111 protein-coding genes and 1 other annotated feature (1 of these 112 running past the window's edge) are annotated in these 115343 nt (G+C 37.1%); of the genes, 92 read left to right on the forward strand and 19 right to left on the reverse strand.

Annotated features, from left to right (window positions below; all coding sequences use genetic code 11):
• The first annotated feature begins 177 nt into the window (after window positions 1-177).
• Together NMG63_RS02460 and NMG63_RS02465 are read left to right on the forward strand one after the other, a co-directional pair.
• A complete protein-coding gene (locus NMG63_RS02460) occupies window positions 178-480 on the forward strand; it encodes an antibiotic biosynthesis monooxygenase family protein (RefSeq protein ID WP_003773035.1) in 303 nt (100 codons plus the stop codon).
• Between the two features lie 219 nt (window positions 481-699).
• Entirely contained in the window at window positions 700-2352 is a 1653-nt protein-coding gene (locus NMG63_RS02465) for a putative manganese-dependent inorganic diphosphatase (protein WP_123171736.1), read from the forward strand.
• Window positions 2353-2395: 43 nt separating this feature from the next.
• Here NMG63_RS02465 and zwf read toward each other — a convergent pair whose 3' ends face one another.
• The 3 genes from zwf to gpmA form a co-directional block, all read right to left on the reverse strand.
• Window positions 2396-3829, reverse strand: a complete 1434-nt coding sequence (gene zwf, locus NMG63_RS02470; protein ID WP_254007378.1) for a glucose-6-phosphate dehydrogenase — start codon at window positions 3827-3829, stop codon at window positions 2396-2398.
• Entirely contained in the window at window positions 3816-5240 is a 1425-nt protein-coding gene (gene gnd / locus NMG63_RS02475) for an NADP-dependent phosphogluconate dehydrogenase (RefSeq protein WP_254007379.1), read from the reverse strand. The genes zwf and gnd overlap by 14 nt, the downstream gene beginning before the upstream one ends.
• A gap of 106 nt (window positions 5241-5346) precedes the next feature.
• Window positions 5347-6096 carry a 2,3-diphosphoglycerate-dependent phosphoglycerate mutase gene (gene gpmA, locus NMG63_RS02480; RefSeq protein WP_013852680.1) on the reverse strand — a complete coding sequence of 250 codons (750 nt, stop codon included), beginning with the start codon at window positions 6094-6096 and terminating at the stop codon, window positions 5347-5349.
• Between the two features lie 183 nt (window positions 6097-6279).
• On the opposite strand from gpmA, the gene NMG63_RS02485 reads away from it, so the two are divergent.
• Window positions 6280-6876, forward strand: a complete 597-nt coding sequence (locus NMG63_RS02485) for a nitroreductase family protein (RefSeq protein ID WP_123171733.1) — start codon at window positions 6280-6282, stop codon at window positions 6874-6876.
• Window positions 6877-6913: 37 nt separating this feature from the next.
• On the opposite strand, the gene NMG63_RS02490 is transcribed toward NMG63_RS02485, so the two are convergent.
• Window positions 6914-7690: an alpha/beta fold hydrolase gene (locus NMG63_RS02490; protein ID WP_254007380.1), complete on the reverse strand. Its 777-nt coding sequence runs from the start codon at window positions 7688-7690 to the stop codon at window positions 6914-6916.
• 318 nt (window positions 7691-8008) lie between these two features.
• Between NMG63_RS02490 and glmS the strand changes: the two genes are divergently transcribed.
• A complete protein-coding gene (glmS, locus tag NMG63_RS02495; RefSeq protein WP_254007381.1) occupies window positions 8009-9820 on the forward strand; it encodes a glutamine--fructose-6-phosphate transaminase (isomerizing) in 1812 nt (603 codons plus the stop codon).
• Window positions 9821-9881: 61 nt separating this feature from the next.
• Here the strand turns inward: glmS and NMG63_RS02500 are convergent, their stop codons facing one another.
• A complete protein-coding gene (locus NMG63_RS02500; protein ID WP_254007382.1) occupies window positions 9882-11201 on the reverse strand; it encodes a C1 family peptidase in 1320 nt (439 codons plus the stop codon).
• Between the two features lie 193 nt (window positions 11202-11394).
• Between NMG63_RS02500 and NMG63_RS02505 the strand changes: the two genes are divergently transcribed.
• The 5 genes from NMG63_RS02505 to NMG63_RS02525 all read left to right on the forward strand — a co-directional run bounded on the left by NMG63_RS02505 (window position 11395) and on the right by NMG63_RS02525 (window position 18484).
• Window positions 11395-11787: an Hsp20/alpha crystallin family protein gene (locus NMG63_RS02505; protein ID WP_254007383.1), complete on the forward strand. Its 393-nt coding sequence runs from the start codon at window positions 11395-11397 to the stop codon at window positions 11785-11787.
• A gap of 98 nt (window positions 11788-11885) precedes the next feature.
• The gene (locus tag NMG63_RS02510) at window positions 11886-13211 is read left to right on the forward strand and encodes a CCA tRNA nucleotidyltransferase (RefSeq protein ID WP_254007384.1); all 1326 of its coding nucleotides are present in this window, start codon (window positions 11886-11888) and stop codon (window positions 13209-13211) included.
• The gene (locus NMG63_RS02515; RefSeq protein WP_123171728.1) at window positions 13208-13909 is read left to right on the forward strand and encodes an ABC transporter ATP-binding protein; all 702 of its coding nucleotides are present in this window, start codon (window positions 13208-13210) and stop codon (window positions 13907-13909) included. Before NMG63_RS02510 ends, NMG63_RS02515 begins: the two co-directional genes overlap by 4 nt.
• Window positions 13903-16920, forward strand: coding sequence for an FtsX-like permease family protein (locus NMG63_RS02520; RefSeq protein ID WP_254007385.1), 3018 nt, complete (start codon window positions 13903-13905; stop codon window positions 16918-16920). Before NMG63_RS02515 ends, NMG63_RS02520 begins: the two co-directional genes overlap by 7 nt.
• A 235-nt stretch (window positions 16921-17155) precedes the next feature.
• The gene (locus NMG63_RS02525) at window positions 17156-18484 is read left to right on the forward strand and encodes a hemolysin family protein (RefSeq protein ID WP_254007386.1); all 1329 of its coding nucleotides are present in this window, start codon (window positions 17156-17158) and stop codon (window positions 18482-18484) included.
• Here the strand turns inward: NMG63_RS02525 and NMG63_RS02530 are convergent.
• Window positions 18481-18906, reverse strand: coding sequence for an RrF2 family transcriptional regulator (locus tag NMG63_RS02530; protein WP_123171725.1), 426 nt, complete (start codon window positions 18904-18906; stop codon window positions 18481-18483). The genes NMG63_RS02525 and NMG63_RS02530 overlap by 4 nt on opposite strands.
• A gap of 133 nt (window positions 18907-19039) precedes the next feature.
• Between NMG63_RS02530 and cysK the strand changes: the two genes are divergently transcribed.
• The 12 genes from cysK to holA all read left to right on the forward strand — a co-directional run bounded on the left by cysK (window position 19040) and on the right by holA (window position 30103).
• On the forward strand, window positions 19040-19969 hold the full coding sequence (cysK, locus tag NMG63_RS02535; protein WP_254007387.1) for a cysteine synthase A: 930 nt from the start codon (window positions 19040-19042) through the stop codon (window positions 19967-19969).
• Window positions 19970-20162: 193 nt separating this feature from the next.
• The gene (locus tag NMG63_RS02540) at window positions 20163-20780 is read left to right on the forward strand and encodes a GntR family transcriptional regulator (RefSeq protein ID WP_254007388.1); all 618 of its coding nucleotides are present in this window, start codon (window positions 20163-20165) and stop codon (window positions 20778-20780) included.
• Window positions 20781-21035: 255 nt separating this feature from the next.
• Complete coding sequence (gene alaS, locus NMG63_RS02545; protein ID WP_254007389.1) at window positions 21036-23645, forward strand: alanine--tRNA ligase; 2610 nt, start codon at window positions 21036-21038, stop codon at window positions 23643-23645.
• 55 nt (window positions 23646-23700) lie between these two features.
• On the forward strand, window positions 23701-23961 hold the full coding sequence (locus NMG63_RS02550) for an IreB family regulatory phosphoprotein (protein WP_003773065.1): 261 nt from the start codon (window positions 23701-23703) through the stop codon (window positions 23959-23961).
• Window positions 23962-24396 (forward strand): Holliday junction resolvase RuvX, encoded by a 435-nt coding sequence (gene ruvX / locus NMG63_RS02555; protein WP_003773066.1) that lies wholly within the window; start codon window positions 23962-23964, stop codon window positions 24394-24396.
• A 1-nt stretch (window position 24397) separates the two neighbouring features.
• A complete protein-coding gene (locus NMG63_RS02560) occupies window positions 24398-24739 on the forward strand; it encodes a DUF1292 domain-containing protein (protein ID WP_254007390.1) in 342 nt (113 codons plus the stop codon).
• Complete coding sequence (gene mltG / locus NMG63_RS02565; RefSeq protein ID WP_254007391.1) at window positions 24681-25805, forward strand: endolytic transglycosylase MltG; 1125 nt, start codon at window positions 24681-24683, stop codon at window positions 25803-25805. The genes NMG63_RS02560 and mltG overlap by 59 nt, the downstream gene beginning before the upstream one ends.
• A 16-nt stretch (window positions 25806-25821) precedes the next feature.
• On the forward strand, window positions 25822-26451 hold the full coding sequence (gene udk / locus NMG63_RS02570; RefSeq protein ID WP_003773072.1) for a uridine kinase: 630 nt from the start codon (window positions 25822-25824) through the stop codon (window positions 26449-26451).
• Window positions 26452-26474: 23 nt separating this feature from the next.
• Window positions 26475-26945, forward strand: coding sequence for a transcription elongation factor GreA (gene greA, locus NMG63_RS02575; RefSeq protein ID WP_003773073.1), 471 nt, complete (start codon window positions 26475-26477; stop codon window positions 26943-26945).
• Between the two features lie 64 nt (window positions 26946-27009).
• Window positions 27010-27453, forward strand: coding sequence for a ComEA family DNA-binding protein (locus NMG63_RS02580; RefSeq protein WP_123171720.1), 444 nt, complete (start codon window positions 27010-27012; stop codon window positions 27451-27453).
• Entirely contained in the window at window positions 27444-29171 is a 1728-nt protein-coding gene (locus NMG63_RS02585; protein ID WP_254007392.1) for a ComEC/Rec2 family competence protein, read from the forward strand. Before NMG63_RS02580 ends, NMG63_RS02585 begins: the two co-directional genes overlap by 10 nt.
• Complete coding sequence (gene holA, locus NMG63_RS02590; RefSeq protein ID WP_254007393.1) at window positions 29168-30103, forward strand: DNA polymerase III subunit delta; 936 nt, start codon at window positions 29168-29170, stop codon at window positions 30101-30103. Before NMG63_RS02585 ends, holA begins: the two co-directional genes overlap by 4 nt.
• Window positions 30104-30125: 22 nt before the next feature.
• Here the strand turns inward: holA and rpsT are convergent, their stop codons facing one another.
• Window positions 30126-30389: a 30S ribosomal protein S20 gene (rpsT, locus tag NMG63_RS02595; protein WP_254007394.1), complete on the reverse strand. Its 264-nt coding sequence runs from the start codon at window positions 30387-30389 to the stop codon at window positions 30126-30128.
• Window positions 30390-30559: 170 nt separating this feature from the next.
• On the opposite strand from rpsT, the gene fmt reads away from it, so the two are divergent.
• Genes fmt through hemW form a run of 5 tightly spaced genes read left to right on the forward strand, consistent with a single transcriptional unit; the run spans window position 30560 to window position 35141 of the window.
• Window positions 30560-31486: a methionyl-tRNA formyltransferase gene (fmt, locus tag NMG63_RS02600; protein WP_254007395.1), complete on the forward strand. Its 927-nt coding sequence runs from the start codon at window positions 30560-30562 to the stop codon at window positions 31484-31486.
• Window positions 31483-31995: an ECF transporter S component gene (locus NMG63_RS02605; protein ID WP_254007396.1), complete on the forward strand. Its 513-nt coding sequence runs from the start codon at window positions 31483-31485 to the stop codon at window positions 31993-31995. The genes fmt and NMG63_RS02605 overlap by 4 nt, the downstream gene beginning before the upstream one ends.
• The gene (gene lepA, locus NMG63_RS02610) at window positions 31996-33798 is read left to right on the forward strand and encodes a translation elongation factor 4 (protein ID WP_254007397.1); all 1803 of its coding nucleotides are present in this window, start codon (window positions 31996-31998) and stop codon (window positions 33796-33798) included.
• Complete coding sequence (locus NMG63_RS02615; protein WP_223246846.1) at window positions 33791-34051, forward strand: MazG nucleotide pyrophosphohydrolase domain-containing protein; 261 nt, start codon at window positions 33791-33793, stop codon at window positions 34049-34051. The genes lepA and NMG63_RS02615 overlap by 8 nt, the downstream gene beginning before the upstream one ends.
• Window positions 34041-35141 carry a radical SAM family heme chaperone HemW gene (gene hemW / locus NMG63_RS02620; protein WP_013852701.1) on the forward strand — a complete coding sequence of 367 codons (1101 nt, stop codon included), beginning with the start codon at window positions 34041-34043 and terminating at the stop codon, window positions 35139-35141. Before NMG63_RS02615 ends, hemW begins: the two co-directional genes overlap by 11 nt.
• A 337-nt stretch (window positions 35142-35478) precedes the next feature.
• Here the strand turns inward: hemW and NMG63_RS02625 are convergent, their stop codons facing one another.
• Window positions 35479-36330 carry an NAD(P)-dependent oxidoreductase gene (locus NMG63_RS02625; protein ID WP_254007398.1) on the reverse strand — a complete coding sequence of 284 codons (852 nt, stop codon included), beginning with the start codon at window positions 36328-36330 and terminating at the stop codon, window positions 35479-35481.
• A gap of 69 nt (window positions 36331-36399) precedes the next feature.
• On the opposite strand from NMG63_RS02625, the gene NMG63_RS02630 reads away from it, so the two are divergent.
• The 3 genes from NMG63_RS02630 (at window position 36400) to pnp (ending at window position 39615) form a co-directional block, all read left to right on the forward strand.
• Window positions 36400-36930, forward strand: coding sequence for a hypothetical protein (locus NMG63_RS02630; RefSeq protein WP_254007399.1), 531 nt, complete (start codon window positions 36400-36402; stop codon window positions 36928-36930).
• A 187-nt stretch (window positions 36931-37117) separates the two neighbouring features.
• On the forward strand, window positions 37118-37384 hold the full coding sequence (gene rpsO / locus NMG63_RS02635) for a 30S ribosomal protein S15 (protein WP_003773100.1): 267 nt from the start codon (window positions 37118-37120) through the stop codon (window positions 37382-37384).
• A gap of 92 nt (window positions 37385-37476) precedes the next feature.
• On the forward strand, window positions 37477-39615 hold the full coding sequence (gene pnp, locus NMG63_RS02640) for a polyribonucleotide nucleotidyltransferase (RefSeq protein WP_254007400.1): 2139 nt from the start codon (window positions 37477-37479) through the stop codon (window positions 39613-39615).
• 49 nt (window positions 39616-39664) lie between these two features.
• Here the strand turns inward: pnp and NMG63_RS02645 are convergent, their stop codons facing one another.
• The 4 genes from NMG63_RS02645 to NMG63_RS02660 form a co-directional block, all read right to left on the reverse strand.
• Window positions 39665-40714, reverse strand: a complete 1050-nt coding sequence (locus tag NMG63_RS02645) for an LLM class flavin-dependent oxidoreductase (RefSeq protein WP_254007401.1) — start codon at window positions 40712-40714, stop codon at window positions 39665-39667.
• A gap of 199 nt (window positions 40715-40913) precedes the next feature.
• Complete coding sequence (locus tag NMG63_RS02650) at window positions 40914-41318, reverse strand: HIT family protein (RefSeq protein ID WP_254007402.1); 405 nt, start codon at window positions 41316-41318, stop codon at window positions 40914-40916.
• A 42-nt stretch (window positions 41319-41360) separates the two neighbouring features.
• Window positions 41361-42236: a peptidylprolyl isomerase gene (locus NMG63_RS02655; protein ID WP_254007403.1), complete on the reverse strand. Its 876-nt coding sequence runs from the start codon at window positions 42234-42236 to the stop codon at window positions 41361-41363.
• Window positions 42236-43204, reverse strand: coding sequence for a peptidylprolyl isomerase (locus NMG63_RS02660; RefSeq protein WP_003773110.1), 969 nt, complete (start codon window positions 43202-43204; stop codon window positions 42236-42238). The genes NMG63_RS02655 and NMG63_RS02660 overlap by 1 nt, the downstream gene beginning before the upstream one ends.
• Before the next feature lie 151 nt (window positions 43205-43355).
• Between NMG63_RS02660 and sufC the strand changes: the two genes are divergently transcribed.
• The 10 genes from sufC (at window position 43356) to NMG63_RS02710 (ending at window position 53174) form a co-directional block, all read left to right on the forward strand.
• The gene (gene sufC / locus NMG63_RS02665) at window positions 43356-44171 is read left to right on the forward strand and encodes a Fe-S cluster assembly ATPase SufC (protein ID WP_254007404.1); all 816 of its coding nucleotides are present in this window, start codon (window positions 43356-43358) and stop codon (window positions 44169-44171) included.
• The gene (locus tag NMG63_RS02670) at window positions 44171-44965 is read left to right on the forward strand and encodes a SufD family Fe-S cluster assembly protein (RefSeq protein ID WP_254007405.1); all 795 of its coding nucleotides are present in this window, start codon (window positions 44171-44173) and stop codon (window positions 44963-44965) included. Before sufC ends, NMG63_RS02670 begins: the two co-directional genes overlap by 1 nt.
• The gene (locus NMG63_RS02675) at window positions 44953-46164 is read left to right on the forward strand and encodes an aminotransferase class V-fold PLP-dependent enzyme (protein WP_254007406.1); all 1212 of its coding nucleotides are present in this window, start codon (window positions 44953-44955) and stop codon (window positions 46162-46164) included. The genes NMG63_RS02670 and NMG63_RS02675 overlap by 13 nt, the downstream gene beginning before the upstream one ends.
• A gap of 15 nt (window positions 46165-46179) precedes the next feature.
• Window positions 46180-46620 carry a Fe-S cluster assembly sulfur transfer protein SufU gene (gene sufU, locus NMG63_RS02680; RefSeq protein ID WP_123171700.1) on the forward strand — a complete coding sequence of 147 codons (441 nt, stop codon included), beginning with the start codon at window positions 46180-46182 and terminating at the stop codon, window positions 46618-46620.
• Window positions 46613-48028 (forward strand): Fe-S cluster assembly protein SufB, encoded by a 1416-nt coding sequence (sufB, locus tag NMG63_RS02685; protein WP_254007407.1) that lies wholly within the window; start codon window positions 46613-46615, stop codon window positions 48026-48028. Before sufU ends, sufB begins: the two co-directional genes overlap by 8 nt.
• Window positions 48021-48575, forward strand: a complete 555-nt coding sequence (locus tag NMG63_RS02690; RefSeq protein ID WP_254007408.1) for a 5-formyltetrahydrofolate cyclo-ligase — start codon at window positions 48021-48023, stop codon at window positions 48573-48575. Before sufB ends, NMG63_RS02690 begins: the two co-directional genes overlap by 8 nt.
• A 78-nt stretch (window positions 48576-48653) precedes the next feature.
• Window positions 48654-49817, forward strand: a complete 1164-nt coding sequence (locus tag NMG63_RS02695) for an MFS transporter (protein ID WP_254007409.1) — start codon at window positions 48654-48656, stop codon at window positions 49815-49817.
• A 236-nt stretch (window positions 49818-50053) separates the two neighbouring features.
• Window positions 50054-51301 (forward strand): citrate lyase holo-[acyl-carrier protein] synthase, encoded by a 1248-nt coding sequence (locus NMG63_RS02700; protein WP_003773127.1) that lies wholly within the window; start codon window positions 50054-50056, stop codon window positions 51299-51301.
• Between the two features lie 14 nt (window positions 51302-51315).
• Window positions 51316-52566 carry a tyrosine--tRNA ligase gene (tyrS, locus tag NMG63_RS02705; protein ID WP_254007410.1) on the forward strand — a complete coding sequence of 417 codons (1251 nt, stop codon included), beginning with the start codon at window positions 51316-51318 and terminating at the stop codon, window positions 52564-52566.
• Window positions 52567-52583: 17 nt separating this feature from the next.
• On the forward strand, window positions 52584-53174 hold the full coding sequence (locus tag NMG63_RS02710; protein ID WP_254007411.1) for a hypothetical protein: 591 nt from the start codon (window positions 52584-52586) through the stop codon (window positions 53172-53174).
• A 114-nt stretch (window positions 53175-53288) separates the two neighbouring features.
• Here the strand turns inward: NMG63_RS02710 and rpsD are convergent, their stop codons facing one another.
• Window positions 53289-53891 carry a 30S ribosomal protein S4 gene (gene rpsD, locus NMG63_RS02715; RefSeq protein ID WP_123171693.1) on the reverse strand — a complete coding sequence of 201 codons (603 nt, stop codon included), beginning with the start codon at window positions 53889-53891 and terminating at the stop codon, window positions 53289-53291.
• A gap of 250 nt (window positions 53892-54141) precedes the next feature.
• On the opposite strand from rpsD, the gene NMG63_RS02720 reads away from it, so the two are divergent.
• The 36 genes from NMG63_RS02720 to NMG63_RS02895 all read left to right on the forward strand — a co-directional run bounded on the left by NMG63_RS02720 (window position 54142) and on the right by NMG63_RS02895 (window position 92575).
• Window positions 54142-55881, forward strand: a complete 1740-nt coding sequence (locus NMG63_RS02720) for a septation ring formation regulator EzrA (protein WP_254007412.1) — start codon at window positions 54142-54144, stop codon at window positions 55879-55881.
• A complete protein-coding gene (locus NMG63_RS02725) occupies window positions 55862-57010 on the forward strand; it encodes a cysteine desulfurase family protein (protein WP_254007450.1) in 1149 nt (382 codons plus the stop codon). Before NMG63_RS02720 ends, NMG63_RS02725 begins: the two co-directional genes overlap by 20 nt.
• A complete protein-coding gene (thiI, locus tag NMG63_RS02730) occupies window positions 56997-58199 on the forward strand; it encodes a tRNA uracil 4-sulfurtransferase ThiI (protein ID WP_123171690.1) in 1203 nt (400 codons plus the stop codon). The genes NMG63_RS02725 and thiI overlap by 14 nt, the downstream gene beginning before the upstream one ends.
• A gap of 9 nt (window positions 58200-58208) precedes the next feature.
• Window positions 58209-59504, forward strand: coding sequence for a signal recognition particle protein (gene ffh, locus NMG63_RS02735; protein ID WP_123171689.1), 1296 nt, complete (start codon window positions 58209-58211; stop codon window positions 59502-59504).
• Between the two features lie 251 nt (window positions 59505-59755).
• On the forward strand, window positions 59756-60103 hold the full coding sequence (rplS, locus tag NMG63_RS02740; protein ID WP_003773145.1) for a 50S ribosomal protein L19: 348 nt from the start codon (window positions 59756-59758) through the stop codon (window positions 60101-60103).
• 49 nt (window positions 60104-60152) lie between these two features.
• Window positions 60153-60713 carry a signal peptidase I gene (gene lepB, locus NMG63_RS02745; protein ID WP_003773146.1) on the forward strand — a complete coding sequence of 187 codons (561 nt, stop codon included), beginning with the start codon at window positions 60153-60155 and terminating at the stop codon, window positions 60711-60713.
• 12 nt (window positions 60714-60725) lie between these two features.
• Window positions 60726-61559 (forward strand): ribosome biogenesis GTPase YlqF, encoded by an 834-nt coding sequence (gene ylqF / locus NMG63_RS02750; protein ID WP_013852720.1) that lies wholly within the window; start codon window positions 60726-60728, stop codon window positions 61557-61559.
• Window positions 61544-62158 (forward strand): ribonuclease HII, encoded by a 615-nt coding sequence (gene rnhB, locus NMG63_RS02755; RefSeq protein WP_238000322.1) that lies wholly within the window; start codon window positions 61544-61546, stop codon window positions 62156-62158. The genes ylqF and rnhB overlap by 16 nt, the downstream gene beginning before the upstream one ends.
• A gap of 40 nt (window positions 62159-62198) precedes the next feature.
• On the forward strand, window positions 62199-62927 hold the full coding sequence (gene dprA / locus NMG63_RS02760) for a DNA-processing protein DprA (RefSeq protein ID WP_123171687.1): 729 nt from the start codon (window positions 62199-62201) through the stop codon (window positions 62925-62927).
• Window positions 62928-62944: 17 nt separating this feature from the next.
• The gene (gene topA / locus NMG63_RS02765) at window positions 62945-64999 is read left to right on the forward strand and encodes a type I DNA topoisomerase (RefSeq protein ID WP_254007413.1); all 2055 of its coding nucleotides are present in this window, start codon (window positions 62945-62947) and stop codon (window positions 64997-64999) included.
• A 124-nt stretch (window positions 65000-65123) separates the two neighbouring features.
• Complete coding sequence (gene trmFO, locus NMG63_RS02770; RefSeq protein ID WP_254007414.1) at window positions 65124-66413, forward strand: methylenetetrahydrofolate--tRNA-(uracil(54)-C(5))-methyltransferase (FADH(2)-oxidizing) TrmFO; 1290 nt, start codon at window positions 65124-65126, stop codon at window positions 66411-66413.
• Window positions 66414-66472: 59 nt separating this feature from the next.
• A complete protein-coding gene (xerA, locus tag NMG63_RS02775) occupies window positions 66473-67363 on the forward strand; it encodes a site-specific tyrosine recombinase/integron integrase (protein ID WP_123171684.1) in 891 nt (296 codons plus the stop codon).
• Window positions 67364-67777: 414 nt separating this feature from the next.
• Complete coding sequence (locus tag NMG63_RS02780) at window positions 67778-68287, forward strand: YceD family protein (RefSeq protein WP_003773154.1); 510 nt, start codon at window positions 67778-67780, stop codon at window positions 68285-68287.
• Between the two features lie 14 nt (window positions 68288-68301).
• Window positions 68302-68448: a 50S ribosomal protein L32 gene (gene rpmF, locus NMG63_RS02785; protein WP_003773155.1), complete on the forward strand. Its 147-nt coding sequence runs from the start codon at window positions 68302-68304 to the stop codon at window positions 68446-68448.
• Between the two features lie 74 nt (window positions 68449-68522).
• Complete coding sequence (locus NMG63_RS02790) at window positions 68523-69908, forward strand: LCP family protein (protein WP_254007415.1); 1386 nt, start codon at window positions 68523-68525, stop codon at window positions 69906-69908.
• Window positions 69908-70624 carry a CBS domain-containing protein gene (locus tag NMG63_RS02795; RefSeq protein WP_254007416.1) on the forward strand — a complete coding sequence of 239 codons (717 nt, stop codon included), beginning with the start codon at window positions 69908-69910 and terminating at the stop codon, window positions 70622-70624. Before NMG63_RS02790 ends, NMG63_RS02795 begins: the two co-directional genes overlap by 1 nt.
• 54 nt (window positions 70625-70678) lie before the next feature.
• Entirely contained in the window at window positions 70679-71560 is an 882-nt protein-coding gene (gene murB, locus NMG63_RS02800) for a UDP-N-acetylmuramate dehydrogenase (RefSeq protein WP_123171681.1), read from the forward strand.
• Window position 71561: 1 nt separating this feature from the next.
• Window positions 71562-73082, forward strand: a complete 1521-nt coding sequence (gene murJ, locus NMG63_RS02805; RefSeq protein WP_254007417.1) for a murein biosynthesis integral membrane protein MurJ — start codon at window positions 71562-71564, stop codon at window positions 73080-73082.
• A 141-nt stretch (window positions 73083-73223) separates the two neighbouring features.
• The gene (gene mraZ, locus NMG63_RS02810; protein ID WP_254007418.1) at window positions 73224-73652 is read left to right on the forward strand and encodes a division/cell wall cluster transcriptional repressor MraZ; all 429 of its coding nucleotides are present in this window, start codon (window positions 73224-73226) and stop codon (window positions 73650-73652) included.
• The gene (gene rsmH / locus NMG63_RS02815; protein ID WP_254007419.1) at window positions 73652-74563 is read left to right on the forward strand and encodes a 16S rRNA (cytosine(1402)-N(4))-methyltransferase RsmH; all 912 of its coding nucleotides are present in this window, start codon (window positions 73652-73654) and stop codon (window positions 74561-74563) included. Before mraZ ends, rsmH begins: the two co-directional genes overlap by 1 nt.
• Before the next feature lie 2 nt (window positions 74564-74565).
• Window positions 74566-74868 carry an FtsB/FtsL family cell division protein gene (locus NMG63_RS02820; protein WP_003773162.1) on the forward strand — a complete coding sequence of 101 codons (303 nt, stop codon included), beginning with the start codon at window positions 74566-74568 and terminating at the stop codon, window positions 74866-74868.
• A gap of 2 nt (window positions 74869-74870) precedes the next feature.
• A complete protein-coding gene (locus tag NMG63_RS02825; protein ID WP_254007420.1) occupies window positions 74871-77051 on the forward strand; it encodes a penicillin-binding protein in 2181 nt (726 codons plus the stop codon).
• Window positions 77052-77090: 39 nt separating this feature from the next.
• Complete coding sequence (gene mraY, locus NMG63_RS02830) at window positions 77091-78053, forward strand: phospho-N-acetylmuramoyl-pentapeptide-transferase (protein WP_254007421.1); 963 nt, start codon at window positions 77091-77093, stop codon at window positions 78051-78053.
• Window position 78054: 1 nt separating this feature from the next.
• Window positions 78055-79329 carry a UDP-N-acetylmuramoyl-L-alanine--D-glutamate ligase gene (gene murD, locus NMG63_RS02835; protein WP_254007422.1) on the forward strand — a complete coding sequence of 425 codons (1275 nt, stop codon included), beginning with the start codon at window positions 78055-78057 and terminating at the stop codon, window positions 79327-79329.
• A 60-nt stretch (window positions 79330-79389) separates the two neighbouring features.
• A complete protein-coding gene (locus NMG63_RS02840) occupies window positions 79390-79677 on the forward strand; it encodes a post-transcriptional regulator (protein ID WP_003773168.1) in 288 nt (95 codons plus the stop codon).
• The gene (locus NMG63_RS02845) at window positions 79674-81386 is read left to right on the forward strand and encodes a hypothetical protein (protein WP_254007423.1); all 1713 of its coding nucleotides are present in this window, start codon (window positions 79674-79676) and stop codon (window positions 81384-81386) included. Before NMG63_RS02840 ends, NMG63_RS02845 begins: the two co-directional genes overlap by 4 nt.
• Window positions 81370-82911: a single-stranded-DNA-specific exonuclease RecJ gene (locus tag NMG63_RS02850; protein WP_254007424.1), complete on the forward strand. Its 1542-nt coding sequence runs from the start codon at window positions 81370-81372 to the stop codon at window positions 82909-82911. The genes NMG63_RS02845 and NMG63_RS02850 overlap by 17 nt, the downstream gene beginning before the upstream one ends.
• A 38-nt stretch (window positions 82912-82949) precedes the next feature.
• Complete coding sequence (locus tag NMG63_RS02855; protein WP_254007425.1) at window positions 82950-84581, forward strand: Ig-like domain-containing protein; 1632 nt, start codon at window positions 82950-82952, stop codon at window positions 84579-84581.
• Window positions 84582-84611: 30 nt separating this feature from the next.
• The gene (locus NMG63_RS02860) at window positions 84612-85124 is read left to right on the forward strand and encodes an adenine phosphoribosyltransferase (protein WP_003773173.1); all 513 of its coding nucleotides are present in this window, start codon (window positions 84612-84614) and stop codon (window positions 85122-85124) included.
• A 44-nt stretch (window positions 85125-85168) separates the two neighbouring features.
• A complete protein-coding gene (locus NMG63_RS02865; protein WP_254007426.1) occupies window positions 85169-87367 on the forward strand; it encodes a RelA/SpoT family protein in 2199 nt (732 codons plus the stop codon).
• A gap of 33 nt (window positions 87368-87400) precedes the next feature.
• Window positions 87401-87585 (forward strand) — a binding site (T-box leader).
• A gap of 33 nt (window positions 87586-87618) precedes the next feature.
• Window positions 87619-88899 carry a histidine--tRNA ligase gene (gene hisS, locus NMG63_RS02870; protein ID WP_254007427.1) on the forward strand — a complete coding sequence of 427 codons (1281 nt, stop codon included), beginning with the start codon at window positions 87619-87621 and terminating at the stop codon, window positions 88897-88899.
• Entirely contained in the window at window positions 88899-90650 is a 1752-nt protein-coding gene (gene aspS, locus NMG63_RS02875; RefSeq protein WP_254007428.1) for an aspartate--tRNA ligase, read from the forward strand. Before hisS ends, aspS begins: the two co-directional genes overlap by 1 nt.
• Window positions 90651-90942: 292 nt before the next feature.
• Window positions 90943-91533 carry a translation initiation factor IF-3 gene (infC, locus tag NMG63_RS02880; RefSeq protein WP_373568053.1) on the forward strand — a complete coding sequence of 197 codons (591 nt, stop codon included), beginning with the start codon at window positions 90943-90945 and terminating at the stop codon, window positions 91531-91533.
• A gap of 21 nt (window positions 91534-91554) precedes the next feature.
• The gene (rpmI, locus tag NMG63_RS02885) at window positions 91555-91749 is read left to right on the forward strand and encodes a 50S ribosomal protein L35 (RefSeq protein WP_003773183.1); all 195 of its coding nucleotides are present in this window, start codon (window positions 91555-91557) and stop codon (window positions 91747-91749) included.
• A gap of 16 nt (window positions 91750-91765) precedes the next feature.
• Window positions 91766-92125 (forward strand): 50S ribosomal protein L20, encoded by a 360-nt coding sequence (rplT, locus tag NMG63_RS02890; RefSeq protein WP_003773184.1) that lies wholly within the window; start codon window positions 91766-91768, stop codon window positions 92123-92125.
• A 6-nt stretch (window positions 92126-92131) separates the two neighbouring features.
• A complete protein-coding gene (locus NMG63_RS02895; protein ID WP_003773186.1) occupies window positions 92132-92575 on the forward strand; it encodes a MarR family winged helix-turn-helix transcriptional regulator in 444 nt (147 codons plus the stop codon).
• A 38-nt stretch (window positions 92576-92613) separates the two neighbouring features.
• On the opposite strand, the gene NMG63_RS02900 is transcribed toward NMG63_RS02895, so the two are convergent.
• Window positions 92614-93453 carry a choline kinase family protein gene (locus NMG63_RS02900; RefSeq protein ID WP_254007429.1) on the reverse strand — a complete coding sequence of 280 codons (840 nt, stop codon included), beginning with the start codon at window positions 93451-93453 and terminating at the stop codon, window positions 92614-92616.
• Window positions 93454-93504: 51 nt separating this feature from the next.
• Between NMG63_RS02900 and rdgB the strand changes: the two genes are divergently transcribed.
• The 7 genes from rdgB (at window position 93505) to metK (ending at window position 98352) form a co-directional block, all read left to right on the forward strand.
• Window positions 93505-94083, forward strand: a complete 579-nt coding sequence (gene rdgB / locus NMG63_RS02905; RefSeq protein ID WP_254007430.1) for an RdgB/HAM1 family non-canonical purine NTP pyrophosphatase — start codon at window positions 93505-93507, stop codon at window positions 94081-94083.
• A 2-nt stretch (window positions 94084-94085) separates the two neighbouring features.
• Window positions 94086-94805, forward strand: a complete 720-nt coding sequence (locus NMG63_RS02910) for a TIGR01906 family membrane protein (RefSeq protein ID WP_254007431.1) — start codon at window positions 94086-94088, stop codon at window positions 94803-94805.
• Window positions 94756-95268, forward strand: coding sequence for a tRNA (cytidine(34)-2'-O)-methyltransferase (locus tag NMG63_RS02915; protein ID WP_123171668.1), 513 nt, complete (start codon window positions 94756-94758; stop codon window positions 95266-95268). The genes NMG63_RS02910 and NMG63_RS02915 overlap by 50 nt, the downstream gene beginning before the upstream one ends.
• An 85-nt stretch (window positions 95269-95353) precedes the next feature.
• A complete protein-coding gene (locus tag NMG63_RS02920; protein WP_003773197.1) occupies window positions 95354-95494 on the forward strand; it encodes a hypothetical protein in 141 nt (46 codons plus the stop codon).
• 12 nt (window positions 95495-95506) lie between these two features.
• Window positions 95507-95944 carry a Rid family detoxifying hydrolase gene (locus NMG63_RS02925; protein ID WP_123171667.1) on the forward strand — a complete coding sequence of 146 codons (438 nt, stop codon included), beginning with the start codon at window positions 95507-95509 and terminating at the stop codon, window positions 95942-95944.
• A gap of 157 nt (window positions 95945-96101) precedes the next feature.
• The gene (locus NMG63_RS02930) at window positions 96102-96989 is read left to right on the forward strand and encodes a YitT family protein (RefSeq protein WP_013852743.1); all 888 of its coding nucleotides are present in this window, start codon (window positions 96102-96104) and stop codon (window positions 96987-96989) included.
• A 268-nt stretch (window positions 96990-97257) separates the two neighbouring features.
• Entirely contained in the window at window positions 97258-98352 is a 1095-nt protein-coding gene (gene metK, locus NMG63_RS02935; protein WP_123171666.1) for a methionine adenosyltransferase, read from the forward strand.
• Here the strand turns inward: metK and NMG63_RS02940 are convergent.
• Window positions 98342-99409, reverse strand: coding sequence for a nucleotidyltransferase family protein (locus NMG63_RS02940; RefSeq protein WP_123171665.1), 1068 nt, complete (start codon window positions 99407-99409; stop codon window positions 98342-98344). The genes metK and NMG63_RS02940 overlap by 11 nt on opposite strands.
• 98 nt (window positions 99410-99507) lie before the next feature.
• Here NMG63_RS02940 and trmB point away from each other — a divergent pair, with 98 nt between their 5' ends.
• The 10 genes from trmB (at window position 99508) to NMG63_RS02990 (ending at window position 111718) form a co-directional block, all read left to right on the forward strand.
• Window positions 99508-100140, forward strand: coding sequence for a tRNA (guanosine(46)-N7)-methyltransferase TrmB (gene trmB / locus NMG63_RS02945; RefSeq protein ID WP_013852746.1), 633 nt, complete (start codon window positions 99508-99510; stop codon window positions 100138-100140).
• A complete protein-coding gene (locus NMG63_RS02950) occupies window positions 100140-101204 on the forward strand; it encodes a M42 family metallopeptidase (RefSeq protein WP_123171663.1) in 1065 nt (354 codons plus the stop codon). The genes trmB and NMG63_RS02950 overlap by 1 nt, the downstream gene beginning before the upstream one ends.
• Entirely contained in the window at window positions 101191-101895 is a 705-nt protein-coding gene (locus NMG63_RS02955) for a hypothetical protein (RefSeq protein ID WP_003773205.1), read from the forward strand. The genes NMG63_RS02950 and NMG63_RS02955 overlap by 14 nt, the downstream gene beginning before the upstream one ends.
• Window positions 101896-101918: 23 nt before the next feature.
• Window positions 101919-102554 (forward strand): hypothetical protein, encoded by a 636-nt coding sequence (locus NMG63_RS02960; RefSeq protein WP_115354700.1) that lies wholly within the window; start codon window positions 101919-101921, stop codon window positions 102552-102554.
• Window positions 102538-103863, forward strand: a complete 1326-nt coding sequence (gene murC, locus NMG63_RS02965) for a UDP-N-acetylmuramate--L-alanine ligase (protein ID WP_238000146.1) — start codon at window positions 102538-102540, stop codon at window positions 103861-103863. Before NMG63_RS02960 ends, murC begins: the two co-directional genes overlap by 17 nt.
• Window positions 103864-103908: 45 nt before the next feature.
• A complete protein-coding gene (locus NMG63_RS02970; protein WP_254007432.1) occupies window positions 103909-104325 on the forward strand; it encodes a hypothetical protein in 417 nt (138 codons plus the stop codon).
• On the forward strand, window positions 104318-105199 hold the full coding sequence (locus NMG63_RS02975; protein ID WP_254007433.1) for a hypothetical protein: 882 nt from the start codon (window positions 104318-104320) through the stop codon (window positions 105197-105199). The genes NMG63_RS02970 and NMG63_RS02975 overlap by 8 nt, the downstream gene beginning before the upstream one ends.
• Complete coding sequence (locus tag NMG63_RS02980; protein ID WP_013852749.1) at window positions 105196-106191, forward strand: LacI family DNA-binding transcriptional regulator; 996 nt, start codon at window positions 105196-105198, stop codon at window positions 106189-106191. The genes NMG63_RS02975 and NMG63_RS02980 overlap by 4 nt, the downstream gene beginning before the upstream one ends.
• A gap of 128 nt (window positions 106192-106319) precedes the next feature.
• On the forward strand, window positions 106320-110942 hold the full coding sequence (locus tag NMG63_RS02985; protein ID WP_254007434.1) for an endo-beta-N-acetylglucosaminidase: 4623 nt from the start codon (window positions 106320-106322) through the stop codon (window positions 110940-110942).
• A gap of 260 nt (window positions 110943-111202) precedes the next feature.
• Window positions 111203-111718 (forward strand): NUDIX hydrolase, encoded by a 516-nt coding sequence (locus NMG63_RS02990; protein ID WP_123171657.1) that lies wholly within the window; start codon window positions 111203-111205, stop codon window positions 111716-111718.
• Here NMG63_RS02990 and mnmM read toward each other — a convergent pair.
• The 4 genes in view from mnmM to def are tightly spaced (at most 20 nt apart) and all read right to left on the reverse strand, a layout consistent with a single transcriptional unit that may run on beyond the window.
• Window positions 111672-112196 carry a tRNA 5-(aminomethyl)-2-thiouridylate-methyltransferase MnmM gene (gene mnmM / locus NMG63_RS02995; protein ID WP_123171656.1) on the reverse strand — a complete coding sequence of 175 codons (525 nt, stop codon included), beginning with the start codon at window positions 112194-112196 and terminating at the stop codon, window positions 111672-111674. The two genes, NMG63_RS02990 and mnmM, sit on opposite strands and share 47 nt — an antisense overlap.
• A gap of 20 nt (window positions 112197-112216) precedes the next feature.
• Window positions 112217-113035, reverse strand: coding sequence for a metallophosphoesterase (locus NMG63_RS03000; protein WP_254007435.1), 819 nt, complete (start codon window positions 113033-113035; stop codon window positions 112217-112219).
• Window positions 113032-114897 carry a ribonuclease J1 gene (rnjA, locus tag NMG63_RS03005; RefSeq protein ID WP_003773222.1) on the reverse strand — a complete coding sequence of 622 codons (1866 nt, stop codon included), beginning with the start codon at window positions 114895-114897 and terminating at the stop codon, window positions 113032-113034. Before rnjA ends, NMG63_RS03000 begins: the two co-directional genes overlap by 4 nt.
• A gap of 8 nt (window positions 114898-114905) precedes the next feature.
• Window positions 114906-115343, reverse strand: partial view of a peptide deformylase gene (gene def, locus NMG63_RS03010; RefSeq protein WP_003773223.1) — the 3' portion only. It continues 135 nt past the right edge of the window; the window shows 438 of its 573 coding nt (coding positions 136-573); the start codon falls outside the window, past its right edge — the gene reads right to left on this strand; the stop codon is at window positions 114906-114908.

The raw sequence follows: 115343 nt of genomic DNA on the forward strand, positions 1-115343 counted from the left end.
GATTTGCTGTGCTTTTTATTTTATGACATGAGTACCATTTTTTAGAACAAATCATTCTCATAAACGATACTTTGTGAATAATATCATCAATTTAACTTATGGAATGCTTGATTCATCGGTCAGGTTTGAATAAAATATACATAGAGAACTTACGATTTTAAAAAGGATGGTATCACAATGAAATATGTAGAAGTTAAACATTTTGAAATGAAAAAAGGAACAGGTCGTGACTTTGCCGAGAATTTTTATAATCGTACGGTAGTTAAAGATTTTCCAGGATTTGTAAGTATTCGTGTAGGACTGAATGAGTCATGCCACAGTTATGATTGTGTGGATGTGTCATTTGTTTGGGAAAATGAAGATGCCTATACTAATTTTAAACGCAGTGACTTACATAAAGAAATTCACCGAACACGCAAACCAAATCCAAATATGATTAAACATTCATCTTATCGTTACGATATGATTCATGAAGACTAAACACTGAGAAATCAGTGTTTTTTTATTTTGATAAAAAAAGCAAGATGATTTCAGAATTGCTGGTTTTGGAAGCGAAACGGAATAATTAACGCAACATAGAATCAGATTTGGTCAGTTATACCTATAAATAGTGTTTAATCGTGGTTCTTTTTCACAGGGTCATCTTTATATATTAAGTAGATATGATAAACTTATATTAATCATTGAAAGGGAATTAATATGAAAAACGAAAAAGATTTAATCTATATTTGTGGACATCGTCATCCAGATACGGATTCAATTGTATCGTCAATTGCATATGCTCATCTCAAAAACATTCTTGGTGCTCCAGCAGTACCTTGTCGTTTGGGTGAACTGAGTGATGAAACCAGTTATCTTCTTGATCGCTTTGGTTTTGAAACACCAACACTTCTCAAAGATGCACGTGCAACACTTGATGAGATTGAAATGGATGATGCGGTAAAGATTCATCTGGATACCTCCATTAAGGAAGCAATGGAAATTATCTCAGATAAGCGACAGACACTTGCGGTAGTTGATGATCGGGATCAACTGATTGGGCTTGTGACTAGTTCAAATCTAGCTCATATCGCGATGGGTGATACAAAACACTCAATCGCACTCTTAAAGAAAACACCAATCTGTAATATTGCGCAAGCAATTGATGGTGAATTGATTTATGAACCAAAGCATTTTCATTTTAATGGGAAAACCAGTATTATTGCGATATCCAAGACAAAGTTGGATAATTATGAATTAACAGACCGCCTCGTGATTATTGGGAATGATACGGAGTCACAGTTAACTGCAATTCGTAAAGGTGCATCCTGTATTGTGACGGTATGGACGGATGAAATCGAAGAATCGGTCTTATCGCTTGCGAAACTGCATGATTGTGGAATTATTCGATCAACACATGGAACCATGAATACCTCGCGTTATTTATTGTTTGCGCCAAGTGTTCGTGAAGTTATGTCGACGGATTTAATTACATTTAATTGGAATGAGTTTGTGGATGATGTTGGGAAGCGTATGCTTAAAACACGTTATCGTGCATACCCAGTATTGGATGATCAAAATAAGATTTATGGTTTTGTATCACGATACCATATTTTAAACTCATCAAGTAAAAAGATGATTCTTGTGGACCACAATGAAGCCTCACAGAGCGTGGATGGGATCCAACAAGCAGAAATACTTGAAATCATTGATCATCACCGTATTGGCGACCTACGCACCGTTAAACCGATTTATTTCAGAAATGAAATCATCGGATCAACGGCATCGATCATCACAAAGATGTATTTAGAACATGGTGTCGAAATTCCAAAAGACATTGCTTCGTTATTACTTGCAGCACTGGTTTCCGATACGTTAAATTTAAAATCACCAACGACAACACCTAAAGATTTTGAGATTGCGAACATTCTCCAAGATCGATCGGGTCTTGATCGTAATGAATTTGCACGTGATATGTACGAAGTAACATCCGGATTAAAAAATAAACCGTATGAAGATATTATTAACCAGGATATTAAGAAATTCTATATTTCTCAAAAAGAGGTTATGGTATCTCAACTCGTTATTTATCACTTTGATGAGTTGGATGATATTTTAGATTCATTTGAAGAAGTGATGGAACAATTTGTAGCACAGCATCACCTTGATCTATTGGTTGTTGTTTTTACCAGTGTTGAGGATAATGGATCCATTATTGTTGCTTCAGGAAGTCTAAAAGAAGCGGTCTTGGACGCATTCCCCAATAAAGACGGTGAAGCACGTACCTTCTTACAAGACGTTGTTTCAAGAAAGAATCAAATCATACCACGCTTATCGGCAGCCATATCTCAGTACTTAGGAACAGGAATGTAAATATAAAAAAACTTCTTAGTCATTTAAGAAGTTTTTTTTAGGTTTAGTATTTAAAAATTTCACCCATAACCTGTTCTTCAATCCATTGATTGCCATCACGTGCTAATAAATCATGGGCACGTTTCGGACCGGATGAATAAGCATCGTAGCCTTCAGGTTTGTGGTTTCCTTTATGCTCTAGAATTGTCTCAACCAAACTCCAACTTAGATGGACTTGTTTAAAACTAGCGAAAAGGGATTGATCGGAATCCATGGCAGCCTTAAGGAGCCGTTCGTACGCTTCCGGTGTATTTTCTCTGTTCTCATAATTACAGCTCTGACAGAAATCCATAAACACCGTTTGACTATCGTGGGTTTGTCCCGGTTTTTTAATATTGAAACGAAGATAGACTCCTTCATCTGGTTGAACTTTAATGATTAGGACATTGGGTTGTTCATGGTCTTTTTGATTAAATTCAATCATAATCTCCGTCGAACGTTTATGCATTCGTTTTCCCGTACGAATATAGATAGGGGTATCTTGCCATTTGGGTAATGAAGAGGCAAGCTTTAAGGCAACATACGTTTCTGTAGTGGAATCACGTTCAACTTTATCTTCATCCGTATAGGACTTCGAATCTTTGTTTTCAAGGTATTGACCATAAACAATATCATTTTCGTAATCTTCTACATACAGACTTTCCAACACAGCTTCTTGTTCATGATGAATGTCCGCAGCATTAAATGCATGGGGTTCATCCATGAGCACGATGGATAATAATTGAAGCAAGTGATTTTGAAACATATCTTTTAATGCACCTGTATGATCGTAATAATTACCACGATTTTCAACCCCAACCGTTTCAGCGGCACTAATTTGTATATTATTGATGGACGCACCATTCCAACTATCCGCAAAAATCATATTAGAAAAACGGATGGTAAAGATATTTTGAACCATCTCTTTTGCCACATAGTGATCAATACGGAAAATACGATCTTCAGCAAAGATATGCGTCAAGGTATTATTAATATCGATTGCGGATTTTAAATCATTCCCAAAGGGTTTTTCAATAATGACTTTACTATTGGAAACCAATTGATGGCGATGGAGTTGTGTCGCAATGGTCTCAAAGAAAGAAGGCGCAACTGCGAAGTAGTAAAGAATTTGTGCTTGTGGATCAAGTGTCTCAAAGTATGTTTTAAGACGTGGATACCCTTCATCTTCGGTAAATGTCATCTTAAAATACGATACGTAATTTAGAAAGACATCCAAGATTTCCTCTTTCACATCAAAACGTGCTTGTTCTCGAAGCCAAGGTTTTGCCAACTCGTGATAGGCTTCTGTCGTTAAATCTTGTCGTCCAATCACAACAAGATGAAAGGACTCGGGGAGGCTTTTGGTTTCAAGAAGATTATAAAATGCAGGTAACAACTTTCGGTAGGTAAGGTCACCCGTACCTCCGAAAATTGCAACGATATGATTATTTGGCTTCATTACTAGGATTCCATTCGTGGTGGAAACTGCCTTGTTTGTCAACGCGTTCAAAGGTATGAGCACCGAACAAGTCACGTTGAGCTTGAATCAAGTTTGCATTTGAACGGCCATTACGGTAAGCATCGAAATAACTGATTGCATTGGTAAAGGCTGGAACACTGATTCCAGATTGAATGGCAAGACCACACACATCACGTAAACTGCCTTGGTAGTCAAGAAGACTTTCTTTGAAAGATGCATCCAACATTAAGTTTTGTAGCTCAGGATTTAATGTATATGCATCTGTAATACGGTTTAAGAATTTCGCACGGATAATGCATCCTTCGCGGAATACCTTCGCAATCGCGCCAAAGTCTAAGTCCCATCCGTATTCTACGGAAGCATTTTTCATCAAGTCAAAACCTTGTGCATAAGCAATAATCTTACTTGCATACAAGGCTTGACGAACTTGTTCAATAAACGCTTCACGGTCATTAATTTGCGCATGAGGTGCTTCAAATCCAAGAATATCTTGTGCTTGAACACGTTCTTCTTTTTTCGCTGAAATAAAGCGGGCAAAGACTGCGGATGCAAGTAAGGAAGCATCGGTACCGGTATTTAATGCTTCTTCGGCAGTCCATTTACCTGTTCCCTTTTGAGCAGCTGTATCTAAAATGACATCCACCATATGTTTACCAGTATCCGGATCCAATTCACCAAAGATTTGTGCTGTAATTTCAATTAAGAAACTATCAAGTTCACCGTGATTCCAATCAGTAAAGATTGCTTCAAGTTCTTCATTCGAAAAACCACCAACATGTTTTAAAATTGAATAACTTTCCGCAATTAATTGCATATCTGCATATTCAATTCCATTATGGACCATTTTGACATAATGACCTGCACCGTTTTCACCAATATAAGTACAGCATGGTTCGCCTTGCGCTTTTGCAGAAACATCTTCTAATATATTTGAAACAAATTGATAAGCGTCTTTACTTCCACCTGGCATAATAGCAGGACCAAAACGTGCACCTTCTTCACCACCAGAAATACCAACACCTAAATAACGGAATCCAAGTGCTTCGATTTCTTGGGTACGACGAATCGTATCTTTGAAATTTGAATTACCACCATCCATGATGATGTCACCCTTGTTAAGGAGTGGAATTAAATTTTCAATTACTTTATCGACAGCAGGTCCCGCTTTAACCATAAGGATGATTTTACGAGGTGCTTCGAGTGAAGTAACAAAATCTTCTAAGCTTTCGAAAAGACTTAAATTTTCGTGTGGGTTTTCTTGAATTACTTTTTGACCAACAGCATATGTACGATTATAGATCGATACATTATAACCGTGATCAGCCATATTAAGGGCTAGGTTTGACCCCATGACTGCAAGTCCAATAACACCTATATCATTTTTTTTCATAATTACCTCCAAAGTCTATAACTATTGTACAAAAATCCAGGCTAATAAACTAGCCTTATAACTTAGACCACAAAGAAAAAAAACGAGTTAGACTCGTTTTTTAAATTTATTTAGCTTTTCCTTGGTTTGCGACTGCTTCCATTTTAGCTTTAAGTGCTTCTTGGTCACCGAGGTAGTATTTGTTTACAACATTAAAGTCGTTATCAAATTCATAAACCAAAGGAACACCTGTAGGAATGTTTACCTTCATAATTTCGTCATCAGTCATATTGTCAAAATATTTAACAAGTGAACGTAATGAGTTACCATGAGCAACAATAAGAACACGTTTTCCATCTAACATTTGAGGTTTAATTGTTTCTTCAAAATAAGGAACAGCACGTTCAATTGTTTCTTTTAAGGATTCGTGTAATGGTAAGATATCTTTATCTTCTACATTACGGTATGCTTCCATGTTACGTGGAGCACGTTCGTCAGTAGGATCTAATTCTGGAGGTTTAACGTCAAATGAACGTCTCCAAATAAGAACTTGGTCTTCACCATATTTCGCAGCTGTTTCAGCTTTATCTAAACCTTGTAACGCACCATAGTGACGTTCGTTAAGTCTCCAATCTTTAACGATTGGTAACCATGTACGTTCCATTTCATTCAAAATATTGTCCATAGTATGGATTGCACGTTTTAAGTATGAAGTATAAACGATATCAAAATCGTAACCTTCTTCTTTAAGCATACGTCCACCAAGTTTAGCTTCTTCTACACCTTTTTCTGAAAGTTCTACATCAGCCCATCCAGTAAAGAGGTTCTTTTCGTTCCATTCACTTTCACCGTGACGAACTACAACTAATTTCATCATAATCAATTCCTCCTAGTTCTTTAATCATTTTACACCATTCCTTTTCTAAAATCTACATTAACCAGACTAGTTCACAAACTTGAAAATTACACAAACATCTTTAGAGCATATGGTTTGAATTAACATAGTCAACAACTATATAATATAATTCGTAAAACATAGTGACTCAGGAGGTAAAATGTCATGACTAAGATTTTTGAAGATTTAGAACTTAGACGTTCTCGATATGGATTATCAAAGGAAGCGGTTTTAACCGAAGAAGAAGTAATCGAATTGGTGGAAGCATCAGTTCAACATACACCTTCAGCATTTAACGCACAAACACAACGCGCAGTCGTTTTATTTGGAAAACACAGTGATGCATTCTGGGACTTAACCCGCGAAGCATTACGCGAAGTAGCACCTGAAGAAGGATTTGAAAATACAGTAGCGAAATTAGAAAGTTTCAAACAAGGTCAAGGTACAATTCTTTATTATATTGATACCGATGTTGTGAAAGGCTTACAAGATCAATTTGCACTTTATGCAGATAATTTCCCAATTTGGGCAGAACAAGAAAACGGAATGATGCAATTGGTAACATGGACTGCTCTTGCCGGAGCGGGAATCGGTGCATCCGTACAACATTACAACCCACTTGTGGATGCAAGTGCTGCAGAGGCATTTGAAATTCCATCAAGTTGGAAATTAGTTGCGCAAATGCCATTTGGTAAAGCAATTGATGAAGTTCAACCTAAAACACTACAAGATGTGAAGGGTAAAGTTAAAGTCTTTAAATAAGTAAAAAAAAACAATCAGATTGAGCTGATTGTTTTTTTTATTCTACTTTATATATTTGAATCGTGTCATCGTCATCAAAGAAATGATAAGCTAAATCAGAAAACGATTCAGGATGGGCAAGCACCGCTGGATACTTCCCATTTTTAAACAAATAAATCGAGGTATGTCGAACTTTTTTAAGCAGACAATTATAAATATGAATGTAATGACATTTACGAATGCGCTGATCATCACGACAACCCGTTAAAAGAAGGGGAGCACGTAAGTTACTCAAATCATCGAAGTAGGGCGTATTCCCAAATTCTAAGATCGCTTTAGTTTCATTTACCACTGTTGTGTGCCATTTTTTCCCATGAATTCTTCGGAGGTTAAATTTTCCCGGTATACTGGAAAGTAACTTTCGACGCTCAAGTGCGAGCGATTCAAGAAATTGAGGACTTGATGATTCACCTTGAAAGTTATCAGCTATGATTTTATGGATACGTCCTGGCTCTTTGAGGGCAATGTTAACAGCAACAATAGCACCACCACTCATTCCCACTAACTTCACATCACGATAATCTTTAATATGAATAAGTTCTAACACTTGAGCGGCTTCATAAGCCCAAATATCAAGCGGGAATGCATCAATTTGTTCGGATTTTCCATAACCTAAAAAATCAATAAGCACGACTTTAAAGTCATCTTTATATAAATCAATAATCGGTTTAAAAACATCAGATGATGATGCATTACCATGTAGGAAAATTAAGGGGTCTCCCATACCGAATTCTTCATAAAAGATCTCATGCCCCATAAAATTAAAATAAGACATTGTGTAACCTCCAAAATTACAATATGCACATTATAGCAAACTCTTATGAATAAAACACAAAGAATGATTAAGTTCTAATTATTACCCCAAATAGATGTTTAAGAAAAAAAATAATAAGGATAAAAAAGACTGTGATAAAATAGAAAAAGAAAGGAGGATTTATAGGAATACAAGCGCCTGGCTCATAGAGAGCGACGAGGAAAGAGGAGAATCGAGACTTCGGCGGATGCCTCTTCGGTTATATGGAATCGTAAGATAAGGACAAATAGAACAAATCCCTTATCAACCATAATCTTAAAATAATAGGAGATATATAATATGTGTGGAATTGTAGGATATGTTGGCACGCGAAATGCTGTCGACGTTTTAAGCGTGGGATTATCCCACTTAGAGTACCGAGGGTATGACTCAGTTGGTTTAGCGATTCAAGAAAGAAAAAAAATAAAAACGTATAAAGAAAAAGGAAAAATTAAGAATTTAGAAAAGCAACTTGAAACAGCTCGTAAAGGTGAACCTTCCTGTGGTATTGGACATACGCGTTGGGCAACGCATGGTCGTGCGACTAAAAATAACGCACACCCACATGGCACAGAAAATGTAGTGTTGGTACATAATGGCATTATTGAAAATTATTTAGAGTTGAAAGAAGAATTATTAGCACTTGGTTACAGTTTTGTATCAGAGACAGATTCTGAGGTTGCGGCCAAGTATTTGGATTATCTAATAAAGCAATCAATCTCAAATCAAAAAGCCATTGAATTACTGTGTGACCGGATTCGTGGTAGTTATGCTTTTGCGATCATGTTTTTAAACGAACAGGATGTTCTTTATGGTGTTCGGCACGGCAGTCCATTGTGTTTAGGTATTGGAAAAGAAGAAATGTTTCTCGGTTCGGATATGTCACCCATTTTGAGTTATACCAATGAGTACATGCTGCTCGATGATCGTGAGATTGTTCGTCTTGAATCGGATTCGTTTGTGGTGTACCGATCCGATGGTATCGAAGTTAAAGATAAAGTAATTCATTTTGCGAATTGGAATCAAGAATCATCCGATCGACAATTGTTTGAGCATTTTATGCTTAAGGAAATACATGAACAACCTGATGTACTTGATCGAACTTTACGAACTTATACACAAGCTGATGATGAGGGTTCGTTAAATGTTTCCTTGCCCATCCCGTGTGATTTCTTTACAAACATTAAAACCATCCACATTATTGCATGTGGAACGGCCCTTTATGCAGGGTTATGCGCAAAGTATTGGATTGAAGATGAAACAGATTATCGAGTCATGATTCATACAGCAAGTGAGTTCCGCTATAATCCTTTAAAACTCAATGACGCTGATTGTGCATGGTTTATTTCTCAAAGTGGGGAAACAGCAGACAGTCTTGCGTGTTTACGCATGGTGTCGAAACAAGGAATTCGAACACTTGGAATTGTGAACTCTCAAGGGTCTTCAATTGCGCGTGAGGTCGATGTGTGTATTTATACCTGTGCGGGATTTGAAAAGTCAGTTGCAAGTACAAAAGCATATACGGCGCAGTTAGCGTTGCTTTATCTCATCACCTTAGTACTTCAAGACGCGAAACATCCCCACCAAGCACTTGTCAAGCTTCAACAATGTATCACCGCTCAACAATCTTTACTTGAACAAAAAGATGAGATTCAGATACTTGCACGAAAGTTTATAGATGTCTCGGCTGTGTTTTTCTTAGGTCGAGGTCTAGACTATGCGACGTCCGTTGAGGCATCGCTTAAACTGAAAGAAGTTTCCTATGTTATGAGTGATGCTTATCCAGCAGGAGAGTTAAAACATGGAACGCTTGCCTTGATTGATTCGGATGTTCTTTCTATTTTTACTTTAACGCAAAGGAACACCAAAGAAAAAACACTCAGCAATGTGCAAGAAGTTCAAGCAAGAGCGGGTACGGTTCTCATCATCAGCAGTGACGTTGATCTATCGAGTACTTATGACGAAGTTCTAACGATACCGAAGGTTGATGATGCATTGATGCCTTTTATTAGTGTGATTGCACATCAATTATTCGCGTATTATAGTGCAAATATCAGAGACTGTGATATTGATTGTCCGCGTAATCTTGCGAAATCAGTTACAGTAGAATAAAAAAAACGTATCTTCGGATACGTTTTTTCGTTTATCGTTGTGATTCAAGATACACTCAGTGCTATTTCACAAACGCAAGAGCCCCCATTGGATCCCATGGTTCAAGTTCAATAACTTCATCGCTTTCGAGAGCTTCAAGATAATCTTTTGGTACATATTTCTTATCTACCATAACTTGGTAGTTGTATTCATCAAACCATTCATCCGTCATGGTGTAATAGCCTTTACGTGCATTACGATCAGTTCCCCAACTGTTTTCAACGTTCCAACGTGTTGGTTTTCCATTTTCATCCAAATTAACGCCGACAAAAACCATTGCATGTGTCATTAAACTATCGCCATAATCAAGACGACCGGCTTTATCGAGATTTAATTCAGTATTCAAAACGCCTTTGAAATCAAAGGCATCTTTAGCCATAATACCATTATCGCGATCATGCATTTGTCCAACATCACATCCAAACCAGACAGGTTTTCCATCTTGAAGTTGCGCAATTGCAGCCTCTTTTAAGATATGACTGGGTGCATTCACATACTTAATTGGATCGGCTTCTTTTACCGTACCGAGATATTTAACAGTAAATGCTTTTCCATAAGGCTTATCTTTAGTAGGGGCATTAATAATACTTACTTTATCCTTAAGATTCCAACCTACATACTTATTCATAAAATCAACCGGTGTAATGGTATCGATTTTTTTATAGTTGCCATCTTTATCATGGTATTCATAACTGAATGATTCAGGTGGTGTTCCAAGACATAAACATAGAATATGATAAATTTCATATAACATTTCATCTTTACTACGTGGGTTTTCGGATTCGCGCAGTTCATAAGCAAATTCACGAAGTTTTGAAGTGATGATTTTATTCATAAATGCGGAATTTGAACTGTGGTAGGTTTCAGGCATTGCTTCTTTAGGAACAACACCGTATTTTTCTAAGATTCCTTTAAACATATCCCATTGACCACCATCTTGAATAGGACCTGATAAAAGATGTTGAATTAAACGACCATCGGTTGGTTCGTCTTTAGTTTCTAGAATGCTTTCGAGAAAGTAATTTGCTTTTTCGAGTTTATCCCAAAAGAATGGATACGTTTCCGAGAATTCGAATGAATCAACGTTTAGACATCCAAGAACATCGGCGCGCATTGTGTTAAGGGATGCGAACATCCAGCAACGTCCACTTGCCTTTTGATTTGTAATTTGACCTGTTTTTGCTTGAACAGAAAAGGCATCAGGGTAGCGTGATGATAATGAATGATCTACAGCGATGTCGTGAATTCCGTTGTGTGTCACTGCGTTTTCGAGCGTACAAGCCGCTTTATTATTTTGATATTCCGATTTAAATTCGGATAACAATGATTTTGAAATAGTCATTATAGGACCTCCTGTATTAAATTAGGGACACCTAATTTAATTGGTATTATACGCCTGTATAATAAGTGTGTCAAGAAAGGCTAACCTAATTTCTATCCTTTAGCACTCTAATGTTGACAGTGCTAAAGGATGTGGTATACTAAGGGTGTAATAGCACTCTGTTAATGGGAGTGCTAAAATAGGAGGTAATTATATGAAACAAACAGTAAGACCGACAACACTTTTAGAAAGCTTGTTTGGAGACGATTTTATGAATAACGCAGGTTATGGAACCGGTATTGATATCTATCGTGAAAATGGAAGTTATTACGTAGAAATTGAAATGCCAGGATTTGAAAAGGAAGATATTGATATCGAATTTAGTGGTGATATCTTATCCATTCAAGCAACACGTCGTGAATCAGAAGAGAGCGAAGCGAAAAATTACTTTTATCGATCACGAAATCAAAGAAATATTAAACGACAAATTCGTTTTGCGGAAGTTGATGCGAATGCAATTGATGCAAGTTACGAACAAGGTGTACTCCAAATTACACTTCCAACAAAAGTTGAAGAACAGAACTCTAGTAAGATTCGTGTTCAGTAGAAAAGAGGAGAAATCCTCTTTTTTTTATTTGTTAATTTTTGGTGAACAATGCTCACCTTCGAACGAAGGGTGTTATAATTTAAGTGGAGTTGATGCAAATGATCGAATTATCTAAAAATATTGAAACCGTGATGATGGAGCTTACTGACCGTGGATTTGAAGTTTTTGTGGTTGGTGGCTTTGTTCGTGATGCGCTAATGGGACATCGATCATTTGATATAGACTTATGTACCAATGCTTTACCAGAACAACTTTTAAAAATTTATGAAAAATATTCACTTGAATCAAACGGTCATGATTATGGTGTTAAGTTTATGTTCGGTGAAGAACATTTTGAAATCTCTACAATGCGGCTTGAAGGGGATTATGAGGATGGTAGACGGCCATCACGTGTAGAATTTATTAATCACCTTTTTGATGATTCAAAGCGTCGTGATTTTACGGTGAATGCTCTTTATTATCATCCGCGTCATGGTTTAATTGATTACTATAATGGGGTCGATCATTTAAAAAATCATAAACTTCGTGTTATTGGCGATCCTAAAGTTCGTTTTAAAGAGGACGTATTACGAATTGCGCGTCTTTATCGCTTTAAATCGGAACTCGGTTTTGATATTGATGCAGAAACATTATTTGAGGTACAATCACAAATAGAGTCACTTCAACGTCTAAAACTTGTACAAATTTATCCTGAACTATCACGTTATTTGAAGGGACCCTATTTTTTAGAAACAAGCCTTCACTGTCCGGAATTCTTAATGACACTTTTTCCGCCGCTCAAGGCAACGCTAGGATTTGATCAGCATAACCCTTTCCATGAATACTCGCTATACGAGCATACCATTCGTACAATGCAAGGAATTCCAAATCGCGTTGATTTGAAATTGGTTGCTTTGTTTCATGATTTAGGAAAAATTAATGTGCAAACTGTAGATGATTTGGGTATTGCACACTATCCGGGTCATGCGCAAGCAAGTTGTATCATTGCGCGCCCTTATTTTGAAGCATTACAATTCTCAATTAAGAAGCGGACGTATTTAGAGAAATTGATTCTTGAACACGATTTAAAAGTACAACCAGTATCTGCGCAACTCCAACAACTCATCCGAGTTCATGGAATTGAGTGGGTTGAGGACTTAATGGCAGTAAAGCGTGCTGATAACTTAGCGAAAGGTTCGCGAGCACAGTATCAGCTACAACGATGTACGCATATAAGTCAAATTATCCAAGAAATTAGAGATCAAAAACATCCTACATCCATTCGTGATCTTGAGATCACGGCGTCGGACTTAAAAAAATTAGGTATTGAAGGAAAAACAATTAATAAGTATTTAAATATGTGTTTGGATTGTGTTATTGAAGGAACGCTTCCAAATACACATGAAGCACTGTTGAAGTGTCTTAAGGAGGTTATTGAAGGATGAGTTATATTGAAGTTAAAGATATTACAAAAGTATACAAAGTTGGAAACGTTGAAATCTCAGCATGTGCAGGGGTGGATTTTTCTATTAATAAAGGTGAGTTTATCGTTATTGTTGGACCATCCGGTGCTGGGAAAACAACTGTAATGAATATTATTGGTGGTATGGATACGCCCACTTCGGGGAGTGTTACCATCGATGGAAAAGCAATTACTGGCATGAGTGATCGAGAAATGACGGCTTATCGACGTGATGATGTTGGGTTTGTTTTTCAATCATATAACTTAATCCCTAATCTTACCGCTTTGGAGAATGTGGAACTTGCGACTCAGATATGTAAAGATGCTAAGAACCCTCAAATAATTTTAGAACAAGTGGGTCTAGAGAAACGTATGGGAAATTTCCCGGCGCAAATGTCAGGTGGCGAACAACAACGTGTTGCGATTGCACGGGCAATTGCTAAGAATCCGAAGTTATTACTTTGTGATGAACCCACGGGAGCGCTGGATACTGAAACGGGGCAACAAGTTCTTCGGGTGCTTCGTGATTGTTCTGATATCTATAATATGACGGTAGTGATTATTACTCATAACCAAACCATCACACAAATTGCAGACCGAGTTATTGAAATAAAAAACGGTAAAGTTGAACGAAATTGGGCTAATGATCATGTGAAGTCGGTGGATGACATCTCATGGTAAAAGATATCCTACGCGAAATTAAGGCGAAGTGGTTTCAGTTTGTTGCGATCCTTATAATCACCGCGTTGGGGGTTGGTTTTTTTGTTGGGATTCGTGTAACAGGATATGACATGCGTGCTACGGGTGATCGATACATGAAAGAAAGCGAAGTGATGGATTTAGAATACCGTCACAGCCTTGGTATTGATCAAGCAATGTTGGAACAACTCAGTGGTATTGTGGACGGGGATGCAGTCGGTGTCTATGACGGCGATGCATTTATTGGCCTTCGCGATGTTGATGGTGTGATGAAAGTCATCGAAATAAATCAACAAACAGAAAAAGATATTACCCTTGTAGATGGACGAATGCCCACTCAAAAAAATGAAGTAGTGGTTGATAAAGTACTTCATGAACACCGTGGTTTTGAACTCGGAGATACTGTAAAATTAAAGAAAAATGATGTATTTAAGGCAGCAAATCTTAAAATAGTCGGCTTTGCGGAATCCAGTTTGTATATGAATCTCGAACGGGGTCAAAGTAAAATAGGATCTGGAAATGTACTTGGGTTTATGTATGGTCTTGATTTGGATAAAGAAATTGATGTATTCACCAGTGCACGCTTTGTGTTTGGAGAAGATGTTAATATTGAAGCGCAAAAAGAACGTATAAAAGAGCAGGAAGCGGCGATCTCATCGCAACGTTTTGACCGTGCTTCAAAGCCAGAGCTTGAAAAACTTCAAGATGCTCAAAAAGAATTAGATCAAAAACGTCTCGAAGCAGATCAAGAATTTGCGAAAGGGTCCCAAACGCTAACGCAAACAAGACTACAGCTCCAAGATGCTCATGAAGAACTTGAAAACGGAATTCTTGAACTCTCATCTCAGCCTGGACCAGGAGACTTACAAACAAAACTTGATAGTGCAGTGCGTCGCTTTGCTCAGACTGTGGGAGAACGTGAAAACATTCTAAAAGGTTATGAAGCAGAGTTGGCTAAAGGTCAAGAACAATATAATTTAGGACTGACTGCTCTAGAGGCTAAACGCCCAGAAATTGATGCGTTAAAGGAAAATGTTGATACACTTCCTGAGCCTCAAAAAACAGAGGCATTGGCAGCAATTGCGGCTTTTGAAAAAACAGAAGCAACCCTTACTGCTTCCAAAGCGGAACTTGATAAAAATGAGGCGGAAATTAAAGCTGGTTTTGAAAGTTTAGAGCAAGGGAAGGCGAAATTTAAAGAAGGACAAGTGCGGATTCAAAAAGGAATCCAAGAATATAATTCAGGACTTAAAAGTTTAACCGAAGCAGAACGTGCTTTTGATCTCAAGAAAACGGAAGTATATGGTCAAATTGAATCAGGTCAAAAAACAATCGATGACGGTTTAAAAGAACTTGAAGAAACAGACCACGGAAAACTCTACCTACTTGATCGGGAAGATGTCCTTATCGGATATCGTGAATTTTACCAAGACAGTGATCGCATTGAAGCGATTGGCCAAGTTTTTCCACTCATCTTCTTCGGTGTTGCGATTCTTGTAACACTAAGTACCGTGACGCGTATGGTCGATGAATCACGCATGCAAATGGGTGTCTATAAGGCACTTGGGTATTCTTGGCTCGCATCAGCGATGAAGTTTGTTGGGTTTACCGGACTTGCATGGATTTTAGGCTCAATTCTTGGCTTAATCATGGGATTCTATATGATTCCCACGCTTATTTATAATGCATATCGCATTATGTATCTAACACCGGAACTTGAAAGTGGCTTTGTATGGAGTTATGCAGCGGTTCCACTACTCATTAGTTTTGTTTCCAGTGTTGGTGTTGCAATGATTAAATCGATGTCAGTGAGCCGTGAAAAGGCTGCAAACTTGTTACGTCCACCACTTCCAAAAAGTGGTCAGCGAATTCTTCTTGAACGGATACCTATGTTTTGGAATCGACTCAGTTTTCTATATAAAGTTAGTCTACGAAATCTTTTTAGAAACAAAACACGCTTTGCCATGACTGTTGTTGGGATTGGCGGATGTTGTGGTCTTCTTATAACTGGATTTGGTATCAAGCACTCAATCTACTCAATTGTTGATAAACAATTTGATGAAGTTGTTCAATACGACGGTATGGTGCTCTACGATCAAGAAGTTTCTACAGAGAATATTACCGTTACAGAGTCAATTCATATTGCGACCGAAGCGGCAAAAGTAGATGATTTAGATGTAACGCTTTATGTTGCGGAAGATTTTAAAGCGTTACCAAATTTTATCCAATTAAAAGATCGTCATACAAAAGAACCAATCTCTATTGAAAAAGATCCAATTGTGATTACTGAAAAACTATCAATCTTAAAAAATGTGGATGTCGGTGATGTTCTCACGTTCAGAGTGAATGAACACGATTATGAGTTTGAAATTGGTGGGATTTCAGAGAACTATGTTGCCCACTATATCTTTATGAGTGAAGCACAACATCAAGCCATAACCGGAAAAAAATTACCTGAAAACATGTATCTCTTTAATACACCGGATGATCATGATCAGGTGGCAGAGCAATTGCTTCGTCAAGATTCTGTATTTAACGTCAGTTTCTTAGGTGATATGCGTGAATCGTATCAAGACATGATGGGGAATTTCGATATTGTTATTTATGTTATCGTGGGTGCTGCATTCGCACTGGAAGTGATTGTACTTCTAAACCTTATTACTATGAATATTAGTGAACGTTATAAAGAACTTGCGACCTTAAAAGTTCTTGGCTTTTATCCTAAAGAGCTTGCAACGTATATCCTACGTGAAAATATAATTCTGACCTTAATCAGCCTTATATTTGGTGTTGGATTTGGATATTTCCTCCACCAATTTGTGGTGGTACAAGCAGAATTGGATGCAATCATGTTTAATCGAGAGTTGTTACCAATGAGTATTGTAATGGCTATCGTATTAACATTCGCGCTTTCAATTATCATAAACGTCCTCATGGCTCGCCGTGCAAACCATGTGAATATGAGTGAAGCATTGAAGACATTTGATGATTAAAATTTAAAAAGAGGCACATGCCTCTTTTCCATAGTTTGTCGTTTCACTTTGAAATTATGATATAATATTAAATAATATCGTTTGAACGATTATGCCTCAGTATTGACAATTGAGGAGGTAGTTTGTAGAATTACTGTTATAGAAAATTTGGAGGATTGTTTGTGGAAAACAGTGACCAGGATAGTTATCCTAAAAGGAATCAAAAATACAGTGTAATTATAGGGGGGGTTCAATAATGTTTGTACAAATCATAACCCTATTGTTTTTAGTACTCTTAAATGCTTTTTTTGCAGGAAGTGAATTAGCGTTTGTTTCAATTAATAATAACAAACTTAAAAGTATGGCAGAAGAAGGACATAAGAAAGCACAACGCGTCTTAGAACTTAAAGCAGTTCCGAACCGTTTCTTGTCAACCATTCAAATTGGTGTATCCTTGGCAAGTATTTTATCGGGGGCATTTGCTTCAGAAGCGTTTGCGCAAGTTCTTACAGATTGGGTCGTACAAAATGGTTGGATGGCTGCTTCGGTTATGAAGCCAATTTCAATGATTTTGATTACACTGTTGACGTCATATTTAATGCTTGTTTTTGGGGAACTTGTTCCAAAGCGCATTGCGATGACCAGTCCAGAAAAATTTGCTTTTTTTGTAGTCTATCCCATTTCAGCCTTAGCAGTCTTTACGAAACCCTTGGTAAAAGTGTTGTCGGTATCGACGAATCTTGTACTGAGAATAATTGGAATTGATCCTGATAAAGCTGAAGATGAAGTGACGGAAGAGGAAATCCGAATTATGGTTGATGCGGGTGAAATTGATGTCACGGAAAAAGAAATGATTAATAATATATTTGAATTTGATAATCTCGATGTAGCGGATATTATGACTCACCGTACAGAAGTTGTCGGTATTGATGTATCCAGTTCTTTTGCGGACATTATGGAACTTGTTGATGAAGAACGTTATACACGTTATCCCGTTTATGAGGATAGTATCGATAACATTATCGGTTTAATTCATTTACGTGATTTATTGCGTTATGTTAAAGATCATCGTGATGATGAAGTGTTTGAGATTAAAAAAATTATTCGCGAACCTTACTATGTTCCTGATTCAAAACGTACGGATGAACTATTTAGAGAATTACAAAACAGTAAGATGCATTTTGCTGTCGTGATTGATGAGTACGGTGGTACTGCTGGCATTGTGACGATGGAAGATCTTATTGAAGAAATTATGGGTAACATTATGGATGAATACGATGAAGAAGAGGAACAAGAGATTGTTGCTGTGAATTTGGATGAGTATTTAGTTGATGGGGCCTGTGATATTGAAGATTTAGAAGATGTACTCAATATTAATCTTCCTGTTGAAGATTACGATACTGTTAGTGGTTTTGTCGTCGGTCAAATTGGACGTCTTCCAACTGAAGAGGATGTACGCGAAGATTTATCAGATGTCATTTATCATGGATATCGTTTCTCCATTATGGAACTTGATGAAAAAGTTATTGCACGTGTTCGTGTAACAAAAGAAAAGGAAGTCGATCTCGACTCCCTTGAAGATTAGATGTAATACATATTACCGTCGCCGGATTCATTCTTAATGAGTTCGGCGATTTCTTTTAGTTTAATGCCTTTTAAAGTCTCACGAAGTGCTGCATCAATGGGTGTGTATAAATGCGTACATAATGCTGCGTTTATAATATTATCATCTGTTGATGCTGGTGTTTTTTCGAAAAGCGATGGCTCTAAAGCATTAAGTATGTTAAACATATTACATTCTTTGGATTTTAAATAATAGCCTCCCGCAGGACCTTTAACTGCGTCAACGAGATTGGCTTGTTTTAAGCTGGAAAAAACTTGTTCAAGATAAATTTTAGAAATGTTTAGATGCTCAGCGATGTTCACAAGTGTTGTAAGTTCCTGATCGTTGATGTGCATATAAGTCATCGCGGCGATGCCGTAACGTGTTCGTGCGGATAATTTCATGTCATCACTCCTTATTACCTATAATGTTATGTCTTTTAGTATGTAATGTCAATGAAACTGAAAGAGTGTTTGGATTGACACGAGTACAATTCGTTGTATAATACATATATAACATATAGGTAAAGGTGATAATATGAAAACATATAAAAATATAACAGAACTTATTGGTCGTACTCCACTTGTAGAATTGAATAATATCTCAAAAGAAGCAGGACTTAAGAAGCCAATTCTTGCGAAAGTAGAGTTTTTTAATCCAGGTGGTAGTGTTAAGGATCGTATTGCATTCGCAATGTTGACGGAAGCACGTAAGCAAGGTCTCGTTAATGATGATACCGTCATTATTGAACCTACAAGTGGTAATACCGGGATTGGTCTTGCATCCATTGGTGCATCAATGGGTCTTAAAGTAATCTTAACAATGCCAGAAACAATGAGTGTTGAACGTCGTAATTTATTAAAAGCTTATGGTGCAGAGTTGATTCTTACGGATGGTGCTTCTGGAATGAAAGGGGCCATTGCTAAAGCTGAGGAACTTGCAAAAGAATATGAGAATTCATTTATTCCATCACAATTTGATAACAGCGCTAATGTTCAGGCGCATTACACAACCACAGGTCCAGAAATCTATGCAGATACAGATGGCCAAGTTGATATCTTTATTGCGGGTATTGGTACTGGTGGAACCATTACAGGTACCGGAATGTATTTAAAAGAAAAAAATCCAAATGTTCAAGTTATTACGGTTGAACCTGAAAACTCAGCAGTTCTTTCTGGAGAAAAACCTGGACCGCATAAACTACAAGGTCTAGGTGCGGGTTTTGTTCCTTCAATTCTTCAAACAGATATCTATGAGGAAATTATTCGAATTACGGACTCAGAAGCATTTGTTGTTGGTCGTCAGTTAGCTCAAGAAGAAGGTTTGCTTGTTGGGGTATCTTCAGGTGCTGCGGTTGCTGCTGCTGTGAAGGTCGCACAACGTCCTGAAAATGAAGGGAAGACGATTGTTGTTGTTCTTCCAGATACCGGTGAACGTTACTTATCAACACCAATGTTTAACGAGTAATTAAAGTCTAAACCTAAAATTATAAATTCAATGTATGAGATTTTTTAGTTAAATTTAAATCAAAAGGTATTTTCTTATATGAAAGGAAATGCCTTTTTTAGTAATAGTACATTTTTAAGTTAGTGTTTTTTATTTAAACATAGAGAATCTATGGTAATATTTAAGATATAGAGTGAATGCGAGGTTAGAGATAATGACACAGAAGAAACAAGCACGATATCAACAAATAGCACTTGATATTGCGGCGCGAATTGCACGTAATGATTTAATAGAAGGTGAACGTATTTCGGGTCGTTCTATTTTATCCAGTGAATATGGTGTATCTCCAGAAACAATTCGTAGAGCAATGAGTCTTCTTGAAGAGGTTGAAGTCGTGCATGTTGCGAATAATTATGGAGTTATCATCGGTTCAAAAGAATCAGCCATTGCTTACTTAGATTCATTTTCCTCGGTTACAGATGTTACTCAGCTCAAACACCGTCTAAATGCATTAATGGATAAACGTCATGAAATTGATGAAGAAATTCGGATTATTATTAGCCAAATCGTGGATTTATCAGGTCGATTTTCTTTTTCTGATCCTTTAAAACGATTTGAATTTACATTACACTCGGGTTCGAAATTAATTGGTCAAACAATTGGAAGTTCTGCGTTTTACCAAACAACGAAGATGACAATTATTGCATTGAATCGTCAAGGTACGATGATTTTATCGCCAGGACCGGATGCAATTTTTGAAGAAAATGATGTTCTCGTAGTAGTAGGGCATGTAGCGGATGTTGTTAAGGTAGAAATGTTAGTTCAAGGCTAGTCAAATAAAGTGTGATGTGGTAAGATTATCATGAAAAATCGTACTAAAGATATATTGGTTTTGATGGAACTTTTAGAGACAAGTTGGTTGGTGAAAAACTTGAGTGACATGAAATCGATGCTCCTTTAGAAGATGAGGAAACTCCGTATTGTTTGCGTTAAAAACAGGAGAGATGTATACACTTGTATAAATCAGGATGGTACCGCGTGAAAACGTTCCTGGATGGAATGTTTTTTTTATGTTTAGGAGGAAGTTATGAAGCAACTTACAAGTAGTGAAATAAGAACAATGTTTTTGGATTATTTTAAAGCACAAGATCATATGATTGAACCGGGTGCACCCCTTGTTCCAATTGATGATGATACCCTTTTATGGATTAATTCGGGTGTTGCAGCGTTAAAGAAATATTTTGATGGTCGCGTTAAGCCGAAGAAACCGCGTATTGCGAATGTTCAAAAATCATTGCGTACTAATGATATCGATAATGTTGGTAAGACTGCACGTCACCATACATTTTTTGAAATGCTCGGAAATTTCTCAATTGGAGATTATTTTAAAGAGGAAGCGATTGGATTCGCGTACGAGTTTTTATTTTCAAGTGAATGGCTTGATTTGGATGTAAATAAAGCATATTTTAGTGTGCATACTGATGACCAAGAAGCTTTTGATATTTGGGTTAATAAATATAATGTCAGCCCATCACGTATTTTACGTACTGATGATAACTTCTGGCAAATTGGTGATGGCCCTTGTGGTCCAAACTCAGAAATATTTTATGATCGCGGTGAGAAGTATGATCCAGAGCATATTGGAGAACGTCTTTTCTTTGAAGATCTTGAGAATGACCGTTATGTTGAAGTATGGAATATCGTCTTTTCTCAATTTGATGGTGTTGAAGGTGGCGACATTCATACGTTTAAAGAGCTTCCACAAAAAAATATTGATACGGGAATGGGTTTTGAACGTCTTGTAAGTATTGTTCAAGATGGAGAGACAAACTTTGATACAGACTTATTTATTCCTATTATTCAAGCAATTGAAGCTTTAACACCTCTCAAATATAAAGATAATGTTATGGCATACCGTGTTATTTCAGACCATATTCGTTCGCTTGTATTTACACTAGCGGATGGAGCTGTGTTCTCAAATGAAGGTCGTGGTTATGTTTTACGTCGTATTCTTCGTCGTGCGGTGCGTTTTGGTAAAGTTCTAGAGATTGAAGGAACATTCCTCCATGCATTGGTAGATGATGTGATTGCTGTTATGGGTGATTCGTATCCAAACCTTGCTGAACATCGCGATATGATCGTTAAATTGATTTTGAGCGAAGAAGAACGTTTTGCGAAGACTTTAGCTGGTGGTGAAAAATTACTTCTTGATACCATTGAAGCAAATCAAGAGGCTGTGATTACAGGGGATGTAGCCTTTAAACTTTACGATACATATGGTTTCCCTATTGAATTAACTCAAGAGATTGCTGAAGAGCATCATGTTTCAGTTGATCTAGAAGGTTTTAAAGCTTCACTTGAAGAGCAAAAAGAACGAGCACGCAGCAGCCGCCAAAAAGTTGAATCGATGGGTTCACAGCAAGAAGACCTCTTAAATTTCAAAGAAAATAGTGAATTCATTTACGATGTTTTTGAAACTCAAGGTCGTGTTGTAGGGTTGTTTGTTGATGGAAAACGTGTTGACGCATTTACAGGCAAAGGTCATGTTGTGTTCGATAAGACATGTTTCTATGCTGAAAGTGGTGGACAAGTGGCCGATACGGGTACAATTGAGTCGGATAGTGCTAAAGGTAAGGTCTTGGATGTCAAAAAAGCGAACGGTGGACAACCACTTCATTTTGTTGATGTTGACGGAACGATTACGATGGGACAACTCTTTGATTTGAAAATTGATGCGAAACGTCGTATTTTAATTCGAAAAAATCACTCATGTGTTCACTTATTACATTCTGCTTTAAAAGCGGTAGTAGGGGATCATGTTTCTCAAGCAGGTTCTTATGTAGACGAAAACTACTTCCGTTTTGACTTCTCACATTTTGAAAAAGTTACGGATGAACAACTTGAAAAAGTTGAACTCATGATCAATCAATGGATTGCTGAATCACTTCCAATAACTGTTGTTGAGAAACCGCTTGAAGAAGCAAAAGCAATGGGAGCCATGGCATTATTTTCAGAAAACTACGGATCTGTCGTTCGTGTTGTAACGATGGGGAATGCATCTATGGAATTATGTGGTGGTACTCACGCCCATGGTACTGGAGAAATTGGTGTCTTTAAATTAGTTTCTGAAGAGAGTGTTGGTTCAGGTGTGCGTCGTATTCTTGGGAAAACAAGCTTCGGTGCATACACATCTTATAAAGAAACAGAATTCGAAGTTGACGCGATTCGCACGCAACTTAAGTTATCACCGCAAAAATCAATCAAAACTAAGATTGAAGAAATGGAAGCAGAAATGAAGCTGTTAGAAGGTAAATATAAACTAATGATGGTGGATGTTCTTAAAGCTAAAACTCAAGAATATATTCAAATGGCGGAAGTTGTTGGAAATGACTTAAGTTTTGTATGGATTGACATGGATGATCAAGAAATGAATGTTGTGAAAGAACTTGTTGAGCGCATCCGTGATCATGTGGATATCGTTTTTGTTGCAAATCATAAAGCGTCATCCGTTAATTTCGTTGTAGGATGTAGCGATAAGGCAATTAAAACAGGTGTTAAGGCAGGGGATTTAGCAAAAGAAGCTGCAATAACAACAGGTGGTAATGGTGGTGGAAAACCTAATTTTGCTCAAGCTGGTGGTAAAGATATCACCAAGATTGAAGATGCCAAATTAGTGATTTCTAACAAAATCGCTTAATAACTTTATCTTTTAAGGTTTATACGATAAAATAAGAATAAAGGATGTGATATAAATGTCGAAACACAATGTGACAGAAACAATGGCTTTCAATTCAGATGAAGTTCGTCGTGATCGAATTAAAGAAATCCTTGCTGAAGTAGAATCAGCACTCGAGGATCGCGGCTATCAATCAGTAAGTCAGATTTCTGGGTATTTGATTTCAAATGACCCAGCATATATTTCTTCACACAATAACGCGCGTGTGAAGATTCAGGAAGTCGAACGTTACGAAATTATTGAAGAGTTAGTGCGTTTTTATCTTAGTGAGAAGTAAATGATTGGTAAGATAATTGGTCTCGATTTAGGGTCGAAAACATGCGGTGTAGCACTATCCGATGGGCTTGGAATGTATGCTCATCCAGTTGAAACATTGTATTATAAAGTCTCAATAGACGAATTAAAGGAACCGTTGGATTCTTTAATTAAAAAAGAGCGCGTAAAAGTTATTGCACTGGGATTTCCTAAGATGATGAATAATGATGTTGGGGAACGTGCACAAATTTCTGAAGAGTTTAAAAAGACATTGGAGTCTTGGTTTAACTGTGAGGTTGTTCTGATTGATGAACGACTTACAAGTGTGGTTGCAAATCGCCAACTCATTGATCAAGATGTATCACGAAAAAAAAGAAAGAAAGTTGTCGATCAACTTGCGGCCGTTCACATACTACAAACGTATTTGGATAAACGCCGTTTTATGGAGGGAAATTAAAATGGAAGAAAAATCACTTATTGTCATCAATGATGACGGAACCGAACAAGAAATGGATATCCTATTTACATTTGATGACGATACATTTAATAAAAAATACGTCTTATATGTAAGCCCTGAAGACACAACAGGTGAAGTTTTTGTTTCAAGTTATGTTGAAGATGGAACATTAAATGCAGTTACCGATCCTAAAGAATGGGCAATGATTGAAGAAGTATTCAATGCTTTTGTAATCCAACACGATGAATCAAATGAAGAAGGCGCATGTGCTTGTGGTAAAGATCATGAAACGTCTGAAGATCATGAGTGCAGTTGTGGATGTGGACATGACCACTCACACTAAGAAAATTCTTGGTGGCCTCGTGCTTGTGTGTGTGATTGCGGTTGTAGGTTTTATGCTTCTATTCAATATCAACACACAAAGCATTTCAAAGGACAGTCAAACTGTTCTTTTTAATGTGAATGAAGGTGACACGATGTCAACAGTGATCGACCGCTTAGCGGATGATGGAATTGTTCGTTCTGCTTTTTTTACTAAAATCAAAGCGAAGTTAGGGCATCACGATCAACTCTATGAAGGTCAATTTAATCTTGATAAGAGTTGGGATGTCGATCGTATTCTTGAGTATCTCGAAAAACCATCTTATGAACATGATAAGACCGGTTCAGTTGCCATTACACTTATTGAGGGAAGCTGGGCCAAGGATATTGCTAAGAAAATTGCTTCTGAAACAAATACAACAGTAGAACGTTTTTTAGAACTTTGGAATGATCCAAAATATATTGAATCATTAATGTCTCAATATGAGGTTCTATCAAAAGATTTACTCAAAAATAAAGATGCAAAAGTATTGTTAGAAGGATATCTCTATCCAGATACATATGAGTTTAATGCTAATAATTCTGAGGAAGAAATTACAGAACGACTTATTGCTAACGGTAACGATAAGTATCAAAACTATAAAGATCAAATTGATTCTTTAGGGATGACGCCATATCAACTTTTCAGCTTGGCGTCGATTGTTGAGTATGAAGCTCCGGGATATGAAAACATGCAAGATGTTGCAGGTGTATTTATGAATCGACTAAAACAAGGGATGAAACTTGAATCCAGTGTGACGATTTGTTACGCGCTTTATGAATTTGAAGATTGGGATGATTGTGAGTCAATGACCAATAATCAAATTGATTCCCCTTATAATACCTATCGTTATGAAGGCATTACTCCGGGACCGATTCTTAATCCTTCACAGTCTGCGATTGAAGCGGTGATTAACTATTCACATCATGACTATTTATTCTTTGTTGCGAATGTTAAGGCAGATAAAAACGATCCAGATTATGGAAAAATATATTATTCAAAAACATTTGAAGAACATGACCAACGTGTCAAAGAGATACTCAATTAAGTATTAGGAGGCTATAATGAGTCCAATTGTTATTGGGATTGCTGGTGGAAGTGCATCCGGTAAATCAAGTATTGCGAAAAAGTTAAAAAAACATTTTGATGAAACACAGAAAGTCGTCATTATTAAAATGGATGACTATTATAAAGATCAAAGCCACTTACCAATGGAAGAACGATTGGCTACCAATTACGATCATCCATTTGCATTTGATATGGATTTACTCGTTTCTGATATGGAGTCTTTAAAATCAGGTGTATCAATTCAAAAACCTGTATATGATTTTATGAATCATACCCGAAGTCAATATTCAGAAGAAATTCAGTGTAATGATGTTATTGTTTTGGAAGGGTTGATGACGTTAGACGACGCTCGTTTACGTGATCTTCTCGATATTAAAGTTTTTGTGGATGCACCGGCAGATATTCGTTTTATTCGCCGTCTTGTACGTGATGTCAATAAACGTGGACGTACGTTGGAGCACGTTATTGAGCAATATATGTCTACAGTTCGTATTATGCATGAACAGTTCGTAGAACCCTCAAAACGTTATGCTGATATTATTATCCCCGAAGGGGCTCATAACACAGTTGCTATTGATTTACTTACAACTAAAATAAGTAGTATCATTGGTACGAGTGTGTTATAATTTTTATTCAAGGAGTGATGAACATGACAGAAAGAATTCCTGTAACACAGGCTGGTTTAGATGAATTAAATCGTGAACTTCGTCAATTAATCGAAGTAGAACGTCCAGAAGTTATTGAAGATTTAAAAGCAGCACGCGCACAAGGTGACTTGTCTGAAAATGCTGATTACGATGCAGCTCGTGATCGTCAAGCACGTGTTGAAGCTCGTATCCGTGAAATTGAAGCGACTTTAACTAAAGTTGAAATTATTGATGGAGACAAAGCAAAAAAACATAAGACAGTTGGTCTTGGTGCAACGGTTACAATTTATGATATGGAAATGGAAATTGAAGAAACATTTTCAATCGTTGGTTCTGTTGAGGCAGATCCAGAAAATGGTAAACTTTCAAACGTTTCACCACTTGCTCAAGCTATGAACGAAGCTAAAGAAGGCGACGTTGTTGAAGTTCAAGTCGATGAACCTTATGAAGTTAAAGTTCTAAAAATTAACTAAGAAGCGAAAGCTTCTTTTTTTATGGTTCTAAACTTTGGTTGCATAATTAACTAAGGGGTGGTTGATGAAATTAATTGTGCTGTGTTTCTTCCTTGTAGGTTTTGTTTCCTTAGGATTGATTGGAAGGTTGGAGTATAAAAAAAAGCCGGAAATTACGGTTGAAGTGGATTCGAAATCATATCACGTGCCTGTTGAACACGACGATACATTTCAAAAAATTCTTAATCGTATTGGAATTCAGGTTTCAAATTTAAAAGAAATACCCGAAATAGATTCTTTTAAAGAAGGACAAGTGATTCGGCTTGAATCAAAAAAACAGTGTATCTCACTGAACATATCATCTGCCCAGGAGTTAATTCAAATAAAAGGTATTGGTCCTCGCAAGGCGGATGCGATTCTAAAATATCGCATTGAACATGAAAAGTTTATAAGCGTTGAAGAACTCTTAAATATTAAAGGCATTGGTCCAAAGCTTTTAGAACGTATTAAGGATTCGATATGTGTTTAGTCTATGGATTGCTTCTTGGAACCTTGATAGACGACTTAAACTTAAAAATTATGGTGTGTTTTGCCTGGACTGGTTTTCTATTTTACCGTAAGCATTGTTTTCGATATCTGTTTCCATTCTTATTTCTCATTATGATTATGATTCATCAATGTATCATACCAATTGGTGTTGTTGTTTCGATGGGCGAGGGTGAATTGTGGCTCAATGTTTTTAACCGAAAAATACGCATTCCGGTAAGCTATGAAGGCAATATTGGTGATGTGTTGTGGTTATCTAATGACCCTATGCAGTCGGGTCATTTTAATAAACTTGGAACACTCCCATTGATGGGGACAATCTATAACGCGATGAGTGTGTATCCAAACATCCAATCCTATTTCTTTAGTCGAAAGGAATCATATTTATCTTTAATTTCATTTCAGATTCGATCGCTTTCTGAATTTGTCGTAATCATAAAGAAACGGTTTGGTATTCCAATGAAGATGAAGACGATACGAGTTTGTGTGGCACTTTGGTATCAATATCTGTTTGGTGTAAATGCTTCAAATCTTAGTATTTTGTTGCGGCAAGTATGTTCTCAGAGAATCACGATGATCCTTTTGATTTTATTATTTCCACAACCACTTAAGAACCCATCATTTGTCATTGTCTATGGACCTCTGTTACTGAGAAATCTGTCCCGCATATTTCAAAACATACCAGAGTGGTTTCTTCGGTCTGTTTTGGTTTTTTATTCCTGTAAACGTTTGGATGTTATGAGTATGATTTTGGCCAAAATCTTAAAACCGCTTTTAGGATTCATACTATTTACAATGTATGTACTTATTCTAATAGGTTTGCCGTTAGATTTACACGATTGTTTTTATTCATTATGGATTAATGTGAATGTTTTAATACAAGAGCGGTTTACGGTTTATGGCTTGCCACCATTGGTATGTTTATTATTTTTGTTTAGGTCAAACTCAGAATTCAAATCTGCAGTTAGATTGGTTTTGATCGCGTTTGTGACAGTCTATAATCCCAGCTATACTGTAACATTCATTGATGTTGGACAAGGGGATAGTATTTTGATACGAACTCCGTTTTCGTTTCATACAACATTGATTGATACGGGAAGACCTTCTGCGTATTCTGAGGTTCGCCGTGTCTTATCAGATTACGGAATACGAACCATTGATCAGTTTATCATTACCCATGCAGATCAAGATCATGATGGATCAAGAAATAGAATTCTAGAGGATTATAAGGTCGGTTCAGTCATTGACAAGAAGGGGTCTTCACTTAAAGTGCTTCATGAGTTTTTGGAAGACAGATGCTATGCCACAAAAAATGATAACAGTCTTATATTGGGTTTGAAGATTAAGCATTATGTTTTTTTGTTTATGGGTGATGCGTCAAAAGCCCAAGAAAGAGATTTAACGCGATTATACCAATTTGAAGAACCGATATTTCTCATTAAATTGGGTCATCATGGTTCAAGAACTTCGACAGACCCGAGGTTTATTCACGACTTAAAACCTCGGTTTGGTCTTGTAAGTTCAGACCCATCCAAATATGGTCATCCTCATAGCGAGGTAATTAATACTCTCGATACATATGGGGTTGAAATATTAGAGACTTCAAAACTTGGAACCATTGATTTTGTGTTCACACCATTCTTTGATTACTTTGTGTCAAATCGCGGTCACTTTGGTATAATAGGTTTGGTGATAAGATGATAGATGTAATCGTAGGAAAAGAACCCTCTCTTGTTAAGAGCAAGGTTCAAAGTATCATAAAGGAATATGAAAATCAGTACGGTGTTTTTGATGTGTCACATTTTGACACGCGTGATAAAGGATTTGTTTTCGATCACGTTCTTGAGAGCGCTCTGACTGTATCGCTTTTTGGTGATAAAAAGGCGGTAGTTTTAAACACACATGATGAACTCATAAAAGAAGTGGAAACAGCACTGAGTACGTTGATGTCACAATCGATGTTTGATGTAAGTCTTATTGTAATCTTTGAGAAAAAACCATTGGTAAAGTCCGTTATCGGTAAAGCGATTGCGAAGCATGCACGTGTTCATCAAATTAAAGACATGGATGTTGGTCAACTTAGTTTGCTGATGAAGCAAGAAATTGAGCGCCTTGATTTTAAAATGTCCAATGCCGCTATGGTTGAATTGTTAGATCGTGTTGGTAATGATGTAGCACGTTTATATCAAGAGTTGAATAAATTGAGCTTGGTGGGTGAACCGATCGAACAAGAACAGGTTCGTCAACTCGTAGCTAAAAACATCGATGAAGATATTTTTGCGATTTCAAATGCACTTTTAGAAAAAAAAATTGGTAAAGCTTTTTCAGTTTATCAAAATTTACTTGCGCAAAAGGTAGACCCGCTCGCGCTTTTAGGTTTGATTGGCAGCAGTATTCGTAAAATCTACCAAATTAGTGCCTTGTATGAACAAGGTGTTTCAAACAAAGGAATTGCGGATCGTTTGTCACTTTCAGAAAAGCAGGTCTATTATTTGGTTAAAAATCAGATGCGCCCTTCCTTCGGATTGTTGAGTTTATTAAATCAGCTAGCGCAGATTGATCAAGATGTTAAACAAGGAAAAATTGATCGCTTTGTTGCCTTTGAGTTATTTATGTTGGAAGCGATGATATAAAAAAATAACCTTCGTATGAAGGTTATTTTAATGTGTTAAGTTTTAATGATAAATCTGATTTTTTTCGTGCTACGTAGTTTTTGTGATGAATATTACTTGTAATCGATTTATCCAACAATGAATTGGATTGATTGAATAGGATCACTGCCTTTTCCTTGTCGCCCGATTCAATTGCGGAATTAAAACTGCGTAGAGCTGTTTTTAAACTTGAACGTTGGCTCTTGTTTGCAGCTTCCGATTTGCGATTCGTTTTAGTACGTTTTGCATTACTTGCGATAATTGCCATAAATTGCCACCTCCCAGTATAGTCTAATTGTACCACGTTTAAAGTTTCCACTATGTGTAAGTTCAGTGATATAAATTTCACATTGGAACGAATAATGTTTTTTCTAAATTTAGAATGAACGATGCACTTGTTTCAAGCACGTGTTATAATATGTGCTAGGATGTGATAATATGCGTGTTATGTTTATGGGAACAACACATTTTTCATGTGTTGTGTTACAACAATTATTAGATGATGGTTATGATGTCGTTGCGGTGGTAACGCAACCGGATCGACCTTTTGGTCGCAAGAAGGTACTAAAAGCGCCACCAGTTAAAGAATTAGCAATCGAGCATCAAATTCCAGTAATTCAACCAGTAAAAATTAAAGAATCAATTGATGATGTTCTAGCGTTTAAACCTGATTTAGTGGTTACTTGTGCCTATGGTCAAATTGTACCGAAAGCAATACTCGACTATCCAAAATTTCTTTGCTTGAATGTTCATGCTTCATTGCTTCCAAAATTTAGAGGCGGAGCACCGATACATTGGTCAATTATTCGTGGTGAAAAAGAGACGGGTGTAACGTTGATGCGAATGGATGTGGGTATGGACAGCGGTGATATGCTTTCATCTCGCAGTGTATCAATTGAAGATCAAGATATGATGGGTGATGTAGAGGCTAAATTAATGGAAGCTTCTAAAGTGCTTATTCGTGAGGATTTAAAATCTTATTTAGAAGGTAAGTTATCGTTTGTACCTCAAGATAAAGATCTTGTGACACTTGCTTATACGATTCAACGTGATGATGAGTTCGTTTCATTTATGAGACCTGTTACAGATGTCTACAATCATATTCGTGGTCTTATTCCATGGCCTGTTGGATATGGTGTCGTGGAAGGAATGAATGTTAAGTTTCATGGTGTGACCATGTGTAGTTCAACGCATGCTTATGAACCAGGGGAAGTTGTATCAGTCGATGAAGATGGACTTACAATTGCTTGTATCGGAGGTACCGTTACTATTTCTCTGATACAACCAGCAGGAAAACCGGTAACGTCTGCACATGATTTCGCAAACGGACTTGGTCGAAATTGGAAGGGGAAACGATTTGAATGAGAGAAAACTATGAAATAAAACGTACCCAAACTTTAGTCATGATCGGAATTGTTACAGGGCTTATTGCGACCGTAACATTAATCATTAAGATTCCTTCCGCAACTGGAGGGTATCTCAACTTGAGTGATTTTGTTATCATGGTCTCTCCAATAATGCTTCCACTTGGTGGTGCGATTTTCGCGGCAGGGGTGGGTTGTGCGCTTGCTGATATTGCAGGAGGCTATGCAGTCTACGCGATTTTCTCGCTTTTTATTAAAGCTGGAGAAGTTATAATTATTAAGCTTTTAGAACGCTATCTAGACACACGTCAACGATGGATTCCATTTTCACTTGCTGCACTGTGGATGATGACGATGTATGGGTTTGTTGCGGTTTTCTTAACAAAGAGCTGGCCATCATTTTTTGTGGCATTAAAAGGCGATTTGTTCCAAGGTGTTTTCGCAGTCATATTGGCGACAATTTTTTATCCAAGATTACAAAAACTAATGAAATATTTAAGAGGTAACTAAATGAATCAAAAAAATATTCGAAATTTTTCAATTATCGCTCATATTGACCATGGAAAATCAACATTAGCGGATCGTATTTTAGAACAAACGCATACTGTTGCTCATCGAGACATGCAAGCACAACTTCTGGATCAATTAGATCTTGAACGTGAGCGCGGCATTACAATTAAGTTAAATGCGGTACAACTTGCTTATCAGGCAAATGATGGCCAAGAGTATATTTTCCATTTAATTGATACTCCAGGTCACGTTGACTTTACCTACGAAGTGTCTCGATCACTTGCAGCGTGTGAAGGTGCCATTTTGATTGTGGATGCAACACAAGGTATTCAAGCACAGACGCTTGCGAATGCATATCTTGCAATTGAGAATGATCTTGAAATTATGGTTGTTATCAATAAAGTTGATTTGCCATCAGCAGATCCAGAACGTGTGAAGCGTGAAATTGAAGATGTTCTCGGAATTGATGCAAGCAACGCACCATTAATCAGTGCGAAAACAGGTCTAAATATTGACCAAGTGCTTGAAGGTATTGTTGCGCAAATTCCTGCACCGCAAGGTGATGTTGAAGCGCCACTTCAAGCTCTAGTCTTTGACTCAATTTACGATTCTTATCGTGGTGTAATTGCATTTGTAAACATTAAACAAGGTCAAGTTAAAGTTGGCGATGAGATTAAGTTTATGGCTTCAGGCGCAGTGTTTGAGGTTACTGAGTTAGGTGTACGTACACCTACTGAAATTAAAAAAGATAAACTTGTAACAGGTGAAGTTGGTTGGATTAGCGCAAGCATCAAATCAATTAAAGAAATTGGTGTAGGGGATACAATTACCTTGGCTGATAATCCAGCAGCCGAAGCGTTACCGGGTTATCGTAAATTAAACCCGATGGTTTATTGTGGACTTTATCCAATTGATAGTAAACGTTATACGGATTTGAGAGAAGCTTTGGAAAAAATGCAACTCAATGATTCTTCTCTTGTTTTTGAACCTGAAACATCACAAGCACTTGGCTTCGGATTCCGTTGTGGATTCCTTGGGTTGCTTCATATGGATGTTATCCAAGAACGATTGGAACGTGAATATCAATTTGATTTAATCGCAACAGCACCTTCGGTTGAATTCCATGTTTTCCTTACAAATGGGGAAATGTTAAAGCTGGATAATCCATCAAAAATGCCGATTTCAAATGTTATTGATCATGTTGAAGAGCCATTTGTAGAAGCGCAAATTATGGTGCCATCCGAGTATGTGGGTGCTGTTATGGAACTTTGTCAAAATAAACGTGGTATTTATGTTGATATGCAAACGATTGATGGTACACGCATGAACATTGTTTACCATCTACCACTTGTGGAAATTGTGTTCGATTTCTTTGATCGACTCAAATCAACAACACGTGGCTATGCATCGTTTGATTACGATTTTATCGGCTACCAACAATCTAATCTTGTGAAAATGGACATTCTTCTTAATGGAGAAATTGTCGATGCTCTTTCCACAATCGTGCATCGTGACTTCGCATTTAATCGCGGAAAAGCGATTACTGAAAAGCTTAGAACATTGATACCAAGACAACAATTTGAAGTTCCGATTCAAGCTGCGATTAACCAAAAGGTTATTGCTCGTTCTACCATTAAAGCACTTCGTAAAAACGTTATTGCGAAATGTTATGGTGGTGATATTTCTCGTAAGAAAAAACTTTTAGAGAAACAAAAAGAAGGTAAGAAACGCATGAAACAAGTAGGTTCTGTGGAAATACCTCAAGAGGCATTCATGTCTGTTCTATCAATGGATGATGAATAGTCACGTTTATAATCGCATCCAAGCGATGCGTAAACATTTTGGATGGGATAAAACAGACACCATCGAATTTATGACTGCGTGTGTCGTTGAAGAAGCACTCGAACTCAAAGAGAGTTTGGATGATGAAGAGAATTTCAAGAAAGAAATTGCGGATGTTTTAATGTATACGATTTCGATTTGCTTGGATCGAGACTATGATATTGAAGCGTTAATCAACGATAAAATTGATGAGGTGATGAAACGTGAGTACTAAAGCACTTTATGTCCATATCCCATTTTGTGATCATATTTGTGGGTATTGTGATTTTACGCGGTTTCACTACGCGCGACAAATTTCTGATCAATTTATGATTCGCTTGATCCAACAAATTAATACTTTACCAGGAGATTTGAAGACAATCTATGTTGGTGGCGGTACACCAACTTCTCTTGAAAATGATCAGTTAGAGGCATTACTTAAGGCCTTGAAACCGAAATTAGCGGATGAATACGAATGGACCTTTGAAGGTAACCCAGAAAATCTTACTGAGGAAAACGTACAGATGCTTCATGACTACGGTGTAAACAGAATGAGTTTGGGTGTTCAAACAACTCATGATGACTTACTTGAGAAAATTGGGAGACATCATAAATTCTATGATGTTGAAGTGGGTGTTAAGCTTTTACGAAAGATTGGTATTGAAAACATATCTTTAGACTTAATGTATGGACTGCCAGGACAATCCTTGGAAAGTTTTGAATCATCCATGCGTGATGTTATCGCCCTAAAACCTGATCATGTATCCATCTATGCTTTAACCGTTGAACCCAATTCGTTATTTGGAAGACGTGGTATTCAACCGGTACCGATTGAACTTGAAACAGAAATGTTTCTTTCTTGCATTCAATTAATGGAAAGTGCGGGCTATGAACAGTACGAAATTTCAAACTTCGCTCTACCCGGATCAAGAAGTCAACATAACCAAGTCTATTGGCGCTATGAAGATTTTTATGCGCTTGGGCCTGGATCAAGTTTAAAACATAATCATCAACGTAAAACATGGACGACAAAGCTTGGAATGTACCTCAAAGAGGATGCCTACCATGAAGTCATCGACTTAACGCTTGAAGATGAAATGTTTGAGTTTATGATGATGGGACTTCGTCTTAAAGATGGCGTAGCCTATTCAAGATTTCAAGAACGTTTCGGAGTGGCATTGGAGGATGTCTTCGCAGATGCCATTTCAGAAGGTGTTTCGCGAAAACTTCTCTACAAATCAGATGATGTTTTAAAAACTACTTTTGAAGGGTTTGTAATGTTAGATGATACATTACTGCCTTTTATGTCAATTTTAAATGATTAAAAAAACCTGTATGATTCCACCAATTTGGAATTTATACAGGTTTTTTATAAAGATACTAACACCAATACAATCGCAACAGCGATTAGCATAAGACACATACTGAGTCCAATCCATATAAGTTTCAAAAATTTTAATTCAAGTGCGTTTACACGCTTTGAAAGATGTTTATAAAGTCCAAACAGTAATGCATTTAGGCTACAAACCAATAGAATAACAAGTAAACTTATATTCATTGGAGTGAACTGTTCTTGTTTTAGATAAATATACACAAAGGCAATGAATGATAAAATTGCGGCTGTGATCAATACTAGAGTATTTCGATTACCTTTAAGCTTCATTATAATTGTTTAATATAATAATCGATAATGGCTTGTGTACCCATCTCGTCATACCCATTCTTACTTAGGGTTTCGTATATTTTACATACACTTTCCACAACTGGAAGGTATAAATTCTCTTTTTCATCCATCACAAGTTTTAAATCTTTGAGGAAATGTTTTAGATAAAATCCAGGTTCAAAGTCTTTTGAAATCATTTTAGGACCATTATTTGCAGCTTGCCATGAGGAAGCAGATCCACCGGTAATAACATTAAGCATGGTAGTCATATCGATCTGATGATGGTGTGCATAGTGTAATGCTTCTGCAGTACCCGCTAGAGCTCCTGCAATCGCTGTTTGATTTGCAAGTTTCGCATGTTGTCCATTACCATGTTTACCCATATAATTAATTGTTTTACCCATTACATTTAGAAGGGGTAAAACGTCATCAAAATCCGACTGTTCTCCACCCACCATGATTGAGAGTGTTGCATTTATTGCGCCTAAGTCTCCACCGGTGACGGGTGCATCAAGCATTCTGAATCCGTGTTCTTTTGCATCTCTTGCCAATGATTTCGCAAGTGAAGGTGATGATGTTGTCATATCCACCAAGAGACAACCTGGTTTCGCATGGTTCATGACTTCTTCAAAAACATCCTTTACATCACTTGGATACCCAACAATCGCAAAAACAACATCTGCATCATGCACTACTTCTTCAATCGTTTTACAGGCAGTTACCATGGGTTCCATTAGTTTAGCTTTTGAGAATGTTCGATTGTAAACTGAAACTGAATAACCCGCTTTAGCCAAATGCTCCGCCATGGGTTTTCCCATGACTCCTGTACCAATCCACGCTATTTTTTTCATATATATACCCTCCTTAAGTACCCTTAATTATACCATGCTTGTGCTATAATAATAAAAAAAGGGGGAACTATGAAATATAAAACGATGTTTTTGGGGCTTGTTGTGGTGGTTGCATTCGGAATCATGATTCAAGTGATGAATCCAAGCGCTGATCTTGTGCTTACCAAATACAATACCCTCGTTCTTTCAAAACGCCTTCAGACTCAAGATTTTCAATTAAATCGTGTTTTGATTCGTGATGGTACGATTGTTGAGAATAAAGTATTATTAAATCAAAATCGTCTTCAAGAAGAAAATGGTGGCGAAATACGACTCAATACGATTCAGTTTGAGTTATTGCCTGATAAGGTTGTTTTGGCGCTTGAGATGGCAAATAAGCGGGTTGTAACCGTCGAAGAACGAATTGATATCTCATTGGGTCCCAATTTATTTCTATTGAATGACAGCCTTGAAAGACTTGAATTTGGAGAGACGTATCTTCTTGCGTACGCTTCACAATCCATCTATCCTGATAGTATGACCCTAAGTGATCTATATACGCAGATCACAAATAATTCAAACATGGATGAATTTCTTGTTCTAACACTTCAATTTATTTAGAAGTAAGCTGTATGATATATAAACGAGTGGATAAAGACGTCGTTATATAATCTTGGACAAGGCGGTAAGGAATTTAACTTGCCTAACAGACATCAGTATGTTATTATTTATAGGCTTTATGACTGGGATATCCGTTTCCTCGACGATACTCTCGGTGATGAAGGTCTGAAAACAGGAGGATACATACATGTTATCAAAATCAGAAAAACAAGCAATCATGACTCAATATGCACGTCATGAAGGCGATACAGGTTCAGCAGAAGTTCAAGTAGCTGTTCTTACAGCAGAAATCAACTTGCTTACAGAACACATGAAAGAACACAAAAAAGATTTCCACTCAAACCGTGGTCTTCTTAAAAAAGTTGGACGTCGTCGTAATTTATTAACTTACCTACGTAACGAAGACATTAACCGTTACCGTGAATTAATCACAAGCCTAGGATTAAGAAAATAATAAAAAACATCAAAAGGAGCAGTTGCTCCTTTTTTGTTATATCAAATACGTATAGAATGTGTTAAAATTGAATAAGATATTGAGGTGAATCTATGAACAAGAGAGTATTTGAACTAGATTTTTGTGGAAAAAATCTAAAAGTTGAAACGGGAGAATTAGCGAAACAGGCTGGTGGGTCTGTTTTAGTGCGTTATGAAGATACTGTAGTATTATCAGCTGCAACTGCAAGTAAGAAAGCGAAAGATATCGATTTCTTCCCACTAACAGTTACATATGAAGAAAAATTATATTCAGTTGGTAAGATTCCAGGTGGATTTTTACGTCGTGAAGGGCGTCCAAGTGAACATGCAACATTAACATCACGTTTAATTGATCGTACAATTCGTCCATTGTTTGCGGAAGGATTCCGTAATGAAGTACAAGTTGTAAATACAGTATTATCTGTTGATCAAGACAGCGCACCCGATATGGCTGCAATGTTTGGAGCATCTTTATCTTTAATGGTATCCGATATTCCATTTGAAGGTCCTATTGCGGGAGTTACAGTAGGTTATATTGATGAAACATTTGTAATTAATCCAACCCTTGAAGAACAAGCAAAATCAAAAATGCATTTGATTGTTGCAGGTACTAAAGATGCTATTAATATGGTTGAAGCAGGTGCGGAAGAAGTTTCTGAAGAACTTATGCTTGAAGCGATGTTATTTGGTCATGAATGGATCAAACGATTGTGTGCATTCCAAATTGAAATTGCTCAAGAAGTAGCGAAAGAAAAAATGGAAGTTACGCTTTATGAAGTACCTTCTGAAATCGTTGAAGAAGTAGAAGCACTTGTAGGTAAAGACTTACGTGAAGCAGTCGCAATCCATGAAAAACTAAAACGTTATGGCATGATTGATGAACTTGAAGAAAAAGCTGTATTACATTTTGAAGCGAAATCATATGAAACAGAATCTGAAAAACATAAAACAGTGAAGTACGTAAAAGAAGTAACACACGGCATGGTTGCGGATGAAGTCCGTCGACTCATTTCGATTGAAAAAATTCGTCCAGATGGTCGTGGTGTTGATGAAGTACGTCCATTAAATGTTCAAATTGATTTATTAAGTCGTGTACACGGTAGTGGACTCTTTACACGCGGTGAAACTCAAGTACTCTCTGTTTGTACATTAGGTGCAATGGCAGATACTCAAATAATTGATGACTTATCCGATGTGGATTCAAAACGTTTCTTACATCATTATAATTTCCCACCATACAGTGTTGGTGAAACAGGCCGTATGGGTGCACCAGGACGTCGTGAAATTGGACATGGCGCTTTAGGTGAACGTGCTTTATCCTATGTAATTCCATCTGAAGAGGAATTCCCATATACAATTCGTTTAGTAGCGGAAGTTTTAGAATCAAACGGTTCTTCTTCACAAGCAAGTATTTGTGCAGGTTCATTAGCACTTATGGCAGCAGGTGTTCCAGTAAAAGCTGCAGTGAGTGGTATTGCTATGGGTCTTGTTCAATACGGAGATGATTATACAATCCTTACAGATATTCAAGGAATGGAAGATCATTTCGGTGATATGGACTTTAAAGTAGCTGGAACTAAAAAAGGGATTACAGCCCTACAAATGGATATTAAGATTAAAGGCTTATCCGAAGACATTTTACGCGAAGCATTAGCACAAGCGAAAACAGGTCGTGCGGAAATGATGGCTGCGATGGATGAAGTAATTTCAGAACCTCGTACCTTTGTTGGTGAATATGCACCTAAGATTGCGCAAATGAACATCAAACCGGACAAAATCCGTGACGTTATTGGTGCAGGTGGAAAAATCATTAACCAAATCATTGAAGAATGCAACGATGTTAAGATTGATATTGAAGATGACGGTCGTGTTGTAATTTACCATACAGATCAAGCGTCAATTGACAAAGCGAAAGCAATGATTGAAAATATCGTTCGTGTAGCTGCTGTTGGAGAAATTTACGATGCGAAAGTAGTACGTATTGAAAAATTCGGAGCATTCGTAAATCTATTCCAAGGTACTGATGCACTCTTACACGTTTCTAAGATGGATCATAACCGTGTTGAAAAACCAGAAGATGTCGTTAAATTAGGAGACATCGTTAAAGTTAAGGTTATGGAAATTGATGAAAAGGGACGCGTAAACGTATCCCGTAAAGCATTATTACCAAAACCAGAAGTTAAAAAAGAAGATGTAAAGTCTGCTGAATAATGAATTAAAGTTAAAAAAACATCAATCACAAGGATTGATGTTTTTTTTGTTATTTATCTTTAAAGTATTCACGAACCGCAGGAGCTACTTGAGTTCCAAACAATTCAATTGCGTGCATAACGTCTTCATGTTCCATGGAACCAATTGGTAAATGGAGCATGAATCGGTTAAGACCGAGATCTTCAATCATTTTGATGAGTTTGGTTGTTACTTCTTCAGGACTACCTACAAACATCGCGCCACCGGGTCCAGTTGCGATATCAAAATCTTGACGTCGATAATTTTGAACCCAATTTGAGCGGTCTTTCGCAATCTGTTCGATCAGCAATTTAGTTGGATAGAAGTATTTATCTTTTGCTTCTTGTGACGTATCTGCAATAAATCCCCACGAATGTGCGGCAACTTGCATTTGGTCTTTAGGGTATCCCATTTGTTTTCCAATTGCGTGATAGGCTTCGATGAGTGATTTAAAACGCAAGGGATTTCCACCTATGATTGCATAGGTAATCGGCAATCCTTGGCGGGCAATGTTAACGGTTGATTCCACATTTCCCCCTGTTGCGACCCAGATTGGGAGCTTTTCTTGTACAGAACGGGGGTAGATACCTGTATTATCAAGAGATTGGGTATGATTACCTTCCCAAGTAACTGTTTCATTTTCAACGATAGTACGAAGCATCTGTAGTTTTTCCGTAAATAAAGCTTCATAGTTCTTTAAATCGTAGCCAAACAGTGGAAAGGACTCTGTAAAGGAACCACGTCCTACCATCATCTCCGCACGACCGTTTGATAAAGCGTCGATCGTTGCGTATTGTTGGTACGCGCGTACTGGGTCAATGGATGAAAGAACAGTAACTGCAGAGCTCAAACGAATGTGTTTCGTATTTACGGCACCCGCAGCAAGAATAATTTCAGGTGCAGAAACTGCAAAATCAGCTCGATGGTGTTCCCCAATTCCATAAATATCAAGCCCTACGCGATCCGCAAGTTCAATTTCTTTTACGAGTTGACGAATACGTTCAGCATGAGAAGGGGCTATGCCTGTATTTTCAAGTGGTGTTGTTTCACCAAAGGTACTGATACCTAATTCAATTTTCATGGTAATTACTCCTTTTCTAAATATTGAAATACTTTTGAAGTCATAGAAAGCATTTTTTGAAATACGAATTTAAAATTACCTTATATGATCTAATTTGATTATATACTATGTAAATTATTCTTTTCAATGAGGATGACTTAGCGGTGCCTCATTAAAATAAAAAGTATTGATGTGTTGTGCATCAATACTTTGTTTATTTTTAAAGTGTAAGATTTTTTTCTTGAAAGATTTTAAAGACCTCATCAAGATCATGATTTTTTTGAAGGGGTACAAATTTTAATTCATCGGCATCGTATCGCGGAATTACATGCACATGATAATGCGGGACGGTTTGTCCACTTACTTCATTAGCGTTGGTTAAGATATTGACGCCGGTAGCACCAAAAGTTTCCATAAGTTTAAGTGAAAGCATCTGTGCGGTGCAGTTTACTTTGGAGACGACCTCAGGTGTCGCTGTCAGGACGGATTCTGTTGCTTGCTTTGGTACAACTAAGGTGTGTCCTTGAGTGGCTTGTGATATGTCTAAGAATGCGATGACATCCTCATCTTCCCATATTATTTTCGCGGGAATTTCTCGGTTGATAATTTTTTCAAACAGTGTCATAATAGACCTCCTTTACGATATTATAGCATAAAGAAAAGACGCTTATTTAGCGTCTTTTTCCTTTTGAATATTTAAGTATTGTGGGAATTTTTCGGCAACGGCGTCATAAACGTCTTTGTCGTAAATTTTAAATCCATTGTCAACAAAAAGTTGTGCAAGGTATTTATTTACGATGTCCTTTGATCCTACAAATGCTTCAATGGTTTCATCTTGATATCGACTTGCATCGATTTCAATAATTTGAACAATATATTTACTCTCATCACTTGCGTCACTAAGGACACCCGATAATGTTGGTTCCGTTGCATTTTTGAGTGCATCCGCAACTTCTTGAGGATATTGAACCGATTTCAATAAGTGTACTTTAGCACTTCCATCATAAGGAGAGCCTGTAACTTTGTAATCTTTTGCGACATCATCGAAGTTTTCACCTGCTTTAATTTTTTCAAGTGCTTCGTCTGCTTTTTCTTGATTTTCTAATTGCAGAATGCGTGCTTTACGCGGTGCATTTTCTGTAGTTAGTGCTTCAAAGTCTGTAATCATTTTTTCTTTAAGAAGATGTGTCATTTTGAGTTCTGGATAAACAGTTTGTGACATGAATGCATCAACACTCTCATAGCCACTTTGTTTTAAACGTTCCTCAAGTTGATCACCAAAGACTTCTTTAATTTCTTCAAGACGTTTGTCAGCTTCCGCTTTAACATCTTCATCCGCAACATTTTCAGTGATTTTGTTTTGTGCTGACTTAACAACAGTCATTCCGCCATCACTTTGCTTCATAACATCAAAGAGACGTTTAGAAGTAACTTTCTCATTACCAACAGAGAATATTTCTTCATCTGTGGAAATCATTGCACGTGCATCACTACATCCCGCAAGCATAAGCAATGCGAGGAGTGAAACTAGAAGTTTTTTCATTATTGATTACCTCCTAGACCCATAAATGCCATTAAATCTGCTTTAACGGATTCGTCTGCAAATTTAATATCTAAGCCTTCTGCTTTTTCCCAGATTGCTTGATATTGGATTTTAGGATTATTTGTTGATATTGCTTTTAAGAAATCTTTATCATATTTGATTTCTTCGAAAGAGTCTTGTTGAACTGTAATGCGATGACGACCGTATTGTGAAGTAACCCACCCAGTTGTTTCACCCTTCTTGATACTTGTAGCTCCCTCAATAAATTCAGGAACTAAACTTGATGTTTTATCCATATATCCGAGTAAACCGCCATTTTGGGCAGTTCCATCATCGGAAAATTCCATAGCAACATCACTAAAAGCTTTACCCTCTTTTAAAGCTGCATCAATTTTCTCCATCTTAGCTGTTTCTTCAGCTGTAGGATTTTTTGAATCGTCCATCTTGACAAGGATGTGACTTACAACACGAGGTTGTTTTTCTTCGACAAATGCTTTCGCATATTGATCGTAATTTGCTTCAAGGTAATCACCTAAAATGACATCAAGTTTATTTGAATTTTCGTAAAACTTGTTCATTTCATCAACACCTTTATAACCCAATGAAACAAGTGCCTTATTCAATTGTTCTAACCCAGCTGCACCATTTTGTGCAGAAACATTAGTTTTAACTGTCTCAGCTTCTTCTTTAGATTTCTTAACGATATCCTCAGTTGTTTCCATTGAATCAAGAACAGCACGTTCGAATAACTTGTAAATCTCGGCAGTTCCTTTTGATTCTAAGAGTTCATCATAGTATGCATCTGCAGTATAATCACTCCCAGCAACCTCATATATTACATCTTTACCGTCTACTTTTTTACCGCTCAAAACAGCGTTCATCTGTTCTTTAGTAAAATACCCGATACCGACAATCAGTACCAAACCTATAACGACGACAAACCAATATTTTTTTAAATTGTCAATCATTACAATCCTCCTTTTGTCTCATTAATTATAGGTTATTTAAGGGGTCAATGCAACACGTTACGAATACGTTTCGTGAGCGATGGTCGCCTTATTCGGATTAATCTTGTGCTATAATATATTAATTAAGATATAAGTAGAGGAAAGTGATAATATGGCACAATTAAGAATTGAAAATTTACATGTAGCAATTGAAGGAAAAGAAATACTCAAGGGTGTCAATCTTGTTGTTAATGAGAATGAAATCCATGCAATCATGGGACCCAATGGGAATGGGAAATCAACACTTCTTTCTGCTATCATGGGTCATCCCCGATATGAAATTACAGAGGGAACTGTTTTTGTAGATGATATCAATGTACTTGAACTCGAAGTTGATGAACGCAGTAAGCTTGGATTATTTCTAGGGATGCAATATCCACAAGAAGTCTCTGGAGTAACAAACTCTGATTTTTTAAAGTCCGCATTGAATGCACGTCGTGATACACCAATTGGTTTATTTGAGTTTGTAAAATCAATGGAAGGTAGTATTGACCGTCTTAAAATGAAAGAGGATCTTGCGCACCGTTTCCTCAATGAAGGATTTAGTGGTGGTGAAAAGAAACGTAATGAAATCTTACAAATGATTATGTTAGAACCGCGATTCGCAATGTTGGATGAAATTGATTCTGGACTTGATATTGATGCGCTTGCATTGGTCGCAAAAGTATTAAAAGAAGAACAAGATAAACAAAAAATGGGTCTGATTATTGTAAGTCACTATGAACGTTTCTTTGAATTGATTCAACCAACTCATACTCATATTATGATTGATGGACGAATTGTTTTAAGTTCTGATGAGACATTAGTACGTAAAATTGATCGTGAAGGATATGATTGGATCGAAGCAGACATTCAAAAAGAGAAAGATCCCAAGCGCCCAACTGTTCTTGGAACGTGTGCGGTGCGTGAAGCAATAGGTGATAAATAATGACAGCATTTACCTTGATGGAACCGATGAATTCAATCGTACTTGATATTAAAGGTGAAGAAAACGTGTCAATTACCATTCCGAAACAATCAAAGGGAACGCTCTATATTATTGCGAAAGGTAAGGGAACGCTACATCTGACAATCGATGTTTTAGACTATGCAAACTTTAAATATTTATGGATTAATCAAAGTGATGAAGCATTGGTTGTGAATGAGCATATTAAGTTGCATGAACACGCACAATTTGTTGCGAATTATGGTGAAATGAGTAAAGGAAACCATCAAAAACACACACATATTGAGTACCTCGGCATTGGAAGTCATTGCGAATTTAAAGGTGCAGTGATTGCTTTTAATAAGCTAAAATGGACGGTAAAAGCAGATCATCAAGCTCGGAAAAGTTATGCAATGGTTGAATGTAATGCCATTGTTCTAAACAAAGGAAGTTTAAATCTAGAAGTGATTGGTAGTATTTCAGAAGGCAATTCTGGTTCAGAGACCCATCAAATGAGTCGTATTATGAACCTTGGTGAAGAAGTACATGGTGTCGTGTATCCAATGCTGCTTATCGATGAAAATGATGTTGCTGCATCCCATGCTGCATCCGTTGGTCAACCCAATGAAGAACACATCTATTACCTGCAATCACGAGGATTGACACGTGAAGATGCACTACGTCTCATTATAATGGGATATCTCATGCCAATTGTTGATGCAATTGATGATGAAACAATTAAAACACAATTAAAAGAAGAAATTACGGAGAAGGTGAATACACAATGGATTCAATAAAAAAAGATTTTCCTTTTTTTAAACATCATCCAGATGTAAGTTATCTTGATAATGCTGCAACTGCATTAAAACCGCAGACGGTGATCGATGCCGTCGTTGATTATTATGAACGTCTTAGTTCCAACATTCATCGCGGAGATTATGACACCTCACTTGAAACCAGTAACCTCTATGAAGCTGTTCGAAAGAAAACGGCTCAGTTTATTAAAACAACGCCAGAGTCTATTATCTTCACATCGGGTGCGAGTGAATCCCTAAACCTCGTGGCAAGTGGTTACGCAAAGTATTACCTAAAAAAGGGGGATGTGGTCCTCTTAAATCAAGCAGAACATGCTTCAAACATTTTACCTTGGTATGCATTGGCTGATGAGGTCGGTTTTAGTGTTGAATTTATACCTTTAGATGATGCGGGACATATTACACTTGATATGCTTGAAAGTGCATTCCATGAGAACGTTAAAATTGTGTCAATGGCTCACGTTTCAAATGTCTTGGGATATGTTAATGATATTAAATCATTCGCAAAGTATACACATGATCATGGCGCGTTATTTTGTCTTGATGCCGCCCAATCAATTGGACATATGTCCATTGATGTTGTGGATTTAGATATAGACTTTATGGCTTTTTCAGCACATAAAATGCTTGGACCTACCGGTGTAGGGGTTCTTTATGCAAAACCTGAAATTCAAAATAAAATGTATCCCATTTCGCATGGTGGTGGCAGTAATGTTCGCTTTGATGCATGTGGTATGGTTGAACTTAAATCAGGTCCAGCGAAGTTTGAGGCAGGAACCCCAAATATCGAAGGGGTATTAGGATTTGGTGCAGCAATCGATTATTTAAATCGAATGGGTATGGAACGGATTCATGAGATAATCTTACCGCTTCATAAGCGTGCTTTGGATGCTTTAAATGCGATGGATCACATTACGGTTTACAATCAACATGCTGATATGGGGCTAATTACTTTTAGTGTTAAGGGTATTTTTGCTCAAGATGTTGCAGCTTATCTCAATCGAGAGGGTGTAAGCGTTCGTTCGGGTGAACATTGCGCTAAACTGATTAATGGTGCATTGAATATGGAAAAAAGTGTTCGTATTTCATTTTATTTTTATAATAATGATGCGGATGTTACAAAATTGATTAAAGCTTTAGAAACGATAACTTTAGAAAAGTGTATCGACCTTTATTTATAGATTTGGAGTGATAAAATGAATTATTTTGAAGATCCTCGTTTTCTTCGTCAATTAATTATGGACCATTATGAAAACCCACGGAATAAACGTACAGAAGAAGCATATCCAAAAAAACGTGTGAGTACGGATTCATGCATTGATGACTTAACCATTCAAGCGTCTATTAAAAATGGTGTTATTGAAGATGTTTGTTTTGATGGTCAAGCTTGTACGATTGCAACTTCCGCAGCTTCTATTATGACGGAACTTGTGAAAGGGAAGACTGTAGCAGAGGCTGATAAGATTATTGCAGAATACAATCGCATGATTCATTTGGAATCGTTTGATGAACAATTGCTTCAAGAAGCTGTTGCTTTTAAAAATGTTGGACGCCAAGCGAATCGGATTACCTGTGCAACCTTAGGATGGCGTGGTTTGACGGATATTATTGAAGAAAGTAGGGAGAACGATGAGTGAAGAAAAAATGGATGATCGCGATCGATTACCAAACGAAGAGTATCAATATGGATTTCATGATGATGTTGAAGGGATTGTAGCGTTTGATAAGGGTTTGAATGAATCGGTTGTACGTGAAATTTCACGACTTAAAAATGAACCGGAGTGGATGCTTGAAATCCGTTTAAAGGCATATCAATCGTTTATGGAGCAAAAGATGCCTTCATGGGGAGCGGATCTTTCCAAAGTGAATTTTGATGAATATATCTATTTCTTAAGAGCCAGTGACCAAGTTGAACGCAGTTGGGATGATGTGCCTCAAGAAATTCGTAATACTTTTGATCGATTGGGCATTCCTGAAGCGGAAGCAAAGTATTTATCAGGTGTCGCGACTCAGTATGATTCGGAAGTTGTTTACGCAAGTATGCTTCAAGAAGTTGAGTCCAAAGGGGTATTGTTTTTTGATATGGATACAGGATTACGAGACTATCCAGAAATTGTAAAGCAGTATTTTGGAAAACTTGTACCTTATAATGATAATAAGTTTGCGGCACTCAATACGGCCGTATGGTCAGGTGGTTCGTTCATATACATCCCTAAAGGTGTGACACTTGATAAACCGCTTCAATCCTATTTTAGAATTAATGCCGAGCAAATGGGACAGTTTGAACGTACAATGATTATTGTAGATGAAGGCGCAGATGTTCATTATGTTGAAGGATGTACGGCCCCAATCTATAAAAAAGATGCGATGCATGCTGCGGTGGTTGAGATCTTTGTTCATAAAAATGCGAAGTGTCGTTATACCACCATTCAAAACTGGTCATCGAACGTTTATAATTTAGTTACAAAACGTGCTCAGGTGGAGGCACATGGAATGATGGAATGGATTGATGGTAATATCGGAGCCTATATTACTATGAAATATCCTTCTTGTGTTTTAGTTGGGGAATATGCGAAGGGTATGACCATTTCAATCGCAGTGGCGGGCGCTAACCAGTGGCAAGATGCCGGCGCTAAAATGATTCATAAAGCCCCGAATACTCAAAGTACAATTATCTCAAAATCTGTATCACGAAATGGGGGTACAGTGAATTATCGAGGTATCGTACATCATGATAAAAACGCTCTAAATGCGAAAACAAAAATAGAATGTGATACCTTAATTCTGGATCAACTTTCTATGAGTGACACAATGCCTGTAAATGTTGTGGACACGAATGCATCGATTATTGAACACGAAGCGCGTGTCTCGAAAATTTCAGAAGAGGAACTTTTCTACCTTATGAGTCGTGGTTTAAGTGAAGAGCAAGCATCTGAAACCATTATTATGGGATTTCTAGAACCTTTTACCCGAGAACTTCCTATGGAATATGCGGTAGAATTAAATCAACTGATGAAAATGGAGATGGAAGGTTCTGTTGGATAAAAAAAAGATTGCTCAAGGTGTCTTAGAAAAGCGCAAGCAATACGATGTGCTCATGCGTGCTCCTTGGGATAAGGCAATTCATAATGCTGTTATTGATCGTTTAGAAGGCCATCAAACAATAGCTCTTTATGCCGCATTTAATCATGAAGTCGATACTTACGGTATTATGGAAACGTTATTTTGGGATGATCAGTATACGATTTGCTTACCTAAAATTAAGGGTGATACTATGGATTTTTATGTCATAACAGGGTTTGATCAACTACAACCTGGAGTGATGGGAATTTTAGAACCTACAAGTAATCAAAGTGTTTCAGCTGATGAAATCGATGTGGTTGTCCTACCAATGCTTGCTTTTAATAAAAACGGCTATCGAATCGGTTATGGTGGTGGTTATTACGATCGCTTTTTAGCGGAAGTGAGTCCAGTAAAAATAGGAATCGCTTACTCATTTCAGGAAACTGAAGTTCTTTTTCAAGAAGACCATGATATCCGATGTGATGTTATTATTACCGAAAACAACATTTTCAACCCTAATCTCGATTAGGCTTTTTTATAACTTAATTGGTATAAACTTTAGAGAATAAAATGCTATAATAAAGTTTAGAGTATATGAGGTATAAAAATGTCTAATAAAACAAAAGTTTTTAATTTTAGTGCTGTTATGTTTTTGATGTATGCTTCACATGGATTGTTGTTTCCGCAAGTGGTACCCTTTCTCACTGATTTGGGTTATTCAGCATCACAACGGGGACTCATTCTTTCTTTTCTTGCTATTATTGCCATGGTCGGGCAAATTTTATCAGGGTATTTATGTGACCGATATGGGACGATTAAGCGCTTCTTTATCTATGGAACGTTTATTCTTGCGGCTACAGGAATGCTCTCCTATTGTGTTAATATTCATAATTTCTATTATCACTTTTTTTTAGTAGGGACGATGGCTGGTGTTGTTCGAATACTCTCGAATTTATTTGAAACATGGGTTCTTGAGGTGGATGGGATCTATCATCAGTTCAGTTTTATACGTAGTTTTGGTTCACTCGGATGGGCCTTAGCATCGCTGGTCTCAGGTTTTTTTATTCATCGTTATGGTTATCCATCACTGGGCTATCTTTCAGGAATTCTAAGCTTTGTTGTCATCTTTTATTCCTTCAAACTTGAGGATGCTACAAAGCAAAAAAATGAGAGCGTGGCGACAGCTTTAAGTTTGAAAGATTTAAAAGTGCTCTTTACCAATAAACGTTATATGTATTTGGTTGTTGTGTTTACCTTGACTTATTTTGTTATGAATGTAGACTCGATTACGATTACAGACTATATCTTTCATCTCGGTGGGAATGCCCAAGATGTGGGTGTTAAATGGTTTGTGGAAGCGTTGAGTGAGATTCCACTGATGTTAGTGGGGGGCGCTCTACTGAAAAAATATGGTGGTAAAAACTTAATGGTTTTTTCCAGTATAATCATGATTATTCGAATGGTAACTTATGGTATGGCAACATCGGTATTTCAAATTATTGTACTTTCAACACTTCAAGCGATCACATTCCCATTAATTCTTGTTGCGCAAAAGGATTTAATTTTTAGAGAATCACCAAGTCACTTACGATCAACTACGCAGATGTTTTCAATCTCAATGAGTATTGGTTTCTCTGCGATTATTACACCGCTTGTATCTGGAATCCTTGTCGAACGCATGCCCATCCAAATCGTTATTTTTATTTTCGGGGTGATCATGATTGTTCCAACTATCATGATTTCAATCTTTAAACCAGCTCACACAAATTAACACAGTTTCTGCGAATTCTAACCACAATGTTTTTGTATTCTATATACGTAAACAAATTGTTTACAATGACTATATTTTCTTCTCCTTAAAAATAAATATGGTTACAGATTTCCCTTGTTAAATAATATTTTTCCGAAAAAAAGGCGTATTGCCTTTTTTTTATGGCTCTTTGAGTTTTACATTACCTTAAACGATGATTTCATGGTAGAATATTATATGTTGAAAGAGGTATTATTATGAATATTGTTCAATTAACATCTGAATCAATTCGTGAGTTACGTGAGAAGCGTAATGGTATCATGAAAAGTATGATTGAAGGGCAGGATGGTTCCCTCCTTGTTTTAGGTGGGTCTTTTGCGGGGGAAGAACGCCAACGTAACATTGTGTCTTATGCAGTATTCACCATCTTTTTTGAGCTTTGGGAACGATTTAATATGGAGTCTTGGTCGTATACGTTTGATGAAGAAGGTCTTATGTTCTACATCAAGCTTGATGAAAGCGCAAAAACGGTCAAAGATATTTTGGTTCACTACGAAGATCACCATCCATTAGGTTTTGCAATTGATAGTGATGTATTCGATTGTGATCAAAAGTGGACCCGTGAGGCGCTGGGTTATAAAAATAGACTTGATGATTATTATAAGTCCTCGCTTGAAGAATTGATGAATGATATTGTAGAAGATCCAAAATACATTGATAATTATACAAAACGTGTTGAAGGTTATATTGTAAAAGGTGATAAACAGACAATTCTGTCAAACATCTTAGTTTATGGTTATGTGAGTTCATTTACAAAAACAATGGGATTTGGTATGTATGGCCCGAATTATCGTGGCAGTAATGAACAAATGAATTTTGAGAAATTTATTCATCTTGTTCGTACTTATAAAGATGAAATGCAACGAATCTTTTCTGTTAATAGCACAAGTACGGTTGATATTGCCCGATTCCAAAACGAGGTTGAAACAAAAATTCAACGTGCCGTTTTAAATCAGCAATCCTACCACTATACCGTATTCATTACCAGCACAGTAATGTTTGCTTTTATAAATTCACGTGGCTATGCGGATATAACGAAACAAATTAAAAAAATTAGTGAAGGGTTCACTCAAAATAATATGTTTACTGAGGAACCAAAACGATATGAGATTTTAAACAATGGTATGCGTGAAGTGTTTAACCAATACGTACCATTTTTACAAAAAAACAAATCGATTACATCAACGTTACTCTATATTATGAGTCGTCATGATGATCAAGCGGTTTTAATGCATAATGGTGAGCAAGCATTATTAAAAACACAGTTTTTAGCTAAGAACTTGATTTTTAAAGAAGATAAGTGGGCTGAACTTGATAAGTTTTGTGCTTCAGGATATATCTATCCCCATGATGCAACAACACTTCTAGCAGTCACATGCATGCTGGATATTATGCAACGTTATTATTTAAAAATTAAAATGTTATTTGATACACAAGAAAAATAAAGGTGGAAAAGAAAATGAATTTTTTAGAAGAATTAAACTGGCGTGGTCTTGTTAAGGATGTTACCAATTATGAAGCGTTGGAAAAACGATTAGAACAACCGATTACGCTTTATTGTGGGTTTGATCCAACTGCGGATTCACTCCATGTCGGTCATCTTCAACAATTAATTTTATTAAAACGTTATCAAATGCAAGGTCATAAGCCTATTGCATTAGTTGGTGGCGCTACAGGTATGATTGGTGATCCACGTCCTACTACAGAACGTTCAATGCTTAATGATGCGGATTTACAGAAAAACGTAGATGGAATTGGTGCACAAATTGAACGCATTTTATCGAGTGATAATAATCCCGTGACCATCGTAAATAATCGTGATTGGTTGGGCGGGCTTACCGTTTTAGATTTCTTGCGTGATTATGGTAAATTTTTTAGCGTAAGTAACATGTTAGCGAAAGATACCATTGCGAAGCGTTTAAGTACAGGAATTTCTTTTACGGAATTCTCTTATACAATTCTACAATCCATTGACTTCTTACATTTATACAAAAACTATGGTATTGAACTACAAATTGGTGGTTCGGATCAATGGGGAAACCTTGTAAGTGGTGCAGACTTAATTCGTAAGGTTGAAGGACCGGAAGCGGAAGTATTTGGTATTACCTCACACTTAATCATGAAATCAGACGGAACAAAGTTTGGTAAGAGTGAAGGACAAAATATCTGGTTGGATGAAAACCGTACGGATGCTTATAGCTTCTACCAATTCTTTATTAATACAAGTGATGACGATGTGATTGATTTCCTAAAACGTCTTTCATTCAAGAGTGTTGAAGAAATCCAAGCAATTGAAGCTTCATTTATTAAAGAACCTCATTTAAGACTTGCGCAAAAAGAACTTGCGAAAGAATTAACGGAAGTGGTTTTTGGTAAAGAAGGTCTTGCGATGGCAGAACGTGTAACCAATGCACTCTTTTCAGGAAATGTTCAAGAGTTAACTGTTGATCAAATCCGTCAAGTATTTGCAGACAGTGCGTCCATCGAAGTATCTGCAGATGAAAATATTGTTGAGTTATTAGTGAATACAAAAGTATGTCCAAGTAAGCGCGAAGCACGTCAACTGATTGAAGGTGGCGCAATTCGTGTTAATGGTGAAGTTGTAAATGATACGAATTTTGTCATTTCAAAAGACAATGCAATTGGTAAAGAAGTAACTGTGATACGAAGAGGTAAGAAAACGTATCATATCTTTAATCACACAAACTAAATCGTAAGAGGTATAATATGAAAAAACTATTTTTGGTACTCTTGAGCATGATGTTATTAACAGGATGTTCAGTGAATGAAAAAAAACTCTATACTGAAAAACTAAAACGGTATGAGTCTTATTGGAATGCAATTAATGATAATGACCGTTTTGTAGAGTCATCACGTTTCTTTGATATTTCCGCTACAATCGAAAAACATGAGGATCTCTATGTATATGGTGTTGTTGTTGATAAACCGAAGATTGCAATGTATGGCGTGGAAATTGTTGTGTTAGAAAACAATGAAGATTATCATGCCGATAAAATGATGCCAACTGCGGGTATTTTTGATTCAGAATATAATTTAGTTCCAGGGCAAGTACGTAAGGATCGCAACTATATGGGTGGGATTAGTCTTGCGGGTGAAGTTGATGTCCCTGAAGTTACTCTGAATGTTCTTGTTTCATGGCGGAATAATACTAAACTTGAGACACAACGTGAATTTGTTCAGTTTAAGTTGAAATATGAGGAACCGAAAAAAGAGGAATCAAAATCCAATAAAGATGATTCAAAAAAAGAGGAACCTAAAAAAGAAGTAGTAGATCAAACCGATAAAGACGATGAATAACGTTACGATTAGATGTAAAAAACCATTCTGAATATTAGAATGGTTTTTTTTGTGCTCAAACAGAGCGAAAATAAAAAAAACTCCCTCATTGAGGAAGTTTTAGGGTTATGAAGATTAACGGTTGTAGAATTCAACTACTAATGCTTCATTAATTTCTTGGTTTAATTCACTACGTTCTGGTAAACGTTTGTATTCACCTTTGAATTTATCTTTGTCAAATGTAACATAATCAACCATTGATACGTTAGCTTCTAATGCATCTTTGATTGCTGCCATTGAACGTGAAGATTCTTTAACTTCAATTGTTTGACCTGGTTTTACAATGTATGAAGGAATATCAACTTTTTTTCCATCTACTAAGATATGACCATGATTAACTAATTGACGAGCTCCACGACGTGTGCGTGATAAGTTCATGCGGTATACAACGTTGTCTAAACGTGATTCTAACATGAATAAGAAGTTGTGACCTGCAACACCTTCAAGTTTTGAAGCTTTTTTGAATGTGTTATAGAATTGTTTTTCAGTAACTCCATATGTATAACGAATACGTTGTTTTTCACGTAATTGTAAACCGTAGTTTGATAATTTTGGACGACGTGCTTTACCGTGTTGTCCTGGTGCATAATCGCGACGTTGTAGCTCTTCACCTGTTTCAAGGATTGAGAAACTTAAACGACGTGCTTTTTTCCAAACTGGACCTTTAATTCTTGCCATAGTAATGACCTCCTAATATGTCATTAGCGAGTTCCGCAAATTATTATTAGTTGAGTTTATCTATAATCGTTTCCCTGTACAGCGTAGGTACTTTGATTCCTGCCGCGGGATAAACACGTGGCTAATAACTTTGCGTGCTGCACTAAAAATATGACGCTTATATAATATACCTAAATTGAGGTGAAAAGTCAACGAAACGCATTTAAGAACCACGCTATCTATGGTACAATAAATTCAACGAGGTGAACGTATGAATTTTCAGATGATATTAAAGTTAATGAATGACTACAAATATATAATTGCTGTTGTCCTAGTGCTGTTAATCATTGGTGTTTTTGTCTACATACGTATGGCTAAAAAACGTCGATTAAATAAAGCCTTTGAGACCTTAGAGGTTCGATACAACGAGCTCATGAGTATTCCGGTGCTGTTTAAAATTAATAAAGCAAACGGATTGGCTAAGTTAAATCCAGATGTTGAGAAAAAAGTTTCGGAGTGTAAGGCAGAATTCAGTGAAATTAATGCGCGACAAGAAGAAATTTCTGATGCGCTCGCGGATTCAGAAGATGCACTTGCCTTTGGGAAACTGAAAGAAGCATCAAAGCACCTGTCTCTTTTAGATGGCTTAATTACCCAGTCCATGGAGCAAACTGTTTCACTTAATGACAATCTCGAAACGTTACTCGAGCAAGAAACACGACAACGCATGGAAATCACTTCTTTAAAAGATCGTTTTAGAGAATTGAAGAAAAATGCAATTGAAAATACTTCCGGTTTAGGTGATGCTTTCCCTACAATTGAAGATCAAATTAAAGAAATTGAACAAAACTTTTCCATTTTTGAAGAATGGATGTATGCTTCTGATTTTATGAAAGCACAAGAAATTAGTGAAGAAACACGTGGATCAATTGATGATTTGGAAACAAAGATTACTGAAATTCCAAAACTATATGAACATGCGAAAGGCTTGATTCCTCAATTACTTGATGAGGTGTCAAAGCTTTATCAAGGTGTTCGTCAAAACGGGGTTTTTGTGGAACATCTTGAAGTTCCAAAAAACATTGGTGTTCTCAGTGAAATTTTAAAAGATGATCTCATTAACATTGGTCAAGGTGAAATTGAAAAGTCACGAACCAGTCTTAAAGAGAGTCAAAAACGCTTAGAGCAACTTGCACTCTCGATTCAAAAAGAAGATAAGGCTCAACGCGAGGTAGATTCACTGAGCGAAGAGGTGTTCGAGAATTTAGAATTCCTTGTGGATAGCATCGCCAAAATGTGTAAGGATGCACATAAAGTTGAAACACGATTTAATTTTGATGGATATACAGAAAATGTGGGCGTATTCTCGCAACGCATTCAAGAATTTAGTGATTCGGGCGTTAAGGTTTCAAGAATGATTGAGGAAGAAAAGATTCCTGCCTCAACAATCCTGATATCACTTCAAGAACTCGGTCAAGATGTTGCAATGCTTAAAGATGAGTATCTCGTTATGAATGAAAAAGTGGAACGTGCAAATGCAGATGAAGTTCGAGCAACGAAACAACTTCTTAAACTCCACCTTATCATTAACGATGTTCAAGTAAGGATTCAAAAACGTTCCTTACCTTCAATATCCGACAAGTATGCTTCGGATTTGGAACGAGCATACAAATATACTGATCAAGTAAAAGAAATGCTTGGACAAGATGTAATTGATGTTAAGCTTTTAAACGCTACTGTTGATGAAGCAATCGATTATATCTATAAACTACACAACAACGTCAATAATTTAGTGGGTGTGGTCGACATGTGTGAAAATGCAATCGTTTATGCAAATAAATTTAGAGCTTTTGTCCCAGATATCGATGCCGAGTTAACCCGTGCAGAGTTATCCTTCAATAGTGGTGATTATACACAGAGTTTGACTACAATCATTAATTCTATTGATCGATACAGACCAAATACGGCTTATGAGGAGATGATTCGTGACAATGCAAAAAGCGCACGATAAACCAATATATTTAGATTATTCAAGTACAACACCAACGCGTCCTGAAATTCTCAAGGATGCGTTGGTAATTATGGAAAAGTATTATGAAAACGCAGACTCGCTCCACTATGGTGGACAACGCGTATCAGACCTTGTAGTGCAATCTCGTGATGCATTAGCAAAAATGCTTGGAGTGCTTCCTCATGAGATTTTTTTCACGTCTGGAGCCAGTGAGTCAAACAGTACGGCGATCAAAGGAATTGCCCTTGCAAACCGTCATCGTGGTAAACATATCATTACAACATGTGTTGAACACAGCTCAGTAATGGGTGCGGTACAACAATTAAAAGAAGAATTTGGCTTTGAAGTAGATTATTTGGGTGTTGATACGAAAGGTTGTATTTCACTTGATGAATTAAAACAAAAACTTCGTAAAGACACTATATTAGTTTCTGTTATGGCAGTAAACAATGAAGTAGGGAGCATGACAGATGTTCAAGAAGTAGCCCGAATAACAAAAAAATATTCGAGTGCTTACGTTCATATTGATGGAGTTCAGGCGCTCGCGAGACATGATTTCCCTATGAAACAAATTGACAGTGTTTCCTATTCTGCGCATAAAATTTATGGATTAAAGGGAAGCGGACTTCTTGTGAAAAAAGCAAATGTTAATTGCTTGCCACTTGTAAATGGGGGACAGCAAGAAGGCGGCCTACGTGGTGGAACATTGGATAATGTTTCTGCGATTTTATGGGCTAAAACACTCCGTTTAGCAGTTGAAGACCACAAACGTTCAATTAATGATATAATACGCATGAATAAATTTTTATACGATACTTTTGATGGAATGGAGAACATCCACATTAACTCAGATATTAACGGTTCGCCGTATATCTTTAATATGTCTGTTTTAAATGTTGGATCGGAAATAATGATGAATGGATTAAATGCAAAAGGCATTTACGTATCTGCACAAAGTACGTGTAATTCGAAATCGTTGGAACCTTCACATGTATTAAAAGCCATGGGTTGTGATGAAACGTGCGCACTGACAAGTGTACGCATTAGTTTATCGCATTTAACAACAATGGAAGAACTCGAAAAAGTTTGTGAAACAATATTGGAGATTAAAAATTATGTACAACACTAATTATGAATTTATTGTTTGCCGCTATGGTGAACTGTCAACAAAAGGGAAAAATCGTCGTAACTTTACAGCGCAACTTGTGCGTAATGTACGCTCGCAACTTGTTGCATTCCCAAATCTCACATATCGTGAGACGTATGACCGTCTTTATATCACTTTAAACGGTGAAGATGGCCTTGCCGTAAGTGATGAACTTCGTCACGTATTTGGTTTGAGTTCTTTTTCTCTTGCAGTTAAAGTGGAACGAGACCTTGATCTTATTGCTGATGTAGCTGCAGAAATGATTCAAAAAGAAGAAGGCAAAGCAACTTTTAAAGTTATTGCACGTCGTCATGACAAATCTTACGAACATATTTCAGATGTAATTAACCGCCATGTTGCAACGAAAATATTACAAACAACAGACTTTAAAGTTGATGTGCGTAAACCAGATGTAGGAATTATCATCGAAGTTCGCAGTGACTCAGCATACATTATGATGGGGCGGGTTGAAGGTGCTGGTGGATATCCCGTTGGAATCCAAGGTAAAGTTATGGTTATGCTTTCAGGTGGAATCGATTCTCCTGTAGCTGCATATCTTATGATGAAGCGTGGTGTCCGTATTGAAGCAATTCATTTTGCATCACCACCATATACTTCAGATGAAGCACAAAAAAAAGTTATGGATCTTGCGCAACAACTTACAAATTACCAAGACCACATTCGCATTAATGTTGTGCCATTTACCGATGTACAACTTGAAATTTATAAAAAAGTGCCAGAAAGTTATGCGATCACTATGATGCGTCGCTTTATGTTGCGTATTGCTGAGCGTCTTGCATTCCGACGCAATTGCTTAGCAATTGCGAACGGTGAAAGCTTGGGGCAAGTTGCATCACAAACACTTCATAGTATGAAAGAAATTACGAATATTGGAACCTTGCCAATCTTACGTCCACTCATTACATACGATAAAGTTGAAATCATTGATTTAGCTCGTAAAATTGATACGTATGAAACATCAATTTTACCATTTGAAGATTGTTGTACAATTTTTACACCTAAAAACCCTACAACGAAACCTCATGGGGATAAAATTTTACGATTTGAAGAGGGACTCGATATTGATGCGCTTGTTGATGAAGCAATCAAAAATATCGAAGTAGTAGAAGTTACAAAGAAAAAACAAGAAGATACACCATCGTTCTTATAGGAGGAAGTTATGGCATTCGATAATTTAACAAACCGATTACAAGATACATTTAGAAATATGACCGGAAAGGGAAAACTTTCTGAAAAAAATATAACTGATGCTTTAAGTGAAATTCGAATTTCACTTTTAGAAGCAGACGTAAGCTTAGATGTTATTAATGAACTTTTAGAACATACTCGTAGTGAAGCACTTGGAATGAAAGTTACACGTGATGTGGAACCTTCTCAAATGTTTGTAAAGATTGTTAATGATAAATTAATTGAAATTTTAGGTGAAGAAAAGTCTGAACTGAATTTTAATCAAAAACCAGGAATTTTAATGATGGTTGGTTTGCAAGGTTCAGGGAAAACAACTACAATTGCTAAAATTGCAAACAAACTTAACAAAGAAGGAAAAAAAGTATTGTTGGTTGCAGCTGACTTAGCACGTCCAGCAGCGATTGAGCAACTCAAAATACTTGGTACGCAAATCGGTGTTGAAGTATTTGCACAAGAAAACAGTACACCTGTTGAAGTTGTAAAGAATGCACTTGCACACGGTAAAGATTTCGATCTTATCCTTATCGATACAGCGGGGCGTTTACAAATTGATGACGCTTTGATGCAACAACTTGTAGACATTCAAGCACTTACAAAACCTGATGAGATTTTACTCAGTGTTGATGCAATGAGTGGTCAGGATGTAATTCATGTCGCTAATGGGTTTAAAGAGAAATTAAATATTACAGGGTTAGTCGCTACAAAATTTGACGGTGATTCCCGTGGTGGCTCAATTCTTTCGGTTCGTTATATGACCCAAGTCCCTGTAAAATTTGTCGGGGTTGGTGAAGGTATTGAAGAGTTGGATGAGTTTTATCCAGATCGAACCGCTTCTCGTATCTTAGGTATGGGAGATATCGTAAGTCTTGTAGAAAAAGCACAAGAAAAAATGGATATTGAAGCTTCTGAGCGTTCAGCAGAGCGCATGATGAAGGGGCAATTTACACTTGATGACATGTTAATTCAATTGCAACAAGTCTCTAAGATGGGGCCATTATCAGGGCTTATGAAAATGATGCCAGGTGCTAACCAATTAGCAGGGCAAATCGATGATGCAGATGCTTCAAGTACGATGAAGAAAACAGAAGCAATGATTTTAAGTATGACGCCTGAAGAACGCAATGATCCTAAAATTATTCGTTCAACACGTAAACGTCGTATTGCTGAGGGTTCTGGTACATCTACAACAGATGTTAACCGTCTGTTAAGCCAATATGAAAAAATGCAAAAACAGATGAAGATGTTATCTCGTTTCATGGGGAAATAGTCTCATTTTATAATAATAAACAATCAGAAACAGCATGAGGATGCGGTATTTCCACGGTAATATCAATTCTAAATGTTTTGATTTAAATCGTGAAAACGTACTTCGTACACGGTGTTTGTTTCATATTTAAATTTAACTTGATTATTTAAGCCGTTTATGATAAATTATATAGGCTTAAAGCACTCTGGTTCCGCTGTTGGAATCATTATGAACCAGTTTTAACATATATAGACAGAAAAAGGAGAATTACTATGTCATTAGCATTAGTACAAGAAATTACAAAGTCACAATTACGTAACGACATTCCTGAATTCCGTCCTGGATGTACAGTACGCGTAGACGTTAAGATCCAAGAAGGTGGAAAGACACGTATTCAAGCATTTGAAGGTGTTGTTATTAAAACTCAAGGAACTGGAATCTCAGAATCATTTACAGTTCGTAAAATGTCATCAGGAATTGGTGTGGAACGTACATTCCCAATCAACTCACCTATTATTGACAGCGTAACTGTATTACGTAAAGGTAAAGTACGTCGTTCAAAACTATACTACTTACGTGACCGTTCAGGTAAATCAGCACGTATTAAAGAAATTCGTTAGTATTAGCCGTATTTATACGGCTTTTTCTTTATTGTAGGGAGGGTATGAAATGAATAAAGGCGATGATAAGTTTTTAATCGCGGTTAAAGACTTTATTAAAAGCATGGTAATTAGTCTTGTTTTAGTTATTTTAGTAACGCAATTTATTGCGCGTCCTGTTCGGGTAGAAGGTTTATCCATGTACCCGAGTCTTAACGATAAAGAATTAGGCTTTTCAAATATTTTAAGCATGAAAATGAAAGATCCAGAGCGCTTTGATGTTCTTGTGCTCTATCTTGATTCGCAAAAAAAACATATTGTGAAACGTGTTATTGGTTTGCCCGGTGAAGTTGTGGAAATTCGTGATGAGAAGTTGTACATCGATGGAAAAGAAGTTGAACAACCGTTCTTAGATACGGATTACGTTCGAGAAATGACTTCAACGGGAAAAGAGTTTTCACGTGATTTTGGTCCGATTAAAGTTCCTGAGGGTGAGTATTTTATGCTCGGGGACAATCGTATTCGTTCCAGTGACTCACGTGATTATGGAACGTTTAAACGTGATGCAATTAAGAGTAAAGACGTATTTGTCTTTGTTCCATTTAATAAAATAAGAACAGTAGGAAAATAGGAGCGTGATTTGATGTCACAGGTACATTGGTTTCCGGGTCATATGGCAAAAGCGATTCGATTGATTGAAGAACAAATCAAAGTCGTTGATTTTGTCATCGAATGTCGTGATGCACGTGCACCGATGTCGACTCGAAATCCTGTTTTGTCACGGTCAATTGGACAAAAGAAACGTCTTATTGTTTTGACAAAGAAAGATTTAGCGGACCCAAAGCAAAGTGAAAAATGGGTAGAAAAGCTCGAATCTGAAGGGAATGTCGTACTTTTGGTGGACGTTATTAACGATCCCGTACGTAAAATGATTATTGAAAAGACGGATATCGTCTTAAAAGAGAAACGTGAACGCGATAAACGTCGTGGGATTCGTCCTCGAACTGCACGTGCATTAATTGTAGGTGTTCCTAATGTTGGGAAATCCAGCGTTATAAATAAAATATCTGCACGTAAAGCTGCAGGTGTTGAAAATAGACCGGGTGTTACACAATCACTAAAACTGATTCGCGTAACACAAGATCTTGAATTGGTTGATACACCAGGTGTATTATGGCCAAAATTTGAAAGTGAAGAGATGGGTATTATTTGTGCTGTTATTGGATCGGTTAAAGATACTGGGTATCCAATGGCGCTTGTCACTGATTATGCACGTGACTATTACATTCAATATAAACCCGAAGAATTAAAGCGACGATATGAACTCGAATCGTTTGATGATTTTTATGATCAAGTGGGTCGTTATCGCGGACTTCTCGGAGAAGGCGGAACGGTGAATGATGATAAAACGCGCGTTGCATTTTTAAGTGATATTCAAAATGGACGGATTGGACGCATTACATGGGATCGCTTATAGATGAATTTGAAGTCAATTATTGGGAACAAGGGAAACTTGTTGTCGGGATTGACGAAGCGGGTCGTGGCCCGATGGCGGGTCCTTGTGTCGTATCAGGTGTTATTTTCCCAAAAGGGTATTATGATGCTCGTATTAACGATTCGAAGCAGTTAAGCGAAAAGCAACGCGATGAATTGGTATCGATTATCGAATCGAATGCATTATGGACGTTTACGGAAATAATTCCAGTTGATATTATCGATCGTGATAATATCTATCGTGCAACTCAAAATGCCATGAAAAAAATAGCCATCGAAAGTAAGGCTGATATTGTGTTAACGGATGCGATGCCATTAGATGATATCGCGATTCCAGTTGAGGCAATTGTTAAAGGTGATGCGCGTTCACTTTCGATAGCGGCTGCAAGCATTCTTGCTAAAACAGTTCGAGATGGTCTGATGAAAGTTTACGATCTTGAGTTTCCAGAGTATGGTTTTGCCAAACATAAAGGATACGGTACGAAACAACATAAAGAAGCAATTCTTAAATTTGGTCGTTGCCCCATTCATCGTAAATCTTTTCGATTTAAAGACGAGACACAAATATCATTTGATATTTAGGTCTTGTTTTTTTTATTGCTTAACTATTATTGGTGATAATGTGAGAAATTACTTAAAAAATCTTGCAATACATTTACGAGGGGATTATCCTAGTATATGTCGTTTCATTCATGAGGGTCGTAATGTTCCCTCCTATGAGTATCAAGGAAATTATATTTGTTATGGTGATCGCGCTTATCCAAGTAGTTTTTATGAATTGGATTGTCCGCCATTTGTAATTTTTTATGAAGGGAATCTTTCATTTTTAAATGAACAATGTATTGCTGTAATTGGTTCAAGAACTCCCAGCGAATATGCACTAAGAATGACTGAGGCTTTTGTTGGAAATGTAAGGGAGCATTATACAATTGTTTCAGGTCTTGCATATGGTATTGATATCACAGCACATCGAGCAGCACTTGATTTTCAATCGATAGCTGTGGTAGGGTGTGGTTTAGATATATGTTACCCCTCAAAGCATCGAGTTGAGTTTGAATTTATGAAAAATAATCATTTAGTCATTTCGGAGTATCCAAAGGGTGTGCATCCGCATAAGCATTATTTTCCTTTTCGAAATCGATTGATTGCCGCTTTGTCTCAAAGTGTGTATGTCATGAGTGCATTTGTTCGCAGTGGAACTATGCACACGGTTAATGAAGCATTAAAGTTGAACCGAAGAGTTATATGTCTTCCTCATAATCTTGATGATATCACAGGTGCTGGATGCAACCTTTTGATTCAAGAGGGAGCCGAGGTGTTGACAAACCTCGAAGATTTATCCAATATATAAACTAAGGAGTGTTGGCTATGAAAAATTTAGTAATTGTGGAGTCACCTTCAAAATCTAAAACAATTGAGAAGTATCTTGGTGAGGATTTTGAAGTTGTTTCTTCAAAAGGTCATATTCGAGATTTAGCGACGACTGGTAAAGGTGGTCTCGGTGTAGACTTCGATAATGACTTTGAAGCAACATATAAAATAAGTAAAGATAAGAAAGATGTTGTTAAGGAATTAAAAGCAAAAGCGAAAAAAGCAGATGCTGTTTATCTTGCAACTGACCCTGACCGTGAGGGAGAGGCGATTTCTTGGCATCTTGCGAATGAATTAGGCGTTGATCTTGATCAGGATAATCGAGTTGTTTTTAATGAGATCACCAAAGATGCTGTTTTAAGTGCATTCGAATCACCACGTCATATTGATATGAACTTGGTGAAATCACAAGAAACACGTCGGATTTTAGACCGCATTATTGGTTTTAAATTGTCTAAGTTATTACAAGCTAAGATTAAAAGTAAAAGTGCAGGACGCGTTCAATCTGTAGCGTTAAAACTAATTGTTGATCGCGAAAAAGAAATTGACGCATTTACACCTGAAGAATACTGGTCAGTGCTTGCGTTCTTTGAGAATGAAGGAAATATCATTGAAACTAGTGCAGAACGTTTCAAAGGTAAAAAGTTAAAGCTCACAAATGAAGCAGAAGCACAAGCTGTGCTCGATGCAGCTCAAGGGTCCTTTAACATTACGAAACTTGAGAAGAAAAAACGCAAGAAGGAATCAAAACTTCCTTTCATTACTTCCACACTTCAACAAGAAGCATCAACACGTCTTGGTTTTCCCGCAAAGAAAACAATGCGTGTTGCTCAAAAACTCTATGAAGGAATTCAGATGGGTGCGGATACAGAAGGTTTAATTACTTATATGCGTACCGATTCAACGCGACTCAGTAATGTTTTTGTTGAAGATGCAAAAGCATTTATCGTTGAAGAATACGGAAAAGAATATTTAGGTAAATACCGTCAAGGTAAAAAGACTGAAAATACACAGGATGCTCATGAGGCTATCCGACCAACAAGTATTTCTCGTCGTCCTGAAGAAGTTAAATCTTACCTAACACCGGATGAATACAAATTATATCGCTTTATTTACTATCGAACACTTGCATCCTTAATGGCACCATCCATTTCTGATTCAGTAAGTGTAGTTTTTAGTCAAAATGATTATGACTTCAACGGTAGTGGATCCATCATGACCTTTGACGGTTACTTAAAAGTATATGAGTACGAAAAAACTACTGATAAAGTAATGGGAGAGTTGGATGAGGCGAAGGTATATAATGCGCAAAAAGTTGAAAAGAACCAACACTTTACACAACCACCTGCACGTTATACTGAAGCGCGTTTAATTAAAGAACTTGAGGAATTGGGTATTGGTCGACCAAGTACCTACTCAATGATTTTAGAAACGATTGTTTATCGTGCCTATGCAACGTTTGGTGCCGTTTCTGAGACATCGAAAACGAAGGTCTTTAAACCTACAGATCAAGGGATTTTAACGAACGAAAAACTTCAAGAACACTTCTCGGATATTATTAATGTTCACTACACAGCGAATATGGAAGATGAATTAGACCGTATTGCGGAAGGTGAAGAAAATAATGTTGAAGCGTTACAGCGTTTTGTAGATAAGTTCTATCCATTGCTTGAAGAAGCAGATGAAAAAATGGAAAAGATTGAAGTTGAAAAAGTTGGTGAAGTTTGTCCCGATTGTGGCGGCGAGCTTGTTTACCGATTTGGTCGTTATGGAAAATTCATAGCTTGTGGAAACTTCCCAGAGTGTCGTTATAATCGCGCCTTGGATCAAGATAAACGTCCCGAGCCTGAAAAGACTGGGGAAGTCTGTCCAGACTGCGGTGAACCCTTAGTAAAGCGTAAGAGTCGTTATGGTACATTCTTTGTAGGATGTTCTGGGTTCCCTAAATGTCGTTATATTCAACCTAATGAAAATGCAAAAAAACCAAAAACAAAAAAACCCGAAGAAGTGTCAGCGGAACATGAATCTTTAGGTGAAGAAATTAAAGATTAATTAACGAGCTGACATCCATTATTAAATTATGGTGCATTAAACGCGTTTGTATTTGATGCATCGCGTATAATTTAAAATGTATGTCAGTTTTCTTTGGCATAAAATTAAGATAAGGAAGGTAATTATGAAACAACCTCAAGTTAGAGTAATAGGTGCAGGATTGGCAGGGAGCGAAGCTGCATACCAACTTGCAAAACGTGGATTTGTCGTAGAACTTGTGGAGATGCGTCCTGTTAAAATGACGGCTGCGCACGTTACGGAGCATTTCGCAGAACTTGTTTGTTCAAATTCATTTCGTTCTGATGATTTAAATAACGCCGTAGGACTTCTTAAAGAAGAAATGCGTCGATTTGATAGTATTATTATGAAATCGGCGGATGAGCATCGTTTGCCTGCGGGAAGTGCGTTAGCTGTAGACCGTGTTGGTTTTAGTGAGAAAGTATCGGAAAAAATTTCGAAAATGGATAACATCATCATATCAAATCTTGAAATGACCGAACTGGACGATTTACCAACAATCGTTGCGACCGGTCCATTAACATCTGATAATTTTTCGAAATACTTGATGAATTATCTTGGACAATCGGAGATGTATTTTTATGATGCGATTGCACCGATTGTATCGGTAGACGGTATTAATTTTGATATTGCGTATCGTAAATCACGTTACGATAAAGGGGATGGTCAAGATTATATTAACTGTCCAATGGATCGTGATCAATTTGAAGCATTCCATCGCGCTATTCTAGAAGCAGAAGAAGCACCCATGCGTGATTTTGAAGATGTTAAAGTTTTTGAAGGCTGTATGCCTGTTGAGGTAATGGCACGTCGTGGTATTAAAACAATGTTATTTGGTCCATTAAAACCCGTAGGTTTGGAAAAACCGGATGGCACGCGTCCATATGCAGTAGTCCAATTACGTCAAGATAACGCAGCAGGATCTCTATATAACTTAGTAGGATTTCAAACGCGTTTAAAATGGGGTGATCAAAAACGGATTATTCAAATGATTCCTGGTTTGGAAAATGCAGAAATCGTTCGTTATGGTGTGATGCATCGTAATACATTCATCAAATCGCCTTTACTTTTAAATCATCACTATCAATCAAAAACTCAGCCATCGCTTTTCTTTGCAGGACAAGTAAGTGGTGTGGAAGGGTATGTTGAATCGGCTGCAAGTGGACTTGTTGCGGCACTTAACATGGCACAATTCCTAAAACAAGAACCACTTATTGATTTTCCTCAAGAAACGGTAATGGGTTCAATGGCTTATTATATTTCACATGCAAATCCGTCACAGTTCCAACCTATGAATGCGAACTTTGGAATTGTATCGAATCGATTAAAAGATCGTGAAGCAATGTCTGTTCGAAGTCTTGCGCACATCGATAAATTTGTTTCTCAGTTTGGATAAGACACTTCGGTGTCTTTTTTTATTTAGATTAGCGTATAATAAAAACAAGAGGTGATTGAATGAAAACAGAAGAACTTGTTATGGATTTTATGCGTCATATTGCGATTACAAACACATCTTCAGAACATACCAATGTTGCCTATGAACGTGACATTCGTCAATTTCTCGACTTTATTGAAGGGCAAGCAGTTCATGAAGTAGATCGCTTGATGGCATATGATTACTTAAATATGCTTTATGATTCAAATCTTTCCAGTTCAAGTGTAGCGCGAAAAATTTCCACACTTCGTTCATTCTATAAATTTTTACAAATTAATCACGGACTAACTGATAATCCCTTCCAACAAATTAAAATTAAACGTCAAGGAAGACACCTACCACATTTCTTAATGTTTGATGAAATCGAAACTTTATTATTAAGTTGTGATGAGTCTGTTTTAGGTGTTCGTAATCAGGTCATGATTGAATTAATGTATGCTTGTGGTTTGCGTGTGAGCGAAGTTGTGGATTTACAAATTCATGATTTAGATCTCACCGAGCGCTCGCTGCGTGTAATTGGAAAAGGCAATAAAGAGCGTCAGCTTTTCTTTTATGAATCCCTTGTACCTAAACTTTGGTCCTATCTTAATCTCTATCGTCCTCAATTTCCGAATGTTTCGGATACTGAAGCTGTTTTTTTGAATCAAAGAGGCAAGCCGCTTACGCCACGAGGAATACAACACATTCTAGAGCACCAAGGTAAGACCGCAGGACTTCGAATGAAGTTACACCCGCATATGTTGCGTCACAGCTTTGCGACGCATTTATTGGACAATGGTGCGAGCTTGCGTGTGGTTCAGACATTGTTAGGTCATGAGTCACTGAGCACGACTCAAATCTATACGCATGTGAGTATGCAAAAAATTAAAGAAGTATATGATGATGCGATTGAAAAAATACCACTCACATAATCTTACATACTTTTCGTATAATTCTTACATATTGTTTGTGTATGATTCATATGTAAGAAGAAACTCTTACGCGTATGATTCCTCTTCTCCTTTATTCATATCCCCTTATGAATAACCAAAAATCATACATAATCTTTCCCCTTATAAATAAATAGTAAAAAAAGAGAAGCAAATAATAGAGCTTTTCTTTTTTTTGCGTAGAATTCGCAAGACCCTTAAAATAAATATATCTTGACTTGTTGCGGTATTAAGGATATAAAGAGTATGTTATTTTAGTTTTACAATTATATAAGTTGTACAAAATTAAGGTTGAATTTACAAAAAAACGAATCATCGAAAACATGAACGGTTTTTGTTTGACATTCCAGTTTGTAATCTATATAATTAAGTAGCGTTAAAGAGTAGGGTGAGAGTATGAAATTTTATAGAGCTGATTTAGATCGGTTAAAATCACCACGTTTAGAAATAGACGAGGAAATAATCATCGATCAAGATCTCTTGAAAGGTTTTTCTCTATGTACTGCTTTACGTGAGATCTTCGCAGTAGGTCATGGTTATTATGACGAACACACTTCAAAATTAATTACTGATCTGACAATAGAAGGTATTATGACAGTACCTTGCGCCATTACATTAGAACCTTTTGATATTGAATTTTCGATACCAGTTGGTGATGTGTTTAGCTTCGAGAAACTCGAAGATGACGAAGTAGGTATTGAAATTGAAGGTGAAGAGCTTGATCTTGATCCATATTTATTGGATTCTATCTTAGCTGCAGTTCCCCTAAAGGCAATCCATCCGGATCTTAAGGAATATCCAGAGGGAGAAGGCTGGCAGGTTATGACTGAAGAAGATTATACAAAAGAGAAGAGTCAAGAGATTGATCCTAGACTTGCAAAACTAAAAGACTTTAAGTTTGATTAAATGGAGGTGAGACGATGGCAGTTCCAAAAAGACGCACATCTAAAGCAAGAAAAAACAAACGTCGTACACATTATAAATTACCTAATGTGACATTAGCTAAAGATCCTCAAACTGGGGAGTGGAAATTACCACACCGTGCAAATCGCGACGAGGTTAAATAATATAATTAAGTCTTGGATATCCAAGATTTTTTTATGTGAAAATATGGGAAAATTTGGGAAAGTGAGTGTTTATTATGAATCGTAAATCAGTCGTTTTCGGTCCATTGGTAGTAATTTTTTCATTCGCATGCTTAGCATGTGTTTTAGTATTTACGAAGTATATGCCGATACGGAATCGTCTTATAATATTAGTAGTGGCGGTTATCGGTGCAATGGTTGTTATGATTGTAACGAAACGGCCATTTTGGCGTTATTTAATTGCGATTTGTATTCTCGTAACCAGTGTTTTTGTATTCAGTTCTCAAAAATTTGTGGACCAAATGGCTGATACGAAAGAGTATGAACTCATAAAATACGATTTACTTCGCATGAAAGATCACGAATTTGAGAAAAATCCAGTTATTGGTTTATATGGTGTTAAAGAAAATCATTTGGAAGCAATATCAGAGGATCTAAAAAGCGAATTAGGGACGGATCGATTCAAGAAGTTTTCAGATATAGATGATGTAGTTTCATCATTCTATGCTCAAGACATCGACGGTCTTTTTGTTAATAAGGCGATGCTTGCGAATTTATCATTTCTATATCCCGATTTTATGAAAGATACGATTTTGGTAAACAGTTATGAATATCGCTTAAGCCGTGATTCGATTGTGAAACATGTTGATGTACTAAAAGAACCGTTCACAATCTATCTCAGTGGGATTGATGTTTATGGTGATGTGGTAACTCGATCTCGAAGTGATATGAATCTTTTGTTATCGGTCAATCCAAAAACAAATGAAGTATTGACGGTGTCGGTTCCCCGTGATACTTATGTGCCTTTAGGATGTGAAAACGGTGAGTTGGATAAATTGACACATGCGGGTCTTTACGGGGTTACCTGTTCCGTAAAGACCCTTGAAAAATTATTTAATATTGATATTAACTATTATATTCGCGTTAATTTTACGGGCTTGGTTCAAATTGTTGATACACTAGAGGGTGTTGATGTTCTATCTCATTATGATTTCATTACTGAAAATGGTGATGTGTTCGTTAAGGGTATAAATCATGTTGATGGTGAGAAGGCTTTGGCGTTTGCACGGGAGCGCGATCATGTTGAATATGGTGATGTTGCTCGGGGATTGCATCATCAAGAATTGGTTAAAGCAATTTTTGAAAAAGCAACGCAAACCGAAAATATTATCAAAGCACCACAATTAACAGGACTTGTGAGTCAAGTTGTTGATACGAACCTCGATGATGGAAGTATTTCTAAGTTAATTTCTAAACAAATTGAAACCAGTGATAAGTGGCATTTTGAAGAAGATTATCTCCGCGGTGAAGGCGATATGCAACCGACATACAGTCAGGATGGACGTTATAAATATTATGTTTATTGGCCTTCTGATGAAAGTGTCGCTTCGTTACAAAAACAAATTAGCGATTTAATTGTCGCAAATAAGGAGGGATCGTAGTGGGAGATACCACAGCGAATTCAGTTTTATTTTTAAATGCTTTTGTACAAATTGAAATGTATTTACGTAATCTATTAAACAATCCCAGTGTTGGGTTTGTGCAAATGGTTCATATGGGTGCTCGCAAAGATGAAGTAATTCGTCATTTTCAAACAGATTTAGTTGAATATGCTCAATTGCGTAATGCGATTGTTCATAACCGCGGTGGTAACGAAGAAGCGATTGCCGAACCGCATGACTCAGTTGTAACGCATATTCAATCGATTGTATCAAAAATCCAAGATCGTAAGACGGTGATGGACTTAGTCCGTGAGAAACCATTTAGTGTAAGCTCGGATATGTTATTGCTCGATATGGTTAAGCAACAAAAACATCAACACTATTCCGCGATTCCGGTGTATAATAATCATGTTTATGTGGGTGTTGTGCATCCGAGATTGTATCAAAGACTTATGGAGGATGCTTCACGGACGTCGTATGATTTAGCCGTAATACGTGTTGACGAATTATTACAATATTATCAACCGGATGATCGGGTCGTTTTTGTTCCATTGTCAATGTCGATTCCTGAGTTGTTGGAGGTCTATGAGACCAATCATAATCGTGGAAAAAGTGTCATTGCCATTATTGTTACAGAAACTGGAAAACAAAATGAAAAACCGCTCGGTATTTTTACGGTTGCGGATTTACCAATTCTTATACGTGAACTTGAATAATTGAACAGTAACGTGTATATTTATCTTTGGTAACACTATATAAAAGGAGTTCTTATGGCAGATTATTTTGTGATGAAAAATGCGTCGTTAAAACGCTATAATACAATGAGGTTAGATGTAACAGCAGAGACAGTGATTATTCCTCATACTGTTGACGGATTGGTGGAAGCATTACGCGACCATACAGGAAAGCGCATTGTTCTTGTTGGGAATGGATCAAACATGATTTTTTCTCAAGAACATTATGATGAAAATACCGTATTTATTATTACGATTTTATTAAATGATTTAGAGATTGTTGATAATGAGATTGTTGCGGAATCAGGCGTTCGTTTAAACCGACTTGCTTGGTTTGCTTGTGAGCAATCTTTAGGTGATATGGAATTCTGTGAAGATATTCCAGGAACTGTTGGTGGTGCATTAATTATGAATGCAGGTCAATGGCAATATGCGATTGGACAATTCGTAAATTGGATTGAAGTATTCAACTATGAAACACAAGAAGTTGAACGATTGGTTCCGGATGAAGCGTTTTTCGGCTACCGTTATTCACGTTTAAATGACTTACCAGTTTATGTATTACGAAGTGGTTTGAAAACAATTGAAGGCGATTATAATCAAGCACTTGAAAAAATGCTTTATTACCGTCATGAACGTTATGTAAAACAACCACGTAATTACGCGAATGCAGGAAGTGTTTTCAAGCGTCCTAAAGATAAAGATGGTGAATCACTGTTTGTTTGGAAACTTTTTGATGGTGTTGATCTTCGTGGATTCCGTGTGGGTGATGCGATGGTTTCTGAGAAGCACCCTGGTTTTATTGTGAATGTTGGTCATGCTTCCGTTGATGATGTTCATGCAGTAATTCAAGAATGTAAAAAACGTGTTAAAGATGAATACGATGTTGATCTAGAACTAGAATGGCGTGTAATCTAACATGAAAAAAACGACGATTATTGTAATGTTTATCGGTGTCTTGTCTAAAGTATTAGGCTTTATCCGTGATATTACCTTATCTTCAATGTTTGGTATGGGTGCAATTACGGATGCCTTTAATGCTTCAGTAGCAATCCCTACAGTTGTATTGTCTGTTATTGGTTCTGCATTGATTACAGGTGTGATCCCAATGCTGACGAAGATTTCTCATGAAGACAAAAAGCGAGGCGATCGTTTCGCAAGTAATGTCCTCAATATTATGATTGTATTTTCTTTAGCACTCTCACTCTTTATGTTTTTAGTTCCAGAAGTGGTTCTGAAAATTGTAGCAGGTGGATTTAAAGGTGAAACCTTGGCGTATGCTGTTGTGTTTGTACGAACTCTGGCTTTAGGTGTTTTCTCAGTAGCGGTGATGCAATTAGGAACCGGATATCTTAATGTCAAAGGGAATTTTGTGGTTCCAGCAATGGTCACCATTCCGATGAATCTTATTGTGATAGCTGGAATTGCAATTAGTAGTAAAGCTGGGAATGCTTATATTCTTGGTTATGCGCAATTAATTGCATTGATTGTACAGGCAATAATTATTCTATTCTTTATGTGGCGTAGTGGTTTTGTATACCATGCCGTGATTGATTTAAAAGATGATGATTTACGTTCAATGGTTGCTTTAGCGTTACCGTTAGTCTTATCCTCGTTCTTAGGTCAATTCAATGATATTGTCATGAAGAATTACGCTACCGTTTTGCAGGGTGAAGGTGGATACAGTTACATGACGTATGCCACAAAACTGATTGGTTTTGTGCAAGGGATCTTTATTATCGCGATTCTTCAAGTAACATATCCTACGATTGCAAAGAGTGTTGTGGAAAAAGATATGCGTAAAGTGAACGACTCAATTAATGATGCTGTCTTAATGATCGCATTGTTTGTATTACCAGCAATGGTAGGGTTTGTGACCTTAGCACGCGGAATCGTAGAGTTTGTGTTCCTTCGTGGTGCTGTAACGCCTGCAGATATTTCTGTAATTGTTCCAATCTTTATTTGTGATACGATTGTGCTCTTTGCTTATGCGATGCGAGAATTAATGTTCCGCATCCACTATGCATATCATGATATGAAAGGTCCTGTACGCAATACAGTTCTCGTATCGGTCCTGTTTGTAGTTGGGATGGTCGTGTTTAGTTTTATATTTGGAAAATTCGGAATGCCTCTAGCTGGCTTATCGTTTGCATACTCCTTGGCGGCGCTTATATCATGTGTACCGCTTTATAAGAGCATGAAAAAACATATCCCACGATCGCGTTTGCGATTTATTGCATTGGATTTTATTAAGATTACCTTAGCAGCATTCATTATGGGTGTTGTGGTTGTATTGGTGAAAAGTCCAATTCAATACCTCATTCCAAGTAAGTTATCCACCATTGTAATCATACTTGTGGCTGGTTTGGCTTATTTAATCGCAATCTTGGCTTTTAAAGTTCAATTTGTGCGGAATTTAATCTTAAGTTTTCTGAAATAATCGTGAAATGATGTTTAAAACGCTCTAGGAGTGGCTTATGCCACTCCTTTTTCTATGAGTTGATTTCTTCCCATATATCAGGTGATATGTTACAATAGTGGTACAAAGTGGTAAGAAGTGGAGGAAAGTGGGGACAATTCAATGTTTATTGGAGAATATCAGCACAATATCGATACCAAAGGAAGAATCATTGTTCCCGCTAAATTCCGTGAGGAGCTCGGCGAAGCAACGATCGTTACGCGTTGGCTCGATGGATGCCTCGCACTTTACACACTTGAACAATGGCAACAAGTTTACGAAAACTTAAAAAAGTTGCCATCAACGAAACGAGAAGTTCGTATGTATACACATATGATCATGTCCAAGGCCGCCGAATGTGATTTAGATTCACAAGGTCGTATTCGTATTCCAGCTCATTTAACTCAGGAAGCAAAGTTAACCAAAAATTGTGTTGTGGTTGGCGTTAGTGATCATGTTGAGATTTGGGATCAAACGCGATGGACGGATTACTGTGAAGCTGCGAGCGAGAATTTTGAAGAAATAGCAGAATCGCTAACGGAGTTTTTCTAATGAAACATATATCAGTCATGCTTAATGAAACAATTGAATTATTAAATATTAATCCAGAAGGAATATATGTTGATGCAACATTAGGTGCCGGTGGTCATAGCTATGAGATTTGCAAGCAGTTGACAACAGGAAGACTCATTGGATTTGATAAAGATTTGGATGCGATTGAACGCACTTCAAAACGACTTGAGTTTTTCGGGGATAAAGTTACCATGGTTCATGGAAGTTATACACAACTTACCGAAAAGTTAAATGAGTTAGGGATTGATCAAGTGGATGGCGTACTTTTTGATTTAGGCGTTTCATCACCACAGTTTGACGATGCAGAACGTGGATTTAGTTATCGTTTTGATAGCAGATTGGATATGCGTATGGATCAAACCCAAGCACTTAGTGCTTATGAAGTCGTCAATGAATATGAAGAAGAACAATTGGTTCAGATTCTTAAAGATAATTCGGATGAGCGTTATGCACGCCGAATTGTTAAGAATATTATTGAGAATAGACCTGTAGAAACAACATTTGAACTTGTTGAACTGATAAAACGTTCTTATCCTGGAAAAGATCTAAAAAAAGGACATCCAGCTAAGAAAACATTTCAAGCCTTACGTATCGAAGTGAACAATGAGTTTGAAGAAGTCAAAGATGCAGTTGAACAAGCGGTCCATGTCATTAAGCCAGGTGGCCGTGTCGTTGTTATTACATTCCATTCTATCGAGGATAGAATTGTTAAACGAATCTTCAGTAACTACGGTAAACCTAAAAAGGTTGATCCGAGATTACCAATAATTGAAGAACAAGTACTTAATTATAAATTGGTTTCAAAGGCACTCAAGGCCTCTACAGAAGAATTAGAGTTTAATAATCGCGCACATAGTGCAATCTTAAGAGGGATCGAGAGGGTGAAATAATTGTGGCAAAACACGTAATTAAAAGAAAAAAGAAAACAATTCGTTGGAGTGGACTTGTAGGATTTGTATTCACGATGGCATTATTATTTTCATTTGTTACGCAGATTTTTGTTCGTTCAGAAAATGCTCGTCTTGCACGAGAAATTCAAGTTGTCAAACAACAACAAGCAGATATTAATGTTAATAATGAAAAATTAACAGCAGAGATTCAAGATTTAAGTGATTCAAACCGCGTTGTATCAATTGCAACAGAAGCGGGATTAGATAACACACATAATGTTGTGACCGTAAAGCATGGTGATTAGATTTGGAAAAGAAGAAGTTACGAAAAAGTGCAAACTATAAAGTTTTAATTGTTTCAATCACAATGGCGCTCCTCTTTGTTGTAGTGGGTGCCAATGTTTTTGTTGTCTCCGTACTGGGTTATCATTTAAACTCTGGTACGGATTTTCGTGATGATATCAACGGAATTCATACGGTAGAACGTAAAATTCCCGCAAATCGCGGTAAGATTGTTGATCGCAATGATACTGTCATTGCTCAAGATCTCGTAGCCTATACCTTACAGGCAAGTCTTGATGAATCACGCATGCATTCTGACAAGACGCCTGCGCATATTGATGATAAAGAAAAAGCTGCAAAAGTGATTAGTGAGGTTATTGGAACCCCGTACGACAAGGTTTTGGAGATTATCAGCCAAGATGCACTTCAAGTTGAATTTGGTTATGCCGGTAAATACTTAACATTAGATCAAAAAACGGCTTTAGAGGAATCAGGAATTCCTGGACTTATGTTTGAAAAGATTATTACGCGAAATTATCCTTTAAAGGTATTTGCTTCTAAGTTGATTGGTTATTCTCAATATGATGAACTGGAAGAAGGCCAAATTGGTCAGATGGGACTGGAAAGTGCTTATAATGATATTTTAGAGGGAACTAATGGATTTGAACAATACACTCATGATCGTGATAATTTCAGACTTCGTTTTGATGATGGTCAACGTAAAGATCCGATTAACGGTAATGATGTGAAGTTAACCCTTGATCGTGGAATTCAGGATTCTCTTGAACGCGCGTTGCTTGGCATTACCCAAGATCCGGGTGTTAAGGCATCTGAAGCATGGGGAATTGTTATGGAAGTGAAAACCGGTAAAATTCTAGCGTGGGGTGATGCACCAAGTTTTGATCCGAATGCCCCAGACTTTAGTAATGGATTTACAAACCGTGTTTCTCAAAGTACTTTCGAACCGGGTTCAACGATGAAGACGTTTACGGTTGCGGCAGCCATTGAGGAAGGGGTATGGAATAACGAAGAAACCTTTGATTCCAATCCATTCCATGTTGGTGTTGAGAATAATAAAGCATACCGTTTACCAAGCGAAGATGGCAGTGTTCATACGATTACCAACGCAGGGGGACATACTTATGGTCAAATGCGTTATGACTATGGATATGCCTTAAGTTCGAACGTTATGATTGCGGAGTTGTTGACTCGTAAATTGGATCCGGAAGTGTTTCATGATTATCTCTATAAACTTGGATTCTTTAAGAATGTAAATACGGATAAAATACCTGAAGAGCAAGGGTATGATTTATGGCAAGAACCGCTTGAGAAAATCAGTAATGGTTTCGGTCAAGGTTCGAGTGCTTCGATTCTGCAACTCGCTCAAGCATACACCTCAGTTTTAAATAACGGGGTAATGGTGAAACCTTATTACATTGACGAAATTAAAAACTCCCAAACGGGTGAAGTTATTTATAAAGGTCAAACACAAAATCTTGGAAAGGTGTTTTCTGAAGAAACAGCGAAGAAAGTTCAAGATTTAATGCGTTACGTTGTGGATATTACCGGTTCAGGATATCGTTTTAATATACCTGAGACGAATGTGATTGCGAAGACAGGGACTGCACAAACGGTTGTGGAAGGGGTGCCGGGTTATTCACCGACAATCTATAACTTTTCAAGTGCTGTAGCTTTACCTTATGAAGATCCTGAAGTGCTTGTTTATACTGCATATAAAGCGAATTATGGACATGATGTCGATTATTCAGCGGTTTATATTAGGGATGTTCTTCATAAGATTGCCGCTACTTACGGTATGACCAATGAGGGTGGTAAAGAATCGATTAATGAAATTACAGTTCAAGAACTACAAAATTACATTAATTCACCGGTTCCTAAAGCAAAAGAATCCCTTGAATCATTGGGATATAAACCAATTGTTATTGGTGATGGTGAGACGGTAATTAATCAAAAACCAGAAGTTAACCGTCAGGTTATCAATAATGAACGCGTCTATCTTTATGCGGGTGATCATAATATGACCATGCCTGATTTTAAAGGCTGGACACGTAAGGAAATTTTCAGTTTTATGAGTATCTCAGGTTTAAATGCGGAAGTGAGTGGTTCGGGCTATGTTACCGAGCAGTCGATCCCTCCTGGAACAATTTTCACAAAAGATGATACGGTTTCACTTAAACTGAATTAAGAATTTGTTATAATAAGTAAGATGTAAGGGAGAAATATTATGATTGTAGGAATTATCGCAATGTTAACAGCATTTGCACTCAGTGTTGTTGCTTACCCAAGGTTTATTAGTTATCTTCAGAAGAGCAACATGGAACAAAAAGTTAGTGAATATGCACTAGAAGAATTTAAAAATAAACAAAAAACACCAACATTTGGAGGATTTGTTTTTGTAATTATTCCTGTTTTAGTTGCTCTTGTCTTTAACGGTTTTAATTTCAATGGCTCAGTTCTTTTACTTATTGGTGTGTATGCAATGTATGCACTTATCGGTTTAATTGATGATTATAAAATTGTTAAAGAAGGAAAAAATGATGGCCTTTCACCAAAAGTTAAAATGCTGTCACAATTATTACTTGCTGTGATTTTCTATGTTATCTATATAAAAATGGGTGGCGATAATAAACTTGCGATTCCTTTTATGAAAGAACCCCTTGATCTGGGTTGGTTCTATTTACCACTTATAATGTTCATCTTTGCAGGCTCTTCAAATGCTGTAAATCTAACGGATGGTATGGATGGCTTAGCGAGCGGAACAAGTGTTATTGGTTTTGCAGCATTTGCTTTTGTTGCATACACCTTGAACCGTATGGATGTGTTTATGGTTCTTTTAGCGGTTATTGGTGGTCTTCTTGGATTTTTAGTTTATAATCGAAAACCCGCGAAGATTATTATGGGTGATGTTGGGTCGCTTGCGCTAGGTGCTTTATTTGCAGGGGTTTCCGTTTTACTCAATAAAGAAATTCTTTTAGCGATCGTTGGAGGTGTTTTTGTATTTGAAACACTATGTGTCATTATCCAGCGTACTTCTTGGAAGTTAAGACATAAAAAAGTATTTAAATATACACCGATTCATTACAGTTTTACGCTCAATGGTTGGAAAGAAGAAAATGTCGTCAATTTCTTCTATGCACTTGGTGTAGCCTTCGCAATCATTGGTTTAGCATTAAACGCGATTGCATAATATGAAAGCGTTAATTATCGGAGGAGCACGTTCAGGAATTGGATGTGCTCGTCTTCTTAATAAAGAGGGTTTTGAAGTAGTATTGACGACAAATCAAGACTTTCCAGAACGTTTCGAACTCGAAGGATTAGGGATTCGCGTTTCTTTAGATGATAAAGATATGCGTCTTGTGGATGCATACGACTTCGTTATAAAGAATCCGGGGATACCCAATGATCATCCGCTTGTTTCCCAATTTTCAAACATCTATAATGAGATTGAAATTGCATCTCGTTATGCAAAACACGCGAAATTTTACGCGATATCTGGGACGAATGGTAAAACAACTACAACAACATGTCTTCATGAAATGCTATTAAAAAAAGATTCGAGTGCACTTCTTGCCGGGAATGTAGGTTACGCACTCAGTGAAGCTGTCTATCGCGATGGGGATCTTCCACGCGATGTTGCTTTAGAGATATCCGCATTTCAAATGGAAGGGACACCTACATTTTCACCAGAAGTGTATGCGCTTATGAATTTAAGTCCAGATCACATGGATCGTTATGACCATGTCGATGACTATTACAAAGCTAAGTTAAATCTATTACCGCATGTTAAAACGTTTATTAGAAATTGTGATGATCAAAATATCATGCGTTTGACACAAGATTATCAAGGGCTTGTTTATGATTTATCCATGACTCACGACGCGGATATTTGTCTTCGTGAGGGTTGGGTCTATTTTCTAGATATTCCACTTTTTGAAGTATCTACATTAAAACTTGTAGGTGCCCATAATCTGATGAACGCTGCCTTTGCAGCAACACTAGCATTTCTAGCAGGTGTGAGCCTTCATGATATTCAAGATGTAATTCATACGTTTCGTGGTGTAGAACATCGTATTGAATTTGTCGATGAAGTGGATGGTGTTCGCTATTACAATGACTCCAAGGCAACCAATCCTGAGTCTACGGAAGTTTGCCTTCAAGCTTTTGAAAAGCCAATTATTTTACTCGCAGGTGGTTTCGATAAGCATATTTCATTTGATTTACTTAAACCTTATGAAGATCGCATTAAAATGCTGTTTGTATTCGGAGAAAGTGCGGATCAGATTCGTGAAGTGTTTCCGTTTGCGATGAAAGTTGATACCATGAAAACTGCCTTTATGGAGGCAAAATCTCATGCATCATCCGGTGACATCATTGTGTTATCACCCGCATGTGCAAGTTATGATCAATTTGAAAATTTTGAAATTCGTGGTAACATATTTAAAGAATACGTTAAAACTCTCTAGTTAGAGTTTTTTCTTTTGCGTTTTTCGTGTATCATATACGTGATGAGACGAGGTGAATGTATGAAAGATGAAAACACACAACAATTTAAATTGTTACTAACATTAAGACTTCGTCAAATACATAATAATGGATTAGAAGGCGTTTCATATGATGATTTGTACCGCATGTTTACAACCTATGTATGGCGTCATAAAGAGCCAACTCGGTTAAGTGAATTGGCCGATGATATTTTTAAAACGACTGATGAAGATGTTGTAAGGTGGCTTGCAACTGAGTCTAAAATCAATGGGTTAAAATCATCTCTTGAAGACTATCAAAATTTATTTGAGGATGAGGAGATTCAATGAAAACTAAAGCTGAATTAAGAGTTTCGTTTATTGTAATCATTGTTACCGTGCTTGTAGGGTTTTTGACACTTACGACGGTTGGGAGATTGAATACGGGTTTAGGATTTGGACATGATGTACGCTTGATTGTGGAAACGAAAGATCGAACAGGCTTAAACAATTTTCTTTCGAATCAGACACGAAACAACCGGGAATGGCGTAAACGTGTCATTGATTCAAATCACTATGCTTTATCGTTTTCAGGTGTTGAAAACATTTCGGATTTAGTTAACAGTATTGATGCCCATGTTTCAGATCTTGTGGTTTGGAATACAGGGACGTTTGGATCAGTGACAAAATTAATCAGCACTCAGAGTTTTATTAGTTTATATTTAGTTTTATTTATGGCTTTAACGGCAGGCTATTTCTGTTTTAGGTTTCGGTTTTTTGGGTGGATTGCAGGGATGGAGATTGTAATTGGTGTTATGTTATCCCTGCTTTTAGTTTCTTTATTTGGATATCCATTCACAAAATCTCTATGGTATTCTGTACTGATTTCATTTATGATGCTTGTTTATCAGAAGCAGATGTATTTAGTGGATTCAGAAGGTTTGACGCTGCATGAAGTTGTGGAATCACGACAGGATATCCGTAAACGACACATTCGTGTGTCATTGTTGCATTCGGCGTTCTATCTAATCTTTGGTTTTGTGGCGGTTGTCTTGAACCGTTATGGTCTTGTACGGACGGGATGGTATATGATTTTCTTAGGTTATATCGTTTTGATCCAATTTCTCTTATTTAATTTTGTTTTTGAACGATTCTTACTCAAAATTCCGAAATCTTCGAGTTTTGTACAATTTCAAAATATAAATGTTTTAAAAATAACCCAACCAACGCATATTCTGTTTAAAAATACAGTTTCTGTGATGCTTGCGGTTTTGCTTTTGAGTACACTGTTTGCGATTCCTAAAGGGATTGATTTACATAAGGGGTGGGATTTTGCGAATCAGAATGTTCTCATCATGAATGATGCTCGCTCAACTGCTTATCTTGAATTACAAGCTACGCTTTATGAAGTAGGAATCTTTGATAATCAATTAAGTTATGAGGTAACTGAACAAGGCGATACGTGGATTCATTTTGATGAAAATGTTACGTCGAAACAATTGGGTGCTGCGGCACGTGGCGTGAAAACAAAATTTAATGTTAAGGGGACCTATTACGATACCCACGAAAATTTATTTCCATTGGAAGATGTAGATTTCTATCTAACCTTGGGTGTATTTATTTTGGCATCATGGATTATGGTTAGTTGTATTTTTGGGTTTAAGCGCAGTATTCTAATTCCAATATTAAGCGTACTGTCTTCAATACTCTTTGTGTTTTTAACCATGATCTATCACATTAAGTGGAGCAGGGAGACGGTTTATATTGTGTGGACAATACCGCTTATTATTGGCTGTTATTACAGTTCACAATATTCCCTAAATCGATTCTTTAATTTAGATCTCTTTGAATCGGAGTTTATGGATTCATTGATGCTTAATGTAATTTTGTTTGCGATTATTTCAACGCCTATTCTAATTATTATTCCTGTTCCAATAACGGTTGAAATGATTGCGATTTTAATGATGATGATTTTCTCGATTTACTTAGCGTTAATCATTCTTTACTGTATTGCTTGGTTAATTAGAAGGTGGGTACAAAAACGTGAACGATTTGTTTAATTCTTTATCACCGCTTGTCCAAGAAACACTAAAATCAATGCACTTGTCAGATATTCAGTTACAGGAATTGTTTGATCCGACAGATCATATTGTTTCAAATGAAGCCATCGATGCGATGATTCGTTTTTATCAATCAGCCACAAAACTAATTGTATGTGGCGATTATGATTGTGATGGTGTTTCTTCAACAAGTATTGCGGTGTTATTAGCAAAAAAATGTAAGATTGAAGTGGGATACTATATTCCAAATCGACTTAAAGAAGGTTATGGTGTTTCTAAAGATACCATTACAATGGCCCATGAACGCGGGTATAAGGATGTCTTAATTATTGACAACGGTGTTAAGGCACATGAAGAAATCGCTTATGCGAAGTCTTTAGGAATGCAAGTAGCCGTCGTGGACCATCATATTATTGATGAACCGGTAATGGCAGATGCATTTTTACATCCGGATGTATGCAGTCCTTATGAAGCGTCGATGTGTGCAAGTGGTTTAATCTACTGTGTGGCGGAGGCGATGGGGCTTGCGGATGCGTACATGCTTGCGATGGCGTGTACTGCAACGGTTGCGGATGTTATGCCTTTATGGGGTAAAAACCGAGAAATTGTTCGAAAAGGAATTGATGCACTCAATCAAAATCAGTTCTTACAATTTGATGCATTAGTGAAGCGTAATCGCTTTACACATTACTCTGCGAAATTGCTTTCGTTTCAAGCAATTCCTAAAATTAATACGGTGGGACGATTGGGTGATTTGGCCAATGTGAATACTTTAGTTCAGTACTTTACAACGACGGATGAATCGGTGATTACCTCCTATGCGAAACAGTTATTTAAATTGAATGACTATCGCAAAGAACAAGGAAAAGCACTTAAAGAAGTTGCGATGACGCAGGTGAATGATGATCCGATCCAAATTATTGTCGATAAACGGTTTCATGAAGGGTTGTTAGGGATTGTAGCCAATCAAGTAGCTCAAGAAACCATGAAACCGACCTTAGTCTTGACGGAATATGATAATGTCCTAAAGGGCAGTGCACGGAGTATGACGTTTTCGTTACAAGATATATTTACAGAAGTTCGTTCAGATTACTTTGTAGCAATGGGTGGGCATGATTTCGCTTATGGAATGACGCTTAATAAAGCAACCTTTGAGGATTTTAAATCCGATGTGAACCAGCTTGTTTCGGATTTTGGTACATTTGAAGGACGTCGTGAATCGGTTCTTGCAATTGATCCATCATGGATCACGAAAACGGCTCTTGAACAATTACGTCAGCTTGAACCCTTTGGTGAAGGTTTTAAACTACCGTTAATGAGTATTGATATACCGCGTGATTTCCAATTGTACAACCTCAATGGTTATGGTTTTAAATACGCATTTAATAACTTTTCATTTGATGAAGCAGTATTTTTTACACAACAATATCAAAAATACCAACTTCAAACAGCACGACGTTTAATTGGAACCTTAGATTTAGACAGTCGTTCAAAAAATGTATTGTTCGTGGAAGATTTTGAATAACTTGTGATATGATAGGACTATTGAATAGGAGGCATGTTATGTTTAAAACATTTTTAGCTACAGTATTACTTCTCAGTGGTATTGGGCAAAATCCACAAATTAATAAGCAACCCATTGCGGATAAGATTCCTCCTACATCACGTCGTGTTGCGGTGACGCAAGATGATGCGGAAGTTGTAAAAGATCCTATAAAAATTAAACAGGCTAAATATGATCTGTATGAAAATTCAAGCATGCAGATTGATTTCACCTTAGAAGGTCTAAGTAAACAAGCGACGGTATCTTTCAAAAGCGAAAATCCAGATATTGTAAGTGTATCGGAAAAAGGTTTGATTACTGCACTTGCGAAGGGTTCATCCATCATTACGATTGTAGCGGTGGATGGGGAAGAAATCTATACGAAAGAAATCAGTGTTAAAGTAAATGTTCTTGATGGGACCATTAATTTTAAAAATGAAGATGTGTATATTAACCGCGGTTTTGAATATGAGTTGGAATATACCTTAAGTAATGATGCTATGAAAGATAAAAGCATTATTTGGTCTTCGGACAATACAGCGGTTGCGGATGTTGTGAATGGAAAAGTGACAGCAAAATCAGCTGGTACAACAACCATCACAGCGCGTATCGGGACAATTACATCAAGTGTAAAAGTTACTGTAACAATTCCCTTACGTGATATCGAGTTTAATCCGTCTAATCTGACGATCGTTTTGGCAGATGAAGTAGAAATTCCAGATCTTATTTTTGTGCCTTATGATACAACAACGTCCCGGAATGCGAGTTATGTTTCGGAAGATAATGGCATCGTTGAAGTTGTGGAAGATCGTCTAATTGCGAAAAAAATTGGGAAAACGAAAGTTACCGCAACGATTGGTGAACACCACGCTGAATTAGAAGTAACGGTTAAGTCCAAGCAAACGGAATCGGGCGCTGATATTATCAAATTAAAAGTTGATAAAGAAGAAGGGGATCGCCTTGTACTTGTAACAGATAACTTAAGTAAGTCTGAAAATCAAAAGTATGCCTTAACGTTACCGGATGAGATACTAACCAAGTTTATTGAAGCGCGTGATCATTCGGAAGTAATCCTGGTCCTCGATGATGTTTTACTCGAAAAAGATATGTCTAATTTGGAATCATTTATTGTTTCGGAAACCGTAATGAGTGCATTGACGGATAAAACCTTATCCATTCACTTAGTTGATAAACGAAATGTTCCACTCATTATCTACAATTTCCAAGGCTCATACCCGCATGATGTGGATTTACGATTTAAGATCATTCAGATTACGGAGCGTTCACCGTTGTATGAACAATTATCAGGACGTGCTTTTGAATTGGTGTTTGCGAATCAAGCTCAATTTGGCGAAGGCACAACCGTGGAATTATCTGCGAAATTAATTGAGTCAACGTTTTCGCAAATGCACTTTATTTATGAGCGGACCAATAAAAACGAATTAGAGTTTACCAATCAAGAAGTATCGGTATCCAATGAGGACCGACTCAAATTTTCAGTTACCAATAATGACTACGTGATTACGTTTAATAAACTGGCGAAGACAGATGATCATTTTATCATCATCTCTTTATTAATCATCGTATTGACAATTGTTGGAGGAAGCGGTTTTTTCTATTTTAATAAGTACAAGAAAAAGAAAAAACTATGATATAATAATGATTGTACTTTGGAGGATGTTATGGATTTAAAAAACTATATTGCAACAATTGATGATTTCCCTAAAGAAGGCATCAAGTTTCGAGATATCACCCCTTTAATGGCAGATGGCGAAGCGTTTGCGGAAGCAACACGACTTTTTGAAGGATTTGCCCGCAAGGTAGGTGCAGATGTTATTGTCGGACCTGAATCCCGAGGATTTATTTTCGGATGTCCAGTAGCTTATGCAATGAATATTGGCTTTGTTCCTGTTCGTAAACCGGGTAAACTACCACGTGAAACGGTAAGTTATAAATACGATCTTGAATATGGATCCAATGAACTTCATATCCATAAAGATGGTGTGAAACCTGGTCAAAAGGTTCTTATTATTGATGACCTCCTTGCAACAGGTGGAACCGTCGAAGCTTCAGTAGCACTTATTGAAGAATTAGGTGCTGAAGTTGTAGGATGTGGATTCCTTATCGAACTTGAAGATTTAAATGGCCGCGATAAACTTGAGGGCTATGAAGTCTTTACAATTATGCAATACTAAGAACGAAGATCCCTTCGTTCTTTTCACAAATTTGGAGGTAGCCGATGAGACAATTTCAAGATATTAGTTTTGATATGATACTCGAAGAGACGTCAAAATATATTACATCACCTGAAAACATTGAATTAATTACGCATGCTTATGAGTTTGCGGAAGCAAAGCATTCAGGTCAATATCGTAAAAGTGGTGAACCCTATATTGTTCACATTTTACATGTGGGCTATATTCTCTCAAATTTAGGCATGTCTCCAACCACAATTTCTGCAGGGCTTTTACACGATGTTATTGAAGACTGTGATGTAAGTAAAGAAGAACTTGCGGAGGAGTTTAATCAAGAAATCGCAACGCTTGTGGAAAGTGTTACAAAAATCGGTAATATTGAATTTAAAGATGAAAAAGAGTACCTTGCAGCAAATCATCGTAAAATCTTTATTGCGATGGCCAAAGATGTTCGGGTTATTTTTATTAAATTGGTAGACCGTCTTCATAATATGCGAACCCTCCAATACCATAACCCTGAAAAGCAAAAAAAGATTGCTGCAGAGACCTTGGATGTCTATGCACCGATTGCCCATCGCTTGGGTCTTGGTGAAATTAAAAATGAATTAGAAGATTTAAGTTTTAGTTACCTTCACCGTGATAAATATTACGAAATTGCGCGTCTTGTGGATGATCGCAAAGCAGAACGCGATGCTCAAGTTACGCGGATGATTGAAGATATTGCTGAGTTACTACTCGAAAATAATATTCGCTTTAATATCTTCGGTCGATCCAAGCATCTTTACTCTATCTATAAAAAAATGACGACTAAACATAAGCGTTTTGATGAAATTTTAGATTTGCTTGCGATTCGTATTATTACGGAGACGGAATTAAATTGTTATGAAATCTTGGGACATATTCATGCGAATTATCGTCCGATTCCAGGACGGCTCAAAGATTACATTGCTATGCCTAAAATGAATATGTACCAATCCCTACATACCACAATCGTCGGTGATGAAGGTGCGATTTTTGAAGTTCAAATCCGTACTAAACAAATGGACGAAATCGCGGAGCGTGGGGTTGCAGCGCACTGGCGTTATAAAGAAGGCAATACCAACCAAGAAGCTAATCAAAAAGAAATTGAAGATCGCCTCTCATGGTTTAGAGATATCAACATTCTAACTGAGGGTGTTGATGAAAATGCTCAAGACTACATGAATGTCCTTCAAAAAGATATTTTTGAAGCAAATGTTTATGTCATGACACCGAAAGGTCGAGTTATCGGACTACCCAATGGTGCGACACCAATTGATTTTGCTTACCGTGTTCATACAGAGGTAGGTCATCAAACGGTTGGCGCGATCGTTAATGGAACTTTAGTACCCTTAAATACACCCTTAAAAACAGGAGATGTTGTTCAGGTTAAGACATCAAAGCAATCAACTCCAAGTGAAGACTGGCTTAAAGTTGTCCAAACAACGCATGCTCGAAACAAAATTCGTAATTTCCTTCTGAAACAACAAATGGATAACCGTAAAGAAGTTGTCGATAAAGGTGAAACGATGTTTAAAGATGAGTGTAAACGTCGTGGTATTGATGAAAAAGAATTAAAAGCGTCCAAACGCTTTGAACATGTATACAGTCAATTTTCGGTGAATTCATTTGATGATTTAATGTATGCAATTGCATCAAAATCGTTATCATTTCCAGCTCTTTTTGAAAAATTAGATCTTAATAAAAATTTTAATGATGAAAACAGTAAAGTTGAGAAAGTAGTGGCGCGAAGTGCGACCCAACAAAGTAAGTCAACAAGCAAGTCAGGTGTGAGCGTATCTGGAATTGATTCGATGATGATTGGCTTGAGTAATTGTTGTAATCCAGTTTATGGAGATGAAATTGTAGGTTATGTAACAAAGGGAAGTGGTGTTAAAGTCCACCGTAAGGACTGTCCAAACATCGCGCATGAAACCGCACGTCTAATTGAAGTTCAATGGGAAGAAAATCACGAGCAAGGAGAGTACGAAGCTGTGCTTCAAATTCTCTCAACCGATCGTAATTTCTTGCTTACGGATATCATTACCATCGCTTCTCAACTCAAAGTGCGCTTAAATGCCGTTAATTCAGAAATCAATGAAGACCGTATTCATGCTACAACGACGATGCGTGCAGTTGTTCGGGATGCAGATCACTTAAAAACATTGATTGCGAATTTACGAAAAGTTGATAGTGTCATTCGTGTTGATCGCATCACTTTGTAATTGCATCTAAAGTGCGATTGTGTTAAAGTAATATCATATTCAATGATCATGATTAAATTCTGGTTTGATTGTAGAGAAATGCTGGTTGGTGAAAAGCATATCAATAAAGGAATGGGACACATGGGAGATACAATTTTGAATCAGTAGAAATTGTCGTGACTCGCGTTAAGAGATTAAGTAAAAAACAAAGGTGGTACCACGCGATTTGCGTCCTTGGTAGCACCTTTTTATATACTAGAGGAGGTAGAATTATGTCAGAAAATTATCGCGCACCTCGCGGTACACAAGATGTTTTTGGAGCAGAGGCTAAAAAATGGCAATACATTGAGCGCATCGCTCGGGAGATGTGTGATCGATATCATATCACTGAAATGCGTACACCAGTTTTTGAACATACACATGTATTTGCGCGTGGAAATGATGGTAGTGATGTCGTCAATAAAGAAATGTATACGTTTGAAGATCGCGGAAATCGATCACTGACCCTTAAACCGGAGGGAACTGCAGGTTTAGTTCGTAGTTTTGTAGAACATAAACTTTACGCAACAGGAGGCGCTTTGCAACGTTACTTCTACATTGCACCAAACTTCCGCTATGAAAGACCTCAAGCAGGACGTTTACGTATTTTCCATCAATTTGGTGTTGAATTTCTTGGAGAAGCAAATCCGTATATCGATATCGAATCGATGTTGGTGGGTATTAACATTCTGAAAGAAGTTGGCATTACACAATTTAAATTAGTAGTTAATACTTTGGGTGATCAAGAATCTCAGGATGCTTATAAAAAGGCATTACGTGATCATTTTGCAGGTCACCTCGATACGATGTGTGCAGATTGTCAACGTCGTTATGAACAAAACCCTTTACGAATGTTGGATTGTAAAGTAGATCAAGAACATGAAGCGATGAAAACCGCTCCAATTAATCATGACTATTTAAACGATGCTTCACGAGAATACTTTGAAGAATTAAAACGAACGCTTGATGAACAAGGGATTGCTTATGAAATTGATTCACGATTGGTACGTGGTTTGGATTATTACCACCACACAGTCTATGAACTTATTTCTACAGATCCTAAAGCGGCATCTCAGTCAACAATTTTCGCAGGTGGACGATACAGTAAGCTTGTAGAATATTTTGGGGGGCCTTCAGTAGATGCAATTGGATTTGCGATGGGTCTTGAACGCCTTCTACTCTATGCAGATTTAGCGGGTGTCGAATTTGATACCGAAGATCGTATTGATGTATTTGGAATGCCTTTAGGACATGAAGCAAATGGCTCAATGTTTAAAATGATCGAAACCTTGCGTGAAGCAGGTTATGATGCTGATATGGATTACTACAACAAATCCATGAAAGCACAATTTAAGCAAGTTGATCGCTTTAATGCGAAGATTGCGATGATTTGTGGTAGTGATGAAGTTGCGGAAAATGTCGTAACTTTAAAAAATATTGAAACACAAGAACAATGTCGTGTGGCACACGACGATGTCGTGGAACAGGTTAGAAAGTGGATTGGAGCTAAATAATGGAAAGAACACATCATAATGGAATGTTAAGAATTGAGCATGTTGGAGAACATGTGGAACTGGTTGGTTGGGTTGCGAAGCGTCGTAACTTTGGTTCCATTAATTTTATTGATTTAAGAGACCGAAGTGGTTTGATTCAATTAGTGGTGAATCATGATGAATATCCAATTGTTCAAGAATTAAAAAATGAATTTGTTATTTCGGTAAGTGGTACCGTTCGTGAACGTCAGGATAAAAACCCTAAGATGGCTACTGGAGATATTGAAATCGAAGTAAGCGAAGTCAAAATCATTAACAAAGCAGCACAAACACCGATGATTATTGCGGATGAAACGGATGCATTGGAAGAGACACGTCTAAAGTATCGTTATCTTGATTTGCGTCGTCCGGTAATGCAAAATAAATTGATTACACGCGCACGTATCGTTACCGAGATGCGTCGTACCCTTGATGAAATGGGATTTATTGATGTTGAAACACCAATGCTTACAAAATCTACACCTGAAGGGGCTCGCGAATATCTTGTACCATCACGTGTCCATGAGGGAGAGTTTTATGCGCTTGCGCAATCACCACAAATTTTTAAGCAACTGCTTATGATTGGTGGTCTAGAACGTTACTATCAAGTGGCTCGTTGCTTCCGTGATGAGGATTTACGAGCTGACCGTCAGCTTGACTTTACTCAAGTCGACATTGAAGCATCCTTCTTGGATCAACAACAATTTATGAGTCTTGTGGAAGAAGTTGTCGATAATGTAATGGTCAATGTTTTAAGTCTTGAAAAACCTCGCATTCCTCAAATTCGTTTTGAAGATGCATTGAATGTTTATGGATCTGATAAACCGGATATGCGTTTTGAAATGTATTTACAAGATTTTAATCGAATTTTTATGCTAAGTGAATTTAAAGTGTTCAGTGATACCCTTAAAGAGGGTGGTGTCTTAAAAGGTCTTGTACTTAAAGGACAAGCAGAATCGATGACACGTAAAGTAATGGACAAATATACTGATCTTGTAAAGAAAAACGGATTAAAAGGTTTGGTAGTCTTGAAAGTTGAAGAAGAAGGTTTCGCCGGTGGCGCCGCGAAATTTATTGATGAACAAGAACGTATTCAAATGATTCAGGAATATGATCTAGAAGTTGGTGATGTTGTATTTATTGGTAGTGGTATGTGGGAGAACACCTGTACTGCTGTTGGTGCATTACGACTTCAACTTGCTAAGGATTACAATCTCATTCCTGAAAATACCTTTGCGTATTGCTGGGTTGTGGATTTCCCAATGTTTGAAATGGACGAAGATGTTATTATTGCACGTCACCATCCATTTACAGCACCACGCGAAGAGGATGAAAAACTTCTTGATACAGATCCACTCAAAGTCATTGCGCAAGCTTACGACCTTGTATTAAATGGATTTGAAATTGCTGGTGGTTCGATGCGTATTTACCGCCAAGAATTACAAGAACAAATGTTTGAAATTATTGGTTTCACACCGGAACAAATTAAAAAACGTTTTGGTTTCTTTGTGGATGCCTTTAAATACGGTACACCACCTCATGGTGGAATCGCATTTGGCTTGGATCGATTTGCAATGGCGTTAACGCACTCGGATACAATTCGTGATGTTATTGCGTTCCCTAAAAATGCATCAGCGCGTTGCCCATTAACAAACGCTCCTTCACCTGCAGTTGATAAACAACTTGAAGAATTGCATTTGGAAATCGTTCATAAGAAAAAAGAATCTGAATAATGTAAAAGCACCTTACGGTGCTTTTTTTGTGAGTATAGATTTTTTAAAATTATATTTTAAAATAAGTATAGGCAGAATGATAAAATAAATGTATAATATGTTGGCTAATAATTCACGCTTTGTGGACTTTGTTTCCGGAGCTGTTATTGAGTATTTCATTGACATGTTGATATGACCGTGATATACTTACCAAGCAATAAGAAAGCAGAAGCACACTTCTCACCTGATGATTCATTCATAGGTAATAAGCTTAGGTCACTATTAATTTATACCTTTGAGTGTGTTTCCTATAATGAGACACATTTTTTATTGTTTACACCACAAGGAGGTGAATTTTATTAGTAGAAGATATGGAAATGAAAAGCCTAAAGGACCAGAGGATTTAGTGAACGAAGCAATTCGTTTTAAAGAAGTTCTTGTTATTGGACCTAAAGGTGAACAACTTGGAATCCTTATGCGTCGCGAAGCATTAGAAAAAGCCTATGAGCACAATCTTGATTTGCTTTGTGTTGCGCCTAATGGAAACCCACCAGTATGTAAAATCGTGGATTACGGTCGCTATCGTTTTGAATTACAAAAGAAAGCGAAAGAAGCGAAGAAACATCAACATGTTACCCAAATTAAACCTCTTCGATTATCACCAGTTATTGATCAACATGACTTTGATACAAAGTTACGTCATGCTCGTAAATGGTTAGAAGAAGGAATCAAAGTTAAAGTTGACATGAGATTTAGAGGACGTCTTATCACTCGTTTAGAGGTTGGACGAAAGACAATGGATAGTTTCATCGAGGAATGTTCAGATTTAGGATCCGTTGAAAAACGTCCTAAACTCGAAGGAAATACAATGTCTGTAGTAATATCTCCAAATAAAAAGAAATAGTTTATAAGAGGAGGGCCAGTTATGCCTAAAATGAAAACAAAACGTACTTTAGCAAAACGTGTTAAACGTACAGGATCAGGACAATTAAAAAGACAACAAGCTTATGTTTCTCACTTTGCTAGACATAAGACAAATAAACAAAATCGCCAACTACGTAAAGCTACATTAGTTTCTAAGAGCGATTACAAACGCATCAAGCATTTGTTACAAGATTAAGGAAGGATGAATTAGTATGCCAAGATCAACAAATTCAGTAGCGTCACGTGCACGCCGTAAAAGAACATTAAAATTAGCGAAAGGTTACTATGGTTCAAAACATGTACTTTACCGTACAGCTAATGAACAAGTTATGCGTTCACAACGTTACGCTTACCGTGACCGTAAACAATTAAAACGCGAAATGCGTAAACTTTGGATCACACGTATTAACGCTGCTGCTCGTCTAAATGACATGAGCTACAGCCAATTAATGCATGGTCTACGTTTAGCAAACATCGAAATTAACCGTAAAATGTTATCAGAAATTGCTATCCATGATCCTAAAGGATTTACAACTTTAGTAGGAAAAGCTCAAAAAGCTTTAGAAAAATAATAAATCATGAGAGATGATGCTGGTAAAGTAATTAATGAATTATTGGTTGATATTTTTAATCAAATTTTAATATTAGAAGAACGATATCATCGAGTTCATGGTGTTCGATTATCTATGACGGAAATTCACGCACTTGAAAGCATTCAAAAAAGCAAATCGAAAATGATGCGGGATGTTGCGGAGGCGCTTCGAATAACGCAAGGCACTTTAACAACAACGATCAATCGATTAAGTCAAAAAGGCTATGTTCTTCGTGAACAAGATGAGAACGACCGACGTGTTTATCGACTCCGTTTAACGGATAAAGGTGAAGCGGTTATGGAAATTCATAATCAATTTCATGAAGCCATGTCTGAACGATTGCTACTTCATCTACAAGATAAAGAAGAACTCATCGATTCCATTGCGGAAATTAATGAATTCTTCAAAGAATTATATGAAATTAATTAGATCCTTCGGGATCTTTTTTTATAAACAAAACCCACCAATTATTGTTTGGTGGGTTTTGTTTTAGAATAGGCCTCGCAAAGTCTTTGGTATTTCAAAGCGGCAATTTCTTGGTAGATGGATTGTTGATGTGATTCTAACATCATAAGTCCCCAAGCACACCATAAGGCGTTGTGTGCCACTTCAAAGACATCAAGCTTATGTTGGATTGTTGGGCCCGGTAATGATCCGAAGTACGCGTAATAGAACTGATTTCGCACTTCGGTGTCTGTGATATCATTTTCAGTGATAAAAGACATGACATCAGAACATGGATCGTTATCCATAGCATATTCAAAATCAATGAGATAATCCTGTGTATCGGTAAACAGAAAATTACCGGGTACCAAATCATTGTGACATAAGATTGGGTTTTCGTGAGTATAGGCATCAGCTTCGTTCATGATCTCCGTAACAAAATCCAAATCATAACAAGGTTTTTTGATTCGACTGCGATAGATTTCAAAATTGTCCTTTATACTAAATACCTTTCCCGATTTTACTTTGAGACTATGGAATGAACGCATCAGTGTTGCAGCCCGGTCAAGGTATTCAATTGAGAAGGTCTCAGCCTTTTCAACATAGTTCGCACATTTTATGCCCGTATTTGGATCAAAATACCAAAGATGGGGTTCAAGATTGGAATCATTCAAGAGATTAAGCACATGACCTTCATGGACATAATCAAACAATCCGTGATTTTCAGGTTTGGGCATTCTTAAAACCACATCGTAATGTTCCGTCTTTACATAGTAGTTATCATTAGTCAGTCCGGTATCGATATGTTTGATCTGAAGGGCATCTTCATTTAGAATGTGTCGAATGGTTTTTTGAATTTTCATAGTGTAATTATATCATAAGTGTTATAATTTCATAAGACTTGGAGGTATTCTATGGAACTATTAATTGCAAGCCATAACGAAGGAAAAATCCGTGAGTTTCGAGAACTTTTGGAACCTTTAGGCTATACTGTACGCAGCGCAAAGGATTATGGCATTTCAATGGATGCTGTCATTGAAGATCAAGAAACATTTCGCGGGAATGCACGCCTTAAATCAAAGTATTTATCTGAAAAAACAGGTTTAACAGTAATTTCAGATGATTCAGGTTTGGTCATCGATGCTTTACCCGATATACTTGGTGTGAAATCAGCGCGTTTCATGGGTGAAGATACACCATATGAATTAAAAAATAATGAAATATTAAGACGATTGGACGGGGTGGCAGATCGAAGTGCACGCTTCCATTGTGCCATTTCAATGTATGGCCCAAAGTGCGACGAAATTTTTGAGGGTGTAGTCGAGGGTGTAATTGGAGCGGTTCAAGAAGGTGGAACCGGTTTTGGGTATGATCCGATTTTCTATCCAGAAGGATCCGAACAATCTTTTGGTACAATGTCCCATGATGCGAAAAATGAAGTTTCTCATCGTGGTCGAGCGGTCCAACTTCTCTTGAATTATCTAAGGGGGTAATGATGAAACGGAAATTTTATGGTGTCGCTGTCGTGATTTTTGTAGTATGTATGATGATTACAGCGATCGATATTTTATCGTTTAACAGAAGTACTTATCATAATTTTTATAAACGTGCGAATACTGCTCAAGAAATTGGAATTACTGAGACGGAATTGGAAGATGTTACGGTAGAGCTTTTAGATTATTTAAAAGATCGAGAGCCGGCCTTATCGAAAACTGTGGTTATTCAGGGTGAAACGGTACCAATGTTTAATGAGCGTGAACACGAGCATATGAAAGATGTGAAAGCACTCTATCAAAAAGCGATGTTGTTTCGTAATTTGGGTATGATTTTTGTAGCAATCATGATTGTGGTGAGTTTGGGTTCGGGAGATTATCTTGATCTGGTCTTAAATCGTGATGTTTTAGGGTCAGCGCTTATTGTTTTAGTTGTCATTTTCGGAACAATTGGAATGATTGCGATTTTAGATTTTGATACCTTTTGGATTACATTCCACAATATTGTATTCAGTAATGATTTATGGCTTTTAAATCCGAGGGTGGACCGTTTAATTTTGTTGGTTCCAGAACCCTTCTTTATGGCTCTTGTATATCGTATTTTTGCTGCTACTGCAGTGATATTTGCCCTTATGGGTGGTGCCTATTTTGGCTTAGATTGGAAGGTTAGATATGATTCACGTCGTACTTTACGAACCGGAGATTCCTCAGAATACCGGTAATATTATGAGAACTTGTGTAGCAAGTGGTGCTGCACTGCATTTAATTGAACCGCTAGGGTTTATTTTGGATGAGAAGCGTGTTAAACGGAGTGTAATGGATTATTCGGATGATTTGAATCTTACACGTCATCTTGATTGGGAGAGTTTTCTAAAGACGGTTAAGGGGCCTGTGTTTTATCTGACGCGTTATGGGGAACATACCCACAGTGATTTTGATTATACAGCGATTGAAGAAACAGATATCTATCTTGTGTTTGGTAAGGAAAGTACGGGTATTCCGAAATCAATACTTAAAGAAAACTATGATCATTGTTTCCGAATTCCTATGGCTCCAAATGCTCGAAGTATGAATCTTTCAAACACGGTCGCAATTTGTGTCTTTGAGGTTCTGCGTCAAATTGGATATCCGGAATTAGCCACACATGAAGTTCTTAAAGGGAAAGATTTCTTAAAAGATTTTTAGTGTCTCAAGGACATGAATACGGTGGTGCGGATTCGTTGAATTCAAAAAATCATTAAACTATAATATAAGAAATGAGGTGACAGAGATGATTGAAGATTTAAATGGGTTCTTAAGTTTAGGAAGCCTTCTTATTATCGTCGTTGGTGCGATTGTGGGTTACTTCAAATTAAACAAACGCTTTAAGAAAGATGAAGAAATCGACGAGTACTATCGCGATTTATTGTAGGAGGCATGTAAGATGGTTCGAAAACAAATCCGTCCCGAAACGGGTCCGAAGTCCGTGGGTCCTTATTCAATGGGATTACTTATCGATAATACGGTTTATGTTTCAGGGCAATTGCCGATTGATGCGACATCAAATCTTGTTGCGGAAGACATTGTGAAGCAGACAATTCAAACAATCGAAAATATGGAACATATTTTGGAAGCCAGCGGTCTAAGTTTGAGTGATGTTGTGAAAACAACAGTATATCTTACCGATTTTGAAGATTTTGATAAGATGAACCAGATGTATGCCATCTATTTTTCATATCCTTACCCAGCTCGTAGTTGTATTGAAGTATCGCGTTTACCGAAGAATGCGAAGATTTCAATTGAGTGTGTTGCGATTGCGCGTGAAGATATGGAATTTGAAGAAGAAGATGATGAAGCGTGTGAGGGATGTTGTTGTGATTAGACAACAACCTCTTTTTTTTATCTCAAATTAAATTTGTTCGTTTCTTCACATAGTTTTTATCATAGAATCACAAAAATAAGGTTTGATTGATTGGGTTTTTTGAAATATGTGTTATTATCAATTTAGAGTTAAGAAGGGATGTACTTAAAGTACAGTTATGATAAATATGGAAAATTTAAGGTTAATTAAACCCAAACATATAGTTGGAATTGTTGTTGGTGCGTTATTTTCGGCATTAGCAATTAAAACGTTTGTTCGTCCAGGGAATTTGATTCCTGCTGGAGCTGGTGGATTAACAATCTTATTACTGAAAGAGAGCAGTCGATTATTTGGAATTGAATTGTCTTATGGAATTGTGTTCTTCCTGATTAATGCTATCGTGTTGATATTTGTTTGGAAAAAACTCGGTCGTCGTTTCCTTGCATTGTCCTTTTTACACGTTGGTTTGGTATCGTTATTTGTGGAAATACTCCCCGTGGTTACCGTCTTACCCAATGTTGATCCTAATGATCAGTTGATTCTCCTTGCGATTTTTGGAGGGGTGATGAACGGTGTCGGATCTTCATTTGCTTTAAAGGTAGGGGGTTCAGCAGGCGGTACTGATTTTGTCGCAATTTATTACTCTATGGTTAAGAATAAACCGATGTGGGATAAAATTATGTATTTCAATATTACCCTATTAATTTATTCTGGCTTTGTTTATGGTTGGATGCTTGCATTGTATTCAATTATCTACCAATTTGTTTCAACGCAAGTCATAGATCACTATCATGATCGATATAAACTATCGAGTTTACATATTATTACAGATTTACCAACGGAAGTTTCAGATGCTGTTATGGCTGTGACACGTCATGGTATTACGAAGATTGATGGTATTGGAATGTTTAAACAAAAATATAAGGCAGTTCTGTATATTGTTGTGAACCAATTTGAACTTGCATGCATTATTGATGCGATTACGCATACAGATCCGAAAGCATTTATTGAAATTTCTTCTGTAGAGCGTATTGAAGGTAATTATCGTCAAAAACCACTGGAATAAGCATTCATGCTTATTCTTTTTTTATATTTTTCATTACGCTTAATTTCTTTATTGAAAATTCCAGTCAATCTGTTGCTTTTTCAGTACAATTAGTTTAAGATGTAGGCACGATTATCAAGAGTTGAGGTAGAGAGTTAGCTCATTAACCTCATACCAACCTGCTAGAGCAAGGTGGTACAGCTAACAACGATAAGAAGCTATAGATGTATTTCTGAGCCTTAGTGTTGTTGCTAGGACTTTTTTTTATGTCGTTAGAAAAGAGGCTAGTATGAATTTAGTATTTTTTACGTCAGAGAGTGTTACGGATGGTCATCCGGATAAAATGTGTGATCAAATTGCGGATGCAATTTTAGATCAAGCATTAAAACAAGATCCTAATTCTAAGATGGCAGTTGAAGCGACCATTAAAGATAATTTTGTTTTAATCTATGGGGAGGCAAATACAAAAGCAGTGATTGATTATGCACAGGTTGCGAAAGATGTCATTGCGGATATTGGTTATCCTGAAGATTATGAAGTCATGGTTAAGGTTAATAAACAATCATCCCAAATCAATAACGCTGTTGTTTCTCAAGAAAATGTGGGAGCAGGCGATCAAGGGATTATGTTTGGGTTTGCATGTAATGAAACTGAAAATTATATGCCCCTTCCAATTCACTTAGCGCATGCCTTATCAAAACGATTAAGTGATGCGAAATCAGAAATCGATTGGCTTTATCCCGATGGGAAAACACAAGTAACCGTTGCGTATGAAGGCAATGAACCTAAGTTTGTGCATACGGTTTTAGTGAGTGCATCACATAGAGCAGGAATTGATCACGCTACCATTGAGAAAACTGTTATGGAGTCCATTATTAAACCCGTCATTGATTCAAAATGGATTACAGAAGAAACACGTTTTATTGTGAATCCAAGTGGTGAGTTTAGTATTGCAGGTCCTTTTAGTGATAGTGGTACAACAGGTCGTAAGATTGTAGTGGATAGCTATGGTGGATTTGGTCGTATCGGTGGTGGATGCTTTAGTTCGAAAGATCCATCTAAAGTGGATCGCTCAGCAGCTTACTTCTCACGTTATGTCGCAAAAAGTGTTGTGGCTGCAGGGCTTTGCGATAAAATTGAACTGCAATTGAGTTATGCAATTGGTTTATCGGATCCCCTTTCAATTCATATTGATACATTCGGAACGCATAAACGTCCTGAATCAGAGATTTTAGACATAATAAAAGCCAACTTTGATTTTAAAGTCGGCAATATTATTTCGGAACTTAATTTATTACGTCCAATCTATCGTAATACCGCAAATTTCGGTCATTTCGGTCGTGATGGCTTCCCATGGGAAGTTATTAAACCGCTTAAGTTTTAATAATAAGTTCGGAGACTTCTTGTTTAAGAAGTCTTTTTTTTATCGTCTCATCTTTGGGTAAGGTGTAAACTTCAGTTGCGCGTAATTCCAGTTCTTTAAACTGGTAATGCTTAAATTGCGTTGTATAGGGAATTTCATCATCGGACAGTTGTCTTAAGTATGCTTTTCCTTTGGTGTTCATGCCCAAGACTCGAACGTGTTCTAGGGGTTGTTCAAGATCTTTCGTAAAATTTAAAAGTAAGTTCATTAAGGTGCGTTGTACCCGTGATCGTGTATAGCGCTTAGAGGTACACGTTTCAATTAAAGCATCAAGAGGAAGATGTCGATGTTTGATGAATAGATTTTGAATCCCTTCTGAAACTAATGAATTTTGACTCAGTGTTTTAGAGGGTTGAACGGAGAGCAAATAGTGAATAAAGGGTTCATACTCCTTGAGTTGATAGCTTGTAAGTGTATTAAGGTCTAAAGGCGTTGTATGGCTAACAGAGATGCCTTCTTGATGTGCTTTACGAATTGCGGAGGCACTAGCGATGCTGGTACTAATGCTTTGATCGTGGTAGTTATTCGTGCGGAGAATGGTTAATGGCGTTATCCCATATGTTTGACATGCTTGAACGTAGTAGACCCCTAAAATATCATTTGACTGATGGTTGGACGTATTTGAAGCATGGGCAAAGGAATGCCCTTGTTTCAGTAAGCCTTTATCAAACTGTGGTTTGACGGGAAGAACATTTGATTCTGAACCAAATACAAGGGACTGAATACCCACATGATTTAAGATTTCGACTGCCTTAAATGCGAAGACATCAGCACTTTGTAAAGTATAAATAGTTGGAAGTTCTAAAACTAAATCCACACCTGATTCAAGAGCCGCTTCTGTGCGAACCCATTTATCAAGATATGCGGGTTCACCACGTTGTACAAAATTTGGTGACATGACCGCAATTAAAACATCACATCGCGTGATTTCACGGGTCTTTTTAATATGGTAACAATGACCATTATGTAAAGGATTATATTCAACAATAATCCCAGTTGCGGTGAGTTTGTTTTTCATATTTGTATTTTATCACATATTCATGAAAATAATGTAAAAAACAAGGTAAGAAGTCTTGAAGCATGGTACAATGTACATATTAAAATGAGGATGATTGCATGAGATTACGTAAAAAAGAGTGGAGCTCAGAAGTCTTTGAAACTTTTGCAGACTACACAGTAACAGAATTTGAAACAATTAAAGGAAATTGGAAAGAAGCACTCGGTAGCGAATTGCTTCATTTAGAGATTGGATCGGGTAAAGGTGATTACTGGCATCAGTTGTCGGCACTGTACCCAGATCGCGGTATTGTAGCGATGGAACGTGATTTTACAGCGTCTTCAATCGCATTGAAGAAATTAGAAAAAAACCCAGGAGATCATAAGAGATTTATTTATGGTGATGCGGAAAATCTAAACGATATGTTTGCACCGGGTGAAGTGGATGTGGTTCATTTAAACTTTAGTGACCCATGGCCTAAGAAACGTCATACAAAACGTCGTCTAACGTATAAAGATAAATTGGATGAATATTATTCTGTCTTATCGGATAAAGGTGAGATTTGGATGAAAACAGACAATGTGGGTCTTTTTAACTATTCACTCGTGAGTGTAGGTCAACATAAGTTTGAACTTGTGGAAGTTGACGTAGATTTTAGAAGTCATGAACATGAAGATCCATTTACCGAATATGAACGTAAGTTCCATGAAATGGGGCAACCGATTTTTAGAGCGATTTGGAGGAAAAAATAATGTTGAATGAGAAACAATTAAATTGGTTTGAAACTTTAACACAACTTGATGGTGTGAGTGGTCATGAACATCAAGTTGCTCAATATTTATTTAATGAATATTCAAACTATACCGATGAAATTCTTCGTGATAATTTAGGAAGCATTCTTGCCGTACGTCGTAGTAAGAAAAAAAATGCACCTAAAGTTTTAGTTTTAGGACATATGGATGAGGTAGGTTTTTTAGTACGTGAAGTAACGGAGACAGGTGTTTTAAAAATACATCCTGTTGGAGGTTGGTTTAGTCAAGTGCTTTTAGGACATCGTGTTCGTGTTACAACACGTCATGGTGAAGTTTATGATGGCGCTATCGGTGCAACACCACCACATATGCTCTCAGCTGAAGAACGTTTAAAGCCAATCCAGATTCCTCAGATGACTGTGGATGTTGGCGCAACAACACCTGAAGAAGTACACGCCATGGGTATTCAAATTGGTGACATGGTTGTGGTTGATGGTGAATTCAATGTATTAAACAAGGGAAAACGCCTTTTAGCCAAAGCATTTGATAACCGTTATGGATGTGTAATGGGCTTGGATCTGCTTGAAGCACTGAAAGATCAAGAATTGGATTATGATCTTTATGTTGGATGCAGTGTTCAGGAAGAAGTTGGGTTACGAGGTGCGCAAACGGTCGCAAATCTTGTGAAACCCGATCTTGCGATTATTCTGGATTGTTCGCCTGCTAATGACGCTTTAGATTCCAAGGCAATCGGCAAGTTAGGCGGTGGCGTCTTGGTCCGTGTTATGGATGGTAATATGATTGCAACAAAAGATTTAATCTACAAATTTGTGGATATCTGTAACGAACATGATATTAAGCACCAATACTATTTTTCACCAGGTGGAACAGATGCGGGTGCAGTTCACAAATCGAATTCCGGTGTTAAAACATTAACATGCTGTTTATGTGCTCGTAATATCCATACATCCAGTTCAATTTTGGATACGGATGATTACTTAGCAGCACGTGAGGCCTTATTACACTTTATTGATAAGAAGACATGGGGTGATGTCATTGCGTAAGTTAATGACTGCATTGCTACTTTTACTTCTTGTAAGTGGATGTACACCTGCAGCGATCAATTATGATGATCTTGTTAAGAGTGCATTGAGTAGACCAATGCCAGAAGCTACCAATCATAATAAAAAATATTATCGTTATTATCTTTTACCCGATGTTGGGATTAAGCAATCAACACAAATTTCAACACTCTATGAAATTGATCGCAAACCGATCATGCTTGATCTTGATGTTGCGAATATTGTAGCGAAACGTTATACCGAGATTACTGAGAATAATGAAGGAAAAGAAAAAGGGGATCAAAAAGAAGATTCTAAAATTCAATTTTCGTCATTAATCAAAGAAGAAGCAGTTTCGTATCGTACCACCGGTACCTATGTAGACGGTTCGGATAAAGAACAACACTTTATCTTTAGTATTGTTGATTTAGAAAAGCATAAAGCTGTTGTGTTAGAAAATGGTCAAGTCGATATGATGGCAATTGTGAATGATGCCAATATGGATATGATTGTACAATCAATGTTTACAACAATGCGTAGCATCACTGTAAATGAAGATTTAGTAGTCCAAGATTTCTCGAAGAAAGATATTATTACGTATCACGAAAGATACGAAGAATTCTTTGAGCATGCGATACCAGAATCTGGAGCAATCTCGGATATAATTGATAAGACAGCTCCAAAAACGGAGTAGGATAGAAAGGTAGAGGTAATATCATGTTTCGTCGTTTAGCATCAGTTTTATTTAAAGAAGAAGAAATCGTTATAGAAGAAGAAATTTCTGATCATGTTGGTGAAGTGGAAATTCCTGAGTTGAAACCAATTCTTCCCAAAGAAAAGAAAATTGTAGAAAAACCAAAAACCGTAACAGAACATGTTGATATAACAGAGCCTGTTATAAGTGAAAAGCCTATTACTGATATGACTCCTGACGAGGCTGTGAATGCAGCCAGTGAGTTAAACCGTAAATCTCGCATGATTACGGCTGATGATGACCTAGCAAAACGTAAAATGGAGCGCGCTAAAGCAGCACGCACATCCGAATTGGAAGTAAAAAAATTCGAATACCAACGAAAAGATATTATTAGTCCAATGTATGGTGGGCCTTCACAACCCTCAGAGCCTTTGGATATTCCTAAGAAAAATAAAGCGTCCAAACATGTACCTGTTGCGGAAGTAATAAGTCCAATGTATGGCAAGGTACAAGAAGAATCAAAAGCAGAAGCACGTAAAATTGATGAGTCACTTATGGATTTACGTGTGGATGATATTATTTCAAATGAAGGAAAAGGAGAAACAGTTCAGGTTTCTCTGTATGATTATTTAGAAGGAATTGATGAGCATGAAGAATAAACCAATTTATTTTATTGGTATTAAAGGGACCGGTATGGCAGCGTTAGCGCGTATCTGTTACAAAATGGGTTATGAAGTGATGGGTTCAGACATTGATCGTCATTTCTTTACAGAGGATGCGTTAAGAGCGTTAAACATTCCAATTGTCCCATTTAACAAAAACAATATTAAAGATAATACCGTTGTTATTATCGGGAATGCATTTTTAGATGATCATGAAGAAGTACAAGCAGCTAAGGCGAATCCGACAGTTGAAACGTATCGATATCATGAATATCTTGGGAAAATGATGGATTCGTACCGGACGATTGCGGTGAGTGGGTCCCATGGTAAAACAACGACTACAACACTTTTACGTGATATGTTAAGTTATTCAAAAGAAACGGGATACCTCATTGGTGATGGTCGTGGTGACTTGCAACGTGATGATGAATATTTTGCGGTAGAAGCATGTGAATTCCGTCGTCATTTCTTGGCATATAAACCTAAAATTGCGATTATGACGAATTTTGAGATTGATCATGTGGATTACTTTAAATCCGTTGAGGATTATTTATCTGCATTTAAAGAATTCGCAAAGAATGTGGAATCGTTAATTGTTGTCTGGGGTGATGATCCTCATTACCAAGACTTATCATTCGATGTGGAAACATGGTCTTATGGTTTTGGTGAAGGCAATAAAATTCGTGCAACAGAACTTGAGAAGACAACGACTCACAGTATTTTTGATGTTGAAGTAGATGGAAAACGTATTCACCGTTTTAATCTTCCAATCGTAGGGGATCATATGATTTTAGATGCACTTGCAGTGATTGCTGTGGGTCTATATGAAGGCATTGAACCCAATGATATTGAGGCAGGACTTCAAACCTTTACAGGCGCTAAACGTCGTTTTGTAATTGAAACGGGAAAAGATAATGTTTATATTGATGACTATGCACATCATCCAACTGAAGTTCGTGTAACACTTGAAGCGGCTCGAACCCGTTATCCAGATCGTAAAATCGTAGGGATCTTTAAGCCTCATCGTGTTGGACGTGTTTATTACTTTGCGGATGAATTCGCAGACGCACTCAGTCTTGCTGACGAAGTGTGTTTATGTCCTTTCACAAGTATTGATGATGCGGAAGAGGGGATTGACATTGATATCACCTATCTTCAAGATCGCATTGAAGGCAGTCATGTTGTGGATTTAAATGATCATGATTTAGACTTGCTTGAGTCCTTTGGACCAGCCGTTTATGTATTTATGAGTTCGAAAGATATTTATGATTTAAAAGATGCATTGAAAATACGTTTCAACGATTGAAAACTTTTTCATATACAGTTATAATGACATTAGAGAGGTGATAGAATGGATGCATTAATTCAGAATTTACGTGAAGTATCAATCTTAATTGCACCGATAGTTGGTGTGGTTTGTTTAATTATATTGGCAATGATTTTGTATCGTATTTATGTTGTTGTGAGGGATTTGCCGAAAACAATTGACCGTGTTAACGGTGTTATTGATTCGACACAAAGTTCAGTGGATCAGCTTCAAGCACCTTTAAATACTTTAAATAATGTCACAAATACAGTGGACTTGGTAAATCAATCAGCCGTAAGTGCTGTAAGCTCTGTCGCAAGTTATGGTGCGAAACATTCCGATGCCATTGTAAATTGGACAAAATACCTTTTAGATAAACGTCGTAATGGACGGAATCCTGAAAGTTCGGATATTCAAGAAACTGGAGATGAAAAAGAGGAGGATTTTGGAATTTATGAGTAAATATGATGAAATTTTAAATGAACTTGTTTATCAAATCGATGATGTTGTTTATAACTTTTATAGCGAAAGCAATGAAATTATTGCCGCTAAAAATGGTCAAGAACGTCTCTTAACATTTAGAGATAAAACGCTCAATACCATTAACGATATGAATGTTCGCTCACTGGAAATCATTTCGGGATTTAAAGACAGTGATTTAATACAAGAACGTGCAGAACATTTACTTGAAAAAAATAAAGATATTGTGAATTCCGCATTAGAAGTGCTTCGTGCAGCACCGGAACGCAATGAATTTTTTGATGATTTAGGAAATCTTGCAACCGGTATTTTTGAATCGGCAAAAACAACATTTCAAAAAGTTGAAGAGTCCGAAACTTTTGATCGTTTTAAAGAAGGCGCACTTTTAGGTCTTAAAAAAATGCAGAAAGGCTTGGATGACCTTGCTAAACATCCTGGTGTCGTTAAAAGTGCTGAGATTGTAAAAGAAAAAACAAAAGAGGCTGTTGATGCTGGAACTCAAATTGTTAAAGATACATCTAAAAACGTTACCGATTGGGTATCAGAACAAGAATTAAGAGCTAAGGCGGAAAAAGTCTCAAAAGAAGTCCATGCAGGTGCTGAAACGGTAAAAGTTAAAGTCCATGATGGTGCTGAAAAAGTATCAGAATTTGTTGAAGATACCGTAGAAACGAAAGCACATGAATTTGAAGAAGATGCATTCAGTTTTCTTGATACCTTAGAAGAAGAATTGGATCAAGTATCAAGAGATGCAGAATCAAACCTTGAACCTTCAAATATTGTAGAAGCGGCTGAAAAACAAGTTCGTGAACTCGATAAAAAATTAGATGAAGTAAAAGAGGATGAAGAAGTATGAAACGTGTAACGATTTATGATGTAGCGAAAGAAGCTGGGGTATCACTCGCTACTGTATCACGTGTAATTAATGGTCTCGAAATTGTTCGTGAAGAAACACGTGTTAAAGTAGAAACTGCAATTGACAAATTAGGATATAAACCAAATGCTATTGCTCAAGGCCTTGCTCTACAAAAAACTACGACAATTGCGTTACTCGTACCTGAAGCAAGTTTTGGCTATACCGGTCAAATTATTAATGGTTTGATTGATGTCGCAAAGATTTATAAATACAATATTATGCTTCACACAATGACTGAAGGTATCGTAGACATTAAAGATGTTATTGATGATATCATTAAATCACGTGTGGACGGTGTAATTATCTATAACGATAAGCTCATGGAAAATGAATTGGCAGAATTGAATAAATATCAATTCCCAATTGTAATTATCGGTAATAAAATGTCTGATAAGCAAATTTCATCCGTTTACGTTGATATTGAAAAAGCAGTTTATGAATTGACGATGCAAAAAATTCAAATGGATCCTAAAAACCGTGTTGCTGTAATTCAAGACCGCAAAAATGATTTCACAACAAATCAAATGGTTTCAGGTGTTCAACGTGCATATCAAGAATTAGGTATTGATGATGAAGGGTATATTGAAATCCCAGTAGATTACCGTCGTTCTTATGATTATTTCTTAGATCATATTGAATCAATGAATTACAATTTCTTAATTGCAAACCGCGATTCTCAAGCGATTTCCGCAATGAATGCGGCGCATGAGTGTAATATGAATATTCCAGAAGATTTGGAAATTGTATGTTTAATTGATACGAAGTATAACTCAATGGTGCGTCCACGCTTATCAAGTTTCGCAATTCCATCCTATGATCTGGGTGCAGTTGCAATGCGTGTTCTTACAAAAATGCTTAATGAAGATGAAGTTGAAGATAAAGAAATTGAACTTAGTTATCTTTATACACCACGTCAATCCACAAAAAACTAAAAGACCCATTGGGTCTTTTTTTTATACCCAAATTCATATGATTTGTGACTTGTTCAGAATTCAATTTCAAAATAACATATAAGTGTAAGCGTTTTCTAAAACGCATGCACATTTGAAAGGGGATATTTATGAAAAGAAATTCTAGATTTAAATCATATGTAAAGACAACACTTGCGGTTGTCACCAGTTTTTCGTTATTATTACCTTTTTTTGTCATGCCATCTCATGCACTTGTTACTGGAGATGGAACGGATGAGGTGAATGAAGCGTATCATGATGGGCTTTCACTTCAACCCTTATCACCCGCTTTTAGACTCGAAACATTGATGAAATGGACACCGGAAACAGATCCCGATGCATCATTGAATCGTGCAACAATTCCTTTAAATACCAACCGATTTAAAGGCCATCAAATTAACGATCTTGCCCATCCTGATGCGAAGATCACCAATGCTGCGATTATCAATGCAAATCATGATAGTTCACCATCAACAGGTGGTAGTGACTTCAATATATATGCATTTGATAACTGGCAATACATTGATTCACTCATATATTGGGCTGGTACGGATGAAGGGATTTTTGCTATGCCATCACCCGATATCGTCGATGCAGCGCATAAAAATGGTGTTCCAGTGTATGCGACATTAGGATTTCCATGGGGTAGTGGTCAACCAGATTCCTTAAAGGAACTCGAAGCGATGGTTCAACAAAATCCCGATGGATCATTTCCTGCAGCTGATAAAATGATCGAAATTGCGCAATACTTTGGCTTTGATGGGTATTTCTTCAATCAAGAAACTTATGGATCCAACCAACGTGTTGCGAATCAATTGAATGCGATGCTACGTTATATGCGTACCAAATCACGCGAAATGGGATATCCTATTAATATTTCTTGGTATGATGCCATGGCGAATAATGGGAATGTAAGTCATCAAAATGCAATTAATCAATCCAATGACTTATGGATGAAACCTGTTGATCATGAAGATGATTTTGGTGTTGATGAATTTTTCATTAACTATAACTGGCAAGGTCGTGTTCAAGGAACATCCGATTATCTAAAATCGATTGGACGTAATCCGTTTGACGCTTATACAGGTTTTGAGATCCAACAACGTTCTCATAAAACAAATATTGATTCTCGAACTCTAATTGGTGCTGATAAATGCATTCTATCATCCATCGCGCTTTACGCATCCAATTCAACCATGGGTCTTGCGAGAGATCCTGAAGATTTCCATCATCAAGAAAATATCTTATATACAGGACCTCAAGGCGATCCAACTTTAGCAGATGATTCCCAAAACTGGAAGGGAATGTCCCGTTATGTTGTGGACAAGTCGGTTATCACGGGTACGGAATTTCAAACAAGTTTTAATTCCGGTCATGGTCGTAAATGGTTTACGGATGGTGTGTTAACGCGTGATGGTGCATGGCACAACCGTGCGATTCAAGATATCATGCCAACCTGGCGTTTTTGGGTTAAAGATCATAAAGCGGGTCAAGCTCGCGCTGCCATTGCTTACGATTTTGATGATGCATACAATGGTGGGAATGCTTTAAAAATTGAAGGTAACTTTAAAGCAGGGGACACGAATGAAGTTATGTTATATAGTACAAAATTAAATGTAACCGATACAACAAAAGTTGATGTCGTTACAAAGACGACACCGAATACGACGCTACGTTTAGGGGTATCGTTTGATGAAAACTATAAAGATCATGATGCGACATTCTTTACACTTACATCCGATAAAGATGGGTGGGTACGTCACAGTGTAGATTTATCCACTTATAGTGGTTCTGTGATGCATGCACTTAGTCTTCAAGTTGAAGCGAAACAAGCAGGGCCGATTAAAGTAAATCTTGGCCAAATTCATGTGTATACAAATACGGCACCACGCTTGGCCGGTCCATCAAACATTGTGGTAACCGAACAATTGCTTGCGGATGCACGTATGGCTCAATTTAGAGCGACCTGGGACAAAGTAGACGGTGCTCAGTATTATGAAGTCTACCAAGTAAATAACGATGGAGTACCTGTGTTATTAGGCACAAGTACAAACAATCATTTCTATGCTGATAAGATTACTCGAACTGATGCGAATGCATTTGAAGACAACCATACAACCATTCAAGTAATCACCATAAATAAAGACGGACAACGAGGCCTTGGTACAGAGGGTCGTTTTGAATGGGGTGTAGACCTCAACCGTAGTGAAGTTGTGGAAATGGAAGTTCCAATAAATGTTGCGTTAAATGCGGAAGTAACAGCTGTAAGTCATCAAAATGATGCGGAACCTGCATCGAAAGCTTTAGATGGAACAGCACAAGGAAACAGTAAATGGGCTTCATCACCAAAAAGTAATGGATACATGGATATCAAACTGGATGCGCCAAAAACAATCAAACGTTGGCGTGTTGAGCATGCGGAATACGGTGGAGAAGCCAAAGACATGAATACCATTAATTTCTCACTGCATTATAAAAATGAGAAAGGCGATTGGATCTTAGCAAAACAGATTAAAAATAATCGTGAAGCCGTAACCGATGTCTTGTTAGATGAACCGATTACCGCTCAAGAGTGGAAATTGAAGATTGATTTAGCGGGGTCATCGCCATGGCAAGCAGTTCGTATTTATGAATGGCAAATGTTTGAAACGGATTCCTTCCCAAAACCCAATAACTTACTACTCAATCAAGTTGAAGCAAAACCTCAAGCAAATGGAATGGGTTCATTAACCTTTAAACATGTTCCTGCGAAAACAACCGTACACCTTTATCGCAAACTTGAAGAAAAAAAACCAACTCAATCCATTCGCAATGAAAAACAAGGAACCATGGTTCTTAAAGATTTCGATTTTAGTGAGTACGATGGTTTGATTTACTACACCATCCAACCGGATTTCTCGGAAGAAAGTTTTAAAAACAGTATTGCTTTCGAAATTCCAACAGAAACAAAAGCAATGACTTCAATCCATATAACAAGTGATGTGAATGAAGCCATAGAAGTACCATTTATGATTAAAAATCACGAAAACAAAGGAGTCTATGAAGGTGTTAGTACTCAAGCGGGAATTGAAACTGAATTACCATTAGGAAACTATACACTTACACTAAAAACACTTCCTAAAGGTTATCCTGATAATATCCTTGAATATCCTTTTGAAGTTAAAGATGATATAAGCATGAATCAAGTATCCATTACGCTTGTTCAATCAAAATCATATCAAGCCTTAAACATAGAGATTGAAGCGTATGAAAAGCTTGTTCGTAAAATCTATACACAAGCATCCCTTGAAAAAGCAGATTCAGTCGTTGTAGAAGCAAAGGCGCTCCTTGAACTTGAAACTGCGCAAGAAAAAGATTATGAAGCGATGCTAATTAAGTTGAACGATGCTATCGATAAGCTTGAGAAAATTCACGATGCAGAATATGTGAAGCTTCAAGAGCGTATTCAAGAACTTGAGAGTTTGGACCGAAGTGTCTATACCGAAGCCTCCTTAGCACAATTTGATACAATCTATGCTGAAGCTAAGGCAATGCTTGAAGGAAACGAGGCATCCGAGACACAGTATAAAACAATTCACGAACGTCTTAACAAAGCGCTTGATGATTTTGTACTGAAACTCGATACAAAAGCATTGGATGTTCTTATTGAATCGGCAAAAACAATCGATGCCAGTCTTTATACATCGGAAAGTTTTGCGACATTCCAAGAGGTACTCGAAAATGTTCAAACATTACGGAATAAAGTGTCAGATCAAACAGAGATGGATGCTCTAGTTAAATCACTACAAGAATCCATCGATGGTTTAAAACGAATCCGTAACACCGAATTCCTTGAACAACTTATCAAAGAAGCCGATGCAGTAAACTTAGATCTCTATACAGAGTCAAGTTTAATTCGCCTTCATGATGCACACAAACATGCACGAACCATTGCGGAACTTGAACTATCAACACAACAAGATATCGATGACGCAGCAGAAAATCTAAAACACGCCTTATCACTTCTTGAACGAATTGATATGAGTCAAGATTGGAGTGGTGTTGATGAACTTATAGAAATGCTTGGAGAACTTGAAGCAAACCGTTATGATGAAACAACATTTAAAGCACTTCAAGAATATATTGAGCAGGTGAACACGCTGCGTTTGGATCTTAATCTCTCTCAAGATGAAATTGATGAAGTCGCAGAAAAAGTTCAAGAACTTGTCTTAAATTTACGACCTGTAAAACTGGATCAGGAAATGATTGATCGCTTGGAAGACCGTGTCAGTGAAGCACGTCAACTTGATGTAACTCACTATACGGAAGAAAGCTTCGTAGGGCTTGAAAATGCACTCCAAAAGGCAGAGACCATTTTAGGACGTATTCAAGGTAGACAATTTAGAAGTATTTCAATTCCTAAACCCGTATCACAGGAAGAACTCAATGAAGCTGTTTTAGAACTCGAAACAGCAATGGATGCACTTGTTCGTATTGATGAACCCGTTGATCCAGAGGAAAAACCGGAAGTGAAACCGGAAGTGAAACCGGAAGTGAAACCGGAAGAAAAACCAGAAGTGAAACCTGAAACAAATCCTTCTGAAGCATTGAATAAAGGTGGGACTGAGGGTGTTATATCTCAAAAAAATAAAACAATAGAACTTCCTAAAACCGGTGTTTCGAATACAAGCCTATACGGTGGTATCGTAATGTTAGGATTAGGATTGGCTCTAAAACGACGTCATAAACACTAATAACAAAGAGGGGAAACCCTCTTTTTTTAAGCTTTCTAAGTACTTGTTACTTTGTTAGCAAACTAAATCTTAATAAAAATTTAATTTTTGGTTTTATCCTTGACAATAAATGACCAAGAGCGTATTATTGTACATGGTCAGTGATGACCGGTTGAACACCAAATATTCTTTACCCCCCCACCCAAGATATTTGTGTGATTCAACAACTTCATTGAAAGGCGCAGCGTGCGTCTTTTTTTATATTACCAGGAGGTTTTATAATGATAATTAAATACTTCGATGATGATCAATTTAAAGCGGCTAATATCTGTAATGTTCGTAATACCGTTCGTTGTTTTGTTCTGAATGAATTTGGACAGTGTGCAATGATTCTAATTAAAGGACAAGACTTATTTGGTAAGCGAAATCATTATGAATCACCCGGTGGTGGTATTGAAGTTGGCGAGTCAATGATTCAAGCAGTTCATCGCGAAATACAAGAAGAACTTGGATATGAGGTGGATTCAATTTCCTATCTCGCAAGTGTTGTGGACGCATACCATCGATTAGAACTTACTACAGTCCATAATTATTTTGTTTGTAAGCTCGCAAAAAAGACATGTTATGCTCGAACATGTCTTGAATTACAATTGTTTGATTCGATTGAATGGAAACTACCAAATGTGTGGTTAGACATTTTGGATAAACCACAAGATGGCGTCAATGAGCTGGTTCATGCGCGGGAACGGTTTATGATGCATTATTTCGTAGATCAACAAGAAACGTTACGGGACTAAGAGGCGTTTCGTATTCCAAGGTCTCATAGGGCATGTTTGTCGATATAATGTAATCACGAACTGCTTCATATTCTTCGTAACCACCTTCATGCTTTAAGTAGCAAGCAATTACTAAAAAGTCTGTAAGTAAGGGGAAGATGTTTTTAAGTGATGAGACCGTTGTATGTGACGTTGTAATGATCGACTTATCACTTCGAGGTAAGTAACCAAGATTGTATATAGCACCTGTAAAGGGTGCTTTTTCTTCGAAATTAACACGACTGTGATCGGAGTGGATATAAGTGATGTTGGAAAAGTTTTGGTTTAATTGTTTTGAACTCAAAATTGCTTCTTCTTGTATATCGATAGCGTAAACATGACCGGCATGATTGGCTAGAAAATGCGTATCATATCCATTACCACAGGTCATATCCACGACAATTGAGTCCTTATTGAGAAATTGTTTCATCCACTGATGGGATTGTTCTTTATGATTCATAATACCTCCAAAAAAAAGCCCTATGCTTCGGGGCTTTTTAAAATAACAATCATGACATCAGGATTAGATAAAAGACGCATTTCAGGTTCTTTTAATCCTATTCCTGATGAAATAATTAAAGTTGTTTCGTCAACTGTTTGACGTTTATTAATATAGTCTGAAGACTCTGTGATCGAGCCAATAAGTGGTAATCGGATGTAACCACCCATTGTCTTCCCAGAAAGCATGAGATCCACTTCCGTATCATCAAATTCCTTCACATTATCCGGATTGTTTGCAATGGTAATGTTGAAGAGGTCCTCTGATGTCGTAGGGTAAGGAAATTCTGTTTCTTTATTGATGTCATTGTTTGCATCGATACCAACAAGTTGAATCGACTCGGTTGTAAAGTTGTGAACATCAATTTTTGTATTTGAAATGAGTTTAAATCCACTTTGTGTTAAAACTTCTTGCGTCACTTCATTTGCTTTACGGATATCATTTTCACCCAATACTGCATACTTACCGAGTTTCGCATTCAATGTACTTAATTTTTCAATCATTGCAGCTTGTTCCTTCTCTGAAGGTGCTGCTTTGAATAAATTACCACCGAAAACAATCATATCAGGCTTAAATGAATCAAGTTCTTTTAAAGCTTTATCGAGGTTATCTTCATGACTGTAAACATCGGATAGAAATCCGATTGAAAGATTGTTGAAGGATGCAGGAATGCGTGTTGATTCCACCGTTTCAATACGCAACTTAACACGCTGAGGTGCAAAATGTGTCATTTCAAAATAAATTAATGATGACACAATTGCAATCATCCCCAGTAAAACCGCTAACTTTTTTTTACTCATGCTTCACGAGCTTGTTGAGGTTTTGTTGCTTTCGGTGTTTTTGGTTTTTTAGCATCCTTTTGTTGTTTCGGTTCATTATTTTGTTTGTTGTTATTTTTCTTCTGTTTTTTTACAGGTTTTGTTTCTTGACCTGAGTTTTCTTTTTTATTTTCAACTTTTACCGGTGTCATCGCTGTTTTTTGGTTTAAGATTACAGGAATAACAAGTGGGTTACGTTGAGTATGTTTGTAAAGGAAGGGCTCGAGAGAACCACGAATTGTATTCTTAATTTCTCCAAAGGTAACTTTCTTTGTCATACGTTTTTTAAGTGCTTCATAAACAACAAGTTCCGCTTCTTTAAGTAATGTTTGATTTTCTTTAATGAATACAAATCCTCGTGTAACAATAGTTGGTTTACATAGAATTTTATTTTGACGTGAATCAATGGTTACTACAACTGAAACCAGCCCACTGTCCGATAAAATCTTACGATCTTTAAGCACTGCAGTCGATAATCCACTCGAATCATTTCCATCAACATAAATGTCATCGGCTTGAATTCGGGTATCACTCATGAATGCAACACCATCACGTAGTGCAACAACATCACCGTTTGAGCAAATAAAGATGTTATCTGGGTCAACACCCGTCTCAATTGCTGTTTGACGATGTGCTTTAAGCATCTTGTATTCTCCATGCATTGGCATAAAGAATTTCGGTTTGATTAATTGAAGCATCAGTGTTTGTTCTTCTTTTGAAGCATGACCTGTTGTATGAATTGAGTTGAGCGGTGAGTTTGTTAGGACATTTGCACCGGCACGAGTCAATTGGTTTACAACATGGGAAACACTGGTAGCATTTCCAGGAATTGGGCTTGATGAGAATACGACCGTATCACCAGGCATAATGCTGATTTGGCGGTGTGTTCCATTTGCAATACGACTTAACGCAGCCAAGGGTTCCCCTTGGCTTCCTGTACAGATAATACAAGATTGATCAGCAGGAAGTTTATTTAATTGATGAGCATTAACAAAGTGTTTGTCAGCTGCATCAATATGACCGAGTTTACGTGCGATATTAACAACGTTATCCATCGAACGACCAAAGATTGCAATCTTACGACCATCCGCAATAGCAGCCTCGATAATTTGCTGAACACGATAAACGTTTGAAGCAAAGGTAGCAATGATGATACGACCTTCTGTCTTGTTGAAAATTCGTTTAATTTCACGTCCAACTTCTTTTTCACTGATGGAAAAGCCACTAACTTCTGCATTGGTAGAATCACTCATTAAAAGCGTAACGCCAATTTCACCCATATAAGACATAATTTGGTAATCTGGATTATTTCCAACAGGCGTTAAATCAAATTTAAAGTCTCCTGTTGAGACAATGCGTCCATTTGGTGTATTAACAAGAACCCCAAGTGCATCGGGAATCGAGTGAACAACATTAAAGAATCCAATAACAAAATGTTTTGTTTTAATTGTAGATTTTGAATCGATTTCTTGAATTTTGTGTTTTGTTCTTATTTTTCGTTCTTCAAGTTTACGTTCAATTTGAGCTTTCGCAAATTGCGGTGCGTAAATCTGAGGTACGTTCACTTTTTGGAGTAAGAAAGGAATACCACCAATGTGGTCTTCATGTCCGTGTGTAATAACGAGGGCTTTAACTTTCTTTTGATTACGAATTAAGTGAGCATAGTCTTGAATGACATAATCAACACCCAATAAGTTCTCTTCGGGGAACATTACCCCGCAGTCAATAATGATAATTTCATCATCATGTTCAATACAATACATATTCTTACCGACTTCGCCCAAGCCACCTAAAGCATAGACTAGGGTATCGGTTTTTCTTAATTTCATATTTTTTTCGTCCATATAATCTCCTATTCTATGATTTTAAGTCCTTTTTCAGCCATCCATGGGTCTTTTGAATCAATATGATCGTAAAAGAGTACACCATTTAAATGATCAATTTCATGTTGTAAAACAATTGCTAAGATGTCTTTTGCGACAATCTCAATACGTTGGTCTGTTATCATATCGTATGCTAAAACTTTAATGCGTTGGCTACGACGAACAAGTCCTGGGTAATCCTTACGAATGGATAAGCAACCTTCACCATAACTGAGTGCACATTGTTTTACCGAATTTGAAACTATTTTAGGATTAACTAAAGCATATTCAACCGTTTTTACATTTCCATGTTTATCTTCAAGATCAACAACAAGTGCTGTCATTTGTTTCGCAACACCAATTTGAGGTGCAGCAATTCCGTTTGCAGGTTGCAAATTATACTTTTCAGCGAGTTCAGGATCTCTTGA

The organism is Erysipelothrix amsterdamensis (assembly GCF_940143175.1).
GTDB classification, from domain to species: Bacteria; Bacillota_I; Bacilli_A; order Erysipelotrichales; family Erysipelotrichaceae; genus Erysipelothrix; species Erysipelothrix amsterdamensis.

What these genes read in the sequence shown, in the direction of transcription:
- NMG63_RS02900 (WP_254007429.1), bottom strand. Translation starts at nt 93,453, where the DNA reads ATGAAAATTCAAAAAACCATTCGACACATTCTAAATGAAGATGCCCTT.
- murD (WP_254007422.1), top strand. Translation starts at nt 78,055, where the DNA reads ATGAAAGCGTTAATTATCGGAGGAGCACGTTCAGGAATTGGATGTGCT.
- NMG63_RS02695 (WP_254007409.1), top strand. Translation starts at nt 48,654, where the DNA reads ATGTCTAATAAAACAAAAGTTTTTAATTTTAGTGCTGTTATGTTTTTG.
- mltG (WP_254007391.1), top strand. Translation starts at nt 24,681, where the DNA reads ATGAAACGTCTGAAGATCATGAGTGCAGTTGTGGATGTGGACATGACC.
- NMG63_RS02790 (WP_254007415.1), top strand. Translation starts at nt 68,523, where the DNA reads ATGAATCGTAAATCAGTCGTTTTCGGTCCATTGGTAGTAATTTTTTCA.
- NMG63_RS02580 (WP_123171720.1), top strand. Translation starts at nt 27,010, where the DNA reads ATGAAATTAATTGTGCTGTGTTTCTTCCTTGTAGGTTTTGTTTCCTTA.
- glmS (WP_254007381.1), top strand. Translation starts at nt 8,009, where the DNA reads ATGTGTGGAATTGTAGGATATGTTGGCACGCGAAATGCTGTCGACGTT.
- NMG63_RS02510 (WP_254007384.1), top strand. Translation starts at nt 11,886, where the DNA reads ATGATCGAATTATCTAAAAATATTGAAACCGTGATGATGGAGCTTACT.
- rpsD (WP_123171693.1), bottom strand. Translation starts at nt 53,891, where the DNA reads ATGGCAAGAATTAAAGGTCCAGTTTGGAAAAAAGCACGTCGTTTAAGT.
- murJ (WP_254007417.1), top strand. Translation starts at nt 71,562, where the DNA reads ATGAAAAAAACGACGATTATTGTAATGTTTATCGGTGTCTTGTCTAAA.
- holA (WP_254007393.1), top strand. Translation starts at nt 29,168, where the DNA reads ATGATAGATGTAATCGTAGGAAAAGAACCCTCTCTTGTTAAGAGCAAG.
- NMG63_RS02895 (WP_003773186.1), top strand. Translation starts at nt 92,132, where the DNA reads ATGAGAGATGATGCTGGTAAAGTAATTAATGAATTATTGGTTGATATT.
- xerA (WP_123171684.1), top strand. Translation starts at nt 66,473, where the DNA reads ATGAAAACAGAAGAACTTGTTATGGATTTTATGCGTCATATTGCGATT.
- NMG63_RS02925 (WP_123171667.1), top strand. Translation starts at nt 95,507, where the DNA reads ATGGTTCGAAAACAAATCCGTCCCGAAACGGGTCCGAAGTCCGTGGGT.
- NMG63_RS02910 (WP_254007431.1), top strand. Translation starts at nt 94,086, where the DNA reads ATGAAACGGAAATTTTATGGTGTCGCTGTCGTGATTTTTGTAGTATGT.
- NMG63_RS02860 (WP_003773173.1), top strand. Translation starts at nt 84,612, where the DNA reads ATGGATTTAAAAAACTATATTGCAACAATTGATGATTTCCCTAAAGAA.
- NMG63_RS02700 (WP_003773127.1), top strand. Translation starts at nt 50,054, where the DNA reads ATGAATATTGTTCAATTAACATCTGAATCAATTCGTGAGTTACGTGAG.
- rplT (WP_003773184.1), top strand. Translation starts at nt 91,766, where the DNA reads ATGCCAAGATCAACAAATTCAGTAGCGTCACGTGCACGCCGTAAAAGA.
- NMG63_RS02915 (WP_123171668.1), top strand. Translation starts at nt 94,756, where the DNA reads ATGATTCACGTCGTACTTTACGAACCGGAGATTCCTCAGAATACCGGT.
- NMG63_RS02930 (WP_013852743.1), top strand. Translation starts at nt 96,102, where the DNA reads ATGATAAATATGGAAAATTTAAGGTTAATTAAACCCAAACATATAGTT.
- NMG63_RS02845 (WP_254007423.1), top strand. Translation starts at nt 79,674, where the DNA reads ATGAAAACTAAAGCTGAATTAAGAGTTTCGTTTATTGTAATCATTGTT.
- rdgB (WP_254007430.1), top strand. Translation starts at nt 93,505, where the DNA reads ATGGAACTATTAATTGCAAGCCATAACGAAGGAAAAATCCGTGAGTTT.
- murB (WP_123171681.1), top strand. Translation starts at nt 70,679, where the DNA reads ATGGCAGATTATTTTGTGATGAAAAATGCGTCGTTAAAACGCTATAAT.
- NMG63_RS02615 (WP_223246846.1), top strand. Translation starts at nt 33,791, where the DNA reads ATGAATAGTCACGTTTATAATCGCATCCAAGCGATGCGTAAACATTTT.
- ruvX (WP_003773066.1), top strand. Translation starts at nt 23,962, where the DNA reads ATGATTGGTAAGATAATTGGTCTCGATTTAGGGTCGAAAACATGCGGT.
- NMG63_RS02670 (WP_254007405.1), top strand. Translation starts at nt 44,171, where the DNA reads ATGACAGCATTTACCTTGATGGAACCGATGAATTCAATCGTACTTGAT.
- NMG63_RS02675 (WP_254007406.1), top strand. Translation starts at nt 44,953, where the DNA reads ATGGATTCAATAAAAAAAGATTTTCCTTTTTTTAAACATCATCCAGAT.
- NMG63_RS02465 (WP_123171736.1), top strand. Translation starts at nt 700, where the DNA reads ATGAAAAACGAAAAAGATTTAATCTATATTTGTGGACATCGTCATCCA.
- sufU (WP_123171700.1), top strand. Translation starts at nt 46,180, where the DNA reads ATGAATTATTTTGAAGATCCTCGTTTTCTTCGTCAATTAATTATGGAC.
- NMG63_RS02985 (WP_254007434.1), top strand. Translation starts at nt 106,320, where the DNA reads ATGAAAAGAAATTCTAGATTTAAATCATATGTAAAGACAACACTTGCG.
- NMG63_RS02560 (WP_254007390.1), top strand. Translation starts at nt 24,398, where the DNA reads ATGGAAGAAAAATCACTTATTGTCATCAATGATGACGGAACCGAACAA.
- metK (WP_123171666.1), top strand. Translation starts at nt 97,258, where the DNA reads ATGAATTTAGTATTTTTTACGTCAGAGAGTGTTACGGATGGTCATCCG.
- NMG63_RS02605 (WP_254007396.1), top strand. Translation starts at nt 31,483, where the DNA reads ATGAGAGAAAACTATGAAATAAAACGTACCCAAACTTTAGTCATGATC.
- NMG63_RS02720 (WP_254007412.1), top strand. Translation starts at nt 54,142, where the DNA reads ATGAATTTTCAGATGATATTAAAGTTAATGAATGACTACAAATATATA.
- rnjA (WP_003773222.1), bottom strand. Translation starts at nt 114,897, where the DNA reads ATGGACGAAAAAAATATGAAATTAAGAAAAACCGATACCCTAGTCTAT.
- NMG63_RS02645 (WP_254007401.1), bottom strand. Translation starts at nt 40,714, where the DNA reads ATGAAAATTGAATTAGGTATCAGTACCTTTGGTGAAACAACACCACTT.
- NMG63_RS02920 (WP_003773197.1), top strand. Translation starts at nt 95,354, where the DNA reads ATGATTGAAGATTTAAATGGGTTCTTAAGTTTAGGAAGCCTTCTTATT.
- rpmF (WP_003773155.1), top strand. Translation starts at nt 68,302, where the DNA reads ATGGCAGTTCCAAAAAGACGCACATCTAAAGCAAGAAAAAACAAACGT.
- hisS (WP_254007427.1), top strand. Translation starts at nt 87,619, where the DNA reads ATGTCAGAAAATTATCGCGCACCTCGCGGTACACAAGATGTTTTTGGA.
- NMG63_RS02975 (WP_254007433.1), top strand. Translation starts at nt 104,318, where the DNA reads ATGAGTAAATATGATGAAATTTTAAATGAACTTGTTTATCAAATCGAT.
- NMG63_RS02865 (WP_254007426.1), top strand. Translation starts at nt 85,169, where the DNA reads ATGAGACAATTTCAAGATATTAGTTTTGATATGATACTCGAAGAGACG.
- NMG63_RS02540 (WP_254007388.1), top strand. Translation starts at nt 20,163, where the DNA reads ATGACACAGAAGAAACAAGCACGATATCAACAAATAGCACTTGATATT.
- NMG63_RS02655 (WP_254007403.1), bottom strand. Translation starts at nt 42,236, where the DNA reads ATGAAAAAACTTCTAGTTTCACTCCTCGCATTGCTTATGCTTGCGGGA.
- rpsT (WP_254007394.1), bottom strand. Translation starts at nt 30,389, where the DNA reads ATGGCAATTATCGCAAGTAATGCAAAACGTACTAAAACGAATCGCAAA.
- aspS (WP_254007428.1), top strand. Translation starts at nt 88,899, where the DNA reads ATGGAAAGAACACATCATAATGGAATGTTAAGAATTGAGCATGTTGGA.
- NMG63_RS02990 (WP_123171657.1), top strand. Translation starts at nt 111,203, where the DNA reads ATGATAATTAAATACTTCGATGATGATCAATTTAAAGCGGCTAATATC.
- NMG63_RS02950 (WP_123171663.1), top strand. Translation starts at nt 100,140, where the DNA reads ATGTTGAATGAGAAACAATTAAATTGGTTTGAAACTTTAACACAACTT.
- NMG63_RS02660 (WP_003773110.1), bottom strand. Translation starts at nt 43,204, where the DNA reads ATGATTGACAATTTAAAAAAATATTGGTTTGTCGTCGTTATAGGTTTG.
- zwf (WP_254007378.1), bottom strand. Translation starts at nt 3,829, where the DNA reads ATGAAGCCAAATAATCATATCGTTGCAATTTTCGGAGGTACGGGTGAC.
- NMG63_RS02460 (WP_003773035.1), top strand. Translation starts at nt 178, where the DNA reads ATGAAATATGTAGAAGTTAAACATTTTGAAATGAAAAAAGGAACAGGT.
- mraY (WP_254007421.1), top strand. Translation starts at nt 77,091, where the DNA reads ATGATTGTAGGAATTATCGCAATGTTAACAGCATTTGCACTCAGTGTT.
- trmB (WP_013852746.1), top strand. Translation starts at nt 99,508, where the DNA reads ATGAGATTACGTAAAAAAGAGTGGAGCTCAGAAGTCTTTGAAACTTTT.
- murC (WP_238000146.1), top strand. Translation starts at nt 102,538, where the DNA reads ATGAGCATGAAGAATAAACCAATTTATTTTATTGGTATTAAAGGGACC.
- NMG63_RS02710 (WP_254007411.1), top strand. Translation starts at nt 52,584, where the DNA reads ATGAAAAAACTATTTTTGGTACTCTTGAGCATGATGTTATTAACAGGA.
- NMG63_RS02485 (WP_123171733.1), top strand. Translation starts at nt 6,280, where the DNA reads ATGACTAAGATTTTTGAAGATTTAGAACTTAGACGTTCTCGATATGGA.
- NMG63_RS02630 (WP_254007399.1), top strand. Translation starts at nt 36,400, where the DNA reads ATGAAATATAAAACGATGTTTTTGGGGCTTGTTGTGGTGGTTGCATTC.
- gnd (WP_254007379.1), bottom strand. Translation starts at nt 5,240, where the DNA reads ATGAAAAAAAATGATATAGGTGTTATTGGACTTGCAGTCATGGGGTCA.
- NMG63_RS02515 (WP_123171728.1), top strand. Translation starts at nt 13,208, where the DNA reads ATGAGTTATATTGAAGTTAAAGATATTACAAAAGTATACAAAGTTGGA.
- sufC (WP_254007404.1), top strand. Translation starts at nt 43,356, where the DNA reads ATGGCACAATTAAGAATTGAAAATTTACATGTAGCAATTGAAGGAAAA.
- rsmH (WP_254007419.1), top strand. Translation starts at nt 73,652, where the DNA reads ATGAAACATATATCAGTCATGCTTAATGAAACAATTGAATTATTAAAT.
- NMG63_RS02625 (WP_254007398.1), bottom strand. Translation starts at nt 36,330, where the DNA reads ATGAAAAAAATAGCGTGGATTGGTACAGGAGTCATGGGAAAACCCATG.
- cysK (WP_254007387.1), top strand. Translation starts at nt 19,040, where the DNA reads ATGAAAACATATAAAAATATAACAGAACTTATTGGTCGTACTCCACTT.
- NMG63_RS02780 (WP_003773154.1), top strand. Translation starts at nt 67,778, where the DNA reads ATGAAATTTTATAGAGCTGATTTAGATCGGTTAAAATCACCACGTTTA.
- rplS (WP_003773145.1), top strand. Translation starts at nt 59,756, where the DNA reads ATGTCATTAGCATTAGTACAAGAAATTACAAAGTCACAATTACGTAAC.
- sufB (WP_254007407.1), top strand. Translation starts at nt 46,613, where the DNA reads ATGAGTGAAGAAAAAATGGATGATCGCGATCGATTACCAAACGAAGAG.
- NMG63_RS02980 (WP_013852749.1), top strand. Translation starts at nt 105,196, where the DNA reads ATGAAACGTGTAACGATTTATGATGTAGCGAAAGAAGCTGGGGTATCA.
- NMG63_RS02490 (WP_254007380.1), bottom strand. Translation starts at nt 7,690, where the DNA reads ATGTCTTATTTTAATTTTATGGGGCATGAGATCTTTTATGAAGAATTC.
- ylqF (WP_013852720.1), top strand. Translation starts at nt 60,726, where the DNA reads ATGTCACAGGTACATTGGTTTCCGGGTCATATGGCAAAAGCGATTCGA.
- NMG63_RS02940 (WP_123171665.1), bottom strand. Translation starts at nt 99,409, where the DNA reads ATGAAAAACAAACTCACCGCAACTGGGATTATTGTTGAATATAATCCT.
- NMG63_RS02530 (WP_123171725.1), bottom strand. Translation starts at nt 18,906, where the DNA reads ATGAAATTATCCGCACGAACACGTTACGGCATCGCCGCGATGACTTAT.
- NMG63_RS02525 (WP_254007386.1), top strand. Translation starts at nt 17,156, where the DNA reads ATGTTTGTACAAATCATAACCCTATTGTTTTTAGTACTCTTAAATGCT.
- NMG63_RS02520 (WP_254007385.1), top strand. Translation starts at nt 13,903, where the DNA reads ATGGTAAAAGATATCCTACGCGAAATTAAGGCGAAGTGGTTTCAGTTT.
- NMG63_RS03000 (WP_254007435.1), bottom strand. Translation starts at nt 113,035, where the DNA reads ATGAGTAAAAAAAAGTTAGCGGTTTTACTGGGGATGATTGCAATTGTG.
- NMG63_RS02550 (WP_003773065.1), top strand. Translation starts at nt 23,701, where the DNA reads ATGTCGAAACACAATGTGACAGAAACAATGGCTTTCAATTCAGATGAA.
- NMG63_RS02855 (WP_254007425.1), top strand. Translation starts at nt 82,950, where the DNA reads ATGTTTAAAACATTTTTAGCTACAGTATTACTTCTCAGTGGTATTGGG.
- mraZ (WP_254007418.1), top strand. Translation starts at nt 73,224, where the DNA reads ATGTTTATTGGAGAATATCAGCACAATATCGATACCAAAGGAAGAATC.
- rpmI (WP_003773183.1), top strand. Translation starts at nt 91,555, where the DNA reads ATGCCTAAAATGAAAACAAAACGTACTTTAGCAAAACGTGTTAAACGT.
- NMG63_RS02500 (WP_254007382.1), bottom strand. Translation starts at nt 11,201, where the DNA reads ATGACTATTTCAAAATCATTGTTATCCGAATTTAAATCGGAATATCAA.
- NMG63_RS02650 (WP_254007402.1), bottom strand. Translation starts at nt 41,318, where the DNA reads ATGACACTGTTTGAAAAAATTATCAACCGAGAAATTCCCGCGAAAATA.
- NMG63_RS02955 (WP_003773205.1), top strand. Translation starts at nt 101,191, where the DNA reads ATGTCATTGCGTAAGTTAATGACTGCATTGCTACTTTTACTTCTTGTA.
- greA (WP_003773073.1), top strand. Translation starts at nt 26,475, where the DNA reads ATGACAGAAAGAATTCCTGTAACACAGGCTGGTTTAGATGAATTAAAT.
- udk (WP_003773072.1), top strand. Translation starts at nt 25,822, where the DNA reads ATGAGTCCAATTGTTATTGGGATTGCTGGTGGAAGTGCATCCGGTAAA.
- lepA (WP_254007397.1), top strand. Translation starts at nt 31,996, where the DNA reads ATGAATCAAAAAAATATTCGAAATTTTTCAATTATCGCTCATATTGAC.
- NMG63_RS02970 (WP_254007432.1), top strand. Translation starts at nt 103,909, where the DNA reads ATGGATGCATTAATTCAGAATTTACGTGAAGTATCAATCTTAATTGCA.
- mnmM (WP_123171656.1), bottom strand. Translation starts at nt 112,196, where the DNA reads ATGAATCATAAAGAACAATCCCATCAGTGGATGAAACAATTTCTCAAT.
- NMG63_RS02505 (WP_254007383.1), top strand. Translation starts at nt 11,395, where the DNA reads ATGAAACAAACAGTAAGACCGACAACACTTTTAGAAAGCTTGTTTGGA.
- fmt (WP_254007395.1), top strand. Translation starts at nt 30,560, where the DNA reads ATGCGTGTTATGTTTATGGGAACAACACATTTTTCATGTGTTGTGTTA.
- pnp (WP_254007400.1), top strand. Translation starts at nt 37,477, where the DNA reads ATGAACAAGAGAGTATTTGAACTAGATTTTTGTGGAAAAAATCTAAAA.
- topA (WP_254007413.1), top strand. Translation starts at nt 62,945, where the DNA reads ATGAAAAATTTAGTAATTGTGGAGTCACCTTCAAAATCTAAAACAATT.
- rpsO (WP_003773100.1), top strand. Translation starts at nt 37,118, where the DNA reads ATGTTATCAAAATCAGAAAAACAAGCAATCATGACTCAATATGCACGT.
- lepB (WP_003773146.1), top strand. Translation starts at nt 60,153, where the DNA reads ATGAATAAAGGCGATGATAAGTTTTTAATCGCGGTTAAAGACTTTATT.
- trmFO (WP_254007414.1), top strand. Translation starts at nt 65,124, where the DNA reads ATGAAACAACCTCAAGTTAGAGTAATAGGTGCAGGATTGGCAGGGAGC.
- infC (WP_373568053.1), top strand. Translation starts at nt 90,943, where the DNA reads ATGAGACACATTTTTTATTGTTTACACCACAAGGAGGTGAATTTTATT.
- ffh (WP_123171689.1), top strand. Translation starts at nt 58,209, where the DNA reads ATGGCATTCGATAATTTAACAAACCGATTACAAGATACATTTAGAAAT.
- NMG63_RS02725 (WP_254007450.1), top strand. Translation starts at nt 55,862, where the DNA reads ATGCAAAAAGCGCACGATAAACCAATATATTTAGATTATTCAAGTACA.
- rnhB (WP_238000322.1), top strand. Translation starts at nt 61,544, where the DNA reads ATGGGATCGCTTATAGATGAATTTGAAGTCAATTATTGGGAACAAGGG.
- gpmA (WP_013852680.1), bottom strand. Translation starts at nt 6,096, where the DNA reads ATGATGAAATTAGTTGTAGTTCGTCACGGTGAAAGTGAATGGAACGAA.
- alaS (WP_254007389.1), top strand. Translation starts at nt 21,036, where the DNA reads ATGAAGCAACTTACAAGTAGTGAAATAAGAACAATGTTTTTGGATTAT.
- tyrS (WP_254007410.1), top strand. Translation starts at nt 51,316, where the DNA reads ATGAATTTTTTAGAAGAATTAAACTGGCGTGGTCTTGTTAAGGATGTT.
- NMG63_RS02585 (WP_254007392.1), top strand. Translation starts at nt 27,444, where the DNA reads ATGTGTTTAGTCTATGGATTGCTTCTTGGAACCTTGATAGACGACTTA.
- thiI (WP_123171690.1), top strand. Translation starts at nt 56,997, where the DNA reads ATGTACAACACTAATTATGAATTTATTGTTTGCCGCTATGGTGAACTG.
- NMG63_RS02960 (WP_115354700.1), top strand. Translation starts at nt 101,919, where the DNA reads ATGTTTCGTCGTTTAGCATCAGTTTTATTTAAAGAAGAAGAAATCGTT.
- NMG63_RS02840 (WP_003773168.1), top strand. Translation starts at nt 79,390, where the DNA reads ATGAAAGATGAAAACACACAACAATTTAAATTGTTACTAACATTAAGA.